We start from the raw sequence: 114216 nt of genomic DNA, 5'->3' as shown, positions 1-114216 counted from the left end.
GCGCGGACTGCGGCGAGGTAGTCGGCGACGATCGCACCCCGGTCGACCTCGCACAGCTGCAACAGCATCGCAGTGATCATGCCCGTGCGGTCGCGGCCGTGGGCGCAGTGGAAGAGGACCGCGCCGACTCCCGCCTCGGCGCCAGGGCCTGCTCCGGCGCTCGCCTCGGCGCTTGCCTCGGCGAGATCGCCGAACACCGCCGCCACGAGTTCGGGCCAGCGTTCGAGCACCTCGGAGTAGTAGCCGGGCGTGTCGAGCCGGGGCCATCTGGCCATGAACTCGGCGTCGGACTGGTCTTCGATCGGGCGGTGGTACCTCGTGAACGGTGCGTCGATCACCGCACCGACCTCGTCGTCGTTGCGGAGGTCGATGATGGTGCGCACGCCCTCGTCGTAGAGCTCGGCGCGCCCCGCCGCGTCGAGGCCGTCGAGCAGCGCCGAACGATAGATGCGCCCCCGACGGATCGTGCCGCGTGCACCGTCGAGTCCGCCGAGATCCCAGGTGTTCGGAAGCCCGGCCCAGCCCATACGACGCGTCATGGGCTCGACGCTACCGGACCCGATTCGCGCGCACGACCCGGCGCCGCCCCCGTCGGATCACCACTCCTGCGCCGCAGGTTCACCGGTCTGCGCGAAGGCGTGCCGCGCGAAGCGCGAGTGTCGCGAAGGGCGAACGCCGGGAGTACGAGTGTCGACCATTACGTCACTGATACGCGAGCGGTATCGCTTCACGACCCGCGATCGACTTCCCCGACCGCCAGGAGTACGAGTGTCGACCATTACGTCACTGATACGCGAGCGGTATCGCCTCGCGACCCGCGATCGATCTCGCCGACCGCCGATACCACCCGCATATCAGTGACGTAGTCGGCGCGACGGGGTCGCCCGCTCCACGGCCCGCCCGACGTACCGGGTCTCGGGCGGCCGTGCCGTCCGCCGGGAACCGTCCGTCGCTGCCTGAAGCGCTCCAAGCGCCCGCGCGATCGGGCGATCGGGCGCCCGCGCGATCAGGCGATCGGGGCAGTCGGAGCGCGTGTGCGGACGGCAGGACTCGGCGTCGCGGCCAGTCGACCGCGCCGACGATCCGCTCAGCGCAGCGCGCCCGCGCGGTACGCCGCCTCGGTGCGGGTCGCGGCGCCGAGCTTGCGCAGGATCGCCGAGACGTGCACCGAGGCCGTCTTACCGCTGATGAAGAGCCGCTCGCCGATCTGGCGATTGCTGAGCCCCTCGGCGATGAGGCCGAGCACCTGGCGTTCGCGCGCGGTGAGTTCGGCGGTCGCGGCGGCATCGGCGTCGGATGCCGCGGCGCCGGCGATGCCCGCCACGTCGCCGCCGACCGGGCGATGCGCCCCGTCGAGCGCGATCGCCGCGGACGCCGCGACGCGTTCGACCCGCTCGCGAACGGCGGTGACCCCGGCGGCCTCGGCGCGGTCGAGCGCGAGTTGCAGCGTCGCCTTCGCCGCCGAGCGGTCGGCCTCGGCGAGTTCGGCCTCGGCGAGTCGCAAGAGTGCGTAGGGGTGGAGGTACCCGGGGACGCCCCCGCGTTCGGTCGCGTCGACCGCTCGCCGCCAGGCGACCGCGTTGGTGCCCGGAACCTGGGCGCCCGCCCCCTCGGACGCCTCGGCGAGTTCGGCCCCGACCAGGGCGACCCAGATCTCGTGGTGCGGCCAGAACGACGCCGCGTCGAGCAGTCGGTGGATCTCGGCCACCGCCCCCTCCGCCTCGGCCGCGACACCCTCTGGCACCGCATGCGGGCGCGCGGCGATCGCGGCGACGATGCGAGCGGCGACCCAGAAGCCCGGGTGGGCGTAGCCGGCATGCAGCGGGTGCTCTTCATGGAGCATGCCGCGGATCTCGCCCCAGGCCCCCGCGAGATCGTCGTTCGCGAGTGCGACCTCGGCCGCCATCTGCCCGACCGCGAGGCGGGTCTGCATCTCGACCGCCTGGACGCCCGCCATCATCGGCCGGACCCGACGCAGCGCCTCGGCCGCGCCGGCAGGATCGCCGCGCCACAGCATCGACCAGATGCGGGCGCGCTGCAGGTAGACGGTGAACGGCACCGGCGGGTCGAGCGACAGCGCCCGCTCGATGATCTCGCCGCCGCGCTCCCATTCGCCGAGCGCGAAGAGCGGGTCGACCGCGTTCGAGGCGAGCAGCACGCCGCTGCTGCGCTCGACGCCCTGGGCGCGTGCCCTTCCGAGGCCGTCTTCGGCGAGACGCACCGCCTCGGTGTAGTCGCCGATGAGGTACGCGATGTCGGAGGAGTTGACCCAGTAACGCAGGAGTGCGGCCCCGTCGCCCTCAGCGAGCTCGCGGGCCTCGGCGAGCATCTCGAGCCCGCGCTCGACCTCGCCGCCCACAGCGTGGCTGACGGCCGCGATGTTCATCGAGATCGAGGCCGAGCGCGGCAGGTCGTATTCGAGCGCGACGGCGAGACCCTGCTCGGCCGTCTCGATCGCTTCGGCCATGCGCCCCTCGATCATGAGTCGGCCGGCGAGCGTCGCGAGCGACCCCGCCTTGATCTCGGGGTCGCCGTCGTCGCCGAGCACCTCGAGCCCCTCTTCGAGGAGCGGGATCGATCCGGGCTTGCCGATCGCCGCGAGGTAGAGCGCCTTGTCTCGGAGGAACCGCGGGTACTGCGGATCGTCGCGCGGGCATTCGGCGAGCGCGGCCTTCACGAGCGCGAGCCCGCGCTCGACCTCGCCCGCGTTGCGCAGGTGCGAGGCCGTGCGGCCCATGAGCTCGAGCTTGCCCATGCCGGCTGCGGTCTCGGGGTCGGGAACCACGTCCCACAGTTCGAGTGCGCGTTCGCCGAAATGGGCCGCGGTCGCGTAGGCGGCCGCGGCGCGGGCCTCGCGCATGGCCTGGAGTGTCGCCGGGAAGGCGCGGGTCGCGTTGTGCGCACCGAGCCAGTGGTACGAGATCTCGGCGGCGAGGCGGCGCGAGCCGGCCCCGGCGGCGGCCTCATAGGCCTCGGCATATCGGGCGTGGAACCGGGCGCGCTCGCCCGGCAGCAGATCGTCGAGGATCGCCTCGCGCACGAGCGCATGCCGGAAGGAGTAGTCGTCGCCGTCGATCGTGAGGACGCCGTAGTGCACGCACTGGCGTGCGGCCGCGTCGAGCTCGGCGTCGTCGCCCCGGTACACCTCGGAGAGCAGGCCGTGCGAGACCCGCACCCCGCCCGTCGAGATGAGGCGCAACAGTTCTTGCGCCGACTCGGGCAGCCGCTCGTAACGGGCGAGGAGCAGCTCGCGGAGGGTGTCGGGGACGAAGCCCTCGTCGCGGCAGCCGTCGATGCCGACGAGTTCTTCGACGAAGAAGGGGATTCCGTCGCTGCGCCGGAAGACCGTCTCGAGCACCCGGTCGTTCGGCGCCTCGTCGACGACGAGCGACTTCACGAGCCGCTTGACCTGCCCCTTCGAAAGCCGCCCGAGTTCGAGGCGCTCGACCCAGCGGTCGCGCTCGGCCTCGGAGAGGAACGCGCGGACGGGGTGGCCGCGGGTGACGTCTTCGGTGCGGTAGCTGAGCACGGTGAGCACTCGGCTCGAGCCGAGGGCGCGCAGCAGGAAGCGCAGCAATGCGAGACTCGCCGCGTCGATCCAGTGGAGGTCTTCGATCACGAACACGATCGGCCGCTCACGAGAGAAGGTCTCGAGGAGCACCGCGATGCCCTCGTGCAGCTGGCCCGCGGCGATGCCGGCCCCCGGCACCCCGACCTCGCCCGACTCCGCGGCGAGCTCGGGCAGCAGCGCGACGAGCGCCGCCCGCCCCGGCCCGACCGCCTCGAGCACGGGAGCCGCGCCGACGTCGGCGACGAGCGCCCGCAGCGCCGTCTTGACCGGTGCGTACGGCGCGGCCACGCTGCCGAGGTCGACGCACTGGCCCGCGAGCAGCCGCACGTCACTCGGCAGCCGCTGCTGGAACTCGCTGATGAGGCGGGTCTTGCCGATGCCGGCCTCGCCCCCGACGATCACCGTGAACGGCGCGCCGGCGCGCACCTCGTCGAGGCGCTCGTCGAGCCGCGAGAGGTCGGCGCCGCGGCCGATCATGGCCGCTGCAGACATGGTCACGATCTCATCGTGCCACGGGCCGCCGACATGCGTCTCGGGGCGCCGCGAGGCCGCCGTCGCCGCGGGAGCCACGGCGGGCGCCGCCGCCGTGGCGCTCACCGCAGGACGGGACGCAGGCCGCGGCGACCGAAGGAACGGTGGTGGGCGACCGGCTCGGCCTGGCCTGCCGGTTCGCTCACGGCCGCACGCTCCTCCGCTGCGCGGCGGTGCGCGATGCGCCGCTCGGCCTGCAGCAGGTTCGCCTCGTGGGTGTGTACGGCGAGCAGTTCTGCTGAGTACTGCATGATCATTCCTTCGGTCTTCGGTGCGATCTGACGTCTCGATGGTGCTCGCTAAGGCGCCCCGGGCCCATCGGACGATCGCCCTATTTCGTGCCCGGGGCACCTCAGAGGCGCGAGCGGTCGTGGCGCGCCCTCAACGCGCGGACCGACTCGGGCAGGGGCGCACCCGTCGGGGTCAGTTCGGAGGGCTGCGGTTCGCCCCACACGCGTTCGAGCGGCACGACGCCCGCCCACTGCGAGTGATCCTCGCCGTCGTCGGGCGATTCGGATGCCCCGTTCGCACGCGCCTTCATGACGACGTCGTCCAGGGCGAGCCGGAGCACCCGGGTCGCCGCGACCTCCTTGCGCCGCATCCCGCGCACCTCTGCGGAGCGCCCGGGCATGAGCCGTTCGGAGAGCGCGAGCAACGCGGCATCCGCCTCGTCGGAGCCGACCTCGTCGAGCACGCCGTACGCGACCGCGCTGCGGTAGTTCATCGAGCTGTCGAAGAGCGAGCGCGCGAAGACGAGTCCGTCGAGGGCGGTGACCGAGAAGGCGACGGTTGCCCGTTCGGCTGCGGCGCGGAGGGCGAAGCCGCCGCCCGTCGAACCGTGCACGTAGATCGCCTCGCCGATGCGGGCGTAGCCCATCGGCACGACGATCGGCAGGCCGTCGGCGACCGCGGCGAGATGGCCGACGAGTTCGGCGTCGAGCAGCTCGAAGAGGGCGTCGCGGTCGGTGGTCTGGCGTTCGGGCAGGCGGCGGATGCGTCGTGCCTGGCGGTCGGCGGACGTGTCGATCGTGGTCATGGCTCGAGTCTCGGACGTACACTGGCCACACCTGCAGTCCAGTTGCTGCGATTCCGACCAGTCCAGTGAGGAGCAGCCGTGGACGGTCCCCTGCTCGTGCTCGACCCTCGCGACGGCGCTCCCATCGGCGTCCGACTCGTCGACGGCGTCCGTCGGGGCATCCTCGGTGGGCTCCTCGCCCCCGGCGATCCCGTGCCCTCCACGCGGGCGCTCGCCGCCGAACTCGGCGTCTCGCGCAGTTCGGTCGTCGCCGCGTACGAGCAGCTCGCCGGCGAGGGCTACCTCGAACTGCGCCAGGGCGCGCCGACCCGGGTGGCCCGGCTCGTCGTCGAGCCCGAGGCATCCGCACCCTCGCTCTCGCCGTCGCCGTCGCCGGTCGCGGGGCCGAGCGACCGAACCGGGCCCGAGGCCCCCCGCGGCGACGAACCCCCACTCCTCCGCATCGACCTGCTGCCCGGCATCCCGTCGACCGCCCGCATCGACGAGCGCGCCTGGCGATCGGCCTGGCGGCGGGCCGCCGCCGCACCGATCCCCCGGTCGTCGCCGCCGCGGGCGGGCCTCGCCGGGCTGCGCGTCGAGATCGCCGACCACCTCAGGCAGGCCCGCGGGGTCGGCTGCACGAGCGACGACCTCGTCGTCACCGCGGGCACGAGCGACGCGTTGGGCCTCCTCGGCGCCGCGCTCCTCGAACTCGCGCGCGACGACGGCGGAGCGGGCGGCGCGCCCCCCGTCGTCGCCGTCGAGCACCCCGGCTACCCCTCGGCGCGACGCCTGCTCGAGCGGCGGGGGCTGGTGATCGCCCCACTCCCGGTCGACGCCGACGGCCTCGACCTCGACGCGCTGCGGCGGATGCCCCGCCCTCCGCAGGCCGTCATGGTCACCCCGAGCCACCAGTACCCGCTCGGCGGGCGGCTGCCCGTGGCATCCAGGCTCGAACTCATCGACTGGGCGCGGGCGACCGGGGCGCTCATCATCGAGGACGACTACGACAGCGAGTTCCGCCATCTCGGCGCGCCGCTGCCCGCCCTCGCCTCGCTCGACCGGCTCGGCGCCGCGGGCGGCCGCACGGGGCCCGGCACCGAGCGCAGCTCCGAGCGCACCGTGCTCGTCGGCAGCTTCTCGAAGGTGCTCACCCCGTGGCTGCGCCTCGGCTACCTCGTGCTGCCGGCCGACCCCGCGCTGCGCGCCGCGGTCCTCCGGATCCGAGCAGACGAGCCGTGCCCCGTCGCCGGTCCGGCCCAGGAGGCCATGCGGGTGTTCCTCGCCTCGGGAGCGCTGCGCCGTCACATCGCGGCCACCCGGCGTGACTACGCGCACCGTCGGCGCATGGTGCAGTCGGTGCTCGGCGAACTGCCCGGCGCACCGCTCAGCGGACTCGACGGCGGCCTGCACGCGGTCGTCGGACTGCACGACGCCGAGGCTTCCGCCGCGATCGTCGCCCGGCTCGCCGAAGAAGGCGTCGGCGTGGCGCCGCTCGCCGACTACTCGGCGGTGCCAGGCGAACGGCCGGGCGGGATCGTCTTCGGCTACGCCGGCGTCGGCGACGCCCTCCTGGGCGAAGGGCTCGCGCGCATCCGCGCGGCGCTCGTCGACACCCTCGCCCCCGGCAGGCGTGAGTGAGGCGGGCGCTTGCTGCGGATGAATCCGCGGGTGCATGATTGCGGTGAGACCGTCAACACCGGCAACGTCGTCAACCTCGACTGTGCGAAGACGGGCCGAGTTCGAGGCATCCGCTATGAACGAAATCGTCACCATCGCCCCGTGGAACCCGTGGCCGCTCGCGATTCCCGTCGTGATCGCGGGGGCGGGCGTCGTCGTGTCGAGCCTCGGAACACGACGGAGGTCGAAGCCCGTGCGCGAGCTCGGCTCGGGGATCTTCCTGATCGCCGTCATCGCCTTCGCCGCGATGTTCGGCGTCATGCCCGGATCGTGGGACCAGGGCGAGCGCCGGGAGACGCTCATCGCCGCCGGCTACGACTCGCCGACCTTCTCGGCCGAGCAGGTCGTCGGCCCGGGCGAACCCGCGGCGGTCGCGTTCCAGGCCGAGCGCGACGGCACCCGCGTGCGCGGGGTGCTCAGGCACCAGGGCGGCTCGGAGTGGGAGATCGCCGAGATCGTAGAGGACACCTGATCAGGACACCCGATCGGGACACCCGATCGGGTCGCCCCGGGCGGATCCCCTGTTTCTCAGGAGCTGCGGGCCCGGGCCAGGTGTTTCTCAGGACGTTCGGCGGCCGATTCGCCCCAATCGGCCAGTTTGCTCCTGAGAAACCACGGGGGGCTCCTGAGAAACCACGGGGGGCGTCGGGCGGGGGTGGGCCGTTCCCGAAATGCGGGCGAGCACGTAGCGTGGGGAGGGTGCTGACTCCACCTGTGCCGAAGAAGCGACCGATCGAACGCGTGCACCACGGCGACGTCGTCGTCGACGACTACGAGTGGCTGCGCGACAAGGACGACCCCGAGGTGCTCGCCCACCTCCACGAGGAGAACGCCTTCACCAAGGCGCGCACCGAGCACCTCGCCATCCTTCAGGAGCAGATCTTCGAGGAGATCAAGCACCGCACGAAGGAGACCGACCTCTCGGTGCCGGCTCGAGAGGGCGATTGGTGGTACTACAGCCGCACCGTCGAGGGGCAGCAGTACGCCATCCACTGCCGGGTGCCCGCGGCCGGCCCCGACGACTGGGAGCCGCCCGTCACCGACGACTCGGGCGCGCCGCTGCCCGGTGAGCAGATCCTCCTCGACGACAACGTCGAGGCCGAGGGGCACGAGTTCTACGCGCTCGGCAGCTTCGACCTCACGGCCGACGGCCGCGCGCTGCTCTACGCCGTCGACGTCGAGGGCGACGAGCGGTACACGATCAGGCTGCGATCGCTGGATGCCTCGGGGCGCGAGTTCTCCGACGTCATCGAGAACACCGCGGCGGGCGCCGTCTTCGACCCGAGCGGCCGCTACCTCTTCTACGCGACGGTCGACGAGGCCTGGCGCCCCGACACCATCTGGCGGCACGAGGTCGGCACCGAGGCATCCGCCGATGTGGCGATCTTCAGCGAGCCCGACGAGCGGTTCTGGCTCGGTGTGGGCCTCACCCGCAGCCGCAAGTACCTCGTCATCGAGGCCGGTTCGAACATCACGAGCGAGACCCGGCTGCTGGATGCCTCGGACCCGACGGGGACGTTCGCCGTCGTCTGGCCGCGGAAGGACGGCGTCGAGTACGACGTCGAGCACGTCGTCGCGGGAGGCAGGGATCGACTGCTCATCACGCACAACGACGGGGCGGTGAACTTCGAACTCGTCTCGGTCGCCGCCGACGACCCGCAGGGTCCGCGCCGCATGCTGCTGCCGCACAACCCAGAGGTGCGCATCGAGGGGGTCGACGGATTCCGTGACTTCGTGGCGCTCGAGTACCGCCGTGACGGGCTGCCGCGGGTCGCGATCGCGAAGGTGGCGACGTCGGTCGAGCGGGTTGAGGAGCGCCCGACGCAGGAGGACGCGTCTCGAAACCGCGAGACGGAGGTCGAGCGGGTTGAGGAGCGCCCGACGGAGGAGGACGCGTCTCGAAACCCGGAGCCCGACGACACCCTGCACGAGCTCGCCTTCGACGAGGAGCTGTTCTCGGTCGGCCTCGGCGGCAACCCCGACTGGGCGCAGCCCACCCTGCGCCTCGGCTACACGAGCTTCGTGACGCCCTCGACCGTGCTCGACCTCGTCGTCGCGACGGGCGAGCGCAAGCTGCGCAAGCGCCAGGCCGTGCTCGGCGACTACGACCCCGCCCGCTACGCGCAGCGCCGTGAGTGGGCGGTCGCCGACGACGGCACCCGCATTCCGATCTCACTGGTCTACCGGCACGACCTCGTGACCCTCGGCGAGCCGGCACCGACGCTGCTCTACGGCTACGGCGCCTACGAGTACTCGGTCGACCCGGGCTTCGCCATCCCCCGGCTGTCGCTGCTCGACCGCGGCATGGTGTTCGCCGTCGCGCACGTGCGCGGCGGCGGCGAGATGGGCCGGCTCTGGTACGAGCACGGCAAGAAGCTCGAGAAGCGCAACAGCTTCACCGACTTCGCCGCCGTCGCCCGCCACCTGATCGACGAGGAGATCACGGCGTCCGACCGGCTCGTCGCGCACGGCGGCAGCGCCGGCGGCCTCCTCGTCGGCGCGGTCGCGAACCTCGCGGCGAAGTACTTCTCGGGGTTCCTCGCCGACGTGCCGTTCGTCGACCCGCTGACCTCGATCCTCGACCCCTCGCTGCCGCTGACGGTCATCGAGTGGGACGAGTGGGGCAACCCGCTCGACGACGAGGAGGTGTACGCGTACATGAAGTCGTACTCGCCGCTCGAGAACGTGCACGACGGCGCCCACGGCGGCCGGCACTACCCCCCGATCCTCGCCGTCACCTCGCTCAACGACACGCGGGTGCTCTACGTCGAGCCGGCGAAATGGGTGGCCCGGCTGCGCGAGGTCGGCGCCGACCCGCTGCTGAAGATCGAGATGGCGGCCGGTCACGGCGGGGTGTCGGGGCGATACTCGGCCTGGCGCGAACGCGCCTTCATGTACGCCTGGCTCATCGACGCGGCGGGGGCGCACCCGAGCGGGGAGTGACCCCGTCGGCGGGTAGAGGAGCGCCCGACGGAGGAGGACGCGTCTCGAAACCCGGCCCATCTCCTCAGCGCGGCACGTCGTAGGTGATGTGCGTGACCAGCTCGGTCTGGAGCACGTCGATCGGGGTGAGCTCGAGGTCGAGGCCCTCGAACAGGCACTCGCCCGAGCCGAGCATGATCGGCGAGACGCTCACGATGATGCGGTCGATGAGCCCCGCGGCGAGGTACTGGCGCACCGTGCTCGCGCCGCCCGCGACCGAGATGCGGCCTGCTCCGCCGACGGCGGCGCGCGCCCGCGCGAGGGCGTCGTGGATGCCGGTGGTCACGAAGTGGAACGTCGTGCCGCCCTCCATCTCGACGGGTTCGCGGGGGTAGTGCGTGAGCACGAACACGGGGCCGTGGTAGGGCGGGTCTTGGCCCCACCAGCCCTTCCATTCGTCGTCGGGCCATTCGCCTCGGATCGGGCCGAACATGTTGCGCCCCATGATGTAGGCGCGCGGCGCGAGGATCTGCTCGACGATCGGCTGCGCCTCGTCGGGCTGCTCGAACATCCAGCGGTGCACCGCCTCGCCGCCCTCGCCGAGCGGGTCGTCGAGCGTCTGGTTCGGGCCCGCGACGAAGCCGTCGAGCGAGACCGAGAGATTGGCCGTCACGAGGCCGTCGTCGAACGTCATGCGCTGCACACTACGCTGCGGCACCGACGCCCGCCACGAAGCTTCGAGAGCCTCATGCGAGCGCATCGATTCCGCGCTGAGCGAGCAGCGTTCCGGATGTCGCAGGCCGCTGCAAGACTGGCGAAATGTCTCTTCTCACAGAACTGAGCGAGCACCTCCCAGGCCGGGCGCACGGTCCCGGCACCACCGAGTACGACGCGGGGCGCACCGTCTTCGCCGGCGTCGGCGAACCCGCGGCCGTCGTCCGGCCGCACACCGCCGACGAGGTCGCCGCCGCGGTCGCGCATGCCGCGGCCGACGGGCTCTCGATCGCCGTCCGCAGCGGCGGGCACGGCCAGCTCCCCGTCGACGACGGCCTCGTCATCGACCTGGCGGAGTTCGACACGATCGAGGTCGGCGACGACGGGCTCGCCACCCTCGGCCCCGCCGCGCACTGGGGCGACGTCGCGGCGGCGCTCGCGCCGCGCGGCCTCGGCATCAGCTCGGGCGACACCCGTCAGGTGGGCGTCGGCGGGCTCCTGCTCGGCGGCGGCATCGGCTGGCTCGTCCGCACCTACGGCCTCACGATCGACGCGCTCCGCGAGGTCGAGCTCGTCACCGCGGCGGGCGAGGTGCTCACCGTGAACTCCGAGTCGCACCCCGAGCTCTTCTGGGCGCTCCGCGGCGGCGGCGGCAACTTCGGCGTCGTCACCCGGTTCACCGTGCAGGCGAGCCCCGTCGACGGGCTCGTCGGGGGGTCGATCCACTTCGACCGCAGCGAGGTGCCGACCGTGCTGCGGTCGTGGCGCGAGGTGATGCGGGCCGGCGGCGACGAGTTCAACTCGACGATCATGCTCATGCCCCCGATGGGGCCCGAGATGCCCGGCGGCCTGCAGGCCGGCATCGCCCTCCGCGGCTCCGAGGGCGAACTGCACGAACTGCTCGCACCGCTGCTCGCGCTCCCCTCGGTCACGAAGGTCGACCTCGCGCCGATCGCCTACGGCGATCTGCTCGAAGACGCCCCGCCCGGCCGGCCGCCGTTCCAGTTCGTCGGCGGCAACGGCTTCGCGCCAGAGCTCACCGACGAACTGCTCGAGGCGGTTGCGGCCGCGTACGCCCGCGACGTACCGACGATGGCGCTGCTGCGGGCGCTCGGGGGTGCGTTCTCGAGGGTCGATGCCGATGCGACCGCGATCGCCCATCGCGGGGCCGAGGCACTCGTCGTCGTCAACGGCGTGCTGCCGGCCGACGCCGAGCCCGAGCTCGTCGCGGCCGTGAAGGCCGGCAGCGATGCGGCGCTCGCGTCCACGACCGGCTCGTACGGCGGTTTCGAGGCGAACCGCAGCGACGAGATCACGGCCTCGATGTACCCGCCGGCGACGCTCGAGCGGCTGCGGCGGGTGAAAGCCGAGGTCGATCCGGGCAACTCGTTCCGGCGCAACCACAACATCAGGCCGGCGTGAGACGACGGGGCTCGGCCCGCCCGCGGGCGGGCAGGCCCCAGCCTCAACCCAACGGCGGGTCCTCGTGCAGGTCGACATCGCCGTCGGTGAGCACCCAGCGGGTGAACCGCACGGCGAGGTCGGCTCGCATCGGCGCGCAGATCATGGGCCCGGCCTGCGCCGCTCCGCCGGTGAACGGGGCGACGCGCAGGGTGCGCCACCCGCTCGTCGCGGTTCGGGCGCGCAGGGTGATCGCGTCGCCGGCGACCCCGCCTCGGCTCGCACGGATGGTGACGACCTCGCCCACCCACTCGGGCACGGGCGCCATCGACCAGTCGCTGACGCCGTCGGTGACGACCGCCCCGAGGTGCAGCACCCCGTCGGAGACCTCGAGGCCTGCCTTCACCCACAGCTCGTCACCCGCGAACAGCAGGATGCCGGCCTGGTCGTAGAGACCGGTGAGCGCCGACGCGTCGAAGCTCACCTCGAACGCGCTCCCGGCCGGCCAGTCGGCGAGCAACCCGTGGCCGTCGTCGTGCACGAAGCCGTAGTGGGTGGTGCGCCAGTAGTCGCTGGCCTCGACGGCGGTGACGACGAGCGTGTCGCCGTCGACTCGGGTCGACGCGGGCTCCCTCGTCCATCGGCCGTCGTTCCACTCCATCGCGCGCGCAGACATGGGGATCACGTTAGCGCGGCCCCGCCGGCGAGCCCGGCCACCGCCACCGTGAGGAACACCCAGTCGTTCAGGATGTGCGCGCCGGCCGCGACCCACAGGTTCTTCGTGCGGATGAACGCGAGCGTGAAGGCGATGCGCGCCGAGCCGATGACGAGGAACGCCTGCGCGGCGTTCCAGTCGTAGGTCGGCAGGTGCGCCGCCCCGAACCACAGGGCAGAGGCGACCCATGCCAGCACCACCGCGGTCTTCCGCGAGAGGCCGCCCTTCGCGAAGAGCAGGTACAGCACCGCGAGGAACGGCAGCAGGGTGAACACCTCTTCGCCGACGAGCTGGATGCCGCTGCCCACGAACAGGGCGATGGTGTCGACTCCCCCGGCATCGCCTGCGGCGGCGATGGTCGTGTTGGGGCTCACCCGGAACAGCATCGACACGATCGCGCCGACCGTGACGGTGACGACGATGTTCAGCACGGCGAAGAACACCATCGCAAGCAGTTCGCGCCACCCCACCCGCCGGAACAAGGCCGTCCAGTGGCGTCCCGCGACGAGTGCGAGCACGGCGAGCGGGATCGCGACGAAGAGCGTGCGCGGCACGATCGCCACCACGTTGCCGGGCTGCGGAAAGAAGGTCAGCACGAGGAATCCCGCGATGCACGCCGCCCAGACCACGAGCCAGCGCCAGATCGTGAGCTCGATCGGCACCCCGTCGTAGAACGGGAAGTCGGCGCCGTCGCGCCGCTCGATCGCCGTCCCGAACCGGTCGCGGTCGGTGAGCGGGCGGATGCGCCGCCGTGCGCAGGACGTCTCGTTCGTCATTCGGCCCCTCGCAATGCCCCCAGGTCAGCCCACGAACCCCCGGAACGGGTCGTTCTCCTCCGCGCGCCGCTCGCGCTCGCGCTCAGCCGCACGCAGATCGTCGTCGAGGTCGAGCAGTAGCCCGGCCAACCTCGCCTCGCGCTCGGCCTCGTACTCCTCGTCGACCTCGATCTCGGGCCAGCCGCCGCCCCATTCGCGCGCGAGACGCGCATCGATCGCCCCGGCGACGTCGTCCCACGCCTCGGCGCGGGCCCGCTCGGCGAAGGCGGCGAGGTACTCGGAGTCGCCGCGCCTGGTCCAGAGTTCTTTCGCCACGGCGGCGTAGACCTGTTCGCGCCGACGGAGGTTCGCGGCATCCGCCCGTCGGTAATCGTGTTCGTTCGAGGCCCGGCCCTCGCGGCGCGCGGCGGCGGCGCGGTCTTCGGCGGTGCGTTCGGCGACCTCGTCGGCCTCCTGCACCAGCTCGTAGAGCACCTCGCGCGCCGCGGCCGCTGCGCGCTCGGCGTCGAAGGGCTCGTCGCCGCGCAGGGCGTGCATGACGAAGCGGTTGCGCAGAGCCATGCGGCCGGCGGACTCGGCGACGAGCAGGCCTTCGGCGAGCATCTCGTCGAAGGTCGGCGGGGTGACGTCGGGAAGGGCACTGCGGTCGAACGGCTTGAATCGCCGCTTCGCCCGCTTCTTGCCCCAGAACGGCATGGTTCCACCCCGTGAACGTCGATGTCCGACGCCGATCGGCGTCGGAGAACGAGCCTATCGCGGGTGGCCGACGCGGCGCCCGGCGAGCAGGGGTGGATGCCGCGGGGTGGATGCCGCGGCGCGGGTGTCACCGGTCGGGCGTAGCCTGCCCGGATGACGGCCATGGCGATCGACGGAGGGCGCGGCGGAGCGCACGGCGCGCGACGCTGCGGGCTCGTCGACGACGACGGCGGGGCGTGCCCGAATCCGGCGCAGCCTGCCGCACCGCTGCCGCTCTGCGCCGGGCACCTGCTCGTCGCCCATGACTGGGTCGAGCGCGAGGTGGGTGCGACCGACCTGCTGCCCGGCCCGTGCCCAGCCTGCGGTTCACGGGTGGGCGTGCGCTACCCGAGCGGCTGGATCTGCGCCGAGTGCGAGTGGCGCTACGGCGAACTGCCCGATCGCACGCTCGACGACGATCCCGTCGAGGTCGTCTACTACCTCCGCTCTCGCGACCGGGTGAAGATCGGCACCTCGGCGAATCCGCGGCGGCGGGTCGCGAGCCTGCCGCACGACGAGGTGCTCGCCTTCGAGCGGGGCGGCCGCCTGCTCGAGCGGGCCCGGCACGAGCAGTTCGCCGCGTTCCGCGGCGCAGGCACCGAGTGGTTCGAGGTGCACGAGGCGCTGCTCGAGCACATCGCTGGGCTCTCCGATGGGGTGGATGACCCGTGGTCGCAGTACGCCCGCTGGGTGAGCCGACGACTGGCGCGGCCGTCCCGCGACTGAACGGCGGTTCCTTCGTGTACGAACAGATAGCCCACGAGTCATAATGGAACCCCATGACCGAGCACAATGCATCCGCGGCAGTCGCGGGCCCCGAGGCATCCGCCCGGCCCGTCGACGACCCCGCCCCCGACCTGCTCGCCCTCGAGAACCAGGTCTGCTTCGCCCTGGCCGTCGCCGCACGAGGCGTGATCGGCGTCTACCGACCGATTCTCGAACCGCTCGGGCTCACCCACCCGCAGTACCTCGTCATGCTCGCGCTCTGGCAGCGCAGCCCGCGCACCGTGCGCGACCTCGGCGAGGCGCTCCAGCTCGAACCGGCGACGCTCTCTCCCCTCCTCAAGCGCCTCGAGGCGCAGGGGTACGTCACCCGCCACCGCAACCCGCGCGACGAGCGGACCCTCGACGTCGCGCTCACCGAGAGCGGGCGGGCGCTCCGCGAGCGAGCGCTGTCGATCCCGCCGCAGGTCGTCGACCGCCTCGGACTGAGCCTCGACGAACTCGGCGCCCTCCGCGACCGACTCACCGAGGTCATCGCCGCCGTGCAGCGCGGCGGCTGACCGCGCTACGCCTCGGGCGCCTCCTGCAGGGCCCGCACCTCGATGCGGCCGCCGAGCGCCGTCGCCGCCCGGGTGGCCCACGCCACCGCCGCCGGCTCGTCGGGCGCCTCGATCACCCAGAACCCCCCGACGTACGACGACGCTTCGACGAACGGCTCGTCGAGGACGCGCGGCGTGCCCGACGAGGCATCCACGGTCTTGGCGGTCGACGGCGGGGTGAGGCCGCCGGCGAAGACGAGGGCTCCCGCCTCTGCGAGGGCGGTGTTGAAGGCACCGACCGCCGCCATCACGGCTTCGAGTTCGGCGGGGTCGAACTCCTGCATCGACGCCATGGTCGGCTCGTCGGCGGAGTCGTGGGGCACGGTCAGGAAGTACTGGGTCATCGCTCGATCCTCTCGTCAGGGGCACCGATCGAAAGGTGCCCTCACCTGGACGTCGAACGACACTGGCCCGGATCGACAACAGCCGCAAGAGCGGTTCGCAGCCGGCGAACCCCGGTGGACTCGATTCGAAGCTGAATACGATGTCGGTGGGTGGAGAGAGCATAGATCTATGGCACAGACGTTCGACACGAGAGAGGCCGAGGCGAGCCGACTCGACCCGCTCGCCGAGATCGACCCTGCCGTGTCGGGCGCTTTCGACGGGCGCGATCCGCTCGACCTGCTCGACGCGTCCGACCTCGACGTCGCGCCGTTCGCCCTCGATGCCGGGTACGAGTTCGCCGGCATCGCCGCATCGGTCGATGCGTTCGCCGAGCTGTGCTCCGAGCTGGATGGCGCGGAGCAGGCCTGGTTCGCCGTGAATCGGGCCATGGCGGCCCAGCTCGACGCGACTCGGCGCGCGCTCGATCTCGCGGCCCGCAACCCCGCCGTGTACCTCCGGGCCGGTCAGCTCGGCGCACCCGACGCCGCCGAACTCGCGGTGCGTGCCGCAGCGACCGAACTCTCGATGCGGCTGCACGTCCCGGTCGGCACGATCCGAAACCGCGCGCACGAGGCCGCTGTGCTGCACGACCGCCTTCCAGAGGTGTGGGCGCGCTTCGCGGCCGGCGCCGCCTCGTACACCGACGCCCGGGTCGCCGTCGATGCCGCAGCCGGGTTCGCACCCGGCGACGCACGCCTGGCCGAACTCGACGAAGAACTCGCGGCGGTGATCGGCACCGTCACGACGACCAGGTTCCGGCAGCGGGCCCGCACCATGCTCGCCCGACTCGAACGCGACCGGCTCGAAGCCCGCCTCGCCCGTGCCTACGCGCAACGGCGTGTCGTCGTCGAGCACGTCGACGACGGCATGGCGTGGGTGAGTCTCTACACCTCGCAGCTCGAGGCGGCGAAGATCTCCGCGCGCCTCGACGCGACGGCCCGTCGTGATTCCGGCGCCCCCGGCGAGGTTCGCACCCTCGAGCAGCTCCGCGCCGACACCGCGACGGGCTGGCTCACCGGCGCGGGCACCCCGACCGGGGCGCGCACCGAGATCATCGTCACCGTGCCGCTCCTCACCCTCACCGGTACCGCCGGCCTCGGCGACGAGGTCGCGAAACTCGACGGTGTCGGTCCGATCGACGACACCACCGCACGGCAGTTGTTCGCCGACGCACCCTCGTTCCTCCGGCTCGCGATCGACCCGATCACCGCGGCGCCCCTCGCCCTCGATCGCACGAGATACCGGCCGACGAACGAGCAACGCCGTTGGCTCGCCCTCGTCCACGGCCGATGCACCAGGCCCGGCTGCAATCGACTCGCGGTCAGCGCCGACCTCGACCACCTCCACGACTGGCAGCACGGGGGTCTCTCGAACCCCGAGAACCTCTGCCCCGCCTGCCGGGGCGACCATCGCCTGAAACACAGCACCCGGTTCCGCCAGACCAAGAACGCCGACGACACCGTGACCTGGCACAGCCCCACCGGCCGCAGCTACACCGACCCGCCGCCCTTCTGAGCGCGGCGCCCTGCCCCTACCCTGCCCGACCGGCTCCGCCGCCTGCGGCGCCGCCTGCGTCACTCCCCGCGCGGCGGCTCGAATCCGGCGACCTCGCCGTCGGCGGTCGCGAACTTCGCGATGAGACTGGCGTCCTTTCCGCCGAGCCCCTCCTCGATGAGCCGCTCGAACTGCTCGAGCGCGATGCGCGATGCGCGCATCGGCAAACCTGCCGCCGCACCCGCCGCGAGCGCGAACGACAGGTCCTTCTCGGCGAGCACGGTCGTGAACGACGCGTCGAAGTTGCGATTCGCGGGGCTCGTCGCAACGACGCCCGGCGCGGGGTACCAGGTGCGCAGCGGCCACGACTCCCCCGATGAGACCGAGGCGACCTCGAAGAACCGCTTCGCGTCGAGCCCGAGCGTCGCGGCGAGCGCGGCCCCTTCGGCGACGCCGAGCAGCGAGACGAAGAGCATGAGGTTGTTCGCGAGCTTCGCGGCGATGCCGAGCGTCGGCCCGCCGAGGTCGAACACGTGGCCGGCCATGGGCTCGACGAACGCCCTCGCCCGGGTGACGTCGTCGGGGTCGCCGCCGAGCATGAAGGTCAACGTGCCCGCCTCGGCGCCGCCGATTCCGCCCGACACCGGCGAGTCGACGAAGCCGAAGCCTCGGCTCGCGGAGGTCTCGTGGCAGAACCCGGAGGTCTCGATGTCGACGGTCGAGGTATCGAGGAGCAGTGCGGTCGTGGGTGCGCTCGCCCAGATTCCGTCGTGGGCGCCGTAGACCTCGCGGACGTGCTCGTTGCGGGGCAGGCTCGTCATCACCGCGTCGGCTCCGTCGACCGCCTCCGCGATCGACGCGACCACCCTGATCCCCCGCTCGGCGGCGGCCGTACGGGCCGCAGGAACGGGGTCGACCCCCCGAACCGTGTGTCCGGCGGCGACGAGGTGCCCCGCCATCGGGCCGCCCATGTTGCCCAGTCCGATCCACGCGATGCTCGCCATCGTCGTCGCCTCCCGACCTCGTCGACGTGAAGTGCTCGCCATTCACGATACGCCGGGGTTGCGCGGGCCGACGCGGCGCGCCGTCGGGGCGGGCCGTCGCGGCACGCCGTCGTGGCGCGTCAGCGCGGCAGCAGCACGTCGCCCGGCACCTCGAGCCGGCGACGGCCGGCGGCGACCACCGTCGGCGGCAGGATTTCGGCGGCCACGAGCTCGGGCATTTCGAGGCCGGCCAGCCCCGCGACATCCGCCACCGGCACCTGGAAGGTGCGGAACGGGCCGAGCGGTGGCGCCTGGGCGCCGCCCGCCCGGGGCTCGCGCAGCTCGCTCGTGTCGACGAGCGGCGACTGGTCGAGCAGGAACGCGGTCGCGGCGAGCGCGCCGCCGGCGTTCCACGCGACGACCTTCCAGAACTGCAACGGCACCCGGATGCCTCGGTACCCGGGGTCGTCGTCGCCGAGCACGGGGGCGGTGAAGACACTCAGCCGCTGCGCCGTCGTCTCGGAATAGACGAGCACGTGGTCTTCGAGGCCGAGCCAGAGCTCCTTCGACTGGTTGAACCCGGCGGCCTGGGGCGCGGCGTTCGTGTAGTGGAACGTGTCGGCGTTCGCCCGCGCGGCGACGGCGGGCTCGCCCCAGACAGGATCGCGACGGCGCACGAGATGACCCCGGTCGAGGTCGTTCGCCGCGTAGACCGCGGGGCCGGCCTGCCAGTCGGCGGGCACCCGTTCGTCGAGCCGCCACTCGTCGCCGCCTCGGGCCAGATCGAGGAGCGCCGCCCCGTCGACGTTCACCCCGGTGACGCGGGCGAAGCGCCGCACCGGGTCGAGCACGAGCGAGAAGTGCACGTAGGCGAGGTCGACGCATTCGGATGTCTCGGGGCCGGGCCTCGGCCGCGGCATCGGTGCCGTCACTCCCAGGAACTGCGCGTCGAAACCCATGCGCCCAGCACACCACACACCGCCGACGCCGCGGGGGCCTGGGTTCGAGACCTCGCTTCGCTCCTCCGCAACCCGCCGAGCGGCAGAATGGCCGCATGGAACTGCTGCTGGCCGGGGTGCTCGGGCTCCTCGCCATCGCCGCCGCGACCGCGATCGGACCGAAGCTCGGCGTCGCGGCGCCGTTGCTGCTCGTCGTCGCGGGCCTCCTCGTGAGCCTGCTGCCCTCGGTGCCGCCGATCGAGATCGACCCCGAGTGGATCATCGCGGGAGTCCTCCCGCCGTTGCTGTACTCGGCGGCGGTGTCGATGCCGGCGATGGAGTTCCGCCGCGACTTCGGCGCGATCGGCGGCCTCTCGGTCGTGCTCGTCGTCGTCAGCTCGGTGCTGCTCGGGCTGCTGTTCACGTGGATCATCCCGGGCATCGACCTCGCGATCGGCATCGCCCTCGGAGCCATCGTGAGCCCGACCGATGCGGTCGCCACCTCCATCGTCAAACGCCTCGGCGTCTCGCCGCGCGTCGTCGCGATACTCGAGGGCGAGAGCCTGCTCAACGACGCGACGGCCCTGGTGCTCCTCCGTTCCGCGATCGCCGGAGCCGCGGCATCCGTCTCGATCTGGGGCGTTGCCGGGAACTTCGTCTACGCGGTCGCCGTGGCGACCGCCATCGGCGCGATCATCGGCTGGGTGAGCCTGCGAGTGCGCGCCCGCGTCTCGAACCCGACGGTGAACACGGTGATCTCGTTCACGATGCCGTTCCTCGCGTCCGTCCCCGCCGAGCTGCTCGGCGCCTCGGGGCTCGTCGCGGCGGTCGTCGCCGGTCTCATCACGGGGCGCGGGGCGGCGAAGTTCCTGAGCCCCCGGCATCGGCTCTCCGACGTGCAGAACTGGCGCACCGTCGAGCTCGTGCTCGAGGGCGCGGTGTTCCTGGTGATGGGGCTCGAGGTGACCGCCCTCGTCGAAGACGTCGAACGGGGGCACGCCGGAATCTGGAACGCGGTCGGCATCGCTGCGATTGCGCTGGTCGGGGTCACGCTGGTCCGCGCGGCGTACGTGGGCCCGCTGATCATGGGTCTCGGGCGGCGTGCCCGACGCGGTGCCCTGGTGAAGGAGCGGATTCAGTCGCTGCCCACCGACACGGCCGCGTTCGCGCTCCGCGCGGGCCGCGCACCCGATCAGGCCAGGTCGGCACGATTCCGCTCGATGCTCCGGCGCCGGGTCGCCGACATCGACTACTTCGTCGATGAATCTCTCGACTGGCGCGACGGCACCATCATCGTGTGGGCAGGCATGCGCGGCGTCGTGACGCTCGTCGCCGCGCAGACCCTGCCGGCCGACACCCCGAACCGTTCGCTGCTCGTCTTCATCGCCTTCGTCGTCGCGGTGGCCTCGCTGCTCGTGCAGGGCGGCACGCTGCCGTGGCTCGTGCGCCGGCTCGTCCCCGCCCGCGACCCCGGCGCGGGCGCCGCCGAGCGGCGGAAGCTCCGCGCACTGCTGCGCACGGCCGCGATGCGCGAGCTCGCCGAGTCGGGCGATGCGCAGTCGCGCATCATGGCCGAGCGCATGCGCGCGGCCTGGCAGGTCTCCAACGACGAGGGCGCCGGCGAGACGGATGCCGCTGACGAGGCCGAGGCCGAAGGCGCGGGCGGCGGCGGCGACCCGGCGAAGCGCTCCGGCCCCGAGGCATCCGCCCCCCGTGTCGACCCCGAGCAGGTGCGCCGCCTTCGACTGCGCATGATCGAGGCCGAGCGCGACGCCCTGCTCGACGCCCGCGACGAGGGCCGGTTCAGCGCCGCCGCGCTCAGCGCCGCCCTCGAAGACCTCGACGCCGAGCAGATCAGCATCGAGCTGAAGGGGCTCGACGGAGGCTGAGCGCCGAACCTTCGCCGGACGAACTCACACCCGACCCGCGTCATGATCCGCGCCCGCGCGCGTCTCTCAGGGAGGACCATCAGTTCTGCCGCGGAAGGGGAGGCGCCATGGCACACCACCTGGAGTTCGTGTACGGACCGCTCGGCGAGGAGACCCGCCTGGCCTGCGCCTGCCCCCGCGAGGGCAGCCATCCGCGGCCGAACTCTGCGAGCCGCGTCGCCGACGAGCTCGGCGCTGCGACCGTGGCGGCGGTGCCCGCACGACGGGGCGAGCCGTTGCGCCGGCGGCGTTCGGCACGGCATCGTGCGTGAGGGTCCGTCGGGGCGTTCCCGGTGCTCGCCGAGCGGACCGCGATCGACAGTCCGGATCTGAGAGGATCGAGTGGCGCGGGGGCGACCTCCGCCCTGCGCCGCAGAGGGGTTGTGCAGATGAACGACGTCCGACCAGGAAGCGTGCTTCCTGTTCCAGATCGCGCGTACCAGGGGCCGGTCGCGTACGACGCGAAGAAGCTCGATGAGAAGTTCCCGCCGATCGAGCCGGCGCGGCCGCCGGCCCAGGCGCCGAATGTGCTCGTGATCCTGCTCGACGATGTCGGCTTCGGGGCCTCCAGTGCCTTCGGCGGGCCGATCCACACGCCCACCGCCGAGCGCCTCGCCGGCGAGGGCCTCCGCTACTCGCGGTTCCACACCACTGCGCTCTGCTCGCCGACCCGCGCCGCCCTGCTCTCGGGGCGCAACCACCACGCCGTCGGCATGGGCCACATCACGGAGACCGCGACGCCGGCGCCGGGCTACCGCTCGACGCGACCGAACACCGCGGTGCCGCTGCCCGAGATCCTCCGCCAGAGCGGCTACAACACCGCGCAGTTCGGCAAGTGCCACGAGGTGCCGGTGTGGGAGTCGGGCCCGACCGGCCCGTTCGACCACTGGCCCGCCCAGAGCGGCTTCGAGCGCTTCTACGGCTTCATCGGCGGCGAGACGAACCAGTACACGCCCGCCCTCATCGACGGCCTCACGACCATCGAGCCGCCGACCGATCCCGACTACCACCTGATGCCCGACCTCGCCGACAAGGCGATCGACTACGTGCGCCAGCAGAAGAGCCTGACGCCCGACAAGCCGTTCTTCGTCTACTTCGCCCCGGGGGCGACCCACGCGCCGCACCACGTGCCGAAGGACTGGATCGCCAAGTACGAGGGCAAGTTCGACCTCGGCTGGGACGCGCAGCGCGAGCAGACCTTCGCCCGTCAGAAGGAGCTCGGCGTCATCGCCGCCGACTCCGAGCTGACCGCGCGCCCCGAGGGACTCCCCGCGTGGAGCGACGTGCCCGAAGAGCAGAAGCCCGTCCTCGCCCGCCAGATGGAGGTCTACGCAGCCTTCCTCGAGTACGCCGATCACCACACCGGTCGTGTCATCGACGCCCTCGAAGAGCTCGACATCCTCGAGGACACACTGATCTACTACATCATCGGCGACAACGGCGCCTCGGCCGAGGGCGGCATCAACGGCGCCTACATGCTGACCACCGCCTCGAACGGCGGCGGCCAGTTCGAGACCGTCGAGTTCTGGAAGGAGCACCTCGACGAGGTCGGCGGGCCGGAGGCGTACAACCACTACTCGGTCGCGTGGGCGCACGCGATGTGCACCCCGTACCAGTGGACCAAGCAGGTGGCCTCGCACTACGGCGGCACCCGCAACGGCACGATCGTGCACTGGCCGAGCCGCATCGCCGCGAAGGGCGAGGTGCGCGAGCAGTGGCACCACGTCATCGACCTCGCGCCGACCGTGCTCGACGTAGCCGGCCTCGCCGAGCCGCACACGGTGAACGGCGTCACGCAGGAGCCGATGCACGGCGTCTCGATGGCGTACAGCTTCGACGACGCCTCCGCCGACGAACGCCATACGACGCAGTACTTCGAACTCATGGGCAACCGCGGCATCTACCACCACGGCTGGACCGCGGTCACGAAGCACCGCACCCCGTGGGATGTCGTGTCGAAGGCCCCCGACTTCTCGCTCGACGTGTGGGAGCTCTACGACACGACGACCGACTGGACCCAGGCGAAGAACCTCGCCGCCGAGCAGCCCGAGAAGCTCGCCGAGTTGCAGCGGCTCTTCCTCATCGAGGCGGCGCGCCACAACGTGTTCCCGATGGATGACCGCGCCGCCGAGCGCATGAACCCCGCGATCGCCGGCCGGCCGACACTCGTCACCGGCGACCGCCTGCGGCTCTACCCCGGCATGGTGCGACTCGGCGAGAACGTTGCGATCAACGTGAAGAACCGCTCGTTCTCGGCGACCGCCGAGGTGGTCGTGCCCGACGACGGCTCGCTCGAGGGTGCGATCGTGGCCCAGGGCGGCCGCACCGGCGGCTGGTCGTTCTTCGCCGAAGACGGCAAGCTCGGCTTCCACTACAACTACTGCGGCCTTCAGCGCTCGACCACCCTGTCGGATGCCCCGATCGGCGCGGGCGAGCACCAGGTGCGGGTCGAGTTCGCGTACGACGGCGGCGGCATCGGCAAGGGCGGCGACGTGACGCTCTTCATCGACGGCGCGGCGGTCGGCACCGGACGCGTCGAGCACACGCACGCGCTCTACTTCTCGTTCGATGAGGGCATGGACGCCGGCTGCGACACGGGCATGCCGGCTTACGAGGGCTACAAGGTCTGGGGCGGCGCGTTCAGCGGCACCCTGAAGTGGGCCGAGGTCGCACTCGGCCTCGACGACCACAACCACCTCGTCGACCCCGATGAGCATCTACAGGCGGCGCTGCGCCACCAGTAGGCGGCATGACGGGCCTCGCGCGCTGTTCGATGAATTCCGGCAGCGCGTGGGGCCCGTTCCGTTCATCTCGTGTGCAGCGTCGCGAGGATGCCGGCGGCGACCTCGTCGCGCGAGCGCTCGGGCTCGAAGACGAGCCATTCGAGACCCGCGAGCAGCACCGCCCCGAAGACGCTCGACGCCATGATGCCCGCGCGTCCCTCCGGGACATCCGTCTCGTCGATCGCCGCCTCGAAGACGGCGAGCGCCTCGTGCCGCAGGGCGAACAGGGTCTCCTGCCAGGCCCGGTCGGTGCGGAAGATCTCGGAGGCCATGAGCTTCGCGAGCGCCGCGTTCGCCGCGATCCGGTCGAGCAGCTGCCACACGAGCGCCTCGATCGCAGGCCAGCCGCGCAGCTCGCCCTTGGCCGCACGGAGGGACTCGGCGAGCGCGCCGACCCCCTCCTGCAGCATGGCTTCGAACAGCTGGTCCTTCGAGCTGAAGTTGTAGTACAGGCTGCCCTTCGCGACCCCGGCGAGCTCGGCGACCTCGTCCATCGTGGTCCCGGTGATGCCCTTCGTCGCCGCCAGCTCGAGCGCGGCGTCGAGGATGGCGCGCTTGGTGGTGTTCGCGCGGGCCATGGTCGCTCCTCCGGTCAGATCGCGAGTTCGGGGTGCAGGCGGCTGACGCTCCACATCCGCTGCTTGCCGGCGCTCCACGCGCTGATCGCGAGCGAGCCCACGAGGATGCCGGCCATCACGAGCACCGAGAGCCACAGTCTAGAGTCCACGCCGCCGGTGATGAGCTCGCGCAGGCCGCTGACGACGTACGAGGCGGGCATGAACGGGTGCAGCACCTGGAAGAACCCCGGCGTCGTCTCGACGGGGTATGTGCCGCCCGAGGAGCTCAGCTGCAGCATGAGCAGCACGAGGCTCACGACGCGGCCGGCCGCCGTGCCGAGCACGATGATGAACATCTGCTGCAGGGCGAGGAACGCGAGGGTCACGAGGTAGATGAACGCGCTCGTCGCGAGCCAGTACTCGGGTTCGAGGCCGATGCCGTAGACGAGCACCAGCACCATGATCACGACCTGCCCGAGTCCGATCGCCATCGCCGGGAGGAACCCGGTCATCACGGCGCGGAGCCCGCTCGCGGAGGCGGCGAGCGCCCGGGTCGGCAGCGCGCGCAGGATGAGCCACATGATCAGGCCGCCCACGAAGGTCGCGAGCGCGATGAAGAACGGCGCGAACCCTTCGCCGAAGCTCGACGCGGCGTTCTGCGAGCTCTCGTCGAGCTGCACGGGCGCGGCGATCACGTCGGCCTTCGATTCGATGTCGGACTCGCTCATGACCGGTGCCGACGCGGCGCCCGCGCCGAGCTCGTCGGCGAGGGTGCGGCTGCCGTCGGCCAGCTTGCCGGCGCCCGCCGCGAGGGTCGTGCCGCCGTCGTCGAGCTTCGAGGCGCCGTCGGCGAGATCCCCGGCGCCGGCACGGAGCTGGGCTGCACCGTCGGCGACGGTGTGCGCGCCCGAGGCGGCGTCGCCCGACGTGGAGGCGAGGTTCGTCGCGCCCGTCGCGAGGGTCGTCGCGCCGGATGCCGCGTCGCCCGACTTCTGGGCGAGGGTCGCGGCGCCGCTCGCGAGCTCGTGCGCTCCGGATGCCGCGTCGCCCGACTTCTGGGCGAGCGCCGCCGTACCGTCGCGCAGCTGTGCCGCACCGTCGGCGAGCTCGGCGGCCTTCGGAGCCCCCGCGGTCAGCCCCGCCGCGAGTGCGTCGACCTTGCCGGCGAACGCCGTCGAGTTCGCGGCGTAGCCCTGCACCTGCGGCACCGCGGCCTGCGCCCCGGCATCGAGGGTCGCGGCGCCGTCGGCGGCCTGCTGGAGGGCATCGAGGTAGGCCGAGACGGGGACGTCGGGGTTCGCCTGGGCGGCGGCGAGCAGCTCGGCGATCGAGCCGCTGACATGGGCGCTGCCGCCGGCGAACTGCTCGGTCTGCGTGGCGATCTGCCCCGCACCGTCGGCGAGCTGGTGCGAGCCGGTCGCGAGCTGCCCGGCACCGTCGGCGGCCGCGCCGAGCTGCGTCGAGAGCGCGCCGGCCCCGTCGGCGACCTTGGTCGCACCGCTCGAGAGCCCGCCCGCTCCGGTGGCGAGTTGGTCGAGCCCGCCCGCGAGCGTCGAGGTGCCGCTCGAGAGCGTTCCGGCGCCGGTCGCGAGCTGGCCGAGGCCGCCGGCGAGGGTGCCCGCGCCGCTCGAGAGGCTGCCCGCACCCGCGGCGAGCTGGTCGAGTCCGTCGGCGAGGGTGCCCGAGCCGTCGGCCAGCCGGATCGCGCCCGCGTCGAGCGCGCCCGCCCCGCTCGAGAGGTCGCCGAGGCCGACGACGAGACGGCCGGCGCCCGCGTCGGCCGTCGCGAGTCCGTCGGCGAGCGTGTTCGCACCGTCGGCGGCCGCGCGGATGCCGTCGCTCGCGTCGCTGATGCCGACGAGCATCGTGTCGGCGGTCTGCCGGCTCACCTGCTCGGCGACGGTGTCGCGCAGCTGCACCATGGCCTGCTTGCCGAGGGTCGAGGCGAGGAAGCTGTTCGCGTCGTTGTACTCGACCTCGACGGTCGCGGGCGTCGGCTGGTCGCCGCCGACCGAGACGGCGTTCGCCGAGAAGTCGTCGGGAATCGTGACGGAGAAGTAGTAGTCGCCGTCCTGCACGCCGGTCGTGGCATCCGTCGCGTCGGTGAGCTGCCAGTCGAGATCGCCGCGGTCGGTGAGCTCGGTGACGAGGTCGTCGCCGGCGGTCAGCCGTTCGCCGTTCCGCGTGGCCCCCGCGTCCTCGTTCACGAGGGCGACGGGCAGGTTTTTCATCTCGTCGGTGGGGGCCCAGAACGCCCAGAGGTAGAGGGCGCCGTAGATGAGGGGGATGAACAGCAGCACGACGAGCGCGATCTTGGGCAGCACGCCCTTGCGGAAGCGGCGCAGCTCGGTGCCGGAGGAGAGGAAGGCGAACATCAGGCGTGCTCCAGGATGAGGTCGGTGAGGTCTGACGCGTCGTCGCGCGGTGCAGCGGATGCCTCGCCCGCCGTTGCGGCGAGGTCGACGACGTGCGGGGCGAGGCGGAGCTCGGCCCAGAGTTCGAGCTCTGGCGCCGCCGCCGAGGCGATGACGGCGGTGCCCGCGCGGGTGATCGCGTCGAGGCGCAGCCAGAGCGTGCGGCGCGCCTCGGGCGACTGCAGCTGCTCGATCTGGTCGAAGAAGAGCACGTCGGGCTCGCTCATCATCGCGAGCGCGATGCGGAGGAGCACGGTCTGCACCTCGTCGAGATCCCAGATGAGGGTGTCGACGGCGGGCAGTGGCACCTCGCCGAAGACCGGGGCGAGCACCCGGCGGAGCTCTGCCTCCTCGGTGCGCCGGATGAAGGCCCACCACGGCGAGAGCCAGGCGGCGCGCTCGCGGATCGCGGCGCCGACGGTGACCGACTCCTCGAGGGTGTCGATGCCCTGGAAGCCGGCGATGGCGGTGGCGCGCTGCACCGGTCGCGCCCGGCGGGGCAGGTCGTAGCCGAGAGTCTCGAGGTGGCCGCTCGACGGCTTCATGCGCGCGGCGAGCGTGAGCAGGAGGCTCGTGCGGCCGCTGCCGGCCGGGCCGGCGACGACGGTGAGGCCGGAGGCGGCGACGAGCGAGACGGGCCCGTAGACGGGGCCGCGCTTGGAGTGGAGGGCGAGTTCATGCGCCCGCACGATGATCGGCACGATGCATCCTTCGTTTGTACTGACTAGTCAGTCTAGAAGCACGCGGCCCGCAGTGCAAACAGCTCACCCGACCAAAGCTGCGCCGATCCTCCACGACGCGCATGATTATTGCGACCTGGCGAGCGGATCATTGGTATCATGCACAAGAACCCGATTCTCTGCCGAAAATTTGCGTTCTCGCGCGCCGGTGTTCACACTTGTGTCGCCACCACCTGACCCACCCGCCGGAGACTCCAGTGACCATCGACCACGACCGCAGCCCCGAGAACCCCGACCCGACCCGCATGCACGCCGTCACCGGCGAGACCGAGGCCATCGTCGACCTGGTGCTCGACTACTCGCGGCGGCGCCTGCTCTCGACCGACACCCCGCTCGACAAGCCCGAGACCGAGGCCGAGCTCACCCGCCTCGCCGGCCGCACCATCGACGAGCGCGGCATCGGTGCGACGCGGGCGCTCTCGATCTTCGAGCACGTGCTCGCGCCGGCGTGCATCACGATCGACCACCCGCAGTACCTGTCGTTCATCCCGGCCGCACCGACGAAGGCGGCGATGGCGTTCGACCTCGTGGTGTCGGCCTCGAGCCTCTACGGCGGCAGCTGGATGGAGGGCTCGGGCGCCGTGCACGCCGAGAACGAGGTGCTCACCTGGCTCGCGAACGAGTTCGGCCTGCCCGCGGGCGCCGGCGGCGTGTTCGTGCAGGGCGGCACCATCGGCAACCTCTCTGCGCTCGTCGCCGCGCGTGAAGCGGCGCGCGAGCGGCGCACCGCCGCGGGAGCACCCATGCCCGCCCGGTGGAAGCTCGTCTGCTCGACCGAGGCGCACTCCTCGAACACGTCCGCCGCGAAGGTGATGGACGTCGACGTCGTGCTCGTTCCGGCAGACGACGACGGGATGCTTCGGGGCGAGGCCGTGCGCGCAGCGCTCGAGGAGCACGGCGACGACGCCTTCGCCGTGATCGCGACCACCGGTTCGACGAACTTCGGCATCGTCGACGACGTCGCCTCCATCGCGGCGCTGAAGGACGAGTACGACTTCTGGCTGCACATCGACGGCGCCTACGGCCTGACCGGCATGCTCTCGCCCCTCGCCCGCGAACGCTACACGGGCGTCGAGCGCGCCGACTCGGTCATCGTCGACCCGCACAAGTGGCTCTTCGCCCCCTTCGACGCGTGCGCGCTCATCTACCGCGACCCCGAGATCGGGCGGCGCGCGCACACCCAGCACGCCGAGTACCTCGACACCCTCACCGGCAAGCCCGAGTGGAGCCCGTCGGACTACGCCGTGCAGCTCACCCGCCGCCCACGCGGTCTCCCGTTCTGGTTCTCCCTCGCGAGCTACGGCGCCGCCGCCTACCGCGCCGCCATCACGAACTCGCTCGAGCTCGCCCAGCGCATCGCCGACGAGATCCGCTCCCGCCCCGAGCTCCGTCTCGTGCGCGACCCGCAGCTCTCGATCGTCGTCTTCGAACGGGAGGGCTGGTCGATGGACGACTACGAGCGCTGGTCGTCGAAGCTGCTCGACGAGCAGCGCGCGTTCGTGACGCCGAGCTCCCACGCGGGCCGGCCCAACACCCGGTTCGCGATCGTGAACCCGATGACGACGTTCGATCAGCTGGTCGGCATCCTCGACACGATGCGCTGAGCAGCCGCCAGAATGGGCGGGTGAGCGAACACGTCTTCATCTCAGGGCCGGCATCGTGGAACCGCATCGTCGTGCTCGACCATCTGCCCGAGCCGGTGCCGCACATGCAGTTCGCCCTCGAAGAGTACGAGACCGTCGGCGCGACCTCGGCGGGCAAGGCCCTCGGCCTCGTCGGGCTCGGCCGGCAGGTGCGCCTGCACGCGCTCTTCGGCGCCGACGCCGACGGCGCGCGGGTGCAGCGCCTCCTCATGCAGGCGGGCGTCGCGCTCATCGCCGCCGACGGCGGCGTCACCGAACGCCACGTCAACCTCATGACGCGCGCAGGCGAGCGGGTCTCGCTGTTCCTCTCGACGCCCGTCGACCCCGGCGAGGGCCGCGACCCCGAGCTCGACGGCGAGCTGCGGCAGGCGATGGCGGATGCCTCGGCGCTGGTCCTCGACCTCTCGGAGCTCTCGCGCCGGCTGATCCCCGCGGCGAAGGCGAGCGGGCGACCCGTCTGGACCGACATCCACGACTACGACGGCGAGAGCGAGTTCCACCGTCCGTTCATCGAGGCGGCCGACGCGATCTTCATGAACGCCGACCGCATCGGCGACGACCCGCTGCCGTTCATGCGCTCGTGCATCGAGGGCGGCGCCTCGCTCGTGGTCTGCACGCTCGGCGCCCGGGGCGCCGTCGCCCTCGACGAGCGGATGATCCGCCACGACGTCGCGGCCGTGCCCACCACGGTACGCGACACGAACGGCGCGGGCGACGCGTTCATGGCGGGCGTGCTCGACGCGACCCTCGCCGGCGCCGAGCTCGACGAGGCGCTCGAAGCGGGCGCCAACCACGCGGCATCCGTGCTGGTCACCCGCCACCTGCACCCGAGCCTCGACGCCCTGCTGGGGGCGTGACCGGCGCGGGTCGAGGAGGAGCGAAGCGACGTCGCTCACCGCGGGTCGAGGAGGAGCGAAGCGACGTCTCGAAACCTACCCGACCGGCGCGATGTTCGCGTTGTCGCGGAACAGGTTGCCGGGGTCGACCTCGGCCTTGAGCGCCCGCAGCCGCGCGAGCGTCGCCGGCGGGTACGCCGCCGCGACGGCGTGCTCGCCCTGCATCGTCTCGAAGCTGACGTACGCACCGTCGGTGTGCGGGGCGATGAGCTCGTCCCACCGCTCGCTCGTGCGCATGTTCGCGGTGCCGAAGGCGACGACCGAGAACTCCGAGGAGCGGTGCGCGAACGCGGTCCCCTCGGCCGGCACGTCGTGCACCGCCCCGCCGACCGCGCGGAGCTGGAAGAAGTAGCTCGCCCCATCGTCGAGGAACCGGGCCGCATCGCGCGCGAACTCGGGCGTGACCGGGCCGATGAGCCCCGAACGCGAGGTCGGCTCGCCTTCGGCGCCGTGACTCTCGTCGCCCGCGTTCGCCAGGACGGCGTCGTAGGTGGAGAGGCGCACGTCCTGCCCGATGAGCGGCGCGGCGTCGGCGAGCGGTTGCAGACGTTCGAGCACGGTGTCGGGGTCGTCGGAGTCGATCATCGTCATGACGGTCGCGACGGGCGGCTGTCCGGGCCGCGACCCGCCCATCGTGAGGAAGCTCGTCACGTCGCGCGGCGACTCGACGACCCAACGGCCCCACGCCTCGAGGAACCCGGCACGGTCGCTCGCATCGAAGGCGAGCTGTGCGAAGCCGACGACGCCGACCTCGTCGACCTCGAACTCGAAGGCGGTGACGATACCGACGTTCGCACCTGCGCCGCGCACGGCCCAGAAGAGTTCGGGATGCTCCGCGGCGTCGGCCCGCACGACCCGACCGTCGGCGAGCACGAGTTCGGCGGCGCGCAGGTGGTCGATGGTGAGTCCGTGCTCGCGGGCGAGGTAGCCGATGCCGCCCGCCGTCGCGAGGCCGCCGACCCCGACGCCGCCGGAGTCGCCCGAGCTGAGCGCCCAGCCGTGCGGGGCGAGGAACGCCGCGACGTCCTTCCAGCGCGCGCCGGCCTCGATGCGCACGAGCCGGCTCGCCTCGTCGAGCACGGTCATGGCGCGCATCCTCGAGAGGTCGACGACGATGCCGCCGTCGTTCGTCGAGCGGCCGCTGATGCCGTGTCCGCCGCTGCGCACGCCGAACGGCACCTCGCGATGCCGCCCCGCGAAGCGCACGGCGTCGGCGACCTCGGCCGCGGTGGTCGGCTGCAGCACGAGTCCGGGCGCGCCGCCGCGGAGGTAGGTCGACTTCACCCGGGCGTAGCCGGCGTCGCCCGGCTCGATCGCCCGGGCCGCGAGCGAGGCGGGCAGCGCGTCGTAGTCGATGCCGTCGCGCCGCTTGGCCCGCACCGCGCTGCTGCGACTCGGCGCGTCTCCGACGAGCGGCGTCGTCGCCGAGGCATCCGATGACGTGCTTCGATCACGCGTGCCCAGTTCGCGGGCGACCGCCTCGCGGAGCCCGGGCACGACCTCGTCGGCGAAGTGCCGGATGGTGCCGGGGTCGTCGCTCGCGAGGATGAAGGTGCCGACGCCGTCGTCGACGACGTACGGGAGCAGTTGCTCGACCCACTGCTCGGCCGGCCCGTCGAGCATGCCGCCCCGTCCGCCCGCGGAGAGGCGCCCGCCGATGTTCAGCATCCTGCGGATCTCGCGCGGGTCGCGCCCGGCGGCGGTCGCCGCGTCGTCGATCGTCGTGTTGGCTCGGGCGAGGTCGCCGGGCTGGAGGTAGGCGAGCGAGGGCAGCCAGCCGTCGCCCTTGCGCCCGATGAGCCGGAGCATGCGCGGCTTCAGCGCGCCGATCCAGATCGGGATGTTGTGCGCGGGGGCCGGTCCCCGCTTGGCTCCGTCGATGCGGTAGTAGTCGCCGTCGAGTTCGAACCGGGCGCGCTCGCCCTGGTCCCACACGCCGCGGATGACGTCGATCGCCTCGGAGAGGGCGTCGACCGCCTGCCCGGGCGTGAGGCGCCGGCCGCCCATCGCCTCGATCGCGTCCCAGAAGCCACCGGCGCCGAGCGCGAGTTCGAAGCGCCCGTTCGAGAGGAGGTCGAGGCTCGCGGCTGAGCGGGCGAGCACTGCGGGCGGGCGCAGCGGCACGTTCGCGACGTTCGCCGCAAGTCGGATGCGTTCGGTGCGGGCCGCGACCCAGGTCAGGAGCGTCTGGGTGTCGTGGAAGCGCGGCTGGTACGGGTGGTCCTGGAAGGTCACGAGGTCGTAGCCGGCGGCCTCGCTGAGTTCGGCGAGGCGCACCGGCGCGTGCGGCGGGTCGTTCGTCGGGGTGATGAAGGTGCCGAACTCGAGATCATGGCCGTAGTGCATCGTGCGGGTCCCTTTCCACGTCTCCCCCAGCATGCTGCATGGATGCCACGAGCGCGCCTTTCAGGTAAGCTACTTACTTGTGGTAAGCAAATCCGAACGGTCGAACATTCCCTCGCCTGCGCCGGGTGACGACCTCGCCGCGCATCGCGCGCGGCTCGAGGGGCTCGGGCACATCGACGACGAGGCGTGCCGCCGATTCCAGACGACGATCGAGTTCGCTGGCCGCAAGTGGAACGGGGCGATCCTGCTCGCGGGCGTCCGCGGCGCCCGGCGGTTCTCCGAGTACCGGGCCACCGTGACGGGCATCTCCGACCGCCTGCTCGCGGCCAGGTTGCGCGAGCTCGAGGCCGAGGGCATGATCGAGCGGCACGTGAAGGCGACGACACCGGTGACGATCGCCTACACGCCGAGCGCGGCCGGGCTCCGGCTCATCGAGCTGCTGCAGCCGCTCGTCGAGTGGGGCCTCGAGAGCGACGAGGCCGGGAACGCAGCGGCCGGGCACTCGATCGAGCGCCCGGCCGGCTGAGAAACCGTACGACGGGGTTACTTGGTGCTGGTGGCCTCGGGCTCGACCTGCTCGGCCTGCTCGGCGGCGGGCTGCTCGGCGGCGGGCTGCTCGGCGGGCGCCTCATCGACCGGGGCGGCCTCCGACTCGACGAGCTCGTCGTCGAACGAGTCGTCCTCGTCGAACTCGGCCGGCGCCGCGGCATCCGCCTGCGATGCGCGACGCGCGATCGACCAGGCGACCGCCTGCGTCGCGGCGGCGATGACGATCGCGAGCGCGCCGACCGCGATCAGCAGGCCGCCGACGGTCGTGCCGGTCTGCGCGCCGAGGTAGGCCGCGTAGTCCTGCGACTGGGCCGTGTAGAGCTCGACCTGCGACGCGTTCGACGAGTTGAGCAGCCAGAGGCCGACGCCGAGCAGGGCGAGGGCGGCGACCCAGGTGCCGATGAGCGGCAGGTTGGGCAGGGCGCGGGTCGGGGTGTTCGAGGTCACAATGGTCCTTCGGTCGTGGTTGCGGCGCGGCTCGCCGCCCTGACGACCGTAGGCGAGAAAGGTATGCGTTCGCTATGCCTCTCCCGTGAACGGCGTCATAGTGCCTCGGCCCTCCGCGGGTGGGCGTAGCGTGAGAGACATCCGTAGAGAAGGGTGCGCGATGGATGCCGAGACCTCCGACCACCTGGTGATCGAGCCGAGCGTCCTGTACGTCGGCACGCCGGTCTACCTCGTCGTCACCGAGAACACCGACGGCACGGCGAACCTCGCGCCCGCCTCCTCGCACTGGGCGCTCGGGCGAATGCTCGTGCTCGGGCTCGAGGCCGACGGGCAGACGGCGGCCAACATCGCCGAACGGCCCCAGCTGACCGTGAACTTCCCGGCGGCGACGCATTGGCGACGCGTCGAGCGGCTCTCGGCGGTGACCGGACGCGACCCCGTGCCCGAGACGAAAGCCGGGCAGTACCGCTTCGAGCCGCGCAAATTCGAGCTCGCCGGGTTCACGACGGTCCCCTCGCAGTTGGTGTCGCCGCCGCGCGTGCGGGAGGCACCGCTGCAGTTCGAGGGCGAGGTGCTGCGCATGACCCCGGGCGTCGACCCCGGCTACTTCATGGTCGAGGTCGAGGTGGTGCGAGTGCACGCCCTGCCCGAACTCGTCGTGCCCGGCACGAACCACATCGACCCGCACGCCTGGCACCCGCTCATCTACAGCTTCCGCCATTTCTACGACCGCGGCGAGCACGTCGGCTGGACCCGCAAGTCGCCCATCGCGCCCGGCCCGCCCGACACGAACGAGCCGGTGCAGGATGCCGCGTCCCCGTCCCCGTCCCCGTCCCCGTCCCCGTCCCCGTCCCCGTCCCCGCTCGACGAGCTCGACCGGTGGGAGGGCTTCGGCGGCACCTGGGCCGTGCGTCAGCTCGACGCCGACGGGGTGATCGTGAGCCTCTGCCGCTGCGACGGCGGCGAAGAGGTCTCGCGCATCGTGTCGACCGAGCCCGCCTTTCTCGAGTGGGCGGCCCGGCAGGAGCTTCAGCCGTGAGCGCCGTGCTCTCGACGCCGTGGTCGGCCTCACTCGGACTCGCCACCCCCATCGTCAGCGCGCCGATGGGCGGGGTCGCGGGCGGTCGTTTCGCGAGCGCGGTGTCGCGGGCCGGGGCGCTCGGCATGATCGGCATGGGCAGCGCCGGCTCGGCGGCGAAGCTCGCGGCGCAGCTCGCCGAGTTCGAACGCGACCGCGCGAGGCACGGTCGCGTCGGCGAGCCGTGCGGCGTCGGACTCGTGCACTGGGGCATCGAACGCGATCCCGCGCTGCTCGACGTCGCGATCGGGGCTGGTCCCTCCCTCATCTCGGTGAGCTTCGCCGAACGCTTCGAATGGGTCGACCGCGTGCACGCGGCAGGTTCGCTCGCGGCGACCCAGGTCGCAACGGCTGCCGAAGCTCTCACCGCGGCTGACGCCGGGGTCGACGTCATCGTCGCCCGCGGATCCGACGGCGGCGGCCACGGCGACCCGCGCATCGGCACGCTCGCCCTCCTCGATGCGGTGCTCGACGTGATCGACGCCCGCGCCCCGGTGCTCGCGGCCGGCGGCATCGGCTCGGGACGCAGCCTCGCCGCCGTACTCGCGGCGGGCGCCGCCGGCGCGTGGATCGGGACCGCTCTCTCCGCCTCGACCGAGACGCTCACCCCGCCCGCCGCCATCGAGGTGCTGCTCGCCGCGACGGGCGACGACACCGTGACCACGTGCGCACTCGACGCCGCGCTCGGGCTCCCCTGGCCCGAGCGGTTCCCCGAACGCGTGATCCGCAACGACCTCGTCGACACGTGGCAGGGCCGCGTCGAGGAGCTGCGCACGGCGACGGCCGCGAGCGACGGCACCGATCTCGTCGCCCTGCGCGCCGCGATCTTTGCGGCGAACCGCGACGGCGACCACGCGCTCGTGCCGGTCGATGCCGGCCAGGGTGTGGGCCTCCTGCGCGAGTCGCGCCCGGTCGCCGAGGTGCTCGACGAGTTCACGCGGGCCGCCGCCGCGCTGCTCGGTCGCCCGCCCGGCGCGTAGATTCGGCGGGCGACCGGGATCCGCCCCCGCTCGGCTCGGGGTCGAGCGGCATGCCGATTCGGTTCCGCCCGCTGACCGCGGGCACCCACCTGCCAGGGCCTTCTCCCCCGCGCCACCAGTACCGAAGTACCGAAGTACCGAAGTACCGAAGTGCCGAGCCTGCAGGCAGAAGAGCTCTCCCCGATATCGTCACGATTCGGCGGGTGGGGGGGCGGGTCCGGCGAGTGACATCGAGCAGCGAGCGGCGAGCGGCGAGCGGCGAGCAGCGAGCGGCGAGCGGCGAGCGTCGAGCGGCGACCTCTCGGTCGGTCTCGACCGCTCAAATGGCGCGGTGGTCGACGAACGGCATCCGGGGCCCACGCCGCGGTCGGCCACGCACCCCGGCCGCGCCGAGCAGCCGCACCACCCGGTAGCGGTGCCCCGCCCACGGCTCGAGCGCCTCGAGCATCTCCTCGTCGCTCATGTCGTGCCCGGCGAGGGCATGGCCGACGTAGTTCGCGAGGTGGTAGTCGCCGACCGACACGGCGTCGGCATCGCCGAGGGCGCGCTGCGCGACCTCCGCAGCCGTCCACGGGCCGACGCCCTGCATCAGGGTGAGGCGCGCCGCGGCATCCGCCGGGCTCATGCCGACCGCCTCGTCGAGGCGGCGCGCGTGCCGTGCCGCGTTCTGCACCGTCGCCGCGCGCCGCGGGTCGACGCCCGCCTTGTGCCATTCCCAGCTCGGAATCGCCCGCCACACCTCGGCACTCGGCACGACGCGCATGGGCCGCGGCGTCGGCCCGGGGGCGGCCGCACCGAAGCGGGTGACGAGCCGGCGCCACGAATCGTGCGCTTGCAGGGTGATGACCTTCTGCTCGAGGATCGACGCGGCGAGGGCCTCGAACACCTGCGCCGTGCGCGGCACCCGCAACCCGGGATTGCGGCGATGGGCGTCGGCGAGCACGGGCAGGAGGGGCACGAACCCGCTCGGGTCGTCGCGCTCACCGAGCAGTTCGGGTGCCTGCTCGACCGCGGAGCCCGCCCCCGGCCCCCAGCCCTCGCACCGCAGCATCCCGTCCGGCGACTGCCGCAGTCGAATGGTCGCATCGCCCTCGGCGGTGCGCACCGCGCGCCATACCGCGCCCGCCTGGTCGAGCTGGAACGAGGGGTCGCCGATGCCCCGGCGCAGGCTTCCGAGGGTCTGTCTGAGATCGGTCGGATGCCGCGGCCGCCACTCGAGGGCATGGTCGGCGATCACCGCACCAGTGTGCCTCACCCGGCTGACAGCGACGGCGACAGCTGCCCGCGGCAGGCGGCGACGTGCGACGATGATCGCGTGCCCCACAGACTCGCCGATGCCGCCGACGTTCCCGCGATCGCCGCAACCCTCGCCCTCGCGTTCGCCGACGACCCCGTCTGGGGTCCTGTGCTCCGCCGCCCCGACGGTGACACGAGCCACCTCGAACCGTTCTGGCGCCGCTTCGTCGAGGGCGCGCTGCCGTACCGGACGGTGTGGGTCGTCGACGACGGTGACGCGGTCGCGGTGTGGCTTCCCTCGGGCGAGCCCGAGATGACCGAGCAGCAGTTCGCCGAGGTCGAGGCGGTCGTCGACGCCCGGCTCGACGCCGAACAGCGGCGGGCGTTCGACGGGCTCATGGAGGCGTTCGAGTCGAACCACCCTCACGGCGAACCGCACATGTACCTGAGCCTGCTCGCGTCGAACCCCGCGCGCCGCGGCGAGGGGCTCGGGCAGCGCCTGCTCGCCGAGAACCTGCGGGCCTTCGCCGCCGATGGCCTCCCCGCGTACCTCGAATCGACGAACCCCGAGAACGACCGCCGCTACGAGCGGGCCGGATTCCGCCGGGTCGGCGGCTTCACCTCACCGCTCGACGGCGCCCCGATCACCACGATGTGGCGGGCCCTCGACGCCTGATCGCGACCGACGTCAGACCTTCGACGGCTTCTTGGCGCCCGCCACGACGATGCGGCTCCGGAGCGCGAGGAAGAGCAGCACCATGCCCGCCGTCACGAGGATGTGCCCGAGGCCCGCGATGCCGGCGATGGCGGCCGTCGACTGCCCGCCGAGGACGGTGAGCGTGCCGTGCCAGACGAGCATCGCCGAGGTCAGCACGACACCCGCGTTGTAGACCCAGAAGAACCAGCCGAACAGCCGGCTCTGCGACAGCACGAACACCTTCTCGAGCACGAGCACGATGAGCAGCACGATGAAACCGAGCGTGAGCAGGTGGGTGTGGGCGAGCCCCAACTGCGTGAACTCACCCTCGGGGAACCCCTGAGACTTCGTGAGTTCGCGGTAATACAGCCCCGAGGCGGCCCCGACGACCATGTAGGCGAACGCGGCGTAGAACAGCTTGAGCATGACGATTCCTTCCGACCGTCCTCCCAGCATGTTGGGATGTCGCGTGCACCGCATCGATCGAACGATTGAGTCCGGTCACGTCGCCGTGAGGGTCGCGACCGTCAGGAGTTCTTCGCCTCGGCGGCCCCGTCGAGCGACGACTCCAGCCCGTCGAGCCGGTCGGCGATCGGCGAGATCGCCTCGACCCCGTCGCGCTCGGATGCGCGCGCGGCCGCACCGCCGGCGGCGGCCCCGCCGATGATCGAACCGAGGAGCTCGCGGAGGCCGACGCCCATGGTCGAGCTCAGCATCGCGTCGACCTCGGTGATGCCCGACACGGCGTTCTTCGCGAGCTGCGAAGCGCCGTCGGTCGACACGACGGTGAGCTGGTCGATGTTCGACATCGGAGCGGCGAGCTCGCGTGCGATGAGCGGCAGGGCGTCGATGACGCGCATCTGCAGCAGCGCCTCCGACTGCTGGGCGACGGCCTCGGCTGCGGCCTTCGTCGCGGCCGCATCGGCGGCGCCCTTCGCCTCGATCGCGTCGGCCTCGGCGAGACCCTCGACCCGCAGCGCTTCGGCGGCGGCCGTCCGCGCGATCCGGTCGGCGTCGGCGGCGATGCGTACGGCCTCGGCGGAGGCCTCGGCCTCGACCTTCACCTTGTACGCCTGCGCGTCGGCGACGGCCTTGACCTCGGAATCGAGCTCGGCGGCGCGCAGTGCGGCCTTCTTCTGCGCGGTGATCTCCTGCTGTGCGACGACCTCCTGCTGCGAGAGCGCCTCGGCGAGCGGGCGGGCAGCGGCGGCCTCGGCCATCGCCTTGTCGGTCTCGCGCTGGAGCGCGGCCTTGCGCTGGGCGAGCTCGGCCTCGCGCTCGGCGACGGTCTGCTCGGCTGAGATCACGGCCTCGCGGGCCTCGCGCTGCGCGACGGCCTCGGCGATCTCGGCCTGCTTGCGCACCTTCGCCTGCTCGGCGCGGCCGAGGTCGTCGATGTAGCCGTTGTTGTCTGAAATGCCCTTGATCTCGAACGAGTCGACGTCGAGACCCTGGCTGAGCAGCGATTCGCGGGCGACGCCGAGCACCGCGGCCGAGAGCTCGTCGCGGCGGTTGATGATCGTCAGCACGTCGGTCGCGCCGATCGAGGCGCGCAGCGAACCCGAGAGCACCTCCTGGGCGAAGATGTCGATGTTCTTGTCCTGACCGAGGAACCGCTGGGCGGCGGCGCGGATCGCGGAGGCGCTGTCGCCGACCTTCACGATCGCCACGGCGTCGACGTTCACGGTGATGCCGTTGTTGGTCTGCGCCTCTGCGCGGATCTCGATCGCCCGCGAGCGCAGCGAGATCTTGTGCGCCTTCTGGAAGAACGGCATGATCCACACGCCCTGGCCGTGCACGACGCGCTGGCCCGACTCCTCGGTGTCGACGCCGTCGACCATGCGACGGCGCGAGCGCTTGCCGGTGACGACGATCGCCTCGTCGGGCGAGACGTTGCGATACAGCACCTTCGCCCAGATCCACAGGATGACGGCGGCGATGACGACGAGGGCGATGATGCCGATGATCGGGGCAGCGGCGAAGAACTCGAGCACGGGGTTCCTTCGTTCGGGTGGTGGCGAGTAGGGCTCCGGTCAAGAATGTCTGTCCGCGCCCGGCTGCGCAATCCTCGTCGGGCGGCGTACCATCCGATTCATGGCCGATCGCTACGCAACCGTCGACGAGTACCTCGCGGCGCAGACGCCCGGCACCCGCGCGGAAGTCGAGGCGCTCCGCGCGCTCGTGCGCGACGCCGCTCCCGGATTGAACGAGATCGTCAAGTGGAACTCCCCCGACTACACCCTCGACGGCGTCGACCGGCTCACCATCAATGCCGCCGGGCACGGCCCCGTGCGACTGATCCTGCATTTCGGCACCGACCGCGCTGAAGACAAAGAGTCGGCACCGAGCTTCACCGGCGATCCCGACGGGCTGCTCACCTGGCACTCCGACATCAGAGCCAGCTTCGAGATGCCGCCGCCCGACGAGCTCGACGCGAAACGTGCGTCGATCGTCGAGGTCATCCGGGCCTGGCTCGCACACGACTGATCCACCCACCGATCGCCGCGGCGCATCCGAGAATGACGAAGGCCCCCGATGCTCGGGGGCCTTCGCCTGGTTGGTGCGCGAGGGGGGACTTGAACCCCCACACCCTTGCGAGTACTGGCACCTGAAGCCAGCGCGTCTGCCAATTCCGCCACTCGCGCACGTGTGGTCGCACCGAAGTGCGTCCAGCCACGAGAGCCTAACATCTCGCGGCCCGCAACTCCATTCGGCCCCGCACCCGCACCCGCACCCACCCGCACCCACCCCCACTCCCACTCCCACTCCCACTCCCACTCCCACTCCGGCTCCCGCGTGACCAGTCGTCAGCATCGCCCGACGACACTCCGCCGAACCACCGCCCCGACTCGGCGTGCCGCTCCGAGACGCTGACGACTCGTCACGCGCCCCTCTCGCGCCCGGGCAAGACGCTCCCGAACCCTTGGCATCCGCTCCGAGTCGCGCCTGCACCTCGCGCCCGCAGCCCGCCCGGGAATAGCATCGAGACCCGGGTACCGGCGCCCACGACCGATGCGACGAAAGGAGCGCCCACGTGACCCACTCCCCCGACGAGCCGACCGAGCGAGGCGATCGCGCAACCTCGCCCAGCGACATCCGCGGCTGGCTCTTCGATCTCGACGGCGTGCTCACCCCCACCGCCATCGTGCACATGCATGCGTGGGCGAGGCTCTTCACCCCCTACCTCGAGCTGCACGGCGCCGCCCCGTACACCGAGGCCGACTACTTCGCCCACATCGACGGCAAACCACGCTACGACGGGGTCCGCAGCCTGCTCGAGAGCCGCGGCATCCGCATCGCCGAAGGCGACGCGAGCGACGCGCCCGAGCTCGATACCGTGCACGGCCTCGGCAACCGCAAGAACGTCGCCTTCAACGAGACGCTCGCCGACGAGGGCGTCGTGCCGTACCCGGCGAGCGTCGCGTTCCTCGACGCGGTGCAGGCGGCCGGATGCCCCGTGGCCGTCGTCTCGAGCTCGAAGAACGCACCGGCCGTGCTCGCCGCGGCGGGCCTCGCCGATCGCTTCGAGGTCGTCGTCGACGGCGGCTACGCCGCGGCCGAGGGCCTGCCCGGTAAACCCGCACCCGACACCTATGAGCGGGCGGCCGAGCTGCTCGGCCTGCCGACCACCGTGTGCGCCGTCGTCGAAGACGCCGAATCGGGGGTGCAGGCCGGTGCGGCCGGCGACTTCGGCCTCGTCGTCGGCGTCGACCGCGGGGTCGGCCGGGGCGCCCTCGAGCGCCTCGGCGCCGACGTCGTGGTCGACGAGCTCGACGAGCTGCTCCCGGGTCTCGAGACGGTCGCTCCGCTCCCTCCCCAGCCAGTAGAAGGAGGCACCGCATGAGGTTCGCCGACGACGACCCGCTCAGCCGAAGCCGGTTCCCAGTCGACGAGTGGGCGCTCGTCGAGACCGAGTTCGGCGAGGCCGACATGGGCCGCACCGAGACGCTCTTCGGCGTCGGCAACGGCTACCTCGGGCTCCGCGGCAACGTCGAAGAGGGTCGCGACGGCCACATGCACGGCACCTTCGTGAACGGGTTCCACGAGACGTGGCCGATCCGTCACGCCGAGGAGGCGTTCGGTTTCGCCCGGGTCGGGCAGACGATCGTCAACGCGCCGGATGCCAAGATCATCCGCCTCTACGTCGATGACGAGCCGCTCGTGCTGACCGAGGCCGAGCTGCGTTCGTACGAGCGGCGGCTCGACTTCCGCCTGGGTGCGCTCAGCCGCTCGATCGAGTGGCGCACGCCCGCCGGCAAGCGCGTGCTCATCACGAGCCGCCGCATGACGAGCTTCACCGATCGGCACCTCGCGGTCATCGACTACGAGGTCGAGCTGCTCGACGCCGATGCGGCCGTCACGATCTCGAGCCAGATCCTCAACCGTCAGGACGGCCGCGACGAGTACCGCGGCGGCGTGCAGCAGGAGGCCCAGACCCCCGGTGCGTTCGATCCGCGCAAGGCCGAGCAGTTCATCGAGCGGGTGCTTCAGCCGCGCATGAAGCGGGCCGAGGGCGGCCGGTACGTGCTCGGCTACCAGTGCACCAACTCGGGGATGACCCTCGCGGTCGGCGCCGAGCACCAGATCACGACCGACAACCCGTTCACCGAGACCGGCACGATCGGCGACGACCTCGCGAAGCACGTGTACCGGGTGCAGGCCAAGCAGGGCATGCCGATCCGCATCACGAAGGCCGTGAGCTACCACACGGCCCGCAAGGTGCCGGCCCGCGAGCTGGTCGACCGCTGCGACCGCACCCTCGACCGTGCGGCCGAGCTCGGCACGGGCGAGCTGTTCGCCCAGCAGCGGGCCTGGCTCGACGACTACTGGGCGCGCTCCGACGTCGAGATCGCGGGCGAGCCGGTGCTGCAGCAGGCGACCAGGTGGAACCTCTTCCAACTCGCCCAGTCGACGGCGCGCACCGATGGCGGCGGGGTCGCGGCGAAGGGAGTGAGCGGTTCGGGCTACGGCGGCCACTACTTCTGGGACAGCGAGGTGTACGTCCTCCCGTTCCTCAGCTACACCGCCCCGATCGTCGCCCGCAACGTGCTGCGCTTCCGTCAGCGCATGCTCGACGCCGCGCGCACGCGAGCCCTCGAGCTGAACCAGCGCGGTGCGCTCTTCCCGTGGCGCACGATCAACGGGCAGGAGTCGAGCGCGTACTACGCGGCGGGTACGGCGCAGTACCACATCGACGCCGATGTCTCCTACGCCCTCTGCCAGTACGTGGCCGCCACCGGCGACGAGGAGTTCCTCGCGCTCGGCGCGATCGACATCCTGGTCGAGACGGCCCGCATGTGGGAGGACCTGGGCTTCTGGCGTTCGAACGCCGACGACATCTTCCACATCCACGGCGTCACCGGTCCCGACGAGTACACGACCGTCGTGAACGACAACCTGTACACGAACGTCATGGCCCGGGCGAACCTCGCCGCCGCGGCATCCGCGATCGACACGCTGCAGGTGAACGACGCCTCGGCGTACCACCAGCTCGTCGAGCGGCTCGGCGTGACGCCGGCCGAGGTCGCGAGTTGGCGGCGGGCCGCCGCGCACATGCATATCCCCTTCGACGAGCAGCTGGGCATCCACCCGCAAGACAGCGCCTTCCTCCAGAAGGAGCTGTGGGACCTCGAGAACACCCCGGACGACCGCCGGCCGCTGCTGCTGCACTACCACCCGCTCGTCATCTACCGGTTCCAGGTGCTGAAGCAGGCCGACGTCGTGCTCGCGCTGTACCTGCAGGGCGATCGCTTCTCCGCCGAGGCCAAGCGGGCGAACTTCGAGTACTACGACCCGCTGACGACGGGCGACTCGACGCTGTCGGCGGTGGTGCAGTCGATCATCGCGGCCGAGGTCGGGTATCACGAGCTCGCGATGCGGTACTTCCGTTCGGCCTTGTTCGTCGACCTCGCCGACCTGCATCACAACGCGGCCGACGGCGTGCACGTGGCATCCACCGGTGGCGTCTGGAGCGCGCTCGTCTCGGGCTTCGGCGGCTTCCGCGACCACGGCGGTCGGTTCACCTTCGATCCGCGCCTGCCCGACGGCTGGTCCCGCCTCACGTTCCGGCTGACGCTCCGGGGCACCCGGCTGCGCGTCGAGCTCGAACCCGCGGCGATCACCTTCACGGTCGAGCAGGGCACCCGGGCGACGGTCCGGGTGCGCGGCGCCGAGGTGACGGTCACGTCGGATGCCCCGGTGTCGGTGCCGCTCGACGGGCAGGGTCCGCGCAGGTACGGCTCGCCGACGATGCGGGATGTCACGGGCACGAGGCGAGCGGACGGTACCCTGCTGACGGCGTCCATCCCGACTCTGTCGCTCGACGCCGACGACATCGAAACGGTCATCCCGATCGACTGATCCGGGGTGTTGCCAGCCGCTCGCGCTAACATGACGCGAAGTCAGACACCGGAATCGGGAGACTTGTGGGCCTACTGGACAACTTCGAGAAAGGTCTCGAACGCGCCGTCAACGGCGCGTTCGCGAAGACTTTCCGCTCGGGGCTGCAGCCGGTCGAGATCACCTCGGCGCTGAAGCGAGAGATCGACACCAAGGCGGCCGTCGTGTCGCGCGACCGGGTGCTCGTGCCGAACAACTTCACCGTGCGCATGTCGCCGGCCGACCACGAGCACATGTCGTCGCTGGGGCCGACGCTCATCGACGAGCTCGTCGACCTCGTGCAGCGGCACGCGGCGAGCCAGCACTTCCAGTTCGCCGGCGGCATCACGATCGCGCTCCGCCCCGACGAGGGTCTCAGCGTCGGCCTGGTGCAGGTCGACTCGCAGAACGTGAAGGGCCAGGTCGCCTGGACCCCGGTGCTCGATGTCGACGGCAAGCGGTACCCGATCCTCAAGGGCCGCACGGTCATCGGTCGCGGCAGCGAAGCCGACGTCACCCTCGACGACTCCGGCGCTTCGCGCCGGCATGCCGAGGTCCAGTGGGACGGCTCCCGCGCGCGGGTGCGCGACCTCGGCTCGACGAACGGAACGCAGTTGAACGGGGCCCCAGTGAAGGAGTCGATCCTCGAGCCCGACTCGGTCATCACGATCGGTCGCTCGCGTATCGTGTTCCGGGTGCTCGCGCAGGCCGCGGGCGCCGCCGGCGAACCGCGACGCGCCGCACCGGCGACGCAGCGGCACGATATGGGCGGATTCTGGGGGGCGGGCGAATGAGCGAGCTGACCCTGGTCGTCCTGCAGCTGGGCTTCCTGATCCTGCTCTGGGTGTTCATCTTCGCGATCGTCTATGCGCTGCGCAGCGACCTGTTCGGCCAACGCGTGCGCAAGCTTCAGCCCGAGGCGGCGGGGGCTCCGGCCGCGGCGTCCTCCTTCCCGAGCTCGCCGGTCGCGGCCGCCGCACCCACCGCGCCGGTCTCGACGCCCGTCGCGCCCGCGGGTGCCGACGAGATCGCGTCGAGCAGCAACGCCTCGCGCCTGGTGATCACGAGCGGCGCCAAGTCAGGCGTCGAGTTCCCCCTCGGGCGGGACGAGATCACGATCGGCCGTTCGAGCGACTCCGCGATCATCATCCGCGACGACTACACCTCGACCCATCACGCCCGGCTCATGCTGTGGAACGACCGCTGGATGATCCAGGATCTCGATTCGACGAACGGCACCCTCCTCAACGGCTCCCGAGTGACCGTGCCCACCCCGATCCCGCTCGGAGCCACCGTGAAGGTCGGAGCGACGACGTTCGAGCTGCGGCGGTAGCCCATGCCGACGGTGAAAGCGAGCGCAGCGGTCTCGCATGTCGGGCGGGTCCGCTCGAACAACCAGGATTCCGGCTATGCCGGGCGCCGGTTGTTCCTCGTCGCCGACGGCATGGGAGGCCACGCCGGCGGTGACGTCGCGAGCGCGATCGCCACCCGTCGCATCGCCGACGCCGACGCCGACTACGACAGCGCCCCCGAGGCGGCCGCGGCGCTCGAGGGCGCCCTCATCGCCGCGAACCGGCAGCTCGCCGAGACCGTGTCCGAGCACTCCGAGCTGACCGGCATGGGCACCACGGTCAGCTCGATGCTGCACCTCGGAGACCGGGTCGTCATCTCGCACATCGGCGACTCGCGCATCTACCTGCTGCGTTCGGGTGAGCTCAGCCAGATCTCGACCGACCACACTTTCGTCCAGCGTCTCGTCGACGCCGGACGCATCACCGCCGAAGAGGCCATGGTGCATCCGCGCCGTTCGGTGCTCATGCGCGTGCTCGGCGACGTCGAGGCCTCTCCCGAGATCGACCAGATGGTGCTGGACACCCGCGACGGCGACCGGTGGATGCTGTGCTCCGACGGGCTCTCGGGTGTCGTCTCCTTCGACGAGATCCACGAGTTCATGTCGGCCGACGTCGGCGCGAAGCAGGTGGCCGATCGCCTCGTGAAGGCCTCGCTCGACGGCGGCGCCCCCGACAACGTCACCGTCGTGCTCGTCGACATCGGCGAGCCCGCCGCACCCGCGACGCCGCCCCTCATCGTCGGCTCGGCCGCCGCTCCGCTCGCCTTCGGCGCGGCCCTCGAACCGGTGCGGCCACGCGGCATCCGACTGACGCCGTTCAGACCGCACCCCGTTCAAGAAACGCACTTCGAGCCCGACTCGGCCGACTACTTCGACGAGATCATCGAGGAGGATGCACGTCGCCGACGGCGACGCCGCTGGGTGTGGGGCTTCTGGATCGTGCTGTTCATCGCGGCGATCGTCGCCGCGATCGTGCTCAGCTACCAGTGGACCCAGACCCGCTACTACGTGGGCGAGTCGAACGGCCGGGTCGCCATCTACCAGGGCATCCAGCAGAACCTCGGCCCGATCTCGCTGCACGAGCTGCACACCGAGACCGACATCGACGTGGCCGAGCTGCGCACCTACGACCAGCAGCGCGTCGAGCAGACGATCAGTGCGGGGTCGTTCACGGAGGCCTTCCAGATCGTGCAGCGCTTGGAGGAGTCCCTTGACTGACGAGTCCGCTCGCTCCCGGAGCGCGTCGAACGGCGCGGTGACCACCGCCGGCGACGGCGGCACCCCGGCGCGCCCGGCGACGCCGCCGAGCGGCATCCGGCGCATCCGGATGCCGCAGAAGCTCCGCAATCTCGAGTTCTGGCTGCTCATCGTCGCCTGCGTCATCAACGCCGCGGCGATCGTGCTCGTGCAGCTCGGTGCGCTCGGGCGCGTCGACACGCAGCTCGTGCTCCTCGGCGCGGGCCTCTCCGTCCTCGTGTTCGGCCTGCACATCTCGATGCGCTTCGTCGCACGCGACGCCGACCCGTTCCTGCTCCCGATCGCCACCGTGCTGAACGGTCTCGGCATCGCGATGATCTACCGCATCGACATCGCCGAGGGCGACGCCGGCTGGGACAGCGCGGCGGTGCGTCAGATCGCGTGGAGCGCGATCGCGATCATCTGCGCGATCGCGACGATCTTCGTCATCCGCAACCACCGGGTGCTCTTCCGCTACACCTACCTCGCGGGTCTCGTCGCGATCATCCTGCTCATCCTGCCGCTCGTCCCCGGCCTCGGGCAGTCGCGCGGCGGCGCCCAGGTCTGGATCGGCTTCGGCGACATCGCCACGTTCCAGCCCGGCGAGATCGCGAAGATCGCCCTCGCGGTCTTCTTCGCGGGGTACCTCGTGCGCAACCGCGACTCGCTGTCGATGGTGGGCAGGAAGTTCCTCGGCATGAGGTTCCCCCGCGGGCGCGACCTCGGCCCGCTGCTCATCGTGTGGGCGCTCTCGATGTCGGTCATCGTCTTCCAGCGCGACCTCGGCACCGCCCTGCTCTACTTCGGCCTGTTCCTCGTGATGCTCTACGTCGCGACGAGCCGGCTCTCGTGGGTCGTGCTCGGCCTCTCGCTGTTCCTCGCCGGCGCGATCATCGCGAGCCAGACGCTCGACTACGTCGGCAATCGCTTCGCGAACTGGCTCACCCCCTTCAGCGACGAACGGTTCAACGCCGACCCCGGCGGCAGCTATCAGCTCGTGCAGGGACTCTTCGGTCTCGCCAACGGCGGACTCATCGGCACCGGCTGGGGCCAGGGGCGACCCGACCTCACTCCGGTGCCGCAGAGCGACTACATCATCGCGTCGCTCGGCGAGGAGCTCGGGCTCGCCGGCATCTTCGCCATCCTCGCGCTCTACCTGCTGTTCGTGGCGCGCGGCTTCCGCATCGGCTTCGCCGGCCAGGACGACTTCGGCAAGCTGCTCGGCGTCGGCCTCGCCTTCGTGGTCGCGCTCCAGGTCTTCATCGTCGTCGGCGGGGTGACCCGGGTCATCCCGTTGACCGGCCTCACGACGCCGTTCCTCGCGGCGGGCGGCTCATCGCTCGTGGCGAACTGGATCATCGTCGCGCTGCTGCTGCGGCTCTCCGACACCGTCCGCAACCATCCGAGGCTGGTGATCGACGGATGAACCGCGAACTCAAGCGCGTCTCGATCGTCGCTCTCGTCATGTTCGTCACGCTCCTCGTTTCGTCGACCCTGATCCAGTTCGTGCAGGCCGACGCCCTCGCCGCCGACCCCCGCAACTCGCGCACGCTGTACGAGAGCTACTCGGTCGAGCGCGGGCCGATCCTCGTCGACGGCGACCCGATCGCCTACTCGACCGCGACCGACGACTTCTACCGCTTCCAGCGCACGTACGCGAACGGACCGCTCTACGCACCCATCACCGGCTACATCCCGGTCAACGGTGAGGCGACCGGCCTCGAGCGCTCGCTCAACGACTACCTGAGCGGCCAGTCGTCGAGCCAGTTCTTCGACCAGCTGAACCGCCTCATCTCAGGACAGGACCCGGTCGGGGCCTCGGTCGAGGTCGCGATCGACAAGGTCGCGCAGCAGGCCGCCTGGGACGCGCTCGGCGACTACACCGGCGCCGTCGTCGTCACCGAGCCCGAGACCGGCCGCATCCTCGCGATGGTCACGAAGCCGACCTTCGACCCGAACAGCATGACGGTGCACGACGGCGAGCAGGTGCAGGCCACGTACGAGGGGCTCCTCGCCGATCCCGGCGACCCGCTCTTCAACCGCGCGACGGGCGGCGACATGAACCCGCCCGGTTCGGTCTTCAAGCTCGTCGTCACGGCCGCGGCGCTCGAGTCGGGCCGGTACACCCCCGATTCGACGTTCCCGAACCCCGGTGAGTTCACCCTGCCCGGCTCGACCTCCGTCGTTCGCAACTCGGGCGGCGGCACCTGCGGCGGCGGTGCGACCGTGACGCTCGCCGACGCGCTCCGCCTCTCCTGCAACATCCCGTTCGCCGAACTCGGCATCGAGCTCGGCGACAACGCGATCCGCGATCAGGCCGAGAAGTTCGGCTTCGACCACGAGTTCCTGATCCCGACCGGAACGGAGCCGAGCACCTACCCTCAGGGCCTCGACGACGCCCAGACCGCGCTCTCGGCGTTCGGGCAGGGCTCGGTGCGGGCGACCCCCCTGCAGATGGCCCTGGTGTCGGCGGCGATCGCCAACGACGGCATCGTGATGAACCCGAATCTCGTCGATCAGATCACCGCTCCCGACTTCACCCCGCTGGAGGAGTTCGAGGCGAGCGAGTTCGGCCGCGCCATCAGCGAGTCGACGGCCGACACCATGGTGCAGATGATGGTCAACGGCGTCGAGAACGGGGCCGCGAGTAATGCAAGAATAGACGGCGTCAGCGTGGCCGGGAAGACCGGAACAGCGGAGAACGGCGAGGATGACCCGTACACCTTGTGGTTCACCGGGTTCGCCCCCGCCGACGACCCTCAGTATGCAATCACGGTGCTCGTGGAGGATGGCGGGGGACTTGGTCAGGAGGGGTACGGCAATCTCATAGCCGCACCCATCGCAAAGCAGGTACTAGAGGCGGTGCTGAACAAATGAGACCGAGCGCAGGGCTCACCTTCGGGGGGCGCTACGAGCTGCAATCCCGCATCGCGATCGGCGGGATGGGCGAGGTGTGGCAGGCCACCGACCTCGTCATCGGCCGTCAGGTCGCGATCAAGATCCTGAAGGACGAGTACCTCGGCGACCCGGGCTTCCTCGAGCGCTTCCGCGCCGAGGCCCGTCATGCCGCACTCGTCAACCACGAGGGCATCGCGAACGTCTTCGACTACGGCGAAGAAGAGGGCAGCGCCTATCTCGTCATGGAGCTCGTTCCGGGCGAGGCGCTCTCGACGATCCTCGAGCGCGAGCACGTGCTGTCGACCGACAAGGTCCTCGACATCGTCGCGCAGACCGCCGCGGCCCTGCAGGCGGCGCACGCGGCCGGTCTCGTGCACCGCGACATCAAGCCGGGCAACCTGCTGATCACGCCCGACGGGCGGGTGAAGATCACCGACTTCGGCATCGCTCGCATCGCCGACCAGGTGCCGCTGACCGCCACCGGTCAGGTAATGGGCACCGTTCAGTACCTCTCCCCCGAGCAGGCCTCGGGCCACCCGGCGTCGCCGACGACCGACATCTACTCGCTCGGCATCGTCGCCTACGAGGCCCTCGCCGGCCGCCGCCCCTTCACGGGCGAGTCGCAGGTCGCGATCGCCATGGCGCAGATCAACGAGACGCCGCCCGATCTGCCGGTCACGGTCTCCGAACCGGTGCGCAACCTCGTCTACTCGTGCATCGCGAAGAACCCGGCCGACCGGCCCCAGACGGCGGCGCACCTCGCCCGTGCGGCGACCGCGCTGCGCCGGGGCGACGTGCAGGCCGCGTCGGTCGCCGTGCCCGCGGTGCTCGGTGCGGCGGGTCTCACCGCCGCGACGATGCTCATGCCGCAGGCCGGAGCGACCGCCGCCACGACCATCCTCCCGACGGCCGACGGCGAAGAGGGCGGCGAAGAGGGCGAGCCCGAGAAGAAGAAGCGCAGCCCGTGGACATGGCCGCTGATCGTGCTCATCGCGCTGCTCGCGATCGTGCTCATCGGCACGATCATCGCGCTCGCGCTGAACTCCGGCGAGAAGGACCCGGTCAAGTCGTCGACCCCGTCGACGCCGCCGTCGACTCCGGCGCAGACCGCCACGACCCCTCCGCCGACGAGCGAGGCACCCACGACGGAGCAGATCAACCCCGACGACTTCATCGGTCTCTCGTCCTCTGACGCCAGCGCCAAGCTCGTCGAGCTCGGCATGGTCGCGAACGCGGTCGAGGGCAATGCGGCGACCGACCCGGATCAGGAGGGCATCGTCTACGCGGTCAACCCGACCGGACCGGTGCCGATCGGCAGCGAGGTCACGATCACGTACTACGGCGCTCCCGAGACGCCCGCCGCTCCGGGCTCTGCGCCGACCGTGACGCCGGCCGAGGTCGCGCCGGGTGCGTCGTTCGAGGTGAAGTGGCCGGCCGCCCAGTGCCCCGCCGGCCAGACGCTCTCGGGCTACCAGGTGAACGTCGACGGCCCCGCGTCCTCCGCTCCGCCGCTCGGCGCCGGTGCGACGAACGTCACGATCACGACGAACGCCGACGCCGCCCCCGGAGACACGATCACCGTGACCTACCAGTACTTCTGCGGTCAGCTGAACTCGCCGTCGTCGCCCGCCGCGACGGTGACGGTCATCGAGGGGCCCGCCACCGAGTGACGGCTCGGCGCTCGCTCCCTCGAGCCTGCGCCGTACCCGCTGCACCGAAGAAGATCGACCTCCGAACGAACGAAAGGATCCGCCCACCGTGAGCGATGAAGGACGCGTCCTCGCCGGCCGCTATCGCGTGGGCGCCCTCATCGGTCGCGGGGGCATGTCCGATGTGCACGTCGGCACCGACACACGGCTCGGCCGCCAGGTCGCGATCAAGCTCCTCAAGCCGCAGCTCGCCACCGATCCGGCGTTCCGCATGCGGTTCCGCCAGGAGGCGCAGTCGGCCGCGCGGATGGCGCACCCGACCATCGTCCGCGTCTTCGACGCGGGCGAGGAGACCGTGGTCGACACGGCGGGCCAGGAGGTGCAGCTGCCCTTCATCGTCATGGAGTTCGTCGAGGGACGCCTCCTCAAGGACATCATCCACGACGGTCCGCTCGAGCCGGCAGCGGCCGTGCGGGTCATCGACGGGGTGCTGACCGCGCTCGAGTACTCGCACCGCGCGGGGGTCGTGCACCGCGACATCAAGCCCGGCAACATCATGATCACCACCACCGGTCAGGTGAAGGTGATGGACTTCGGCATCGCACGCGCGGTCTCCGACTCGGCGACGACCGTGGCCCAGACAACCGCGATCCTCGGCACGGCCTCGTACTTCTCGCCCGAGCAGGCGAAGGGCGAGACCGTCGATGCCCGCACCGACCTCTACTCGACGGGCGTCGTGCTCTTCGAGATGCTCACCGGCCGCCCGCCCTTCCGCGGCGACACCCCGGTCGCCGTCGCCTACCAGCACGTCAGCGAACGACCGGTCAAACCGAGCATCATCAATCCGAAGGTGTCGCCGGCGCTCGATGCGGTCGTGCTGCACGCGCTCGCGAAGAACCGCGACCAGCGCTACCAGACGGCGGTGGAGTTCCGGGCCGACGTCGACACCGCGGCATCCGGCCGGGTGCCCGTGCATCGCGAACCCGACCAGGCGACGATGCTCTTCGGAGCCCCGACCGCGTCGCTTTCCAGCTCCGAGCTCGCGCTCCGCCAGCTCACCGAAGACGAGACGATGGCGCGCACCCAGCGCCGCCCGCCGGCGATCTGGATCTGGGCGGGCATCATCGCCGTGGTCGTGATCGTGATCGCGGTGATGTACTGGGCGTTCAATCTCCAGCCGAAGGACGACCTGCCGTCGAACGCCCGCGAGGTGCCGGTGCTCACCGGGATGACCTACGAGCAGGCCGTCGAGGAGCTGCAGTCCCTGGGTCTCCCGGCCACCCGGCTCGAGGAGACGAGTGAGACCGTGCCGGTCGACGAGGTGATCCGCAGCGACCCGGCCGCCGGCGACATCGTCGACGCCGGCCAGGCGATCACGGTGTACATCTCGACCGGCCGTGAGGCGGTGAAGGTGCCCGACACGGTGAACATGTCGCTCGCCGACGCGAAGAAGGCGCTCGAAGAGGCCGGGCTCGTCGCCGGCAAGGAGACGCGCCAGAACTCGCCGACGGTCGCCGCCGACGTGGTCATGAAGACGACACCCGCGGCGGGCGAGTCCGTCGAGCTCGGCTCGACGGTCGAATTCACCCTGTCGAACGGTCAGGTCACCCTGACGGATCTGCGCACGCAGTCGTTGCAGGCGGCGTCCGACTTCCTGACATCCGACGAGCTTCAGCTGAACCCCATTCCGAAGCCCGACCCGAGCTGCCCGAGTGCGCCCGGTTCACCCGTCACGAATCAGTCGCTCGCACCGGGACAGGTGCCCCAGCACTCCGATGTCGAACTGACCTACTGCGCGGGCTGAGCGCGACCGGTGGTCGAGGAGCGACGAAGGAGCGTCTCGACCACCGGCACCGACGCCGTCAGGCGTTCGCCCGCACGAGCGGGCTCAGGTGCTCGGCGCGCTCGCGCGCTTCGGGCAGCCCCGCGACGGCGAGCCAGTTGCCGAGCATCCGGTAGCCGCCCTCGGTGAGCACCGACTCGGGGTGGAACTGCACGCCGAAGATCGGCGCGGACTCGTGGCGCAGGCCCATGATCACGCCCCCGCTCGTGCGACTCGTCACGACGAGCGACGACGGCACCGTGGCATCCACCACCGCCAGCGAGTGGTATCTGGTCGCCGTGAACGGCTGGGGCACACCGTCGTAGAACGCGCTGCCGTCGTGTTCGATGCGCGAGGTCTTGCCGTGCATGAGTTCTTCGGCATTGGTGACGACCGCGCCGAACGCCTCGGCGATGGCCTGATGACCGAGGCAGACGCCGAGGATCGGCTGGCGGCTCGCGAGCGCGGCCTCGACGACGGGGATGGAGATGCCCGCGTCGGCGGGCTTGCCGGGGCCCGGTGAGATGAGCACGGCATCGTACTGCGCGATCCGCTCGGCGACCTCGTCGAGCGGGATGTCGTCGTTGCGCACGACCTCGGTCTCGGCGCCGAGTTCGCGCAGGTAGCCGTTGAGTGTGTAGACGAAGCTGTCGTAATTGTCGATGACGAGGATGCGGGTCATTCTTCCACCGTGACGTTGATCGGATTGAGCTGCGCGTCGACCCACGGGAACACCCAGGTGAAGAGCGCGAAGACGGCTGCTGCGACGAGCACGAGCAGCAGGATGATGCGGATCCACACCGGGCCGGGGAGGATGCGCCAGAGTGCGCCGTACATCTCAGTCGCCCCATTCTGCGACGACCGAGGCGATCTCGGCCGGCGGGTTCGCGGCCCCAGGCTGCCACGACTCGAGCACCCCGTACGCGATGATGCGCTCGTCGGTCGAGTAGAGCGGGTTGCAGCTCGTGAGCGTGATGATGCGGTCGGTCGGCTGGAGTTCGGGGTGGTGGGGAACCGGTGAGAGGACCCCGCTCGTCGCCGGGGTCACGTACTCGAAGTCGCGGAAGCGGTACGTGTACCAGCCGTCCTTCGTCTGGATGTAGATGGCGTCGCCGAGCTGGAGCTGCTCGATCTCGTGCATCCCGCCCCCGTAGGCGCTGCGATGCGCAGCGATCGCGAAGTTGCCGACCTCGCCGGGCATCTGGGTGCCTGGGTAATGGCCGACGCCGAGGTCGAAGCTGTTGAGCACGTCGAGGCCGTAGCCCTCGGCGATATTGCGCGCCGAGTCGTGCGTGCCCTCACTGTCGAAGCGCGGGACGTACATGACGGCGAAGGGCTCGGCATTCGCGTACCCGGTGGTGTCGACGACCGGCTCGCCGACGTCTTCGGGCGCGGGCGGCGGGGTGTCGCCGCGCGCCGCGCGATCCTGCTCGGCCCACTGATCGCTGAGCTCTGAAGCGGCCTGCGACTGCTGCCCGGCCATGATCGCGTCGTTCCACCACAACTGCCAGCCGAGGAACAGCAGGATCAGCACCCCCGCGGTCAGCAGCAGTTCGCCGAGGACGCCGACGACGCTCACTCGAGGCTTGGGGCGCGCTGTCGACCGCTCGGCGCGGCGTGCGCGCCGGCCGTCGGGCACCGACTCGGACATAGGGGCGATTCTATTCGTCCGAACGGACTTCTCGCTGTGAGTGCACGGCGGCCTCGGCTAGAATCACGGGCATGGCACGTACGAAATCATCGAAGCCGACGCGCGCTGAAGTCGCAGCGAGCGGCGAGGAGGCACCGAACCCGGTGTGGTTCAAGCCCGTCATGTTCGGCTTCATGCTGCTCGGACTCGCGTGGATCCTGGTGTTCTACATCAGTCAGGGCCGATTCCCGATCGCCGACCTCGGCTCGTGGAACATCCTGATCGGCTTCGGCATCGCCTTCGTCGGCTTCCTCATGACCACCCGCTGGCGCTGACGCCGGCTCTCGACACGCGAAAGGGCGGATGCTTCGGCATCCGCCCTTTTCGCATGGCAGTTCGAGTTTCCCACAGGCTTCTCCACAGTTCTCCACAGTTGTGCACAAGTGCAAATCCGCGTGATCACTGGGATCTCGGGAATGACACCGATGTAACTCTCAACAGCTGTGGAAAGGGGTGTGGATAAGTGGCGCCGGGGCCCGAGTGCCTCGGCGAACCGTCAGAAGACCGGGAAGAAGAAGTACCGCAGGCTGAGGACGAGGAGCACGGCGACCACGCCGACGAGGAGCCAGACCTGCAGCGCCTGCTGCGAGCGTTTGCGCGTCTCGACGAAGACGAGACCGACCAGAGCGCCCGTCACGAGTCCGCCGAGATGCGCCTGCCAGGCGACGTTGAAGCCCGGCACGAAGCCGATCACCAGGTTGATGCCGAGCAGCACGAACAACTGGGTGGTCTGTCCGCCGAGCCTGCGCTGGATCACGAGGAACGCGCCCATCAGACCGAAGATGGCACCCGACGCGCCGACCACGCCGACCCGGGGATCGGAGAGCCAGAGCACGCCGATCGAACCGCCGAGGCCCGAGATCAGATACAGGGCGAGGAACCGCCAGCGGCCCAGCAGGCCCTCCAACAACTGCCCGAAGATCCACAGCGTGTACATGTTGAGCAGCACGTGGAAGATGAGCCCGGTGGAGTGCACGAACACCGAGGTGATCATGCGCCATGGCTCGAGGTTGCCGGGGATCGAGTAGACGCCGGCATAGAGCAGGCGGTCGGTGATCGCGAGCCCGGGGATCAACTGCAGGACGAACACCGCGAGCGTGATGCCGATCAGGGAATACGTCACGACCGGCGCCCCGCGCCCCGCCGCCGAGCGCACGCGCGTGAGCACGGCGGGCTTGGTGCGGGGCGCGCTCGCTCGCTGCTCGCGCATGCACTCGGGGCAGACGACGCCGACGGCGGCCTGCGTCATGCACTCGGGGCAGATGGTGCGCCCGCAGCGCTGGCACAGCACGAAGCTCTGCCGATCGGGATGCCGATAGCAGAAGTCCGAGCGATCAGGCCCCGAGTCGTTCACCCGCGGGTCAGACCTGCTCGACGGTGATGCTCTCGATGACGATGTCCTCGAGCGGCTTGTCGCGACCGTCGGTCGCCACGGCGGCGAGCTTGTCGACGACCGCCTGGCTCGCGGCATCCGTCACCTTGCCGAAGATGGAGTGCTTGCCCTGCAACCACGTCGTGGGACCGACGGTGATGAAGAACTGCGAGCCGTTGGTGCCGCGACCCATCTGGATGCCGGCGTTGGCCATGGCGAGCACGTAGGGCTCGGTGAAGTCGAGCTCGGGGTTGATCTCGTCGTCGAACTGGTAGCCCGGGCCGCCGACGCCCTGGCCGAGCGGGTCGCCGCCCTGGATCATGAAGCCGGGGATGATGCGGTGGAAGATGACGCCGTCGTACAGCGGGTCGGTGGTCTTCTGGCCGGTGGCGGGGTGGGTCCACTCGATCTCGCCCGTGGCGAGGCCGACGAAGTTCTTGACCGTCTTCGGTGCGTGGTCGCCGTAGAGGTCGACCTTGATGGGGCCGTGGTTGGTGTTGAGCGTCGCGACTGCGGTGTGAATCGGCATCCTCATATTCTGTCATGCGCGGATTCGCGGGGCGGCATGCCGGAATGAGACTCTCACCTCGCTTCCAGCCCGTTCGGTGGCAAGATGGAGGAGTTCGCTGCACAACGATGGAGGTCGAGATGAGCCTGTCACGCAAGCGCCGGAAGGAACTCAAGCGGCTGCAGAGCAGCGCTGAGGACCTCTGGGGGGACCAGCAACACGTGCTCGAGCACGCGAATGCCGTGGCACGCGAGGCCAGCCGTCAGCTGGGTCACCTCACGCGAGAAGAGGTCGTGCCGCGAGTGCGCACGGGCTACGAGAGCTACGTGCGGCCGGGCGTCGAGCAGGCCGGGCGATTCGCGAAGGCGGCTGGTGACAACGTCGAGCGGGGTCTGGGCAACGCGCTCGGCTCGATCCTGTCGATTGGCGACATCGCCAACGACGCACGCGTGCGCCGCGCGGTCCAGCGCATCTCGCCGCGCGCAGTCGCCGTGGTCGAGAAGAAGAAGGGTCGCGGCGTCGGCACCTACCTCGCGATCGGTGCCGGCGTCATCGCCGTCGCCGGCGTCGCCTACGCGGTCTGGCAGACCTTCCGCGCCGACGACGAGCTGTGGGTCGCCGACGACGAGCCCGAAAGCACCTCGGCCGTCTGAACGACCGACTCCACGGAACGGCCCCGCACACTGCGGGGCCGTTCCGTTCTTCCGCCCCGAAATGCCGTCCCATCTCCGGGCGGACACTGATTTCTCACGAATCTGAAGAAATGCCTTGCGGTCGGTGTGAATCCCCCGCTAGTGTCAATGACTGGTGCGAAACGCGCCTGAGCCCAAGAGAGGAGTCGATCCCGATGATGAAGCACATCTTCACCCCAGCATTCACTGCTGGTCGCACGGCGATCCTCCTCGCCGCTCCGGCCTGCTAGTTCTCCGCCCCGGCGACGCGTCTTTCGTGCGCGAACGCCAACCGGCCCTCGTGGCATGAGCAGCGACTCTTCCGTGGCAGCCACCGTCGCCTGATCGACCAGGCGTATGGTCCACGGCCCGCTGCCGCGCACGGCCCGCGGCTCCGCCGCGCTCCCCGGATGCCGGCTCGCGATGATCGCAACCCCGCTCCGATTCTCATCACCTCAGACGACGCCCTCGGCCGCCCGGCCGACCGGCGCCCCGCACCGACCGGTGCACCCAACCACACTCAACGAAGGACACGACGTGAACACCAGTTCTCTCGCCCTCGGTCAGTCCACCACCGGACAGACCACCGCCATGCGTGCCCAGGCACGCCGACTCAACGAACGGATCGCCCTGCGCGCCGGCCTCGCGCTCATCGCGTGGAGCCGTCGACAGAGCGAACGCGTCTCGCACGAGGCCGTGATGCTGCGTCAGCAGAACACGGCGCTCGCGCACCGGGTCCGTGCCGGCGATCTCCAGCGGATCGCCCTCCTCGGCCCGAACCTCTGAGTCGTGATCGCATGAACGCCCTCACGACCAGCCCAGCACCGGACGGCGTCGCCGCCTTCGCGGCGGCGCCGTTCGCGCATCCTGCATGGCACTCGGCTTCGGCGCGGATGCTTCGGCCGACGGTCGCAGCACTCACGCGGGAGCCGGGCACCGTGCCGGGGCGCTCCGGCAGGCGGGTGGAGCGGCGAGTCACGCGCTCGGCGGCACTCCGTCGGCCGGCTCCGCCGCGTTCAGGCGCAGCGCGATGTCGAGCAGGCTCACGCGGTGCAGACCCGCGACCTCGCCGAGCGGTACCCAGCGCGCCTCATCGCTCGAACCGTCGACCTCGTTGCGCAGCTCTCCCCCGATGATGCTCGCACGGTAGATCACCCGCATCGCGTAGAGCGGGTCGGCACTCGTGCGGCGCTTCGCCGCCGGGATCACCATCGTGTCGATGCCGAGCAGGCGATCGACGGATGCCTCGTAGCCGGTCTCCTCCGCGATCTCACGCCGTGCCGCCCGAACCGGGTGCTCACTGCCCTCGATGCCGCCGCCGGGCAGTGTCCAGCCGGAGCGGCCGTGCTCGTTCCAGTGCGCGAGCAGGATGTGTTCATCACGGATGATCACGCCATACGCGGCGATGCGGATGTCCATCCCGTCACCCTACCCGCGCGGGCGGGGTGAGCGGGCCGGAGCGTCGAGTGCGGCTCAGCCCTCGCGCATCGAGTCGCGCTGCACGGCGTCGAACTGCGAGCCGCTGATCGTCGGGTCGCCGCCGAGCCCCTGAGCCTTCGCAACCTCGTCGTTGGGGTTGAACTGCGACACCTCGCCGCGATCGTCGACGTATTCGTGGTAGGTGCTGCGTCGGGCGTTCTCGCGCTCGGCGAAGCCGCCTCCGCGTGCGATGAGGTAGACGAGCAGTGTGAGGAACGGCACGAAGATGAGGAAGAGCAGCCAGATCGCCTTCGCCCAGCCCGCCAGCTTCGGATCGCGGAAGAGATCGGCGATGACCGAGAAGAGCGCCACGAGATAGGCGACGAAGACGAAAATGCCGAACAGGCCGCTGAAGACATCCCAGAAGCTCGTGTCGAATGCCATGGCCGTACTCCCTCGAGACGATTCCGCGGCAGGTCTGCCGGGTTGATCCCACAGTATCGGAATGTGGCGACGGGCCCGGCCGTATTCTGTGGAGCCTAGGAGATTCGAACTCCTGACATCCTGCTTGCAAAGCAGGCGCTCTACCAACTGAGCTAAGGCCCCGGGCGGATGCGAGGCATCCGATGTGTTGTGGAATTTTCAGAGTGGGGATACGAGGACTTGAACCTCGGACCTCTTCGTTATCAGCGAAGCGCTCTAACCGCCTGAGCTATATCCCCGAATTTCGGCCGAAGGACAGACTACCTGAGAGTTCAGGATTATCCGAATCGAACCGATTCCCGTCGGTCAGTTGTTCGTGAACCCGACCAGGATGCCGCCGGTGATCTTCACGCTGAGGTTGTAGAGCACCGCCACGATCGCGCCGAGCGCGGTCGTCACGACGAGATTGAGCAGCGCTGCGACGACCGCGAAGCCCATGACGTTGCCGAGCGACAGGATCGACGACAGATCGCCGCCGGTGCCGGCCACGTCCTTCACGAGCTCGTTGAGCTTCGCGAACACGTCGGTCGAGTTGAGCACCGTCCAGACGAGGAACGTCGCCACGATCGATACGACCGCGAGGCAGACGGCCACGAGGAACGACAGCTTCACCGCCGACCAGAAGTCGACGTAGACGAGCCGCAGGCGCACCTGCTTGGCCGGGGCACGCTTGCTCGACTTGCGGGCCAGCTTCTCGGCGACGCTACTCATTGACGGTTACTCCCTCTCCGGCGGGTTCGGCCGATTCGGACTCGGCGGCCTCCTCCACGAGATTCCGTTCGGAATTCTTCGCGATGGCGATGATTCGATCGTCCACCGCGAACTTCGCGAAGACGACGCCCATCGTATCCCTGCCCTTGGCAGGAACCTCGGCGACATCGGAGCGTACCACCTTGCCGCTGGCAAGAACCACCAGTACCTCGTCGTCGGTTCCGACGATGAGGGCGCCCGCGAGATCACCGCGATCCTCGTTGAGTTTCGCCACCTTGATGCCGAGGCCCCCGCGGTTCTGAAGGCGATACTGGTCGACCGCGGTGCGCTTCGCGTAGCCGCCCTCGGTGACGACGAACACGTACTGCGCACCGTCGACGTCGGCCGAATCATCCGGCGCATTCTCAGCGATCTCACCGGCCGCACCCGAACCCGGCACGACCGAAGCCTCGAGCAGTGCGTCGCCGTCGCGGAAACTCATGCCCTTCACACCCGAGGTGGAGCGGCCCATCGGGCGCAGCGCCTCATCGGTCGCCTCGAAGCGGAGCGACATGCCCTTCTTCGAGACGAGCAGGATCTCGTCGTGCTGGTCGACGAGCATCGCCGAGACGAGTTCGTCGCCCTCTCGGAGCTTGATCGCGATGACCCCGCGCGAGCGGTTCGTGTCGTACTCCTCGAGCGCGGTCTTCTTCACGAGACCGTCGTGCGTCGCGAGCACGAGGAACTTCGCCACCCCGTAGTCGCGGATGTCGAGGATCTCGGCGATCTCCTCGTCGGGCTGCATCTCGAGCAGATTCGCGACGTGCTGGCCCTTCGCATCGCGGCCGGCCTCCTGGATCTCGTACGCCTTCGCCCGGTAGACACGGCCCATGTTCGTGAAGAACAGCAGCCAGTGGTGCGTCGTGGTGACGAAGAAGTGCTCGACCACGTCGTCGGCGCGCAGCTGCGCGCCCTTCACACCCTTGCCGCCGCGGTGCTGCGAGCGGTAGTTGTCGCTGCGCGTGCGCTTCACGTAGCCGCCGCGAGTGACCGTGACGACCATCTCTTCTTCAGGGATGAGGTCTTCGACCGACATGTCGCCGTCGAAGCCGGGCATGATGTGCGTGCGCCGCTCGTCGCCGTACTTGTCGACGATCTCGGCGAGCTCATCCGAGACGATCGTGCGCTGGCGCTCGGGCCGGGCGAGGATGTCCTTGAAGTCGGTGATCTCGGCCTCGAGCGCCTCCGCCTCGTCCATGATCTTCTGACGCTCGAGCGCTGCCAGCCGGCGCAGCTGCATCCCGAGGATCGCATCGGACTGCAGATCGTCGATGTCGAGCAGGTCCTTCAGGCCCGCGCGCGCGTCGTCGACCGTCGCCGAGGCGCGGATGAGCGCGATGACCTCGTCGAGCGCGTCGAGCGCCTTGAGGTAGCCGCGCAGGATGTGCATGCGCGCCTCGGCCTCGCGCAGCAGGTACTGCGTGCGGCGCACGATGACGTCGATCTGGTGGTCGACCCAGTGCGCGATGAAGCCGTCGATCGAGAGCGTGCGGGGCACGCCGTCGACGATCGCGAGCATGTTCGCGCCGAAGTTCTCTTGAAGCTGCGTGTGCTTGTAGAGGTTGTTCAGCACGACCTTCGCGACCGCGTCGCGCTTCAGCACGATCACGAGGCGCTGGCCGGTGCGGCCCGAGGTCTCGTCGCGGATGTCGGCGATGCCGCCGATCTTGCCGTCCTTCACGAGGTCGGCGATCTTGATCGCGAGATTGTCGGGGTTCACCTGGTACGGCAGTTCGGTGACGACGAGGCAGGTGCGGCCCTGCAGTTCTTCGACGCTCACGACCGCGCGCATCGTGATCGAGCCGCGGCCCGTGCGGTATGCGTCGGTGATGCCCTTCACACCGAGGATCTGCGCCCCGGTCGGGAAGTCCGGCCCCTTGATGCGCTGCAGCAGCGCCTCCTGCAGCTCTTCGCGGGATGCCTCGGGGTGCTCGAGGTACCACTGGGCACCCGAGGCGACCTCGCGGAGGTTGTGCGGCGGGATGTTGGTCGCCATGCCGACCGCGATGCCGACCGAGCCGTTGACGAGGAGGTTCGGGAACCGGGCCGGCAGGATCGACGGCTCCTGCGTACGGCCGTCGTAGTTGTCCTGGAAGTCGACGGTCTCTTTGTCGATGTCGCGCACCATCTCGAGCGCGAGCGGAGCCATCTTGGTCTCGGTGTACCGGGGAGCGGCGGCGCCGTCGTTGCCGGGCGATCCGAAGTTGCCCTGGCCGAGCGCGAGCGGGTAGCGGAGGCTCCACGGCTGCACGAGGCGCACGAGCGCATCGTAGATCGCGGTGTCGCCGTGCGGGTGGAACTGGCCCATGACGTCGCCGACCACGCGCGCGCACTTCGAGAACGCCTTGTCGGGGCGGTAGCCGCCGTCGTACATGGCGTAGATGACGCGGCGGTGCACGGGCTTCAGACCGTCGCGCACCTCGGGCAGCGCGCGCCCGACGATGACGCTCATCGCGTAGTCGAGGTACGAGCGCTGCATCTCGAGCTGCAGGTCGACCTGGTCGATCCGGCCGTGGACGCCGGGGCCGCTCTCGTCGAGGCCGTCCGTGCCGTCGCCGCCGGGGTTGATCACATCAGATGTCAAGGAAACGCACGTCCTTCGCGTTCTTCTGGATGAAGTTGCGGCGGCTCTCGACGTCTTCGCCCATCAGGGTCGAGAAGATCTCGTCGGCGGCTGCCGCATCGTCCATGGTGACCTGCAGCAGCGTGCGGGTCTCGGGGTTCATCGTGGTCTCCCACAACTCCTGGTGGTTCATCTCACCGAGGCCCTTGTAGCGCTGCACGCCGTTGTCCTTCGGGATGCGCTTGCCGGCCGCGAGGCCGGCGGTGAGCAGCGCGTCGCGCTCCTTGTCGGAGTACACGTACTCGTGGTCGGCGTTCGTCCACTTCAGACGGTAGAGCGGCGGCTGCGCGAGGTACACGTAGCCCAGCTCGATGAGCGGACGCATGTAGCGGAACAGCAGCGTGAGCAGCAGCGTCGTGATGTGCTGGCCGTCGACGTCGGCGTCGGCCATGAGCACGATCTTGTGGTACCTGGCCTTCTCGGTGTTGAAGTCCTCGCCGATGCCGGCGCCGAACGCCGTGATCATCGCCTGCACCTCGGCATTGCCGAGTGCGCGGTCGAGACGTGCCTTCTCGACGTTCAAGATCTTTCCGCGCAGCGGCAGGATCGCCTGCGTCTCGGGGTTTCGGCCCTGCACGGCCGAACCCCCGGCCGAGTCGCCCTCGACGATGAAGATCTCGGAGAGCGACGGGTCCTTCGAGGAGCAGTCTTTCAGCTTGCCGGGCATGCCGCCCGACTCGAGCAGGCCCTTGCGACGGGTCGCTTCTCGCGCCTTGCGCGCGGCGATGCGGGCGGTCGCGGCCTGGATCGCCTTGCGGATGATCTCGCGGGCCTGGGTCGGGTTGCGCTCGAACCAGTCGCCGAGCTGGTCGGCCGTCACCTTCTGCACGAACGACTTCGCCTCGGTGTTGCCGAGCTTGGTCTTCGTCTGACCCTCGAACTGCGGCTCGCTGAGCTTCACCGAGATGACCGCGGTGAGCCCCTCGCGGACGTCGTCGCCCGAGAGGTTGTCGTCCTTCTCCTTCAGGATGCTCTTGTCGCGGGCGTACTTGTTGACGAGGGTCGTGAGCGCCGCACGGAAACCCTCTTCGTGCGTGCCGCCTTCGTGCGTGTTGATCGTGTTCGCGTACGTGTGCACCGATTCGGTGTACGCGGTCGTCCACTGCATCGCGACCTCGAGCGCGATCTTGCGCTCGGTGTCTTCAGTTTCGAACGAGATGATCTCGTCGTTCACGACCTCGGACTTCTTCGCGCGGTTGATGTACTCGACGTAGTCGACGAGGCCGCGCTCGTAGTGGAAGGTGTCGGTGCGCGGGCCCTCGAGCGGCGCGTCCGTCACGTTCTCGACGTCGGCCGGATCAGCCGGATCGCTCGCGTGGCGGAGATCGGTCAGCGTGATGCGGAGCCCCTTGTTGAGGAACGCCATCTGCTGCAGTCGCGCCCTGAGGGTCTCGTAGTCGTACTCGACCGTCTCGAAGATGTCGGGGCTCGCCCAGAACGTCGTCGTGGTGCCGGTCTGGTCGCTCGCCTCGTCTTTCGACAGCGGAGCGAGCGGCACGCCGATCTCGTACGCCTGGCGCCAGACATGGCCCTCGCGGCGCACCTCGACCTCGAAGCGCGACGACAGCGCGTTGACGACGGAGGCGCCGACGCCGTGCAGGCCGCCCGAGACCGCGTACCCGCCGCCGCCGAACTTGCCGCCGGCATGCAGCACGGTGTGCACGACCTCGACCGTCGAGCGGCCCTCGGTCTTGTGGATGCCGACCGGGATGCCACGCCCGTCGTCGACGACGAGCACACCGCCGTCGGCGAGGATCGTCACATCGATCGAGGTCGCGTAGCCCGCGAGCGCCTCGTCGACGGAGTTGTCGACGATCTCGTAGACGAGGTGGTGGAGTCCTCGTGGCCCGGTCGAGCCGATGTACATGCCGGGCCGCTTGCGTACCGCTTCGAGGCCCTCGAGAACCTGGATCGCGTCTGCACCGTATTCGGGCGCGCCCTGGGCCTTCGTCGGTTCCGCTGTCATGGGTGAATCGGGCTCCAAACCGTCGTTCTGGCGACTCTCGATCCTATCAAACGGGCGGCGTCACGGGGCCGTGAAAGGCCGCTCTCGCGCAATGAATCGGGTTCAGTGACCGTTTTGGCCTTCTCAGCCGTAGGTATCGCGTGGACCGCGCCCTGGAACCGATCTGGGACCCTTTTTCCAGGTGGGGGCGTCTGGCCCCTGGAAGCGGATGGTCTCGACCCCGGCCCCCGGGTACCTCGTGATGATCTCGGTGACGAGTCGGGTGCGCATCAGTCTGAGCTGGGTCGCCCAGGCCGTCGACTCGCAGCGCACCTGGAGCACGCCGCCCTCGATCGCGATGGCCTCGGAGTGCCGAGCCGTGTCGTCGCCGACGATCTCGGCCCACGAGGCGAGCACGTCGTGCTGCAACAGCGGACCGGTCCACCCGAGCTGCGCACTCAGTCCGTCGAGCGTGGCGCCGAGGGCCTTCGGGTCGCGACCCGGGGTGAACGGCTGGTTCTCGGAGTCGTCGCGCGTGCGTACCCTCGACGTTCGCCCGGCCCGGAGCCGCGGCTCGCCGCCGAAGATCTCACGGAAGTGCCGGTAGACCCGCGACGCCTCGGATGCCTCAGCCATCGGCTTGGCCGCTTTCTCGTTCGGATGTCTCGTCGTCGTCGCCGGATTCGACGTCGCGGTCGTTCGCCTGCGTCGCTTCGACGATGCGACCCGACTCGATGTGCACGATACGCGCGACGAGGGGCGCCGGCACGTCTTCGAGGACGGCCGCCGTCACGAGCACCTGCTCGAAACCGGCGATCGCGCCCGCGAGTCGCTCGCGGCGAAGCCGGTCGAGTTCGGCGAAGACGTCGTCGAGGACGAGCACGGGGTCGCCTGTGCTCGAGTCGCGGCGGAGGAGTTCGGCCGAGGCGAGCCGCAGGGCGAGGGCGAACGACCACGACTCGCCGTGGCTGGCGTACCCCTTCGCGGGGAGGCCGTTGAGCAGGAGCAGCACGTCGTCGCGGTGCGGACCCGCAAGGGTGACCCCCCGCTCGAGCTCCCTGCCGCGCAGCGCGCCGAGTGCGGCGGCGAAGCGTTCGGCCGTCGTGGCTGGTTGAAGAGGCGACGAAGGCGCCGTCTCGAATTCCGTGACGTCGCCGTCGGCATCACCGCCGTCGATCGAGAGCACAGCCCGGAGCTCGGGACGGTGATCGGCGTCGACGATCGAGCGGTAGGCCGCCGCCACGGGATCCCCGAGTTCGGCGATGAGCGCGAGTCGCTGGTCGATGAGCTCGGAGCCGAGCGCGATCAGCCGCTCGTCCCAGATGTCGAGCGTCGTGAGCTTCTCGGCCGCGAGCCCGCGAGCACGGGCGCTCTTCAGCAGGGTGTTCCGCTGCTTCAGCACCCGCTCGTAGTCGGCCATCACGCCGCCGAGGCGAGGGGCTCGCTGCACGAGCAGTTCGTCGAGCATGCGGCGGCGGACCCCGGGTTCGCCGCGGACGATCGCGAGATCTTCGGGGGCGAACAGCACACTGTGCGCGTAGCGCGGCAGCTCGCGGGTCTTCACCGGCGACCGGTTCAGCTGCGCCCGATTCGCGCCCTGACGGTTCAGCTGCAGCTCGACGAGCAGTTCGCGGTCGCCGTGCGCCAGGAGGGCCCTGACGATCGCCGCGTCGGCCCCTGCCCTGATCAGCGCCTGGTCGCCCGAGACCCGGTGCGAGCCGAGGGTGGCGAGGTAGCCGATCGACTCGACGAGGTTGGTTTTGCCCTGGCCGTTTCGGCCGACGAGCACCGTCGCACCGGGGCCGAGCTCGAGCTCGGCGCGCTCGTAGTTGCGGTAGTCGGTGAGCGAGAGTCGGGCGACGTGCACGGGCACCGCTCCTCTCGTTCGACCACGCCTACGCTACCGTCGCGCGCTGACACCGCCCGTGGCATCCCACCTGCTCGCCCCTCGCCGCGCGCCTGCCCACCGGGGTTTACAGGACAAATCGGGGTTTACAGGACAGCGCAGGGAGAAGTCGACCTGTAAATCGCCAAATGTCCTGTAAACCCAAGGGGCGCGCGGAGCCTCAGGGGCGGGGCCGCGGGCCGCGTCAGCGGAGCAGCAGATTGGGCTGCAACAGGTAGCGGTAGCTGTCGGCGCCGGCCTGCTCGCGCGAGGTCTGGCTCGTGATGAGCACGGGGCCGGGCTTGTTCGGGTTCTCGGTCTTCGTGAACGAGATGCGCACGAACTCCGAGTGCACGGCACCGAGCCCGTCGAGGAGGAACTGCGGCTTGAGCGACACGACCGTGTCGTCACCGGTCAGGATCGCGTCGATCGACTCGGATGCCTGGGCCTGCTCGGACCCGATCGCCTCGAGGGTCAGTCCGTCGGCCGTGAAGCTGTAGCGCAGCGCCGCCTCGCGCTCGAGGACGAGCGCGACACGACGCGTCGCCTCGATGAGGTCGGCGGTGTTCATGACCGCGTAGTTGTCGACCGTCTCGGGGAAGAGCCGGCGCACGGGCGGGAAGTTGCCCTTGATGAGCAGCGACGTGACGGTCTTCTTGTCGGCGCTGAAGGCGATGAGCTCGCGATCGTCGCGGCTCGTGATCGCGACCGAGATGTTGCCCGCGTTGCCGAGGGTCTTGCCGACCTCCTGCAGGGTTCGCGCCGGAACGAGCGCGGTGATCGCCTCGTCGCCGGCCGCGACATTTCCGCCGTCCCAGTCGATCTCGCGCACGGCGACCCGGTAGCGGTCGGTCGCGACGAGGCCGAGGCTGTTCTCGCGGACCTCGAGCTGCACGCCCGTGATGACCGGGGTGACGTCGTCGCGCGAGGCCGCCACGGCGACCTGCGCGACCGCGGCCGCGAACTCCTCCGCAGGCACGAGCCCTGACTGCTCGCCGATCTCGGGGATCGACGGGTACTCCTCGACCGGCATCGAGAGCAGCGTGAAGCTCGCGGAGCCGCAGCTCACCGAGATGCGGCTCTCTTCGGTCGCGATACGGACGGGCGCGTTCGGAAGCCGGCCCGCGATCTCGGCCAGGAGGCGACCCGAGACGAGCACGGTGCCGGGCTCCTCGACGTCGGCCTGGATCTCGGTCTGCGAGGAGACCTCGTAGTCGAAGGAGGACAGCACGAGTCCATCGGCGGTCGCCTTGATGAGGACGCCGGAGAGGATCGGCAGCGTCGTGCGCTGCGGAAGCAGCTTCACGGCGAAGGACACGGCCTCACTGAAGACGTCGCGGTTGACCTGGAACTTCACGGTTCTCCCGTCGTGGATGTCGCTTGGTGGCTCCCATGCTATCCGCACGACTGTTGACGGCGTCGGAGAATCCCCTGCGCGAACGATCGCTTCGGCTCGGATGGACCTCGCTCGACGCTCGCCGACGACGAGGTTGTGGGAATCACCCCTTAATCAACTCTCTCTTAACGGTGTTAACCGTTGTGGAAACTGTGGATGGTGTTCAGAGACCCGCGGAACGACGCCGATCGCGGGCTATCAGATCTGTGCACGGTGTGTGGATTCGAGCGGCGCCGCATCGGGGTCGGCTCGAATGCATCACACCGTTCTGCACAGGCAGGCGGTGCGTCTCAACAGTCATCAGGCGGTTGCTCGTTAACAATCCACAGGTTCTCCACAACTGTGGGAAGCGTGCTGAGATCGGTCTGCAGGGTCGCTGCAGAAGCCGTTCGGTGGGTTGAGGAGCGACGGAGGAGCGTCTCGAAACCCCAGGTAGCGGCGGGACGGGTTTCGAGACGGTCGCTGCGCTCCCTCCTCAACCCACGGACCCGACTCAGCGGTAGCGGGTCGTCTGCTTGATGCGAGCGGTGAGTTCGGTGACCTGGTTGTAGATCGATCGGCGCTCCTTCATGAGCTCCGAGATCTTCTTGTTCGCGTACATCACCGTCGTGTGGTCGCGGTTGCCGAACAGCTGCCCGATCTTCGGCAGCGACAGGTTCGTGAGCTCGCGACAGAGGTACATCGCGATCTGACGCGCCGTCGCCACGGCCTGCGAACGGCTCGAGCCGTAGAGGTCGTCGACGGTGAGCTTGAAGTAGTCGGCCGTCGCCGTGATGATGTCGACCGGCGCCACCACGTTGTCGGAGTCGTCGGTGATGAGGTCTTTCAGCACCGTCTGCACGAGCGGCATGTCGACGGGCGTGCGGTTGAGGCTCGCGAACGCGGTCACCCGGATGAGCGTGCCCTCGAGTTCGCGGATGTTCGACGACACCTTCGACGCCATGTATTCGAGGATGTCGTCGGGCACCTGGAGTCGCTCGGACTGCGCCTTCTTGCGGAGGATCGCGATGCGGGTCTCGAGGTCGGGGGCCTGGACGTCGGTGATGAGGCCCCACTCGAACCGGCTGCGCATGCGGTCCTCGAAGCCGGTGAGGTGCTTCGGCGGGACATCCGAGGTGATCACGACCTGTTTGTTGTGGTCGTGCAGCGTGTTGAAGGTGTGGAAGAACGCCTCCTGCGTCTCCGCTTTGCCCTGCAGGAACTGGATGTCGTCGATCAGCAGGATGTCGATGTTGCGATAGCGCTGCTGGAAGAGCGAGCCGCGGTTGTTCGCGATCGAGTTGATGAAGTCGTTCGTGAACTCCTCGGACGAGACGTACCGCACGCGGATACCGGGATACAGGCTCATCGCGTAGTGGCCGATGGCGTGGAGGAGGTGGGTCTTGCCGAGCCCCGAGTCGCCGTAGATGAAGAGCGGGTTGTAGGCCTTCGCCGGCGCCTCGGCCACGGCGACCGCGGCCGCATGGGCGAACCGGTTCGACTGCCCGATGACGAAACTCTCGAACGCGTACTTCGGGTTCAGCCGCGTGTCGCGCGAGGAGACCGGACTCGTGTTCTCGAAGACCGACTGCGGGGAGGCCGGCAGTTCGACGGGGTCGGGCTCGTTGCCGTATCCGGCCTGAACCTCGGCAGCACGCGCTGTCTCCTCGAGCTCGGGGTTCACCACGACGTAGAAGGAGGTGACGGGCGAAGGCGCCTCCACGGTGCTCATCGCGGAGAGGAGCGAGACTCGCATGCGCTGGTTCAGCATGCTGGCGGTGAAGTCGTTCGGCACCTCGAGGTAGAAGGTGCCTGCGGCGATGCCCTTCGGCTCGACCAGGTTCAGGAACCCTTGGAGCATCGGGGTGATCGCGTCGTCGTCTGACAGTCGATCGAGGATCGTCGCCCACGTGTCGGAAATGGGCTGTTCTGTCATCGTTCCCCGCAATCAGGTTCTGGTGGTCTCGTGTGCCGCTCATCGATCCCCCATCGACGAAAAGCAAGCGGCGCGAGGCGAGTGTTCACAGTGTTATCCACCCCCTGTGGGGAGATTCGGGGACTTGCCCGTGTTTCCGCGCACGAAGCTGGGGATAACTGGTGTCAAACGCTATCCGAGGAAGGGCCCGCCGACAAATGCCGATTCGAGGATTCGATCACCTCGGCGTGTCGTTCCACAGGTGATATCGAGGTTCACGGGATACTGTCGGGTTCGATCTGCATCCCGATCTCAACGTCTCGGTTTGACCGAACGCGAGCGAGGCCGTAGTTTTAATCAGTTGACCCAGCCCTTTCGGGCACCCAGTTTTCCCGCCGCCGAGCTGCACCACCTGTCGCAGCCACTTCCCGGCGAGGAGATTCGACCAGCCGGAGAAGAAGAATGAGCAAGCGTACGTTCCAGCCGAACAACCGTCGTCGTGCCAAGAAGCACGGCTTCCGCCTTCGCATGCGCACCCGCGCGGGCCGTGCCATCCTGTCGGCACGTCGCGCCAAGGGCCGCACCGAACTCTCCGCGTAACTTCTCGGTGCTCGCCAAAGCCAATCGCGTCACGAACGCCGACGACTACCGAGTCATCGTGCGCCGCGGTGCGAAGGTCGCCGGTGCCCACACCGTGAGCTATGTGCGCTCACGGGAGTCGGGCACCGACGCGCGCTTCGGCTTCATCGTCTCGAAGAAGGTCGGCGGGGCCGTTCGTCGCAATCTCGTCCGTCGCCGGCTCAAGGCCGCGTGCCACGAGGTGCTCGGCGACGGCTTCACCGGAGTCGACATCGTCGTGCGAGCATTGCCGTCTGCAGCGGCCGCCGACTGGACGGCACTCCGCTCCGACGTGATCGGCGCCGTCTCGGATCGCCGTGTCCAAGACCGGGTGAAGGGCGGATGACATGCGTGATGCCCTGCTCTTCGTCTCGCTCATTCCCCGGAACGCCGGGGTCCTGCTGATCCGCGGCTACCGCGCGTTGATCTCCCCCCTGTACGGCGACGTCTGTCGCTACTACCCCTCCTGCTCCGCCTACGGACTGGGCTCCGTGCAGCAGCGAGGCCTGCTCCTGGGCTCGGCCCTCACCGCATGGCGGATCCTCCGCTGCAATCCATGGTCGTCCGGCGGCATCGACGAGGTGCGCGTCGCCCGCCACGATCGCTACCGGGTGACCCCATTCGGCTGGGTTGTGCCGGCAGGTTCAGGTCACGCGGATGCCTCGGGGTCCGCGCCGCACGCGCACTCCCACGGTCACGTCCACCACGCGGCATCCGGTCTCGCCCCTGCTCAGTCTTCGACCCGCAACGATGCGGCGATCGTCACCGTCTCCCCCACCATGTCCCGGAAGGACTGACACCGCCAAATGGACATCATCAGCCTGATTCTCTGGCCCATCAAATGGGTCATCGAGCTGATCCTCGTCGCGTTCCACTCGCTGTGGACCTTCATCGGCATGGATCCCGACGGGGGTGTCACCTGGGTCCTCTCGATCGTCGGTCTGGTGATCGTCGTTCGTGCCGCGCTCATCCCGATCTTCGTCCGGCAGATCAAGAGCCAGCGCCGCATGCTCGAGGTGGCTCCGCAGCTCAAGAAGATCCAGGACAAGTACAAGGGCAAGAAGGATCAGTACTCGCGCGAGGCCATGTCGCGCGAGACGATGGAGCTCTACAAGAAGACTGGCACCAACCCGCTCTCCTCGTGCCTCCCCCTGCTGCTGCAGATGCCGATCTTCTTCGGACTCTTCTCCGTGCTCAACGACGCGCAGCACGACAAGGCCGGCGTGGGCGTGTTCACGCAGGAACTGGCGAATTCGTTCGCGAACGCCGAGTTCCTCGGTGCCCCGCTGAAGGCGACGTTCATCGGCGAGTGGAACCTCATGGTCGCCGGCGATGTCTTCAGCCTCAACGTCATGCTCATCGCGCTCACGATGATCGTCCTGATGACCGCCTCGCAGTTCATCACGCAGCTCCAGATCGTCTCCAAGAACATGTCGCCCGAAACCAAGGCGAGCCCCATGTTCCGTCAGCAGCGCATCCTGCTGTACCTGCTCCCCCTCGTCTTCGCGTTCTCGGGTGTCGCCTTCCCGCTCGGCGTCATGTTCTACTGGCTCGTCTCGAACTTCTGGACGATGGGCCAGCAGTTCGTGGTGATCCGCAACATGCCGACGCCCGGCAGCGATGCCGCGAAGGCCCGTGAGGCGCGCCTCGCGAAGAAGGGCAAGCTCGTCATCGAAGACAAGGCCGAGGGCACGACGATCGTCGTCGAAGAGACCAAGAAGACTCAGCGTCAGCAGCCCATGGGCAAGTCGCGCGCCAAGAAGCAGGGGAAATGACCATGACCGACGTGCAGCACGACGCAGCCGAGCGCTCGACCTCGCAGCTCGAAGAAGAGGGCGACATCGCCGCGGACTACATCGAGGAACTGCTCGACATCACCGATCTCGACGGCGACATCGACATCGATGCGCGCAACGGGCGGGCCTACATCTCGGTGAACGCCGGCGCCGGTGCGAACCTGAACCTCCTCTCGAAGCCCGACACCGTGAGCGCGCTCCAGGAACTCACCCGTCTTGCCGTGCAGACGAAGACCGGCGCGTTCTCCCGCTTGATCCTCGATATCGGCGGCTCGCGCGACGCACGTCGCGATGAGCTCGCATCCCTCGTGACCCGCGCGTCCGAGCGGATCGAGGCGGGCGCAGCCGAGGCTTCGCTGCCTCCGATGTCGTCGTACGAGCGCAAGCTCGTGCACGACCTCGTCGCTGAGCAGGGCCTCCACTCGGAATCGCGCGGCGAAGGCGCCGATCGGCACACCGTCATCACCCGCGGCGCCTGACGTCTCGCACGGAACGATGATCGACGGACTCGAAGCCGAACCCGCCGCGGCTGCGGAACTCTTCGGTGCGCATCTCGAGCAGGGACGCGCGTTCACCATGGCGCTCGCGCGTCACGGTGAGGAGCTCGGACTCATCGGTCCGCTCGAATTGCCGAGGCTGTGGACTCGGCATGTACTGAACAGTGCGCTCGTCGCCCCGCTCCTTCGTCCTGGACGAGTCGGCGACGTCGGCTCAGGCGCGGGGCTTCCGGGGCTGGTACTCGCGATCATGCGGCCCGATGTCGTATTCACGCTCATCGAGCCGATGGAACGCCGAGTCGCCTGGCTCGAGCGTCAGGCCGCGGAACTCGAGCTTGCGAATGTCAGCGTCGTTCGCGCTCGCGCCGAGGAGTCGAAGCTCGGCGACTCGCTCGACCAGGTGACCGCTCGGGCCGTGAGCGCGCTGCGCACGCTGATTCCGGTGACCGCTCCCCTGCTGCGCGCGGGTGGCGAACTCGTGCTCATGAAGGGCGCCGGCGTCGACGGCGAGGTCGGAGCGGCCGAGAAGGTCATCCGCAAGTACAAGCTGAGCGACGTCGAGGTCATCGTGCTCGGTGAGGGAATCGTTCCCGATTCCGAACTGACCCGGGTCTTCCGCGCGAAGGTCGATTGACCGGCGCCGTGCGGGGCTGACCGCCGCTGTGCCGAGGTCAGCATGCCGGCCGCGCCCAAGGTTTCACGTGAAACGGCCCTCTGCGCTCTGCCATGATCGGCGGCTGAACAACCACGCGGTCGGTGCGCCGTCCTCCGCGGCGCGATCGAGGGCGAAGACCGCCAGGGCACTGCTCCTCCCGCGAGGACGTTGCCCGGGACTCACGGCGACGCTCCGAATCGCGCGTGCTGACCGTTTGAGCTGAGCTCGTAGCCAGTGCTCCCGACAATCGCACCGTGCGTGTCGCGTTCGAGCCACAGCCGGATACCGGGTGCGTCCAGTCGGCTCAGCGCCGGGTCGACCGACCGGAGGAAGTCCGTCAGTACTTCGACATCCGACGCGCGCATTCCTGAATATCCCCGTGCCAAGTCAACCAGATTCACGGTCCGCGAATGGACGAGACGTGTGGCCGAAGCGGGTGCACTGGGCAGCGTCGTCGGGGCGTCGGGTCAGACGATGGTTGGTTCGCCGACCTCGACGTGGCCGACCTGGATGACGGTGCGACGGGCAAGCGACCGCCGGTTGGCCGACGAGCCGACCTTCAGCAGGATGTTTCACGTGAAGCGGCGCGAGCCCTGCCCGGACGGGCAGGGCTGGTTGCCTGCCGCGGCCCGTCGACCGCTCCCCCATCGATGTGGAATCTGTATCGAACAGACACGCACCCTCCCCGTGGAGAGTCCCCTGGTAAGTATGTTCCCGTCCCGTCCCGTCCCGTCGCGTTGCACCGTTCTCGTACGTCGGGGGCATGCGAGCGGGGTGCGTTTCACGTGAAACGCACTGCCGTGAGCGGCCGTCGCCGACAGTGCTGGTTGGCGCGCGCTCACCCGCTCTTCACCTCGTGCGGGCGGGCAGAGGCGCCATTCGGGATGTCCTCGCAATCGTCGGCCCAGTTCGCCCACTGCGTCACGATGTTTCACGTGAAACATCGCAACTCCACGCCGTCGTCGTGAGCGACTCCGTTCGGCATCCCCAGCGGCGGCCGAATTGGTGATTCGGATCGTCGTTTCGCGGGCCTTTCGACCCGCGTGAGTCGGTCGCGGCGGTTAGGCTTGTCTCTCGGGTCGACCCCGCGAACCGGGGCGACGACGCATCATCGGTTTGGAGCAGAGGGTATGACACCTGGCGGGGGACGTGGATGGTTTCATCGCAAACGCCCCCACCAGACCGTCGCCCCAGTCGAAGACGCGAACGGCATCGCGGGGCCGTCGGGCAACTCGCAGCCGACGGTGCAGCAGGGGTCTGTCGACGCCCGAGACCTGGTTCCGAGCGCAGCCGCCGCAGTCGACATGAACAGGGCGTCGATTCAGGAACCGATCGCTTCCGACGAGCTCGCTTCCGTAGAGCTGGGTTCCGCAGAGTTCGCGTCTGAGGTACGCGCCTCCGACGAGCTCGAACAGCCGGGCCGATCGCCCCAGGCATCTTCTTCGGGCATCGACTGGGATGCTGCGACGGCGGCGGCCCTGGCGGACGACCCGGTGGAGAGCGAGTCGACACCGCTCGCCGTCGAACACGCACTCGGGGCCGACCGGCTGCTCGAAGACCTCATCCGCGAGATCGTCGGCGACGCCGCAGTCGACACGGCCACGGCCCTGCAGACCGCGCCGGTTGCGGTGCACGCGCCTGTCGAGTCGCCTTCACCCACGGCTGAGGCTCACGGTGAAAGCACCCCCGTCATCACTGAGAACGACGGCCAGAGCGACGGCCACCGCGGGGGTCCGGTGGTAGGCGAAGTGCAGACCGAGGCCGCCCCGCACGCAGAAACTTCTCCGGCTTCGCCGGAACAGATCACCATGCAGCCGGCGGAAGCCGTTGTCGCCCCGCCGACCGCAACCCCCGATGTTTCACGTGAAACATCACTCGATCACGGAGGAACTCCCCTGGCTTACGAACTTGCCGACGAGACGCGTCGGCGCGTCGCACTCGAGGAATCAGTGCTGCCGCTGCCGCCGGCGACCCGGGTGCTGACCATCTCGAACCAGAAGGGCGGCGTCGGCAAGACGACCACCGCCGTGAATCTGGCGGCGGCTCTCGCGCGTTCCGGTGCGAAGGTCCTCGTGATCGACCTCGACCCGCAGGGCAACGCCTCGACGGCGCTCGGCGTCGACCACCGTTCCGAGCAGAAGAGCGTGTACGAGGTGCTCGTCGCCGATCTCCCGCTCACCGAAGTCATCCGGCCGTCGACCGAGCACGAACGGCTCGACTGTGTGCCGGCGACCATCCATCTGGCCGGCGCAGAGATCGAACTCGTCTCACTCGTGGCGCGCGAGCAGCGGCTACGGCGTGCTCTCGACCGGCATCTCGCCACGATGGACCGCGCCTACGACTACGTCTTCATCGATTGCCCGCCCTCGCTCGGCCTGCTGACGATCAACGCGTTCGTCGCGGCCCGTGAGGTGCTCATCCCGATCCAGTGCGAGTACTACGCGCTCGAAGGCCTCTCGCAGCTCCTCAGCAACATCGAGCTGATCGAGAAGCACCTCAACCCCGAGCTCCGTCTCTCCACGATCCTGCTGACGATGTACGACTCGCGTACCAACCTCGCACAGCAAGTGGCGCAAGAAGTGCGCGATCACTTCCCCATCCAGACGCTGCAGACGATCATTCCGCGATCGGTGCGCGTTTCCGAAGCGCCGAGCTACGGCCAGAGCGTGATCAGTTACGACTTCGCGTCGAGCGGATCGCTGTCATACCGAGAAGCCGCCGCCGAGATCGCCCGTCGTGGCGCGGCAACCCCTGAGGAGTCGAACTGATGGCAAGCAAGCGAACCGGACTCGGACGTGGCATCGGTGCACTGATTCCGAGTGGAGAGGACGCCACGAGGGCGAGTCGCCCGGTCGACGTCTTCTTCCCCGACTCGGACACCGCCGCCTCCCCCGTCGCGGTCGCGGTCGTCGAGCAGGCTGCCGAGACCGAAGGCCTCATCGCGGTGCCAGGTGCGCGTCTCGCGCGCCTCGACCCGAGCGACATCGTGCCGAATGCGATGCAGCCGCGAAGCGTGTTCGACCCCGAAGATCTCGCCGAGCTCGTCCACAGCGTCCGCGAGTTCGGGGTGCTTCAGCCGATCGTCGTTCGACCGCATCCCGATCAGGCGGGCAAGTACGAGCTCGTCATGGGCGAGCGGCGGCTCCGTGCGACGAAGGCCGCCGGCCTCGACACGATCCCGGCGGTGGTCAAGGACACTGCGAACGAGGACATGCTGCGCGATGCGCTCCTCGAGAATCTCCACCGTTCGCAGCTCAACCCGCTCGAAGAAGCCTCGGCCTACCAGCAGCTGCTCTCCGACTTCGGCATCACGCAGGAGGAGCTTGCGAACCGCATCGGTCGTTCTCGCCCGCAGATCTCGAACACGCTCCGGCTCCTGAGGCTGCCCGAACCCGTGCAGCTTCGCGTCGCCGCCGGGGTGCTGACTGCGGGTCACGCCCGGGCGATCCTCTCCGTCGGCGGTGACAGCGAAGAGATGCAGCGCTTCGCCGACAAGATCGTGAACGAAGAACTCTCGGTTCGCGCTGCCGAGTCGATCGCCACCAAGGAGCCGAAGCCGTCGCGCGTCAAGCCGTCGGCAGGCAGGCGTCAGGACTTTCTCGATGATCTGGCGACGCGGCTCGGTGACCGCCTCAATACCCGCGTCAAGATCGCGCTCGGCGCCAGAAAAGGCCAGATCAGCATCGATTTCGCTACCGTGCAGGACCTCCGTCGCATCCTCGGTGAACTCGGCGAGGAGCTCGACGGAGTCTGATCTGGATTCCGTCGCAGAATCGCTCCTGACGAACTGAAATCGTCGATTCGGGGCGCGCAGAAACGCGAGAACGGGGGTGGCCGCGGCCACCCCCGTTCTCGTCGGTCAGCTCACTCCTCGGATCACGCCGAGACTGAACGAGCGTGGGCCGCGCGGACGATCTCTCCGTAGATCGCGGCTGCGTCCGATCCGGAGGCCTCGATCGCGAGTGGAACGAGCGAGGTCTCGGTGAGGCCCGGCAGGACATTCGCCTCCAGGAACCACGGGGTGCCCGAGGCATCCACGATGAAATCGATACGCGACAGATCGCGAAGACCGAGGACGCGGTGCGCGACGATCGCTGCATCGGTGACGGCAGCGAGTTCGGCGTCGGCGAGACGTGACGGGGCGTAGAAGGTGGTCTCCCCCGCGTTGTAGCGGGCCTGGAATCCATAGATGCCGGTCGTCGGCTCGATCTCGACGGCGGGCAGCGTGGTCGGGCCGTCGCCGGTGTCGATCACCGTCACGGCGATCTCGGTGCCGACGACGCGTCGTTCGACGACGGCGACGTCGGCGTAGGTGAAGGCCTCGACCATCGCTCGGGGAAGCTCGTCGGTGGTCTCGACGATCGTGACCCCCTGCGCCGAACCGCCGGATGCCGGCTTCACGACGAGTTCGCCGTCGAGCTTCTCGCGCACGACGCGCAGCACGCTCGCGGCGCCGAGTTCGCGGAAGGCCTCGTGCGACAGGACGATGGACTCGGGGACCGCGACGCCGGCCTCGGCGAGGAGCGAGCTCGCGACAGGCTTCGACCAGGCGCGCCGCGCGGCCCGGCCTGAGGAGCCGACGGTCGCGACGCCGAGCGCGTCGAGCAGGTCGAGGAGCGAGCCGTCCTCGCCGCTCGAACCGTGCAGCGCCGGGAACACCACATCAGGTCGTTCGCTCGCGAGGAACGGCAGGAGCCCGGCATCGGGATCGCGCAGCGTCACTCGGTGGCCGGCCGCGGCCAGGGCGTCGGCGACGCGACGACCGGAGCGCAGCGAGACATCCCGCTCGTGGGAGATGCCGCCCGCGAGAACGACGACGTGCAATCCGTTGGATTCGCTCATGATCAGGGATTCTCCGCTCGGCGAGGTTGAATTGAGGTCGGGTTCGTGCGCTATTTCAGGTCGGAAGGCGGTGCGGACTCGAAGCCCGCGCTCGGAGGCAGTTGCAGCGTGCCCGTGCCGGCGAAGGTGTCGAGCAGGTCGAGCTCGCCGTTGACGACGGTCGCGAGGCGGCGGATGCCGAGCCGGATCGCCTCTGGCGTCGGATAGCAGAATGACAGCCGCATCGCGTGGCGCCCGCGGCCGTCTGCGAAGAAGGCGGTGCCCGGCGTGTAGGCGACGAGCTCCTTCACCGCTCGCGGGAGCATCTGCTTCGAGTCGAGCACATCGGGCATGGTGACCCAGACGTAGAAACCGCCGTTCGGGTTCGTCCACGTGAGCTGCGGCAGGTACTCCCCCAGCGCCTCGATCATCGCGTCCTTGCGTTCGCGGTAGACACCGCGGAAGGTGTCGATCTGGGCGCGCCAGTCGGCGGTCGCGAGGTACTCGGACACGACAAGCTGACTGAACGAGGACGGAGAGAGGATCGCCGACTCGGCGGCGAGGATGAGCTTCTCGCGGATCGCGTGCGGTGCGAGCGCCCAACCCACTCTGAAGCCGGGCGCGAGCGTCTTCGAGAAGGAGCCGAGATAGATGACACCCTCGGCGTCGAGGGAGCGGAGCGCGTTCGGGGCCGGCTCGTCGAAGTGCAGCAGGCCGTAGGGATTGTCTTCGAGGATCAGGATCTCGTTCGAGCGGCAGATCTCGAGGATCTCGGGCCGGCGCTCGGCCGAGAGCGTCACCCCGGCAGGATTGTGGAAGTTCGGGATCGTGTAGAGGAACTTGATCCGTCGACCTTGCCCGCGCAGGTGCGCAATGGTCTGGCGGAGGGCTTCGGGAATGAGGCCGTGCTCGTCCATCGCGACATGCACCACGTTCGCCTGGTACGAGCGGAACACGCCCATCGCGCCGACGTAGGAAGGAGCCTCGGCGAGCACCACGTCGCCGGGGTCGAGGAAGAGCTTGGCGACGAGGTCGAGTGCCTGCTGCGAGCCCGTCGTGGTCACGACGTCGTCGACCGCACCACGGATCCCCTCGATGGCCATGACCTCGAGAATGTGCTCGCGAAGCGCGGGAATTCCCTGACCAGAGCCGTATTGCAGTGCGACAGGACCCTGTTCGCGCATGACCCTGTCCATCGAGGAGACGATCAGGTCTTGCGGGAGGGCGGAGACGAACGGCATGCCGCCGGCGAGCGAGACGACCTCGGGGCGCGAGGCGACGGCGAACAGGGCTCGAACCTCGGAGGCGGCGAGACCGGCGGCGCGCTCGGCGTAGTTCGCGTACCAGGGGTCGAGATTGTTGCCGGTCCGCTGGGGGACGCCGTCAGAGGTCACTGCGAGTTCCGTTCTGCTCGGGATTTCCATGGTAGTTGCCGGTGCACCGGCAGAATGACGGATGCCACGTGGCATCCGTCGTGGGTATGCGAAAGACCCGCCCGGCTCTCACCGGACGGGTCTTCCTACGAATCGACCGCCGACTACGCGATGTAGGCGGCGAGGTCGGCTTCGAGGGCCGGCTTGGGCTTCGCGCCGACGAAGCTCTGCACGACTTCGCCGCCCTTGAACACCTTGAACGCGGGGATCGCGGTGATCTGGTACTTCATCGCGAGGTTGGGGTGCTCGTCGACGTTGAGCTTGACGATGTCGATCTTGTCGGCGTGCTCGGTCGCGATCTGGTCGAGGATCGGGCTGACCGCGCGGCACGGGCCGCACCATTCGGCCCAGAAGTCGACGATGACGGGCTTGTCGTTGTTGAGGACCTCCTGCTCGAAGGTGGCCTCGGTCACTGCACGTGCGGACATTTGCGTTCTCCTTAGTGGAAGCGTGGAAGCGTGGAAGCGTGAAGCTGGGTGGGATCCGGCGCGGCAGCCGACTGAGGGATGCCGCGTGCCGGGCGTCTATTCGGCGGCGACGCCGGCGAGCTCTGGGGCGGCCACTGGTGCAGCCTCCTCGTCGTCGCTCGCGTCGAGCGCGGCGAGGTAGTGCTCGGCGTCGAGGGCTGCGGCAGCACCCGTGCCGGCGGCGGTGATCGCCTGCCGGTAGTTGGGGTCGATCACGTCGCCCGCGGCGAACACTCCGGCGATGCTCGTGCGCGAGCTGCGCCCGTCGACCGCGATGGTGCCCTCGGCGGTCAGGTCGAGCTTGCCGTGCACGAGGTGGGTGCGGGGGTCGTTGCCGATCGCGACGAACAGCCCGTCGAGGTCGAGTCCGCGCTCCTCGCCGTTCACCGTGTCGCGCAGGGTGACGCCGGTGACGGCGTCGGTGCCGTGGATCGCCGCGATCTCGGCGTTCCAGATGAACTCGATCTTCTCGTTGTCGAATGCGCGCTGCTGCATGATCTTCGACGCCTTGAGGGTGTCTCGGCGGTGGATGACGTAGACCTTGTCGGCGAACCGGGTGAGGAAGGTCGCCTCCTCCATCGCCGAGTCGCCGCCGCCGACGACCGCGATCGTCTTCTGGCGGAAGAAGAATCCGTCGCAGGTGGCGCACCACGACAGGCCGTGGCCCGACAGCACCTCTTCTTCGGGCAGGCCGAGCTTGCGGTACGCCGAGCCCGTCGCGTAGACGACGGTGCGCGCCTCTTCGACGCCTCCGTTGCCGAGCTTCACGCGCTTGACCGGGCCGTCGAGCTCGAGCTCGACGACGTCGTCGTAGACGACCTCGGTGCCGAAGCGCTCGGCCTGCTGCTGGAAGTTCGTCATGAGGTCGGGGCCCATGATGCCCTCGGGGAAGCCGGGGTAGTTCTCGACCTCGGTGGTGTTCATGAGCTCACCGCCGATCTCGACCGAACTCGCGATGAGCAGGGGATTCAGCTGCGCGCGGGCGGCGTAGATCGCGGCGGTGAAGCCGGCCGGGCCCGAACCGATGATGATGATGTCGCGCAACGATGCTCCTCGATGTTCTCAGCGGTGCTGCAGTGGTGCGGCCTCCGGGGATTCCGGAGGTCACGCCATGGTCAACACAGTCTAGGCGGCCGGTATTCCTGCCGCCTCACGGGCGGTGGCGTGTGACGGATGCCTCGAGCCGGGCGGATTCCGAAGGGTCTCGCCCCGCGGCGACGGCGGCTCAGCGTCGGCGGAGGCGGGCGATGAGCGGCTCGGCGAAGCCGCGCAGTTCGGGCGAGCGCAGCAGCCACAGTCCGGCGAAATACAGCCCCGACATCACGACGCCGATGACGACCATCGACACGATGGCGCCCACGCGGCTCGAGACGGCGAATCCTCCCTCGCTCGTCCCGCCGAGGGCGACGAGCAGCACCAGGCCGACCAGCACGGGGGCGACGAGCGCGACGAGCGAACGGAGGAGCGCACGGCCGATACGGCGGCCGTCGAGGGTGCCGAGACGACGACGCAGCAGGAGCGTCGCGAGGGTGAACTGCGCCACCACGGCGAGGGTCGTCGCGAGGGCGACGCCGACGCCGATCCAGTCGACCGGAAGGAGGAGGCACGCGAACGCGGCGCCGGAGAAGACGATCACCTGGAACAGGGTGAAGAAGAACGGCGTGCGCGTGTCGTTCAGCGCGTAGAAGGTGCGCTGCACCACGAAGAGCAGGCTGAAGGCCACGAGCCCGAGCGCGAGCGCGATCAGGATGTTGCCGATGGCGGAGGCGGCGGCGAACCCGGACTGGAAGACCGCGCCGAACGGGTAGGCGACGACGATGAGGCCGGCGGCGGCGAGCGCGAGGATGACGAGCACTCCGCGCAACGCGCTCGAGAGGTCGTTGCGCACCTCGTCGAGGTTCTCGATGGCCGCGTGCTCGCTCATCCGCGTGAAGTACGCGGTGGCGATCGAGACGGTGATGACCGAGTGCGGCAGCATGAACACGAGCCATGCCGTGTCGAAGGCGGCGACCGAGGCGCCCTGGCCGGTCGCGACGAAGAGCACGCGGGTCTGCACGATCCCGGCGAGGGTCGTGAGCAGGAGCATCCCGAACGTCCACCCGGCGAGCTTGCCCGCGGTGCGCAGCCCGACGCCGCGCCAGGCGAAGTCTGGTCGGTAGCGGAGCCCGATGCGACGCCAGAACCAGAACAGCACGACCGCTTGGACGACGATGCCGAGAGTCGCCGACCCCGCGAGGAGGACGACCATGCCGCCGGTCCAGTCGCCGACGTCGCGGAGGCCGTCGGGGTCGAAGCCGAAGGCGAAGCCGAACGCGACGAGCCCGGCGATGGCGACGACGTTGTTCAGCACCGGAACCCAGGTGAACGGGCCGAAGCTGCGGCGTGCGTTGAGCACTTCGCCGAGCAGGGTGTAGAGGCCGTAGAAGAAGATCTGGGGCATGCACCACCAGGCGAACGCGATGGCGAGCGGCAGGATGTCGGCGTTCGAACCGGCGTAGAGCGAGGTGAGGAGTGGCGCGGCCGCGGTGGCGACCACGGTGGCGCCGAGCAGGATCACCATCGCCAGCGTGAGGAGCTTGTTGATGTAGGCGCCCCCGCCGTCCGCGTGCGTCGACGCGCGGACGATCTGCGGTACGAGCACCGCGCTGAGCACACCGCCCGCGACGATCACGTACACGGTGTTCGGCAGGCCGTTCGCGACCGCGAACGCGTCGGCGCTGACCGAGGGCACGACACCGATGGTGGCGGCCAGCACGATCGCCTTCACGAATCCGAGGATGCGGGAGACCAGCGTCCCCGAGGCGAGGAACAGGCTCGCGCGGCCGATCCGGTCGTCAGTCACTCTTCGGGTCCTCGGGATCGGTGTCGGGGTCGGCGGCGGTGTCGGCGATCTCGGAAGCCTCCGCCGCGCGCTGCTTGCGGCGGCGACGGATGTTGCGCCAGATGCCGAAGCTGAAGAAGAGCACCAGCGCGGTGGCGAGGATGCCGGCGCCGAGGCCTTCCCAGTCGGCCTGCACGTTGCCGCTGATGAAGACGGTGCGCCCGACCGGGACGCCGGTCGCCGACGACAGGGAGATCGCGATCGTCACCTCGCCGCGACCGACGCCGGCCGTGATCGGCACCTGCACGGTGCTCCGCGATTCGGCGGGGATCTTCGCGGTGACGCTCTCGTCGACGACGAGTCGCCCGTTCGACGGATCGGCCGAGACGATCACGGTCACCGGGTACGGGAGCGCATTCAGGACGGTCACCGGCAACGGCGTCTCGCGAGCGAAGATGTTGACACTCGAGGAGGGCACGACCGAGACGGCCTCGGTCGTCGCGCGGCGCGCGGCGAGCCACTCGGCGACCGCGGTCTCCCACGCCGCACGGTCGGAGAGCCAGGCGACGTCGAGCATCGCGAGGAGGTCGCGGCGAACCGGATCGGTCAGCAGCGTCGGATCGTCGAGCACGGTGGCGAACTCGGCGACGGAGCTCTCGGCGGCGAGCATCCGCTCCGCGGAGTCGACGCGGGATCCATCTTCGGCGAGGTCGACGAGCGCGCGCGACGTCGGAGGAGCGCCGATCGCCTCGGCCAGGCCGACCGTGCCGGCCGGCGACCGGGTCAACTCGTCGAGGGTCGCCGCGACACGAGTCGAATGCTCGCCGGCGTCGCGGTCGAACGTGGCGAGCAGCGCCGAGGACGATCCGCCCGTATCGAGCGCGAGCTCCGCGAGGAGGCGGCCGGTCGCCGAGCGCCACTCGGTGTCGGAGTCGGCGACGGATGCCTCGCGCAGCGGCTCGGTCAGCCGTGCATCGGCGACGACGGCGGTCGAGCCGTCGATCGACGCGGCCGCGCCGACGCGGTCGCCCGGCGCCGTCACGTTGCCGGACGACAGGATGGCCGTCGTGAGCCCGGCGGCATCGAGCGCCGCGAGGTCGCCCGCGGCCACCGTGTCATCGGCGGGCCAGGCGATGTCGGTGCGCGTGTACGGCCAGTCGAGCAGCATCTCGGTGCTCGGCACCTCTCCGGGGGTGGGCGGCGTCGGCTCGGGCTCGGCGGGAGCGGTCTCGCTCGGCCCGGGTGTCGCTGTGGCGTCGTCGCTCGGCGCCTCGCCCTCTTCGGGCTGGTCGCCGTCATCGTCGGGCGGGGCCTGGCCTGAGAAGTCGGAGGCATCGAGCGCGTCGTCGAACCCGGTCGGCTCGAGCAGTTGGGCGAGTCCGAGCTGCGCCTGCAACGCGACATCCGCATCTGCATACGCGAGAGGGAATATCTCGTTGCCGGCGTCGCCGAGGCGGCCGAGCCACTCGACGGCCGAGGCGGGTGCCGAACTGCCCAGCACGCGGATCGAGGCGATGATGCGCGGATCGACGCCGATCGTGACCGGGCGGCCCGCGACCGCGTCGAGCTGGCGATCGAGAAGCCCGAGCGGCGAAGTCCACTCCTCCAGCGTCTCGGCGTCGATCAGCCCGGTGGAACTCGCGGGCACCGTGAGCGGATAGACGAGTGCGACCGAGGTACCGCTCGTCGCCGGTGCCGACGAGGTGGCGAAGGCGTCGGTGCCCGAGGCGACGAGCACGTCGTCGACGACGAGCTCGGCGCCGAGGCCGAGCACCGGGTCGTCGCCGGCCACGGCGATCGCCGTCGCCGGGATGGTGAACGAGACGACGGTGTTCGACCCGGCGGCGACCGGCCGTGTCTCGGCCTCGCCGAGCGCCACCCCGTCGGGGGAGGTGACCCCATCGGTCGAACCTGCACTCGCCAGCCAGACATCGAGTTCGTCGGGATCGTCGATGGCGGCGGCGGCGCGGGTGAGGCGCAGCGTGCCCGCGGCGAGGGCCTCGGCGGTGGCGTTCTCGACCTCGACCTGAACGGTCAGCGGCTGCCCGGCGGTGACCGTCGTCGCATTCATGGGCGCGATGTGCAACGCCACACCCTCGGACTCCTCCGCGGAGGCCGGCACGGACGTCGGGGCCGAGCGACGCTCGGCGCCGGGCCCGCCGGCGACGGCCAGCGCTCCGAGCGGTGCGGCGACGACCGCGCACACCGCGGCCGCGGCGATGCCGAACGCGACGCCGCGGCGACGGCCCGTGCCGGCGGCCGCTCGGTTCGATGCACGCGGCGCGTCGACCGACGGCCGGCGTCGCCCCGAATCATCCGCAGCACCCAGCGGTGCCGTCGCCGTCGCCGGAAGCCGATCGCCGCGCGCGCGCGCAGGAGTCGAGTCGGCTGCCATGCAGGCGATTCTACGGTGAGCGAGCCGAGCATCCGGTCGATGCATCCACGGCGGCCGCCCGCTCGACGCGGCGCCGACCCGCCCGCTTAACATGGGAGGCATGCAGAGTGTCGCGGCAGCCCTCGACCGCCTGGCCGAGGCGGCGTCTTCGCCGACCGTCGCGAAGCTCGCCGAGGCGTTCGAGCGCGCGGGCCACGAACTGGCACTCGTCGGGGGGCCCGTCCGCGACGCGTTCCTCGGCCGTGCGGTGAACGACCTCGATTTCACGACGGATGCCACGCCCGACGAGATCCTCGCGATCGTGAAGCCGATCGCCGAGGCCCACTGGGACATCGGCCGTGCGTTCGGCACGATCGGCGCGAAGGTCGCCGGCGAGACCGCCGAGATCACCACCTACCGGGCCGACGCGTACGACGGCGACTCGCGCAAGCCCGAGGTCGTCTTCGGCGACTCGCTCGAGGCCGACCTGGTGCGGCGCGACTTCACCGTGAACGCACTCGCGCTGCGCCTGCCGAAGCTCGAACTCGTCGATCCGTCGGGCGGCGTCGAAGACCTCGTCGCGATGGTGCTGCGCACCCCGGCCTCGCCCGAGCAGTCCTTCGGCGACGACCCGCTGCGCATGCTCCGCGCTGCCCGTTTCGCCTCGCAGCTCGGCTTCGAGGTCGACGAGGGGGCGGTGCGGGCGATGCGCGACCTCGCACCCGAGATCGACCGCATCTCGGCCGAGCGGGTGCGCGACGAGCTCGTCAAGCTGCTGCTCACCGATGCGCCGCGACCCGGGCTGCGCCTCCTCGTCGACTCGGGCCTCGCCGCGCGCGTGCTGCCCGAGCTGCCCGCGCTCAGCCTCGAACGCGACGAGCACCACCGCCACAAGGACGTGTACGAGCACAGCCTGACCGTGCTCGACCAGGCGATCGACTACGAGAAGTCGCGCGGAGTGCTCGACTCCCCCGATCTCGTCGTTCGCCTCGCGGCGCTGCTGCACGACATCGGCAAGCCGGCCACCCGCCGCTACGAGCCGGGCGGCGCCGTCAGCTTCCACCACCACGACGTCGTCGGTGCGAAGCTGGCGCGCAAGCGTCTGCGCGCACTGCGCTTCGACAACGACACGGTCGCCGCGGTCTCGCGCCTCATCGAGCTGCACCTGCGCTTCTTCGGCTACACCGACGGCGCGTGGACGGACTCGGCCGTGCGCCGCTACGTGCGTGACGCGGGTGACGCCGAGCAGCTCGAACGGCTGCACATCATCGCGCGCGCCGACGTCACCACCCGAAACCGCCGAAAGGCCGACCAACTCGCGTTCGCCTACGACGACCTCGAGGAGCGCATCGCGGTGCTCGCCGAGGAGGAGGAGCTCGCCGCCGTGCGGCCCGAGCTCGACGGCCAGCAGATCATGCGCCTGCTCGGCATCGAGCCGGGCCCCGTGGTCGGTGAGGCCTACAAGTACCTGCTCGAGGTGCGGCTCGACGAGGGCCCCATCGGTGAGGATGCCGCGGCGGAGCGCCTGCGCGCCTGGTGGGCCGCGCGCGACTGAACCGCGGGCGGGCTGCCGCCCGTTTCGTTTCGGGGGTGCATTTCCGCAGGTTCGGCCCGGAATCTGCACCTCACCTTGCGGAAATGCACCCCCGAAACGGATGGAACCCGTCCGCGGCCTGTCCTCCACAGGGTGGGGCGGCGGCGAGGCCTTCACAGGGCGGCGCCGAGCCGCGCGAGCCGGCTTCGAACGATGGATGCTTCGGGGATGGACTCCTCCGACGGCGCCGTGTTCCCTCCCCTGCGGTTCAGCGGTGATCGGGCCTCACCCTCGGTTCCGGCTCGAACACTGCAATACCGCGCGACGACCGGGCGGCTCAGCAGGCTCCGAGCGGGCGTGTTCGTCGAGCCTGCGGAGTTCGCCGCCGCCGGTCGTCGCCGCCGGGAGCTCGCGCGGATCGCCGCAGTCGTCGCCACCCGTCGCGGGCGGGTCGTGCTCTCGCATGAGTCCGCGGCGGCGGTCTGGGGCATTCCACGCATCGGGCCCGCGCCCGAATCCGTCGAGCTCCTCGATGCCCGTGGGACCCGCCCACGCTCGATGAACGGTGTCGTCTGGCGGCGCACGCCGTTCGACCCCACCGAGATCGTCGAGGTCAACGGATTCCTTGTGACGGGGCTCCTGCAGACACTCGTCGATATCGCGTGCGATCGAAGGTTCGTGAACGCGGTCGTTGCCCTCGATGCCGCCACGGGCACGTTCCTCCGAGCGGACGGATTCGTCGTCGCCCGCGGTGTACCGCCATCCGAGGTCGAACGACGACTCGGTCGACTCGGCCGGCGCGGCGGCATTCGCGGCGCACGGACCGCACTCGAGTTCGCCGACGCCCGCGCGGAGTCGGTGGGTGAATCACTGAGTCGGGCGCAGATCCATCTGCTGGGCTTCCCCGCACCGGTGCTCCAGCACGAGTTCGACCGATCGGACGGCGGTGTCGACCGGGTCGACTTCGACTGGCCCGACCACGGGCTCTTCGGCGAGTTCGATGGCGACCTGAAGTACCTCGATCCACGGTATCGCGGCGGTCGAACCGCCGAGCAGGTCGTGCTCGACGAGAAGAAGCGCGACCAGCGCATCGCGCGTCGGCACCGCCGCCACGGCGTGCACTGGGACTGGCGCACCGCTACTCGCCCGCGCGAGTTGGCCGCGGCCCTCGAGGACGCCGGCCTCCCCCGCCGCGCACAGCGCCGCGGCACCTGAGCGCGTGCAGCTCGTCTTGGGGGTGCTTTCCCGCAACCTCAGAACGGAATCGCGGCGCCAGCTTGCGGATATGCACCCCCGAAACGGCGTGACGCCGCGGGGCCGCGGGGGCGCGGGGCCGCGGAGCGCGGGGCGCTGGCGCGCGGCGCGGCGCGGGTGCGAATGGCGCTGGCGCGAGGCATCCGCTACCATTGACAGGTTGCCCGTGCGCCTCGAATGTGAGGCCTCCTCGGTGCGACGTATGCACAACCCTCCTGTTGCAGAGATCCTGCAGCCGCTGAGTCCGAAGGAGGTGGGTTAGTCATGCACCAGTACGAGCTGATGGTCATCCTCGATCCCGAGATCGACGAGCGCACCGTTGCTCCCAGCCTTGACAAGTTCCTCAACGTCATCCGTAACGATGGCGGCACTGTCGACAAGGTCGACATCTGGGGACGTCGTCGCCTGGCCTACGAGATCAACAAGAAGAACGAGGGCATCTACGCCGTCGTCGACTTCACCGCCGAGTCCAAGACCACCGACGAGCTCGACCGCCAGCTGAACCTCAGCGAGGCCGTCATGCGCACGAAGGTGCTCCGCGCGGAAGAGGCGATCGCCCAGGTCGCCGCTCACGCGAAGGCCCAGGAGGCGAAGGCTGCCAAGAAGGCCGCCGCCGCCGCCAAGGCCCCCGCCAAGAAGGACGCCTAGTCCCCATGGCCGGCGAGACCATCATCACCGTGGTGGGCAACCTCACTGCAGATCCCGAGCTGCGTTACACGCAGAACGGTCTGGCGGTTGCCAACTTCACCATCGCCTCCACTCCCCGTACGTTCGACCGTCAGGCGAACGAGTGGAAGGACGGTGAAGCGCTGTTCCTGCGCGCGAGCTGCTGGCGTGAATTCGCCGAGCACGTCGCGGGTTCACTCACCAAGGGTTCCCGGGTCATCGCTTCCGGGCGTCTCAAGCAGCGTTCCTACGAGACGAAGGAAGGCGAGAAGCGCACCACCATGGAGCTCGAGATCGACGAGATCGGTCCCTCGCTCCGGTACGCCACCGCCACCGTCACTCGTGCGCAGTCGAACCGCGGTGCGGTCGGCGGCGGCTCCTTCGGGGGCGGCCAGTCCGACGACGCGTGGGCGCCCAGCGCTCCCGCGGCCCAGCAGCAGCAGGGCGGCGGGGATGTCTGGAACACCCCCGGCACCGGGTACGGCGACGAGACCCCCTTCTAATACTCACTGCGGGTTTCGAGACGCGACTCCATCGTTCCTCAACCCGCGAATCTCAAGACAGGAAGACCAATGGCTGGAAAGAGCAGCGGCGATCGCCGCAAGCCGAGCCGCGGGAAGGGCGCGAAGAACGCCGCCCCGGCGAAGTCGATCAAGGTCGGCATCATCGACTACAAGGACGTTGCGACCCTTCGCAAGTTCATCTCGGAGCGTGGAAAGATCCGCGCCCGTCGCATCACCGGTGTCTCCGTGCAGGAGCAGCGCCTCATCGCCCGCGCCGTGAAGAACGCGCGCGAGATGGCACTCCTGCCCTACTCGGGCTCCGGCCGCTAAGGAGCACGACAATGGCAAAGGTTATTCTCACGCACGAGGTCAGCGGCCTCGGCACGGCCGGCGACGTCGTCGAGGTCAAGAACGGCTATGCGCGCAACTACCTGGTTCCCCAGGGCTTCGCGACGCCGTGGACCCGCGGTGGCGAGAAGCAGGTCGAGCAGATCAAGGCCGCTCGCGCGGCTCGCGCCCTGCACTCGCTCGAAGACGCGCAGGCCCTCAAGGCCAAGCTCGAGTCGGGCAAGGTCAAGCTGGCCGTCAAGGCCGGTCTCGGCGGCCGCCTGTTCGGTTCGGTCAAGACGGCGGATGTCGCGGACGCAGTCGAGGCCGCAGGCCTCGGCTCGATCGACAAGCGCAAGATCCAGATCCCCACGCCGATCAAGTCGATCGGCGACCACGAGGCGACGGTTCGTCTGCACGACGAGCTGACCGCGACGATCATCCTCCAGGTGGTCGTGGCGAAGTAATCGCCCGAGATCGCGAGCGGCGGTCGGGAGCTTCGGCTCCCGACCGCCGCTTCGTCGTGTTCGAGGGGCGTCGGATGCCACGTGGCGGGTCTGTCGACGTCCCCCGGACGGGTGTCTCGCGTGCTCGAAAACCCGACGCGCGTCTACACCCGAGCGCGGTCTCCGCGCAAGTCCGCATCCGGGTTTCCTGTGACTGTTGTACACAGGTGGAGAACAGGGTGGGGAATGTCGTCGAAGAAGTTTTCCTCCACAGGTGTGCATAGTATTTATCCCTGATCAACTCTGAATTCAACCCATGTAATTCGAACCAATTCCACAGTTCTCCACAGGCGGAATGCACATGTTGAACGGCGTTTCGCCCAGATTCTCCCCAGAGTTATCCACAGGGCGGCTTGTGCTGTGGTCGAGCCGCTCATATCGTGAAGCAGCGTCCCACGAACAGTGGGTCTCCTCGCGTCGATGAGCCGGTGTCGGTGGCTCCGATGACACTGGAGTGCGGGCGCGGGTCGCTCGCCCGCACGAGCTCGAAATCGGAGGTCATTCAGTTGTCGATCGCGCACATCGGGCTCGCCGAACCGGCCGACGACGGCGAACCCCGACGGGGCGAACGCGTTCCTCCGCACGATCTCCTCGCCGAGCAGAGTGCACTCGGCGGCATGATGCTCTCGAAAGACGCCGTGGCCGATGTCATCGAGACCATTCGCGGCATCGACTTCTACGTACCCAAGCACGAGGTCGTCTTCAATGCGGTGCTCACGCTCTACTCGCACGGCGAGCCGACCGATGTCATCGCCGTCACCGACGAGCTGACGAAGACCGGCGACCTGCAGCGCGCCGGCGGCGTCGAGTACCTGCACACGCTCACGAGCCTCGTGCCGACCGCCGCGAATGCCGGTTTCTACGCCTCGATCGTCGCCGAGCGCGCCCTGCTCCGCCGGCTCGTCGAGGCCGGCACGCGCATCGTGCAGATGGGCTACGCCGGCGAGGGCGAGGTCGTCGACCTCGTGAACAACGCCCAGGCCGAGATCTACTCGGTCACCGGCTCGGTCGAGACCGAAGACTACGTGCCGCTCTCCGAAGCGGTCACGGTCGCGATCGACGAGATCGAGGCGGCCAAGCACACCGACGGCAAGTTCACGGGCGTGCCGACCGGCTTCGCCGACCTCGACGACCTGACGAACGGGTTCCACCCCGGGCAGATGATCATCGTCGCCGCCCGACCCGCGATGGGCAAGTCGACGCTCGCGCTCGACTTCGCGCGCGCGGCGTCGATCACGAACGGCCTGCCCTCGGTGTTCTTCTCGCTCGAGATGGGCAAGAGCGAGATCGCGATGCGCCTGCTCTCGGCAGAGTCGAACGTACCGCTGCAGAACATGCGCAAGGGCACGGTCGACTCCCGCGACTGGACGACGATCGCCTCGACCCGCGGTCGCATCAACGACTCGCCGCTCTACATCGACGACTCCCCCAACATGACCCTCGTCGAGATCCGCGCGAAGTGCCGCAGGCTCAAGCAGAAGGTCGGTCTGAAGATGGTCGTCATCGACTACCTCCAGCTCATGACAAGCGGCAAGCGCGTCGAAAGCCGCCAACAAGAGGTCTCGGAGTTCTCGCGTGCGCTGAAGCTGCTCGCGAAAGAGCTCCAGGTGCCGGTCATCGCTCTCTCGCAGCTGAACCGTGGCCCCGAGCAGCGCGCCGACAAGATGCCCGCGATCAGCGACCTCCGGGAGTCGGGCTCGATCGAGCAGGACGCCGACATGGTGATCCTGCTGCACCGAGAGGCCGCCTACGAGCGTGACAGTCCCCGCGCAGGCGAGGCCGACCTCATCGTCGCGAAGCACCGTAACGGCCCGACCCGCACCATCACGGTCGCGTTCCAGGGCCACTTCTCCAAGTTCGCCGACATGGCGCCGATGTAGGTCGCTCTTGACGAGTGACTGACTAGATTGTCTTGTAGGTTCCACGTGAAGATGGCGGATTCCACGGGCACATTACGGATATGTGGCGATTCCGCCACGTTTCGGCGACGCGCGAGATTCTTGGCACGGTGAGCCAAGAATCTCTGCCGGGCCTGAGTGGGGGATGCTACGAGGCCGAGCGCTCTTCGGTTGCGGCGCGCTCTTCCGCGTAGCGGCTGGCAGCTTCCCACACGTGATTGTCGACAACCCGATACAGAAGGGTGCGCTCTCCATGGACCTGCTCGACGAACTCGATGAAGTGAGCGCGTCGCAGCTTCTGGATCAGGGGGTGCACGATGCCGGGCGAGAGCTGAGTCGCGTCACTGATCTGCTTCGACGAGAAGGTGCGACCGCCTAGCGAAGCGATCTCGACCATGACGCCGAACATGTGACTGTTCCCGAAGACCAGGCGTGATACCTCGGGCGCGGCGGGGCCCGCGGGTGCCAAAGGTTCCACGATCGTCACTCCTTGAGTGTCGCACGCCACCACTTGCAGGGAACCGGTCGATGGCGCCGGATTCGGTAACCCTCGTGGCGAATGGCTCGGTGGGTCTGTTTTCTGCTCATACATCAGGATATAGTGAGAATCGTCAAATAGATTCGGTATTCGCGTATCAAGTTTCAGCCAATGAATCAATAGCGTTACCGTTACTCGTGATTGCCGGATCTATGTCGGGTCGGCACCTTTCATGTGCGCCTGAGCCGCCCGATCATTGCCCAATGCAGAGCAACTCGCGATGGAGCAGCGGTGAGGGTGGCAGCAGCCGAGAGGCGTCCGCATGTCTGCTGCGGCGTAGAGGTTCACTGCGATGAGCGGTCGGCCAGCGACGATTCAGATCCGCAAGTCTGCCGATCATGTCGAGTCTGTTCCGATCGCGGACGCTCGACTGCGCCTGTTCGAATCAGCGGTCCCATGGCGGGAGTTCCGGTGGTACAAGGGGCAGCGCCATTTCTCAGGCAGCTACTGGTCCGCCACGATGGACGCTCCAGTCGGCTACGAGTCGAGGCTGGAGTACGCCAACCTGCTCCTGCTCGACTTCGATCCGCGAGTGCGACGGCTGCTGTCGCAGCCCTTTCTGCTCGAAGGCGATGATCGCGGCACCACTCGCCGGCACATCCCTGACTTCCTGATTGCTCACGCCGACGACTCCGTCTGCGTGGCCGATGTGAAACCGGCGGAGAAGCTGTCGCTGCCGAAGGTGCGTGACTCGCTGGGGTGGTCGCGGCGGGTGATCGAGGCGCACGGCTGGGAGTACCGGGTGCTGTCCGAGCCTGATCCGACCCTGTTCACGAACGTTCAGTTCCTCGCCGGCTACCGGCGCGCGTTCCAGTTCGTCGACACAGAAGTCGCTGCGGCGATCGAAGCGCTACGAACACCGCAGACGTTCGGCGAGGCGGCCGCGTTCGTTCAGTCGATCGTCGGCGACCACCGGCGGGCCCTGGCGCTCGTTCTTCACCTCATTTGGACTCGGTTCCTCAGTACGGATCTCACCCTCCCACTGGGCCGAACGAGTGTGCTCAAGCCGGGATGAGCGAGCCCAGTATGACCACCCCATCAGGACGAACAGGGAGATTGAGATGAGCAATACGTGGATCCTGCAAGCAGGCGCCGATCTGGTCTACGACGGGGAGCCCGCCACAGTCACCGAGGTCGCCGACGGCGCGGTGATCATCCGCACCCGGGCAGGTCGATTTCGACGCCTCCGGCTCGTCGAGCTCCTGCGGCCTCGCGCTGAAGGAGGCCTCGCACACATCCCCGGCCGCACTCGAGACGAAGAAGAGGCTGTACCGCTCGGCGTGATCTGGTCCGACGCGACCAAAGCGGCCCAGGCGCGGGCGCAGGAGCGCGCGGATCACGTCCGCGAAGTCCTCACCGGGTACACAGCTGGGGACGCGGACGTCGCACGAGAGGGCGAGCCACGGGAGTTGTTCCAGCCGGGCAACAGTCTGGAGCAACGGATCGCTGCGAAGGCCGCGGAGCTGGGCAAGGGGCACCGCACGATCGAGCGATGGATCGCGAGATACCGAGAAGCCGGCGAAGCCGGGCTGGTGGACAATCGCAGCGCGCAGCCGGGCCAGGCGCTCAGGAACTTCGACGACCGATGGGTGGACGTCGCTCGCGAGGTCATCGATGAGCAAACTCCAGAGTCGAAGGTTGCGAAGACCGTAATCATCGCCCGTATCAATGCCCGCGTCGAGCGACTCTTTGGCGCCGACGTGGTCGCGTCGCCATCCCGCAGCGCGGCCTACAAGATCCTCGAGGAGCTGGCTCGTGGCCGAGCGACCTTCTCGGGCAGCACGAAGCGAAAGCGCTCAAACGCGAATCGGCCCACTGGCCCGTACGGGCGCCTGCATGCCACGAGACCAGGGCAGTACGTCTATATGGACACGACTCCGCTGAACGTCTTCGCCATCGCGCCCGTGACCGGGAAGTGGGTGTGCGCTGACCTCACCGTCGCGATGGACGTGTACTCCCGCTGCATCCTCGGCTTGCGACTCACGCCCGGGTCGACGAAGTCCATCGACGTCGCCGGGGTGCTGATGGAGGCATGCCAACCATTCGAAGCCCCGCCCGACTGGGACACACGCGCACGCTGGCCGTACCACGGCGTGCCAGACACGGTAGTGGCCGATCCCGCCCGGATCGGCATGTCCCGATTCACCCGAGCAGGCATCCTGCCGGAGACAATCGTCGTCGATCACGGTGCGCCGTACCTGTCGGAGCACGTCACCAGCGCATGTGCGCGAATCGGCATCTCGATCCAGCCCGCTCGTGTCTACCAGCCGACTGACAAGGGTCCGCAGGAGCGATTCTTCAGGACGCTCGACACTTTCCTGCAGGAGCTGCCCGGCTACAAGGGCGCCGACATCTCCGGACGTGGCGACGATCCCGAAGGCGACGCGGTGTACACGGTGAGCCAGCTCGAGCAGATCATCCGCGAATGGGTGGCGACCGTCTATCGCCGTGCCGTCCCGATGACCCGATCGCCGCCCTCGGAGTGCTGCTTCGGCGAGAGCCAGGCCGAGGCCGGAGCTCGCCCCGGTGATGATCCACGTCTTGTCGCCGGTGGTCGGCATGACCTCGACCGTTGACATTCGAGCGCGCTCGAAGGAAAGCCGCGGGCATCTTGCGGAGGATGCGCGGCTACGAGGCATGCTCCTCTTCGAGGAGCATGCCGACCGAGGTCGCGCACGCGTCCCCGCGCCACGCTTCGATGCCTTCGCGAACAGCGAAGCCGGCGATGACGAGGCCGGCGATCGCGTCGGCCCACCACCATCCGAACATGGTGTTCAGGACGAGGCCGACCAGCACGGCCGCGGAGAGGTAGGCGCAGATGAGGGTCTGTTTCGAGTCGGCGACGGCCGTCGCCGAACCGAGTTCGCGGCCGGTGCGGCGCTCCGCGAGTGACAGGAACGGCATCACGAGAACACTGAGCGCGGTGATGACGATGCCGAGGGTGCTGTGCTCGACCTCTGCGCGGAGCGTCAGTGCGAGTATCGACGTCGCGATCACGTAGGCGGCGAGGGCGAAGAAGGCGACGGCGATGACGCGCAGGGTGCCCTTCTCCCATCGCTCGGGGTCGCGCCGCGTGAACTGCCAGACGACGGCGGCCGCCGAGAGGACTTCGATCGTCGAGTCCAGCCCGAACGCGATCAGCGCCGTCGAGGACGCGATGCTGCCTGCGGTGATCGCCACGACGGCTTCGATCAGGTTGTACGCGATCGTGGCCGAGACGATCCACCGGACTCGACGTCGGAGCGTGCGCTTCCGATCGGCGGAAGGCGCGGAATCCGCGGAAGGCGCGGAAGGCGCGGAAGGCGCGGAAGGCTCGGAAGGTGACGAAGCCCCTGCCGTCGTCATGCGCAGCTGCAACTCTCTCCGGCGCAGCACTCCGGTTCGACGAAGAGGACGAGCTGCAGCAGCTCGGTGAGCGCCGGTGCGAGGTGGGGGTCGGCGAGGCGGTACCAGGTGCGCCGCCCGTCGGGCACCGTCTCGACGAGCCCGCATCCACGCAGGCAGGCCAGCTGGTTCGACATGACCTGTCGCGAGACCCCGAGCGCATCGGCCAGATCGGACGGGTACGCCGGCGCCTCGCGGAGCGCGAGCAGGACGCCCGCTCGGGTCGCGTCGGAGAGGGCGTAGCCGAGTCGGGCCAGGGCGGCGGTGTGCGTCACGGATGCGGTGGCGTTCGACATGGAAGTGAATGTACAGGAATCTCTGAATTAAGGAAACGCTGTATGGTTCCCGATCGCGGGAGCATTCGCAGCTCGAGACGCTTCGCGAAAGAATTTGCTATTCGGTGTTGCTAAGTACCGGTACTCAGTGTTACTGTCTAGTGGTAGTCAGCGACACTGATTACCAGCAACACTGAGTAGTGAAAGGAGCGTTCCATGGGCAAGCAGATGACCGAGATGCTCAAGGGCACGCTCGAGGGCATCGTCCTCGCGATCCTCGCCGAGCAGCCGGCCTACGGCTACGACATCACGGCGCGGCTGCGAGAGCGCGGTTTCAACGACATCGCCGAGGGCACGATCTACGCCCTCCTGGTTCGGGTCGAGCAGCGCGGTCTCGTCGACGTCGAGAAGGTGCCTTCCGAGAAGGGCCCGCCGCGCAAGGTCTTCACGCTCAACGAGCAGGGCCGAGGCGAACTCGCAGAGTTCTGGAGGACATGGAGCTTCCTCGCAGAACGTATCGAGCAGCTCCACCAGACCGACGAATTGGAGAACTGATCATGGCTGCAAAGTGGATCGAAGCACTGACCGGCTCGCTCGAGCAGAAGAAGCAGTACAAGCAGTACAAGGCCCGCATCGACGCCCTCCCCGAGCCGTACCGCGGCAGCGCCAAGGCGCTCGACCGCTACTTCATGTACGCCGGCGGCATCACCGACGGCGACACCATGGTGAAGATGCTCGAGGACTTCGCCGACCTGTGGGAGCGCGCGGCGATCGACGGCACGCCCGTCAGCGAGATCGTCGGCGACGACCCCGTCGCCTTCGCCGAGGAGTTCACGCAGGCGTACGGCGGCAAGCAGTGGATCGACAAGGAGCGCGCTCGCCTGAACTCGGCGATCGACGAGGCGAAGAAGGAGCAGTCATGACCACCGTCACCGAACCCGCCATCAGGGTCCAGGGCATCGAGAAGTCGTTCAAAGACCTCCAGGTGCTGAAGGGTGTCGACTTCGACGTCGCGCGGGGCAGCATCTTCGCCCTGCTCGGCTCGAACGGCGCCGGCAAGACCACGCTCGTGCGCATCCTGTCGACCCTGCTGAAGGCGGATGTCGGCACCGCGACGGTGCATGGATTCGACGTCAGCGGCAAGTCCGGCGACGTGCGCGAATCGATCAGCCTCACCGGCCAGTTCGCCGCGGTCGACGAGGTGCTCACCGGTCGCGAGAACCTCGTGCTGATCGCGAAGCTGCGGCACCAGAAGAACCCGGGCGCCATCGCCGACGAACTGCTCGCACGTTTCTCGCTCACCGAGGCGGGCGGCCGCAAGGCCGGCACCTACTCGGGCGGCATGCGACGCCGGCTCGACATCGCGATGAGCCTGATCGGCGACCCGCCGATCATCTTCCTCGACGAGCCGACGACCGGGCTCGACCCGCAGGCGCGCATCGAGGTGTGGCAGACCGTCAAGCAACTCGCCGAGCGCGGCAAGACGGTGCTGCTCACGACGCAATACCTCGATGAGGCCGAGCAGCTCGCCGACCGCATCGCGATCCTGCACGAGGGCACCATCATCCAGAACGGCACCCTCGCCGAACTCAAGCAGCTGCTGCCGGCCGCCAAGGTCGAGTACGTCGAGAAGCAGCCGACTCTCGAAGAGGTCTTCCTCACGCTGGTCGGCGCGAGCGCCGGCGCGCGCAGCGACGTGGCGGCTTCAGCCAACGACACCCGAAAGGATTCATGATGACCACCCACGTCCTGAGCGACACCCGGGTACTCACGGGCCGCTCGCTGACCCACATCCTCCGCAGCCCCGACACGATCATCACCACCGCAGTCACCCCGATCGCGCTGATGCTGCTGTTCACCTACGTGCTCGGGGGGGCGATCAACACGGGGTCCGACGAGTCGTACATCGACTACATGCTCCCCGGCATCCTGCTCATCACGATCGCGTCGGGCATCGCGTACACCGCGTACCGGCTGTTCCTCGACATGCAGGGGGGAATCTTCGAGCGCTTCCAGTCGATGCCGATCGCCAGGTCGAGCGTGCTGTGGGCGCACGTGCTCACGTCGCTCGTCTCGAACCTGATCTCGGTCGCGATCGTCATCGGCGTCGCCCTGCTCATGGGGTTCCGCACCGGGGCATCCGTGGCGGTCTGGCTGGCGGTCGCCGGCATCCTCGTGCTCTTCACCCTCGCCCTCACCTGGCTCGCGGTGATCGCCGGCCTCTCGGCGAAGACCGTCGACGGCGCGAGCGCGTTCAGCTACCCGCTGATCTTCCTGCCGTTCATCAGCTCGGCCTTCGTGCCGACCGACTCGATGCCCGGCCCGGTCGCCTGGTTCGCCGAGAACCAGCCGGTGACCTCGATCGTGAACAGCATCAGGGCCCTCTTCGCGGGTCAGCCGGTCGGCAGCGACATCTGGGTCGCGCTGGCCTGGCTCGTCGGCATCCTCGTCGTCGCCTACGTCTGGGCGATCGCGATCTACCGGCGAAAGTTGAGCTGAAGCCCCTCGAGCGCGACGCCTCGAACGCCGCCCGGCCCCTCACGGGGTGCGGGCGGCGTCGTCGTCTCACCGACGCATCAGGGTCGGTCGAGCTCGCGCAGCGGCGAGGTCCGCTCGCCCCCGGCGTCGCCGGTGTTGACGGTGCCGCGCCGCTCGATGAGCACGGCATGCACCTCGGCATCGGCCCGCGGGCAGTGCTCGACGCCCTTGGGCACCACGAACACATCGTCGGGGCCGAGCACCACGTCGCGATCGCGGAGCTGGATCGTGAGCTCGCCGCTCAGCACCAGGAACAGCTCGTCGGCGTCGGGATGCGTGTGCCAGACGAATTCGCCATGGAGCTTCACCACCTTCACGTCGGTGTCGTCGACGCTCACCAGCCGGTGCGGCTGCCACGGCTCGCCGATCGACGCGAGGGCGGTCTTGAGGTTGCGCACGTCTTCGCTCACGCGGTCGAGCCTACGCGGGCTGGCCGGATGCCGCGGGGGAATCCCTGCGGCAGGATGGGCTCATGGCAGAGCAGTTCACCGCGATCGTCGAGCCGCACGAGAAGATGCGCGGCCTCGAGGTGCCACCCTCCGTGGTCGAGGCGCTCGGTGGCGGCAGACGTCCGCGGGTCGTCGTCACGATCGCCGGCCACTCGTGGCGCACGCGCATCGCGATCATGCGGGGTCGCGACCTCATCGGCTTCAGCAACGCCAACCGCGCCGCCACCGGCGCGGAGGTCGGCGACGAAGTCGTGATCGACCTCCAGCTCGACCCCGAGCCGATCACCGTCGGCGAACCGTCCGAGCTCAGCGCGGCGCTCGACAACGACCCGGCCGCGCGCGCCGCGTTCGAAGCCCTGACCCTGAGCCGGCGACGGCAGCACGCCCGCGTGATCGCTCAGGCGAAGGGCGCCGACACCCGCCTGCGCCGCGTCGAGAAGCTGCTCGCCGAGCTGCGCGGCGCCTGAGCTCGCGATCCGCCCGGTGGTAGGAATGGCAGGGTGCCGATCCTCCCGAAAGAACGCGATCCACGGCTCATCACGATCCGTCGCGGCGGAACGCTGGCCGACGACGATCACCGACGGCTCGCCGAGTGGGCCATCGCCTGTTCCGACCATGTGCTGCACCTGTTCGAGGAGGCGGAGCCCGACGACCCGCGGCCGCGGGAGGCGCTCGAGGTCGCGCGGGGATGGGTGCGGGGCGAGGTGCGGATGCGCGAGGCGCACCGCGCCGCCTGGTTCGCCAACGCCGCGGCCCGGGGCAAGCCCGACCCGGTGAAGTACGCGGCGAGGTCGGTCGGCCAGGCCGTCGTGGTCGCCCATGTCGCCGAGCACGAATTGGGGGCCGCCGCGTACGCGATCAGGGCGGCGGCCGCCGCGGCGGCATTGCAGGGCGGCGCGGATGCCTCGGAGCGGGCCCGTCTCGCGGAGCGCGACTGGCAGCGCGCCCGGCTGCCGCCCGAGATCCGCGAGCTCGTGCTCGAGGATCAGGAGCGCCGGAGCCCGATCTGCTGGTACGTCTTCGATGACTGACCGGCTCGGCCGGGCGTACTTCGGCGTGCAGGCGCTCGCCGGCCTGGTCTGGTGGCTCGCGGTGTTCACGGTGCCGTTCGTGCGCGAGGCGACGCTCGGCGGGCTCGACGCGGTGGCCGTCGCCGTGCTCGACGTCCCGCTCTTCGTCGGCGCCTCGGCGGTCGCCGCACTCAGGGTTCGAGCGGCGGCGTTCGTCGCGACGGGGTGGACGCTCGTGGTCACCGGCGCCCTGGCGGTGGTCGCGACCGTGACCGGCGAGGCCGGGTGGGGCGTGCTGCTCATGGCGGCGGCGTCCGTGGCATCCGCGGTGGCGCTCAGCCTGATGGTGCTGGGGCGCGTGCCGACCGAGTGGATGCTCGTCGGCCCGTTCCGATTCCGCCGTGCGGACGCGACGGCGAAGCCCCGCGCGCACCTCGCGGCGACCGCCGCGCAGATCTTCGTCTTCTGGGGAGTCTTCCTCGGCGTGGTGCCGCTGGGGATCACCTGGCTCGAACAGCGCTGGCAGCTGACCGTGGTCGCGCCCGTCTGGCTCGCGCCGTCCGGCGCGGTGGTGTTCGTGCTCGCGAGCGCGCTCGGCATCTGGTCGGCGGTCGCGATGGCGACCCGCGGTGCCGGAACCCCGCTGCCCGCCGCGACCGCGAACCGGCTGGTGCTCGCCGGGCCGTACCGGTTCGTGCGCAACCCGATGGCGGTGGCGGGCATCGCGCAGGGCGTCGGGGTCGGGCTCATGCTCGGCTCGTGGCTGGTCGTCGTCTACGCGATCGCGGGCGGTCTGTTCTGGAACTTCGTCGTGCGCCCGCTCGAGGAGGCCGAGCTGGAGGCGCGATTCGGCGAGGAGTTCCGTCGGTACCGCGCGGCGGTGCGGTGCTGGGTGCCACGACGCACGGGCCCGACGATCGACGTGTCGCCCAGCTGACGTCATCGCGACCCGACGGCTCGTGCCCGGGCCTGTGCAGAACTCAGGATGGTCCGGGCGACGCGCCGCACGGACCGGGCGACCGTGCGGCGTGGCGGGCGCGGCGTCCTGAGTTCTGCACACGACGGTGCGGGAGTGCCGGGAGTGCCGGGAGTGGGGGCTGGGCGGCCCCGATCTTGCGTCACAGGCGGTCCGCGCCTACCATGTACACGCGCGATAAACGAATAGCACGTTCGATTATCGAACAGCACGAGGCATCCACCGCTCGAAATCACGGATGCCCCGACACGACGATGTGAGGAGCCCACCGTGCAGTTCCACCACCACGGCTACGTGTCCGGCGACCCGCGGGTGCAGCCCGCAGCAGGCGTCGGCGTCGACCGCCCCGCGGAGCTGCCCGACGAGATGGACGTGCTCATCGTCGGCTCGGGCCCCGCCGGAATGCTGCTCGCGGCGCAGCTCTCGCAGTACCCCGACGTCGTCACCCGCATCATCGAGCGCCGCGACGGCCGCCTGGTGCTGGGTCAGGCCGACGGTATCCAGCCGCGCAGCGTCGAGACGTTCCAGGCGTTCGGCTTCGCCGAGCGCATCATCGCCGAGGCCTACAACATCGGCTACATGAACTTCTGGGGCCCCGACCCCGCCGACCGGTCGCGCATCGTGCGGACCTCGCGCACCGAGGACTACGGCTACAAGATCAGCGAGTTCCCGCACCTCATCGTGAACCAGGCGCGCGTGCTCGACTACTTCGCCGAGGCGGCCGCCCACGGGCCCGGCCGCATCGCACCCGACTACGGCATCGAGTTCGTCGGACTCACCGTTCATGAGGCGGGCAGCGAAGGCGCGACATCGGGCTACCCCGTCGAGGTGCGCGTGCGGTACACGGCCGGCGAGCGCGCCGGCGAGGAGCGCACGGTGCGCGCCAAGTACGTCGCGGGCTGCGACGGCGCCCGCAGCGGCGTGCGCGACGCGATCGGCCGCAAGCACCTCGGCGGGTTCTCGGCGCACGCGTGGGGCGTGATGGACGTCGTCGTGAACACCGACTTCCCCGACTGGCGCACGAAGTGCGCGATCAACTCGGAGGCGGGCAACATCCTGCACATCCCGCGCGAGGGCGGCTACCTCTCCCGCATGTACATCGACCTGGGGGCCGTGGCCGAAGATGACGACCACGAGGTGCGCAAGACGCCGATCGAGGCGATCATCGCCAAGGCGAACGACATCCTGCACCCCTACACGCTCGACGTGCGCGACGTCGCCTGGTTCAGCGTCTACGAGGTCGGGCATCGGGTCACCGACCACTTCGACGACCGTTCGAGCGACGAGGCGGATGCCGCGCCGCGGGTGTTCCTCACCGGCGACGCCTGCCACACGCACAGCGCGAAGGCCGGTCAGGGCATGAACGTCTCGATGCAGGACGGCTTCAATCTCGGCTGGAAGCTCGGATCGGTGGTCTCGGGGCTCGCGCCCGAGTCGCTGCTGTCGACCTACTCGGCCGAACGGCAGCCCGTCGCGCAGCAGCTCATCGACTTCGACCGCGAGTGGTCGTCGCTCATGGCCCGCAAGCCCGAGGAGATCAGCGATCCGCAGGAGCTCGCGACCTTCTATCTCGGCACCGCCGAGTTCCCGTCGGGGTTCATGACGCAGTACGGCCCCTCGATGATCACGGGCGATGCCTCGCACCAGTCGCTCGCCACCGGTTTCCCGATCGGCAAGCGGTTCAAATCGTCGCAGGTGTCGTTCGTGTGCGACGGCAACGTCGTGCACCTCGGTCACCACGCCAAGGCCGACGGCCGCTGGCGCGTGTACGCGTTCGCCGATGCTCCCGCGGCGGGCGAGGCATCCGCCCTGACCGACTGGGCCGAATGGTTGTCGACGTCGCCCGACTCGCCGCTCGCGCGGTTCACGCCCGAGGGCGCCGACGCCGACGCGGTCTTCGATGTCAAGGCGATCTACCAGCAGCCCCACGACCAGCTCGACCTGACGCTCGCGCCCGAGGTGTTCCGCCCGAAGACCGGGCCGCTCGGCCTCACGGACTGGGAGAAGGTGTTCGCGGCCGGGCCGAGCTACTGGTGCCGCACCGACATCTTCGAGGAGCGCGGCATCTCGCGCGACGGCGCGGTCGTGGTCGTGCGCCCCGACGGGTACGTCGCGCACGTACTGCCGCTCACCGCGCCCGCCGAGCTCGCCGAGTTCTTCGCGGGGCAGATGCTCGCGCGCCGCTGACCTCGCGCGCCGCTGACCTCGCGCGCCGCCTCCTCCCGCGGCATCCTGCCGGCCTGAGGTGACTTCGGTGCCGGGAGGGCAGATCGAACCGTCCTCGAGGCGCTGAAGCCGACTCAGGCGTGAGCATTGCGGGCGGGCGGCGCCGGTACGCGGGTCAGGCGCCCGACGCCCGGCGCAGGTTCGTCGTCGCAACGAGCAGGCGCTCGGCGAGCTCGGCCTCGGGCCGCGGGAACGACACGTGGATCACCGCGATCGCGGCCGGCGGCTGACCGGGCAGCGTCAGCGGTACCGCGACCGAGCGCAGCGACGGCACGACCTCGTCGTGGCTCACGGTGTACCCGCGCGCCCGGCTCTCGGCGATCTCGACGCGCAGCGCCTCGGCCACGTCTCCGGGCCAGCGCGACTCGGGCAGCCCCATGAGGATGGCCTTGCCCGGCCCCCCGCGGGTGATCGGATGCCGATGCCCGGGCCGGTACGACACGGCGGCGGTGCGCCGGGGCGACGCGCTCACGAGCGTGACGGCCTCGTCGCCGTCGAGCAGCACGGCGAGCAGGCAGGTCATGCCGAGTTCTTCGGCCACCTCGGCGAGCTCGGGCAGCGCGAGCTGCTGCAGGTCGCGCTGCACGCCGGCGGCGAGGGCAGCAAGGCCGGCGCCGAGCCCGACGCGACCGGCGGCGTCGCGTGAGGCGAGGCCGTGATACTCGAGCGTTCGCAGCAGGCGGTACGCGACCGAGCGGTGCACACCGAGCTCGGCGGCGACCTCGTCGATCGAGAGGGCGCGATCGGCGTCGGCGAGGATCTCGAGAATGCGGATGCCCCGGCTCAGCGTCTGCGAGCCCCCCTGCGCCGTCGTGTCTGCCGCCATGCGTCCGATACTAGAACGCCCTGCTCGATCATCGGACGATGGCGGTGCAGCACCGTCGGTGCGAGACTGTCGCGATGACCGAGCGCGAGCCCTCAGCAGAGAACGGCGAGGGCGTGAACGACGACGAGGCGATCACCCGCGAGCTCATGAAGGAGCCCGGCCTCGCCGATGAACTGATCCGTCAGAACACCCTCAGCTACGGCGGCCTGATCGGGCTGGGTGCGATCCTCATCCAGCCGTACATCGGCGGCGACGACCCGCCCGTGCTGGGACTGGTGACCGTCATCTGCTTCGCCGTGGCGATCCCGCTGCTCGCGGGGCTCATGCTGCTCGGCAGCCAGGAGGCGTATCGGCACCGGGTGAGCCGCGCGCGCAGCGTCGGCGTCGCCCGGGGGGTCGCGATGGCTGCGGCCTGCGTCGGCACGGTGGCGGCGTTCTGGCAGATCAGCTGGATCGCCGGCGTCGTCATCCTCGCGAGCGGCGCCGTCGCCATCGGCGTGCAGAGCGCGGGCTACGTGAAGCTCGAGCCCGAGATGATGCGCAAGGCCGAGGACCTCTCGCTGGGGCGCATGGCCGCGCGTCGCGCGACGCGGCGCCGTCGCCGGTCCGACGCCGAGCGGTGACGCCGGGCGCTCGGAGCCTCGGAGGAGTCCCTCCGTTCGGGCGATGCTCCCCGCATCTGCACATCCGTGCGGGTGCACGGCGAGGCATCCGCCGGTACCATCGAGAGTGGTGCGCTGCGCATCGTCGCAGCGCGACGAAGGGGGAAGCATGTACTACAGCACCGGCAACTACGAGGCGTTCGCGCGTCCGCGCAAGCCGGAGGGGGTCGACGGCAAGTCGGCGTGGTTCGTCGGCGCGGGGCTCGCGTCGATGTCGTCCGCGCTCTTCATGATCCGCGACGGGCAGTTGCCGGGCGACCGCATCTCGATCGTCGAGCGGTTGCCGCTGCCGGGCGGTGCCCTCGACGGCATCAAGCGCCCCGAGAAGGGCTTCGTCATCCGCGGCGGCCGCGAGATGGAGGACCACATGGAGTGCCTGTGGGACGCCTTCCGCACCGTGCCCTCGCTCGAGATCGAGGGCGCGAGCGTGCTCGACGAGTTCTACTGGCTCAACAAGGACGACCCGAACTTCTCGCTCTGCCGCGTGACCGAAGCCCAGGGGCAGGACGCGCACACGAACAATCTCTTCGGCCTCGACGACGCCGCGCAGAAGGACATCGTGCGGGTGTTCCTCGCGACGCGCGAGGAGATGGAGGACAAGCGCATCGACGAGGTGTTCTCGAAGGACTTCCTGGGCAGCAACTTCTGGCTCTACTGGCGCACGATGTTCGCCTTCGAGGAGTGGCACTCGGCGCTCGAGATGAAGCTCTACATCCACCGCTTCGTGCACCACATCGGGGGCCTGCCCGACCTGTCGGCGCTCAAGTTCACGAAGTACAACCAGTACGAGTCGCTCGTGCTTCCGTTGTACCGGTGGCTGCTCGACCAGGGCGTGACCTTCCACTTCGACACGCAGGTCACCGACATCGACTTCGCGTTCGACGGCGACGGCGACGGTCAGGGCGCGGATGTCTCGAAGCGGGCCACGCGCATCCACTGGGTGCAGGACGGGGTCCGCGGCGGCGTCGATCTCGGGCCCGACGACCTCGTGCTCGCGACCATCGGCGGCCTCACCGAGAATTCCGACGAGGGCGACCAGCACACCCCGGCGAAGCTCGACGAGTCGCCCGCCGCGGGGTGGGCGCTCTGGCAGAACATCGCGGCGAAGCATCCCTCGTTCGGCCGGCCCGAGGTCTTCTGCGGCGACATCCAGAAGACCAAATGGGAGTCGGCCACGGTCACGACGCTCGACGCCCGCATTCCCGCCTACATCGAGAAGATCGCGCAGCGCGACCCGTTCAGCGGCAAGGTCGTCACGGGCGGCATCGTCACCGCGCGCGACTCGTCGTGGCTCATGAGCTGGACGGTCAACCGCCAGCCGCACTTCAAGATGCAACCCGCCGACCAGATCGTGGTGTGGGTCTACGGACTCTTCGTCGACGTGCCGGGCGACTACACGGGCAAGACCCTGCAGGAGTCGACGGGCGAGGAGATCACCCGCGAGTGGCTCTACCACCTCGGCGTGCCGGTCGACGAGATCGACGAGCTGGCGGCGAACGCCGCGACGGCGGTGCCGGTCATGATGCCGTACGTCACGAGCTTCTTCATGCCGCGCAAGGCCGGCGACCGTCCCGACGTGGTGCCCGCCGGTGCGCAGAACTTCGCGTTCATCGGGCAGTTCGCCGAGACGACCCGCGACTGCATCTTCACGACCGAGTACTCGGTGCGCACGGGCATGGAGGCGGCGTACCGGCTCCTCGGCATCGACCGCGGCGTGCCCGAGGTGTTCGGGTCGACGTACGACGTGCGGCACCTGCTGAAGGCGACGAGCCGACTTCGCGACGGCGAGGAGGTCGCGCTTCCCGGTCCGGCGTTCCTGCGCGAGCGGCTGTTCGCGCGGCTCGACGGCACGCAGGTGGGCGAGCTGCTGACCGACTTCAGGCTCATTCCCGAGCATGGCGGCACGGTGGTGCGCGAGCGGGCCGACGACGCGGTCGAGTGAGCCAGGGGGCATCCGGTCGTCAGCAGGCGATCGGATGCCCCGTCACGAACTCCGCCCGGTTCAGGCCGCTTCGGGCTCTGTCGGCGAGGCTCCTTCGGCGAGGCTCATTCGGCGAGGCTCCGCCGGGCCGCGGAATTCCGCCGCATGAAAGAATTACGGATTCTTCACGCCTTTCAGGTCGGAAAGACGGCTCGATTCGGCTCGGAGCGATCTACGCTGAGGCCAGCACCACCCGGTACCCAGCCCGACTCTTCCGCATAACGAAATGTAACTTTCACATTGAGGAAATAGCTCGGGCGGCCCTACAGTGGTGTCGACACGCAGCACCGTCGCCGCAAACCCGGACTCCCCCAAACGCGACGAGGGTCGCTGCGTCGAGGCCGCCGCGACCGCGCGGTCGCCTCCACGAACGCACACGCAGAGGAGCACCGCATGACGCGCATCGGGGTCGTCACCGAGCAACCGCCCGAGACCAGGGTCGCCGCAACGCCGGCGACCGTGAAGCAGCTGATCTCCCTCGGCTACGAGGTCGCCGTCGAGGCGGGGGCCGGTGCCGCCTCCGCGTTCCCCGACGAGGCGTACCGCGATGCGGGCGCGGCGATCGTCGGCACGGCCGCCGAGGCGCTCGCCTCGAACCTCGTGCTGAAGGTCAACGCCCCGACCGACGCCGAGATCGCGGAGCTCGCCCCGGGCACGACGATCGTGGGCCTGCTCGCCCCCGCCTTCAACCCCGAACTGCTCGAGCGGCTCGCCGAGCGCGGCGTCACGGCGCTCGCCATGGACGCCGTGCCGCGCATCTCGCGCGCGCAGTCGATGGACGTGCTGAGCTCGATGGCGAACATCGCGGGCTACCGCGCCGTGGTCGAGGCCGCGCACGAGTTCGGCCGCTTCTTCACGGGCCAGGTGACCGCGGCCGGCAAGGTGCCGCCCGCGAAGGTGCTCGTCGCGGGCGCCGGCGTCGCCGGGCTCGCCGCGATCGGCGCGGCCTCGAGCCTCGGCGCGATCGTGCGGGCGACCGACCCCCGGCCCGAGGTCGCCGACCAGGTGCGCTCGATCGGCGGCGAGTACCTGAAGGTCGAGGTCGAGGTCGAGCAGTCGACCGACGGCTACGCGAAGGCCACGAGCGAGGCGTACGACCGTCGCGCGGCCGAGATCTACTCGGAGCAGGCGGCCGACGTCGACCTGATCATCACGACCGCGCTCATCCCGGGGCGCCCGGCGCCGAAGCTCATCACCGCGGCCGACGTCGCGAGCATGAAGTCGGGCAGCGTCATCGTCGACATGGCCGCCGGCATGGGCGGCAACGTCGACGGCTCGGTCGCGGGCGAGAAGATCGTCACCCCGAACGGCGTGACCATCCTCGGCTACACCGACCTCGCATCGCGCCTGCCCACCCAGGCCTCGCAGCTCTACGGCACGAACGTCGTCAACCTCGTCAAGCTGCTCACGCCCGGCAAGGACGGCGAGCTCGAGCTCGACTTCGACGACATCGTGCAGCGCTCGGTCACCGTCGCTCGCGACGGCGCGGTCACCTGGCCGCCGCCGCCGGTCCAGGTCTCCGCCGCGCCCGCCGCCGCGGCATCCGGCCGATCGAGCGCGACGGATGCTGCGACCGCACCTGAACCGAAGAAGCCGATGTCGCCCGTGAAGAAGGTGGTGCTCGTCGCCGTCGGAATCGCCGCGCTCTTCGCCGTCAATGCGATCGCGCCACCACCCCTGCCGCAGCACTTCACGGTGCTCGTGCTCTCGGTGGTCGTCGGCTTCTACGTCATCGGCAAGGTGGCGCACGCGCTGCACACGCCGCTCATGAGTGTGACCAACGCGATCTCGGGCATCATCGTGGTCGGCGCGATGGTGCAGATCACGAGCGACGTGCTCGTCGTGCAGATCCTCGCCGGCATCGCCGTGCTGCTCGCCAGCATCAACATCTTCGGCGGCTTCGCCGTGACCCGACGCATGCTCGCGATGTTCGCCGCGGGCAGGACTGGAGCCGACCGTGGCTGAGACGACCTCCCTGCTGACCCCGGCCTCGGTCGCCGGAGCCGCGTACATCGTCGCGGCACTGCTGTTCATCATGAGCCTCGCGGGGCTCAGCAAGCACGAAACCGCCAAGGCGGGTGTCAGCTACGGCATCGCCGGCATGACGATCGCCCTCGTCGCCACCGTGTACGCGACCTTCGCGGACGCCTGGGGAACACCGACCGTGACGACCGGGCTCACCCTGCTGGTCATCGCCGTCATCGTCGGCGCAGCGATCGGTCTCTGGCGGGCGCGCGTCGTCGCCATGACCGGCATGCCCGAGCTGATCGCCCTGCTGCACAGCTTCGTCGGCCTCGCCGCGGTGCTCGTCGGCTGGAACGGCGCCCTCGAGGAGACCGGCATGAGCGGTGCCCTCCTCGACATCCACCACGCCGAGGTCTTCATCGGCGTCTTCATCGGCGCGGTCACGTTCACCGGCTCGATCGTCGCGTTCCTCAAGCTCTCGGCGCGCATGAAGTCGGCACCGCTGATGCTGCCGGGAAAGAACGTGCTCAACCTCGGCGCGCTCATCGCCTTCGTCGTGCTCACGGTCTGGTACGTGATCACGCCCGAACTGTGGCTCCTCGTCGTCGTGACGGCGCTCGCCCTCGCGCTCGGCTGGCACCTCGTGGCATCCATCGGCGGCGGCGACATGCCGGTCGTCATCTCGATGCTGAACAGCTACTCGGGCTGGGCGGCGGCCGCGGCCGGCTTCCTGCTGAACAACGACCTGCTCATTGTCACCGGTGCGCTCGTCGGCTCGTCGGGTGCGTACCTCTCGTACATCATGTGCAAGGCGATGAACCGCTCGTTCATCTCGGTGATCGCGGGCGGCTTCGGCATCGCCGCGCCGACCTCGTCGGGCGAGGCCGAGGGCGAAGCCCGAGAGATCAACATCGAGGATGCCGCGGAGCTGCTGCGCGACGCCTCGTCGGTGATCATCACCCCCGGCTACGGCATGGCGGTGGCGCAGGCGCAGTATCCGGTCGCCGAGCTCACGAGCCGGCTGCGCGAGCGAGGGGTGCGGGTGCGATTCGGCATCCACCCCGTCGCCGGGCGCCTGCCTGGGCACATGAACGTGCTGCTCGCCGAGGCGAAGGTGCCGTACGACATCGTCGAGGAGATGGACGAGATCAACGACGACTTCCCCGAGACGACGGTCGTGCTCGTGATCGGCGCGAACGACACCGTGAACCCGGCCGCAGCCGAAGACCCGGGCAGCCCCATCGCCGGCATGCCGGTGCTGAAGGTGTGGGAGGCGAAGAACGTCGTCGTCTTCAAGCGCTCGATGGCCTCGGGGTACGCCGGCGTCGCGAACCCGCTGTTCACCCGCGACAACGCGCAGATGCTCTTCGGCGACGCGAAGCAGCGCGTGGAGGACCTGCTCCGGGTGCTGTAGCCCCCGCTGGTCGAGTAGCGAGCGAAGAAGGAGCACGAGTATCGAGACCCTCGCAACCGGTCTCGATACGCTCCTTCGCCGCTACTCGACCACCAGGTTCGGCGCGGGAACGTAGGATGGATCGGTAACCCCCTCCGATGTGAAAGAGGTCGCCGTGGCCACCGCCCGCGATGCATCCCCGGAGCGCCCGCAGTACTGGGTCGTCCCGGTCGTCCGCGGACTCCTCGCGGTCGTCCCCGCCGTGGTCATCACCTTCTCGCCGAACCACGCGCCCGAGCTCGGGCTGCTCGTGTTCGGCATCTGGGCGGTCGTCTCGGGCCTCGTCGTCGGGGCGCTGTCGTTGCGGTTGCTGGTCGGCCGGGGCATCCGCTCGCTCGTCGCGATCAATGCGGTCGTCACCGTCGTCGCCGGTCTGCTCGCCCTCTCCGTGCCGGGCGGGCTGCCGTTCATGCTCTACCTCGTGAGCGTCTGGGCGGCCGTCACGGGCTTCGTCGAGCTCTACGCGGGCCTTCGCTCGCGCGGCCGCACCGCCGCGGCCCGCGATTGGACCGCCGTCGGCGCCTTCACCGCGATTCTCGCGATCGTGTTCCTCCTCCTCCCGCCCGACGCCGTCACCGCGGTCGGCCTGCTCGGCGGCTATCTCGTGATCCTCGGGGTGTTCCTCGTGATCGGCGGCCTCTCGCTGAAGTGGGCCGCGAACCAGACCGCCGACGGCCCCGCCGCGGCAGGAGCGGAGCAGCAGTCGTGACCCAGTCCCCCGGTGAGTACCGGCCGAGCCGGCAAGACAGGCTCCGCCCGGCCGAGTACCTCGGCGGCGCCGCGATCGCCGCGATCTTCGTCGGCGTGATCTGCCTCGTCGCCACCCGCGACTGGACGATCACCCTCATCGGCACCGGTGGCGTCTTCATCGTCGTGCTCGTCGTGCTCGCGCTGCTGCAGATGGCGATCAAGCCGAACGCCGACGAGCGGGCCGAACTCGGCGAGGGCGAGGCAGGGCCCGACGAGCCGGCCGCACCGCAGGGCCCGACCCGGCACTGAGCCCCGCCTCACCGACTCGCGGCCGGGGTGACTCGCGACCCGCGCGACCCGCGCGAGTCGCACGACGATTCTCGTGACACGCGGACGGCCGACGGCGTGTCGTGCCGATGGCACTGCGACTCGGCACGAGCTGGGTCGACCCGCTGACCTACAGCCGGTCGACGAGCTCGTCGGCGATGCCGACGTACGAGGCCGGGGTGAGGGCGAGGAGGCGGGCCTTCGCCTCGTCGCCGATCTCGAGCCCCTCGACGAATGCGGCGAGGTCGGCGGCGCCGACGCGCTTGCCGCGCGTCAACTCCTTGAGCAGCGCGTACGGGTCGCTGATCGTCGAGCGGCCCGCGACGACCTCGGCCCGGATCACCGTTTGGATCGCCTCGCCGAGCACCTCCCAGTTGTGGTCGAGGTCGCTGAGCAGCAGCGCCCGGTCGAGGTCGATCTCGCCGAGCCCGCGCTGGATGTTGTCGAGCGCGAGCATCGAGTGACCGAAGCCGACGCCGATGTTGCGCTGCGCCGACGAGTCGGTGAGGTCGCGCTGGAGGCGGCTGGTCACCAGCGTCGCGGAGAGCGAGTCGAGCAGTGCGCTCGAGAGCTCGAGGTTCGCCTCGGCGTTCTCGAAGCGGATCGGGTTGACCTTGTGCGGCATCGTCGACGAGCCGGTCGCGCCGGCGGCGGGGATCTGCCGGAAGTAGCCGAGCGAGATGTAGGTCCAGATGTCGGTCGCGAGGTTGTGCAGCACCCGGTTCGCGTGCGAGATCTTGCCGTAGAGCTCGGCCTGCCAGTCGTGCGACTCGATCTGGGTGGTGAGCGGGTTCCAGGTGAGACCGAGCGACTCGACGAACTCCTGAGAAACCTCCGGCCACGTGACATCCGGGGCGGCGACGACGTGCGCCGAGAAGGTGCCGGTCGCACCCGAGAACTTGCCGAGGTACTCGGTGGCCTCGATCTGCGAAGCGATGCGCGAGAGGCGGTAGACGAAGACCGCGAGCTCCTTGCCCATGGTCGACGGCGTCGCGGGCTGGCCGTGCGTGCGGCTGAGCATCGAGGCATCCCGGTGCTCGATCGCCAGCGCCCGAAGCGTGTCGATCACCGCGCGGTACTTCGGAAGCCAGACCTGCTGCACGGCGTCGCGCACGGTGATGGCGTACGAGAGGTTGTTGATGTCTTCACTCGTGCAGGCGAAGTGCGTCAGCTCTGAGATCGCGTCGAGTCCGAGGTCGGTGAGGCGGCGGCGCACGTAGTACTCGACGGCCTTGACGTCGTGCCGGGTCGTCGCCTCGAGGGCCGCGAGCTCGTCGATGTCGGCCTGGCCGAAGTCGGTGACGACCGAACGCAGGCGCAGCTGCTGCTGCTCGGTCAGCGGCGACGAGCCGAAGAAGCCGCGGTCGGTCTGGGCGATGAGCCACTCGACCTCGACGTGCACGCGCGCCCGATTCAGGCCCGCCTCTGAGAGGTGCTCGCCGAGCTCGCCGACCGCCGAACGGTACCGGCCGTCGAGGGGGCTGAGCGGCTGGGGAGGCAGCGAAGTCATCGGATTCCTTGTCTGAGAGCGGGTGCGAGTTGGCGGAAGAGCGCCTGGGTCGACCGTTCAATCATCTCAAGGACTCGATCGAACATTCCCGCATCGGAGTAATAGGGGTCGGGCACGTCCTGCAGACTCGCGAGCTCGGGCTCGAATTCGAGGAGCAGGCGCACCTTGTGCTGCTCCTCCACGCCGGTCGCCCAATTGCGGAGGATCCGTGCCTGACCGCGGTCGAACGCGACCACGAGGTCCAAGTCGGGGAAGTCGCCCGCGTCGAACTGCCGGGCGCGATGATGCGTGCCGTCGTAGCCGGCCCGCGCGAGCGCCTCCACGGTGCGCTGGTCGGCGGGTTCGCCGACGTGCCAGTCGCCGGTCGCGGCCGACTCGATCGCGAGCGCGCCGCCGAGCCCCGCCCGTTCGGCGAGGGAGCGCAGCACCACCTCGGCCATCGGAGACCGGCAGATGTTGCCGGTGCACACGAAGGCGACCCGGAAGGGCTGCGCGGCGTCCCCAGCGGGTTCCGCTCGCGTCATGGGTTCCATTGTGGAGGAGATGGCGGATTTGCACAGCAGGGAACTGGGCGGCATCCACTGACGCACCGGATGTCTCGCGCGAATGCGGGCGCCAAACGTCCTGAAAACGAAAAACTGATTCCGCACAACAGAAAATCCTTGACGACGGTCGGCGGTCGTCCTACGCTGATCGCCACGTGGATCCCGTCGACCCGCGTCCCTGGAGCAGCTGCCAGGGCATCAACGAGCGATCAACGCTCGACGACGCCCGGGAGGCCCCATGACGCTCGCACGACCATTCGACGACGGTCCGCTCTGGATAGCGAATCCGCTCGGAATCACGACCGGCACCGAGGCGAGCGGAGAGCCGGCGGCCGACGCCCGCGGCGGCATCGTCGTCGACGGCGGCCGCATCGTCGAACTCGTCGCCCACGGGGCGACCCCGGTGACACCGGGCGCCGCCGCCCGCCGCTTCGACGCGAGCCGTCACGTCGTCACGCCCGGCTTCGTCAACACCCACCACCACTTCTCCCAGACCCTCACCCGAGCCTGGGGGCCGGTCGCGAACGCCCCGCTGTTCCCCTGGTTGCAGCGGCTCTACCCGGTGTGGGCGCGTCTGGACGAGCGGTCGCTGCGGCTCGCGGTCGACGTCGCGCTCGCCGAACTGCTGCTCTCGGGGTGCACGACGGCGGCCGACCACCACTACGTCTTCCCCGACGGCCTCGAGCACGGCATCGACATCGAGGTGGAGGCGGTGCGGGCGATGGGCATGCGTGCCACCCTCACGCGCGGCTCCATGACGCTCGGCGAGAAGGACGGCGGGCTGCCGCCGCAGTCGACCGTGCAGGACCACGAGGTGATCCTCGAAGACAGCCGCCGCGTGATCGAGGCGTACCACGAGCGCGGTGACGGCGCGCAGATCCAGATCGCGCTCGCCCCCTGCTCACCGTTCTCGGTGACCCGCGAGCTCATGTCGGACACCGCCGAGCTCGCGCGCGAACAGGACGTCCGCCTGCACACCCACCTCGGCGAGACGATCGACGAGGAGCGGTTCTGCCTCGAGATGTTCGGGCAGCGCCCGGTCGACTACCTCGAGAGCGTCGGCTGGCTCAGCGACCGGAGCTGGCTCGGTCACGGAATCCACTTCAGCGACGACGAGATCGCCCGGCTCGGCGCCGCTGGCACGGGGGTCGCGCACTGCCCGAGCTCGAACATGCGGCTCGCCTCGGGCAGCGCTCGCGTGCTCGAGCTCGAGGCGGCCGGGTCGCCGGTCGGCATCGGCGTCGAC

Annotated in this window: 107 protein-coding genes and 3 tRNA genes (2 of these 110 running past the window's edge); 61 read left to right on the top strand and 49 right to left on the bottom strand. The window is 69.7% G+C overall.

The window, feature by feature from the left end; all coding sequences use genetic code 11:
* The 4 genes from H516_RS0107855 to H516_RS0107840 all read right to left on the bottom strand — a co-directional run.
* Positions 1 to 539: the 5' portion of a tyrosine-protein phosphatase gene (locus H516_RS0107855; protein WP_084620453.1), read on the bottom strand. The gene continues 187 nt to the left of window position 1, outside the view; only the first 539 of its 726 coding nucleotides appear in the window; the start codon lies at positions 537 to 539; its stop codon lies beyond the left edge, outside the window.
* Between the two features lie 548 nt (positions 540 to 1087).
* Positions 1088 to 4168: a helix-turn-helix transcriptional regulator gene (locus tag H516_RS0107850; RefSeq protein WP_022889175.1), complete on the bottom strand. Its 3081-nt coding sequence runs from the start codon at positions 4166 to 4168 to the stop codon at positions 1088 to 1090.
* Positions 4165 to 4353: a hypothetical protein gene (locus H516_RS0107845; protein WP_157432181.1), complete on the bottom strand. Its 189-nt coding sequence runs from the start codon at positions 4351 to 4353 to the stop codon at positions 4165 to 4167. The genes H516_RS0107850 and H516_RS0107845 overlap by 4 nt, the downstream gene beginning before the upstream one ends.
* 101 nt (positions 4354 to 4454) lie before the next feature.
* On the bottom strand, positions 4455 to 5138 hold the full coding sequence (locus H516_RS0107840) for a pyridoxamine 5'-phosphate oxidase family protein (protein ID WP_022889173.1): 684 nt from the start codon (positions 5136 to 5138) through the stop codon (positions 4455 to 4457).
* A gap of 78 nt (positions 5139 to 5216) precedes the next feature.
* Here H516_RS0107840 and pdxR point away from each other — a divergent pair, with 78 nt between their 5' ends.
* The 3 genes from pdxR (at position 5217) to H516_RS0107825 (ending at position 9740) form a co-directional block, all read left to right on the top strand.
* Positions 5217 to 6758, top strand: coding sequence for a MocR-like pyridoxine biosynthesis transcription factor PdxR (gene pdxR / locus H516_RS0107835; protein WP_022889172.1), 1542 nt, complete (start codon positions 5217 to 5219; stop codon positions 6756 to 6758).
* Between the two features lie 115 nt (positions 6759 to 6873).
* Positions 6874 to 7269, top strand: coding sequence for a hypothetical protein (locus tag H516_RS22695; RefSeq protein ID WP_022889171.1), 396 nt, complete (start codon positions 6874 to 6876; stop codon positions 7267 to 7269).
* A 227-nt stretch (positions 7270 to 7496) separates the two neighbouring features.
* A complete protein-coding gene (locus H516_RS0107825) occupies positions 7497 to 9740 on the top strand; it encodes a S9 family peptidase (protein WP_022889170.1) in 2244 nt (747 codons plus the stop codon).
* 64 nt (positions 9741 to 9804) lie between these two features.
* Here H516_RS0107825 and H516_RS0107820 read toward each other — a convergent pair whose 3' ends face one another.
* Positions 9805 to 10413, bottom strand: coding sequence for a dihydrofolate reductase family protein (locus tag H516_RS0107820; RefSeq protein WP_026378558.1), 609 nt, complete (start codon positions 10411 to 10413; stop codon positions 9805 to 9807).
* A gap of 125 nt (positions 10414 to 10538) precedes the next feature.
* On the opposite strand from H516_RS0107820, the gene H516_RS0107815 reads away from it, so the two are divergent.
* Entirely contained in the window at positions 10539 to 11855 is a 1317-nt protein-coding gene (locus H516_RS0107815) for an FAD-binding oxidoreductase (RefSeq protein ID WP_022889168.1), read from the top strand.
* 43 nt (positions 11856 to 11898) lie between these two features.
* Here the strand turns inward: H516_RS0107815 and H516_RS0107810 are convergent, their stop codons facing one another.
* From H516_RS0107810 to H516_RS19060, 3 genes are read right to left on the bottom strand one after another with little or no spacing between them, the layout of a single operon-like run.
* The gene (locus tag H516_RS0107810) at positions 11899 to 12510 is read right to left on the bottom strand and encodes a DUF1349 domain-containing protein (RefSeq protein ID WP_026378556.1); all 612 of its coding nucleotides are present in this window, start codon (positions 12508 to 12510) and stop codon (positions 11899 to 11901) included.
* 5 nt (positions 12511 to 12515) lie between these two features.
* A complete protein-coding gene (locus H516_RS0107805; protein ID WP_022889166.1) occupies positions 12516 to 13325 on the bottom strand; it encodes a CPBP family intramembrane glutamic endopeptidase in 810 nt (269 codons plus the stop codon).
* 24 nt (positions 13326 to 13349) lie between these two features.
* Complete coding sequence (locus H516_RS19060) at positions 13350 to 14021, bottom strand: hypothetical protein (RefSeq protein ID WP_022889165.1); 672 nt, start codon at positions 14019 to 14021, stop codon at positions 13350 to 13352.
* 153 nt (positions 14022 to 14174) lie between these two features.
* Between H516_RS19060 and H516_RS19055 the strand changes: the two genes are divergently transcribed.
* Together H516_RS19055 and H516_RS0107790 are read left to right on the top strand one after the other, a co-directional pair.
* The gene (locus H516_RS19055) at positions 14175 to 14786 is read left to right on the top strand and encodes a GIY-YIG nuclease family protein (RefSeq protein ID WP_245561750.1); all 612 of its coding nucleotides are present in this window, start codon (positions 14175 to 14177) and stop codon (positions 14784 to 14786) included.
* A 53-nt stretch (positions 14787 to 14839) separates the two neighbouring features.
* A complete protein-coding gene (locus H516_RS0107790; RefSeq protein WP_022889163.1) occupies positions 14840 to 15343 on the top strand; it encodes a MarR family winged helix-turn-helix transcriptional regulator in 504 nt (167 codons plus the stop codon).
* A gap of 5 nt (positions 15344 to 15348) precedes the next feature.
* Here the strand turns inward: H516_RS0107790 and H516_RS22035 are convergent, their stop codons facing one another.
* Positions 15349 to 15726 carry a YciI family protein gene (locus H516_RS22035; protein WP_022889162.1) on the bottom strand — a complete coding sequence of 126 codons (378 nt, stop codon included), beginning with the start codon at positions 15724 to 15726 and terminating at the stop codon, positions 15349 to 15351.
* 169 nt (positions 15727 to 15895) lie between these two features.
* Between H516_RS22035 and H516_RS21270 the strand changes: the two genes are divergently transcribed.
* Entirely contained in the window at positions 15896 to 17281 is a 1386-nt protein-coding gene (locus H516_RS21270; protein ID WP_022889161.1) for an HNH endonuclease signature motif containing protein, read from the top strand.
* A 59-nt stretch (positions 17282 to 17340) separates the two neighbouring features.
* Here the strand turns inward: H516_RS21270 and H516_RS0107775 are convergent, their stop codons facing one another.
* Positions 17341 to 18264 (bottom strand): NAD(P)-dependent oxidoreductase, encoded by a 924-nt coding sequence (locus tag H516_RS0107775; protein WP_022889160.1) that lies wholly within the window; start codon positions 18262 to 18264, stop codon positions 17341 to 17343.
* Positions 18265 to 18383: 119 nt separating this feature from the next.
* Entirely contained in the window at positions 18384 to 19202 is an 819-nt protein-coding gene (locus tag H516_RS19045) for a DNA/RNA non-specific endonuclease (RefSeq protein ID WP_022889159.1), read from the bottom strand.
* Between the two features lie 95 nt (positions 19203 to 19297).
* Between H516_RS19045 and H516_RS0107765 the strand changes: the two genes are divergently transcribed.
* From H516_RS0107765 to H516_RS0107760, 3 genes are all read left to right on the top strand, one after another.
* A complete protein-coding gene (locus tag H516_RS0107765; protein ID WP_022889158.1) occupies positions 19298 to 21070 on the top strand; it encodes a cation:proton antiporter in 1773 nt (590 codons plus the stop codon).
* Between the two features lie 107 nt (positions 21071 to 21177).
* The gene (locus H516_RS19040; protein ID WP_033196837.1) at positions 21178 to 21381 is read left to right on the top strand and encodes a hypothetical protein; all 204 of its coding nucleotides are present in this window, start codon (positions 21178 to 21180) and stop codon (positions 21379 to 21381) included.
* A gap of 117 nt (positions 21382 to 21498) precedes the next feature.
* On the top strand, positions 21499 to 23853 hold the full coding sequence (locus H516_RS0107760) for an arylsulfatase (protein WP_022889157.1): 2355 nt from the start codon (positions 21499 to 21501) through the stop codon (positions 23851 to 23853).
* A gap of 62 nt (positions 23854 to 23915) precedes the next feature.
* On the opposite strand, the gene H516_RS0107755 is transcribed toward H516_RS0107760, so the two are convergent.
* The 3 genes from H516_RS0107755 to H516_RS19035 are packed head-to-tail and all read right to left on the bottom strand — an operon-like array spanning position 23916 to position 27564.
* On the bottom strand, positions 23916 to 24470 hold the full coding sequence (locus H516_RS0107755; protein ID WP_022889156.1) for a TetR/AcrR family transcriptional regulator: 555 nt from the start codon (positions 24468 to 24470) through the stop codon (positions 23916 to 23918).
* 14 nt (positions 24471 to 24484) lie between these two features.
* Positions 24485 to 26824 (bottom strand): YhgE/Pip domain-containing protein, encoded by a 2340-nt coding sequence (locus tag H516_RS0107750; RefSeq protein ID WP_022889155.1) that lies wholly within the window; start codon positions 26822 to 26824, stop codon positions 24485 to 24487.
* Positions 26824 to 27564, bottom strand: coding sequence for an ATP-binding cassette domain-containing protein (locus tag H516_RS19035; protein ID WP_022889154.1), 741 nt, complete (start codon positions 27562 to 27564; stop codon positions 26824 to 26826). Before H516_RS19035 ends, H516_RS0107750 begins: the two co-directional genes overlap by 1 nt.
* Positions 27565 to 27848: 284 nt before the next feature.
* On the opposite strand from H516_RS19035, the gene H516_RS0107740 reads away from it, so the two are divergent.
* The gene (locus tag H516_RS0107740) at positions 27849 to 29207 is read left to right on the top strand and encodes a pyridoxal phosphate-dependent decarboxylase family protein (protein ID WP_026378552.1); all 1359 of its coding nucleotides are present in this window, start codon (positions 27849 to 27851) and stop codon (positions 29205 to 29207) included.
* A 20-nt stretch (positions 29208 to 29227) separates the two neighbouring features.
* Positions 29228 to 30103: a carbohydrate kinase family protein gene (locus H516_RS0107735; protein WP_022889152.1), complete on the top strand. Its 876-nt coding sequence runs from the start codon at positions 29228 to 29230 to the stop codon at positions 30101 to 30103.
* Between the two features lie 75 nt (positions 30104 to 30178).
* Here H516_RS0107735 and H516_RS0107730 read toward each other — a convergent pair whose 3' ends face one another.
* Positions 30179 to 32488 carry an LLM class flavin-dependent oxidoreductase gene (locus tag H516_RS0107730; RefSeq protein ID WP_022889151.1) on the bottom strand — a complete coding sequence of 770 codons (2310 nt, stop codon included), beginning with the start codon at positions 32486 to 32488 and terminating at the stop codon, positions 30179 to 30181.
* 79 nt (positions 32489 to 32567) lie between these two features.
* Between H516_RS0107730 and H516_RS19030 the strand changes: the two genes are divergently transcribed.
* Positions 32568 to 33014, top strand: a complete 447-nt coding sequence (locus H516_RS19030) for a winged helix-turn-helix transcriptional regulator (RefSeq protein ID WP_022889150.1) — start codon at positions 32568 to 32570, stop codon at positions 33012 to 33014.
* Between the two features lie 17 nt (positions 33015 to 33031).
* Here the strand turns inward: H516_RS19030 and H516_RS0107720 are convergent, their stop codons facing one another.
* Positions 33032 to 33484: a hypothetical protein gene (locus tag H516_RS0107720; RefSeq protein ID WP_022889149.1), complete on the bottom strand. Its 453-nt coding sequence runs from the start codon at positions 33482 to 33484 to the stop codon at positions 33032 to 33034.
* Between the two features lie 160 nt (positions 33485 to 33644).
* Between H516_RS0107720 and H516_RS19025 the strand changes: the two genes are divergently transcribed.
* Together H516_RS19025 and H516_RS0107710 are read left to right on the top strand one after the other, a co-directional pair.
* Complete coding sequence (locus H516_RS19025) at positions 33645 to 34523, top strand: flavin reductase family protein (RefSeq protein ID WP_022889148.1); 879 nt, start codon at positions 33645 to 33647, stop codon at positions 34521 to 34523.
* Positions 34520 to 35542 (top strand): NAD(P)H-dependent flavin oxidoreductase, encoded by a 1023-nt coding sequence (locus H516_RS0107710; protein ID WP_022889147.1) that lies wholly within the window; start codon positions 34520 to 34522, stop codon positions 35540 to 35542. The genes H516_RS19025 and H516_RS0107710 overlap by 4 nt, the downstream gene beginning before the upstream one ends.
* A gap of 319 nt (positions 35543 to 35861) precedes the next feature.
* Here H516_RS0107710 and H516_RS0107705 read toward each other — a convergent pair whose 3' ends face one another.
* Complete coding sequence (locus tag H516_RS0107705; RefSeq protein WP_022889146.1) at positions 35862 to 36779, bottom strand: DNA-3-methyladenine glycosylase family protein; 918 nt, start codon at positions 36777 to 36779, stop codon at positions 35862 to 35864.
* 78 nt (positions 36780 to 36857) lie between these two features.
* Between H516_RS0107705 and H516_RS0107700 the strand changes: the two genes are divergently transcribed.
* Positions 36858 to 37454: a GNAT family N-acetyltransferase gene (locus tag H516_RS0107700; RefSeq protein WP_026378550.1), complete on the top strand. Its 597-nt coding sequence runs from the start codon at positions 36858 to 36860 to the stop codon at positions 37452 to 37454.
* 12 nt (positions 37455 to 37466) lie between these two features.
* Here H516_RS0107700 and H516_RS0107695 read toward each other — a convergent pair whose 3' ends face one another.
* Together H516_RS0107695 and H516_RS19020 are read right to left on the bottom strand one after the other, a co-directional pair.
* Entirely contained in the window at positions 37467 to 37901 is a 435-nt protein-coding gene (locus H516_RS0107695) for a DUF2871 domain-containing protein (RefSeq protein ID WP_026378549.1), read from the bottom strand.
* A 101-nt stretch (positions 37902 to 38002) separates the two neighbouring features.
* Positions 38003 to 39469: an SPFH domain-containing protein gene (locus H516_RS19020; RefSeq protein ID WP_022889143.1), complete on the bottom strand. Its 1467-nt coding sequence runs from the start codon at positions 39467 to 39469 to the stop codon at positions 38003 to 38005.
* A gap of 100 nt (positions 39470 to 39569) precedes the next feature.
* Between H516_RS19020 and H516_RS19015 the strand changes: the two genes are divergently transcribed.
* Positions 39570 to 39962: a DUF1801 domain-containing protein gene (locus H516_RS19015; protein ID WP_022889142.1), complete on the top strand. Its 393-nt coding sequence runs from the start codon at positions 39570 to 39572 to the stop codon at positions 39960 to 39962.
* A 71-nt stretch (positions 39963 to 40033) separates the two neighbouring features.
* Here the strand turns inward: H516_RS19015 and H516_RS0107680 are convergent.
* A tRNA-Leu gene (locus tag H516_RS0107680) sits at positions 40034 to 40120 on the bottom strand.
* Positions 40121 to 40509: 389 nt separating this feature from the next.
* On the opposite strand from H516_RS0107680, the gene H516_RS19010 reads away from it, so the two are divergent.
* The 9 genes from H516_RS19010 to pknB all read left to right on the top strand — a co-directional run bounded on the left by H516_RS19010 (position 40510) and on the right by pknB (position 52791).
* A complete protein-coding gene (locus tag H516_RS19010) occupies positions 40510 to 41319 on the top strand; it encodes an HAD family hydrolase (protein WP_022889141.1) in 810 nt (269 codons plus the stop codon).
* Positions 41316 to 43835: a glycoside hydrolase family 65 protein gene (locus H516_RS0107670; protein ID WP_022889140.1), complete on the top strand. Its 2520-nt coding sequence runs from the start codon at positions 41316 to 41318 to the stop codon at positions 43833 to 43835. The genes H516_RS19010 and H516_RS0107670 overlap by 4 nt, the downstream gene beginning before the upstream one ends.
* A gap of 65 nt (positions 43836 to 43900) precedes the next feature.
* On the top strand, positions 43901 to 44647 hold the full coding sequence (locus H516_RS0107665) for an FHA domain-containing protein (RefSeq protein ID WP_022889139.1): 747 nt from the start codon (positions 43901 to 43903) through the stop codon (positions 44645 to 44647).
* Complete coding sequence (locus H516_RS0107660) at positions 44644 to 45186, top strand: FHA domain-containing protein FhaB/FipA (RefSeq protein WP_022889138.1); 543 nt, start codon at positions 44644 to 44646, stop codon at positions 45184 to 45186. The genes H516_RS0107665 and H516_RS0107660 overlap by 4 nt, the downstream gene beginning before the upstream one ends.
* 3 nt (positions 45187 to 45189) lie before the next feature.
* The gene (locus H516_RS0107655; RefSeq protein WP_022889137.1) at positions 45190 to 46422 is read left to right on the top strand and encodes a PP2C family protein-serine/threonine phosphatase; all 1233 of its coding nucleotides are present in this window, start codon (positions 45190 to 45192) and stop codon (positions 46420 to 46422) included.
* Positions 46423 to 46531: 109 nt separating this feature from the next.
* Positions 46532 to 47866 carry an FtsW/RodA/SpoVE family cell cycle protein gene (locus H516_RS0107650; RefSeq protein ID WP_084620533.1) on the top strand — a complete coding sequence of 445 codons (1335 nt, stop codon included), beginning with the start codon at positions 46532 to 46534 and terminating at the stop codon, positions 47864 to 47866.
* Positions 47863 to 49317, top strand: a complete 1455-nt coding sequence (locus H516_RS0107645; protein WP_022889135.1) for a peptidoglycan D,D-transpeptidase FtsI family protein — start codon at positions 47863 to 47865, stop codon at positions 49315 to 49317. Before H516_RS0107650 ends, H516_RS0107645 begins: the two co-directional genes overlap by 4 nt.
* The gene (locus tag H516_RS0107640; RefSeq protein ID WP_022889134.1) at positions 49314 to 51008 is read left to right on the top strand and encodes a protein kinase domain-containing protein; all 1695 of its coding nucleotides are present in this window, start codon (positions 49314 to 49316) and stop codon (positions 51006 to 51008) included. The genes H516_RS0107645 and H516_RS0107640 overlap by 4 nt, the downstream gene beginning before the upstream one ends.
* 88 nt (positions 51009 to 51096) lie before the next feature.
* Positions 51097 to 52791: a Stk1 family PASTA domain-containing Ser/Thr kinase gene (gene pknB / locus H516_RS0107635; protein ID WP_022889133.1), complete on the top strand. Its 1695-nt coding sequence runs from the start codon at positions 51097 to 51099 to the stop codon at positions 52789 to 52791.
* A gap of 58 nt (positions 52792 to 52849) precedes the next feature.
* Here pknB and H516_RS0107630 read toward each other — a convergent pair whose 3' ends face one another.
* The 3 genes from H516_RS0107630 to H516_RS0107620 are packed head-to-tail and all read right to left on the bottom strand — an operon-like array spanning position 52850 to position 54460.
* Entirely contained in the window at positions 52850 to 53491 is a 642-nt protein-coding gene (locus H516_RS0107630) for an anthranilate synthase component II (RefSeq protein ID WP_022889132.1), read from the bottom strand.
* Positions 53488 to 53646, bottom strand: coding sequence for a hypothetical protein (locus H516_RS22365; protein WP_022889131.1), 159 nt, complete (start codon positions 53644 to 53646; stop codon positions 53488 to 53490). Before H516_RS22365 ends, H516_RS0107630 begins: the two co-directional genes overlap by 4 nt.
* Before the next feature lies 1 nt (position 53647).
* A complete protein-coding gene (locus tag H516_RS0107620) occupies positions 53648 to 54460 on the bottom strand; it encodes a class E sortase (protein ID WP_022889130.1) in 813 nt (270 codons plus the stop codon).
* A 71-nt stretch (positions 54461 to 54531) separates the two neighbouring features.
* Here H516_RS0107620 and H516_RS0107615 point away from each other — a divergent pair, with 71 nt between their 5' ends.
* Positions 54532 to 54774 carry a cell division protein CrgA gene (locus H516_RS0107615; protein WP_022889129.1) on the top strand — a complete coding sequence of 81 codons (243 nt, stop codon included), beginning with the start codon at positions 54532 to 54534 and terminating at the stop codon, positions 54772 to 54774.
* Positions 54775 to 54995: 221 nt separating this feature from the next.
* Here H516_RS0107615 and H516_RS0107610 read toward each other — a convergent pair whose 3' ends face one another.
* The gene (locus tag H516_RS0107610; RefSeq protein ID WP_245561749.1) at positions 54996 to 55748 is read right to left on the bottom strand and encodes a rhomboid family intramembrane serine protease; all 753 of its coding nucleotides are present in this window, start codon (positions 55746 to 55748) and stop codon (positions 54996 to 54998) included.
* A gap of 112 nt (positions 55749 to 55860) precedes the next feature.
* The gene (locus H516_RS0107605; protein WP_022889127.1) at positions 55861 to 56400 is read right to left on the bottom strand and encodes a peptidylprolyl isomerase; all 540 of its coding nucleotides are present in this window, start codon (positions 56398 to 56400) and stop codon (positions 55861 to 55863) included.
* 119 nt (positions 56401 to 56519) lie between these two features.
* On the opposite strand from H516_RS0107605, the gene H516_RS0107600 reads away from it, so the two are divergent.
* Together H516_RS0107600 and H516_RS22030 are read left to right on the top strand one after the other, a co-directional pair.
* Positions 56520 to 57032, top strand: coding sequence for a hypothetical protein (locus tag H516_RS0107600; RefSeq protein ID WP_026378547.1), 513 nt, complete (start codon positions 56520 to 56522; stop codon positions 57030 to 57032).
* A gap of 555 nt (positions 57033 to 57587) precedes the next feature.
* On the top strand, positions 57588 to 57836 hold the full coding sequence (locus H516_RS22030; protein ID WP_157432179.1) for a hypothetical protein: 249 nt from the start codon (positions 57588 to 57590) through the stop codon (positions 57834 to 57836).
* A gap of 189 nt (positions 57837 to 58025) precedes the next feature.
* Here the strand turns inward: H516_RS22030 and H516_RS0107590 are convergent, their stop codons facing one another.
* The 11 genes from H516_RS0107590 to dnaA all read right to left on the bottom strand — a co-directional run bounded on the left by H516_RS0107590 (position 58026) and on the right by dnaA (position 69466).
* Entirely contained in the window at positions 58026 to 58469 is a 444-nt protein-coding gene (locus tag H516_RS0107590) for an NUDIX hydrolase (RefSeq protein WP_022889124.1), read from the bottom strand.
* Between the two features lie 54 nt (positions 58470 to 58523).
* Positions 58524 to 58913 (bottom strand): PLD nuclease N-terminal domain-containing protein, encoded by a 390-nt coding sequence (locus H516_RS0107585; protein ID WP_022889123.1) that lies wholly within the window; start codon positions 58911 to 58913, stop codon positions 58524 to 58526.
* Between the two features lie 89 nt (positions 58914 to 59002).
* Positions 59003 to 59075, bottom strand: a tRNA-Ala gene (locus tag H516_RS0107580).
* A gap of 42 nt (positions 59076 to 59117) precedes the next feature.
* Positions 59118 to 59191, bottom strand: a tRNA-Ile gene (locus H516_RS0107575).
* 67 nt (positions 59192 to 59258) lie between these two features.
* Positions 59259 to 59663, bottom strand: coding sequence for a DUF3566 domain-containing protein (locus H516_RS0107570; RefSeq protein ID WP_022889122.1), 405 nt, complete (start codon positions 59661 to 59663; stop codon positions 59259 to 59261).
* Entirely contained in the window at positions 59656 to 62274 is a 2619-nt protein-coding gene (gene gyrA, locus H516_RS19000; RefSeq protein WP_022889121.1) for a DNA gyrase subunit A, read from the bottom strand. The genes H516_RS0107570 and gyrA overlap by 8 nt, the downstream gene beginning before the upstream one ends.
* Position 62275: 1 nt before the next feature.
* Positions 62276 to 64291: a DNA topoisomerase (ATP-hydrolyzing) subunit B gene (gyrB, locus tag H516_RS0107560; protein ID WP_022889120.1), complete on the bottom strand. Its 2016-nt coding sequence runs from the start codon at positions 64289 to 64291 to the stop codon at positions 62276 to 62278.
* A gap of 123 nt (positions 64292 to 64414) precedes the next feature.
* Positions 64415 to 64906, bottom strand: coding sequence for a DciA family protein (locus H516_RS0107555; RefSeq protein ID WP_022889119.1), 492 nt, complete (start codon positions 64904 to 64906; stop codon positions 64415 to 64417).
* Complete coding sequence (gene recF / locus H516_RS18995) at positions 64899 to 66137, bottom strand: DNA replication/repair protein RecF (protein WP_051138744.1); 1239 nt, start codon at positions 66135 to 66137, stop codon at positions 64899 to 64901. The genes H516_RS0107555 and recF overlap by 8 nt, the downstream gene beginning before the upstream one ends.
* Before the next feature lie 223 nt (positions 66138 to 66360).
* Entirely contained in the window at positions 66361 to 67512 is a 1152-nt protein-coding gene (gene dnaN / locus H516_RS0107545; RefSeq protein WP_022889117.1) for a DNA polymerase III subunit beta, read from the bottom strand.
* A gap of 532 nt (positions 67513 to 68044) precedes the next feature.
* Positions 68045 to 69466 (bottom strand): chromosomal replication initiator protein DnaA, encoded by a 1422-nt coding sequence (gene dnaA, locus H516_RS0107540; RefSeq protein WP_022889116.1) that lies wholly within the window; start codon positions 69464 to 69466, stop codon positions 68045 to 68047.
* A 441-nt stretch (positions 69467 to 69907) separates the two neighbouring features.
* Here dnaA and rpmH point away from each other — a divergent pair, with 441 nt between their 5' ends.
* The 8 genes from rpmH to H516_RS0107500 all read left to right on the top strand — a co-directional run bounded on the left by rpmH (position 69908) and on the right by H516_RS0107500 (position 76765).
* A complete protein-coding gene (gene rpmH / locus H516_RS0107535) occupies positions 69908 to 70045 on the top strand; it encodes a 50S ribosomal protein L34 (protein WP_022889115.1) in 138 nt (45 codons plus the stop codon).
* A gap of 7 nt (positions 70046 to 70052) precedes the next feature.
* Positions 70053 to 70409: a ribonuclease P protein component gene (gene rnpA / locus H516_RS0107530; protein ID WP_022889114.1), complete on the top strand. Its 357-nt coding sequence runs from the start codon at positions 70053 to 70055 to the stop codon at positions 70407 to 70409.
* Position 70410: 1 nt separating this feature from the next.
* Complete coding sequence (gene yidD / locus H516_RS22875) at positions 70411 to 70860, top strand: membrane protein insertion efficiency factor YidD (RefSeq protein WP_022889113.1); 450 nt, start codon at positions 70411 to 70413, stop codon at positions 70858 to 70860.
* A gap of 9 nt (positions 70861 to 70869) precedes the next feature.
* Positions 70870 to 71838, top strand: a complete 969-nt coding sequence (gene yidC / locus H516_RS0107520) for a membrane protein insertase YidC (protein ID WP_022889112.1) — start codon at positions 70870 to 70872, stop codon at positions 71836 to 71838.
* Between the two features lie 2 nt (positions 71839 to 71840).
* On the top strand, positions 71841 to 72338 hold the full coding sequence (locus H516_RS0107515; protein ID WP_425393476.1) for a Jag family protein: 498 nt from the start codon (positions 71841 to 71843) through the stop codon (positions 72336 to 72338).
* Positions 72339 to 72354: 16 nt separating this feature from the next.
* On the top strand, positions 72355 to 72990 hold the full coding sequence (gene rsmG, locus H516_RS0107510) for a 16S rRNA (guanine(527)-N(7))-methyltransferase RsmG (protein ID WP_022889110.1): 636 nt from the start codon (positions 72355 to 72357) through the stop codon (positions 72988 to 72990).
* 1829 nt (positions 72991 to 74819) lie between these two features.
* A complete protein-coding gene (locus H516_RS0107505; protein WP_084620531.1) occupies positions 74820 to 75779 on the top strand; it encodes a ParA family protein in 960 nt (319 codons plus the stop codon).
* A complete protein-coding gene (locus H516_RS0107500; protein ID WP_022889108.1) occupies positions 75779 to 76765 on the top strand; it encodes a ParB/RepB/Spo0J family partition protein in 987 nt (328 codons plus the stop codon). The genes H516_RS0107505 and H516_RS0107500 overlap by 1 nt, the downstream gene beginning before the upstream one ends.
* Positions 76766 to 76887: 122 nt before the next feature.
* Here the strand turns inward: H516_RS0107500 and H516_RS0107495 are convergent, their stop codons facing one another.
* The 6 genes from H516_RS0107495 to H516_RS18985 all read right to left on the bottom strand — a co-directional run bounded on the left by H516_RS0107495 (position 76888) and on the right by H516_RS18985 (position 84948).
* On the bottom strand, positions 76888 to 77853 hold the full coding sequence (locus H516_RS0107495; protein WP_022889107.1) for a D-alanine--D-alanine ligase family protein: 966 nt from the start codon (positions 77851 to 77853) through the stop codon (positions 76888 to 76890).
* A 50-nt stretch (positions 77854 to 77903) separates the two neighbouring features.
* Positions 77904 to 79226, bottom strand: a complete 1323-nt coding sequence (locus H516_RS0107490) for an aminotransferase-like domain-containing protein (RefSeq protein ID WP_022889106.1) — start codon at positions 79224 to 79226, stop codon at positions 77904 to 77906.
* A gap of 143 nt (positions 79227 to 79369) precedes the next feature.
* On the bottom strand, positions 79370 to 79693 hold the full coding sequence (trxA, locus tag H516_RS0107485; protein WP_022889105.1) for a thioredoxin: 324 nt from the start codon (positions 79691 to 79693) through the stop codon (positions 79370 to 79372).
* A 96-nt stretch (positions 79694 to 79789) separates the two neighbouring features.
* Entirely contained in the window at positions 79790 to 80776 is a 987-nt protein-coding gene (gene trxB, locus H516_RS0107480; protein WP_022889104.1) for a thioredoxin-disulfide reductase, read from the bottom strand.
* A 181-nt stretch (positions 80777 to 80957) separates the two neighbouring features.
* Positions 80958 to 82574, bottom strand: coding sequence for a murein biosynthesis integral membrane protein MurJ (gene murJ / locus H516_RS0107475; protein ID WP_022889103.1), 1617 nt, complete (start codon positions 82572 to 82574; stop codon positions 80958 to 80960).
* Positions 82567 to 84948, bottom strand: a complete 2382-nt coding sequence (locus H516_RS18985) for a DUF6049 family protein (RefSeq protein WP_022889102.1) — start codon at positions 84946 to 84948, stop codon at positions 82567 to 82569. The genes murJ and H516_RS18985 overlap by 8 nt, the downstream gene beginning before the upstream one ends.
* A 100-nt stretch (positions 84949 to 85048) precedes the next feature.
* Here H516_RS18985 and H516_RS0107465 point away from each other — a divergent pair, with 100 nt between their 5' ends.
* The 7 genes from H516_RS0107465 (at position 85049) to dnaB (ending at position 91597) form a co-directional block, all read left to right on the top strand.
* Positions 85049 to 86482, top strand: a complete 1434-nt coding sequence (locus tag H516_RS0107465) for a CCA tRNA nucleotidyltransferase (protein WP_026378544.1) — start codon at positions 85049 to 85051, stop codon at positions 86480 to 86482.
* A 207-nt stretch (positions 86483 to 86689) separates the two neighbouring features.
* The gene (locus tag H516_RS18980; protein ID WP_022889100.1) at positions 86690 to 87676 is read left to right on the top strand and encodes a hypothetical protein; all 987 of its coding nucleotides are present in this window, start codon (positions 86690 to 86692) and stop codon (positions 87674 to 87676) included.
* A gap of 303 nt (positions 87677 to 87979) precedes the next feature.
* Positions 87980 to 88363 carry a 30S ribosomal protein S6 gene (gene rpsF / locus H516_RS0107455; protein WP_022889099.1) on the top strand — a complete coding sequence of 128 codons (384 nt, stop codon included), beginning with the start codon at positions 87980 to 87982 and terminating at the stop codon, positions 88361 to 88363.
* A gap of 5 nt (positions 88364 to 88368) precedes the next feature.
* Positions 88369 to 88884, top strand: a complete 516-nt coding sequence (locus tag H516_RS0107450; RefSeq protein WP_022889098.1) for a single-stranded DNA-binding protein — start codon at positions 88369 to 88371, stop codon at positions 88882 to 88884.
* 69 nt (positions 88885 to 88953) lie between these two features.
* Positions 88954 to 89214, top strand: coding sequence for a 30S ribosomal protein S18 (gene rpsR / locus H516_RS0107445; RefSeq protein ID WP_022889097.1), 261 nt, complete (start codon positions 88954 to 88956; stop codon positions 89212 to 89214).
* Between the two features lie 11 nt (positions 89215 to 89225).
* Entirely contained in the window at positions 89226 to 89678 is a 453-nt protein-coding gene (rplI, locus tag H516_RS0107440) for a 50S ribosomal protein L9 (RefSeq protein ID WP_022889096.1), read from the top strand.
* Between the two features lie 545 nt (positions 89679 to 90223).
* Positions 90224 to 91597, top strand: coding sequence for a replicative DNA helicase (gene dnaB / locus H516_RS0107435; RefSeq protein ID WP_026378543.1), 1374 nt, complete (start codon positions 90224 to 90226; stop codon positions 91595 to 91597).
* Between the two features lie 166 nt (positions 91598 to 91763).
* On the opposite strand, the gene H516_RS0107430 is transcribed toward dnaB, so the two are convergent.
* Positions 91764 to 92102 (bottom strand): Rrf2 family transcriptional regulator, encoded by a 339-nt coding sequence (locus H516_RS0107430; RefSeq protein WP_157432177.1) that lies wholly within the window; start codon positions 92100 to 92102, stop codon positions 91764 to 91766.
* Positions 92103 to 92445: 343 nt separating this feature from the next.
* On the opposite strand from H516_RS0107430, the gene H516_RS0107425 reads away from it, so the two are divergent.
* Entirely contained in the window at positions 92446 to 93168 is a 723-nt protein-coding gene (locus H516_RS0107425) for a TnsA-like heteromeric transposase endonuclease subunit (RefSeq protein WP_022889093.1), read from the top strand.
* A gap of 46 nt (positions 93169 to 93214) precedes the next feature.
* Positions 93215 to 94729 (top strand): DDE-type integrase/transposase/recombinase, encoded by a 1515-nt coding sequence (locus H516_RS18975; protein ID WP_022889092.1) that lies wholly within the window; start codon positions 93215 to 93217, stop codon positions 94727 to 94729.
* Positions 94730 to 94781: 52 nt separating this feature from the next.
* Here H516_RS18975 and H516_RS18970 read toward each other — a convergent pair whose 3' ends face one another.
* Both H516_RS18970 and H516_RS0107410 read right to left on the bottom strand, forming a co-directional pair.
* On the bottom strand, positions 94782 to 95498 hold the full coding sequence (locus H516_RS18970; protein WP_084620435.1) for a cation diffusion facilitator family transporter: 717 nt from the start codon (positions 95496 to 95498) through the stop codon (positions 94782 to 94784).
* Positions 95495 to 95833 (bottom strand): ArsR/SmtB family transcription factor, encoded by a 339-nt coding sequence (locus tag H516_RS0107410; protein WP_022889090.1) that lies wholly within the window; start codon positions 95831 to 95833, stop codon positions 95495 to 95497. Before H516_RS0107410 ends, H516_RS18970 begins: the two co-directional genes overlap by 4 nt.
* A 195-nt stretch (positions 95834 to 96028) precedes the next feature.
* Between H516_RS0107410 and H516_RS0107405 the strand changes: the two genes are divergently transcribed.
* The 4 genes from H516_RS0107405 to H516_RS0107390 are packed head-to-tail and all read left to right on the top strand — an operon-like array spanning position 96029 to position 98311.
* Positions 96029 to 96367, top strand: a complete 339-nt coding sequence (locus H516_RS0107405) for a PadR family transcriptional regulator (RefSeq protein ID WP_022889089.1) — start codon at positions 96029 to 96031, stop codon at positions 96365 to 96367.
* Between the two features lie 2 nt (positions 96368 to 96369).
* A complete protein-coding gene (locus H516_RS0107400; protein ID WP_022889088.1) occupies positions 96370 to 96735 on the top strand; it encodes a DUF1048 domain-containing protein in 366 nt (121 codons plus the stop codon).
* Positions 96732 to 97547, top strand: coding sequence for an ABC transporter ATP-binding protein (locus H516_RS0107395; protein ID WP_022889087.1), 816 nt, complete (start codon positions 96732 to 96734; stop codon positions 97545 to 97547). The genes H516_RS0107400 and H516_RS0107395 overlap by 4 nt, the downstream gene beginning before the upstream one ends.
* Positions 97547 to 98311 (top strand): ABC transporter permease, encoded by a 765-nt coding sequence (locus H516_RS0107390; RefSeq protein ID WP_022889086.1) that lies wholly within the window; start codon positions 97547 to 97549, stop codon positions 98309 to 98311. Before H516_RS0107395 ends, H516_RS0107390 begins: the two co-directional genes overlap by 1 nt.
* A 77-nt stretch (positions 98312 to 98388) precedes the next feature.
* Here the strand turns inward: H516_RS0107390 and H516_RS0107385 are convergent, their stop codons facing one another.
* Positions 98389 to 98760 (bottom strand): cupin domain-containing protein, encoded by a 372-nt coding sequence (locus H516_RS0107385; protein ID WP_022889085.1) that lies wholly within the window; start codon positions 98758 to 98760, stop codon positions 98389 to 98391.
* A gap of 62 nt (positions 98761 to 98822) precedes the next feature.
* Between H516_RS0107385 and H516_RS0107380 the strand changes: the two genes are divergently transcribed.
* From H516_RS0107380 to H516_RS0107365, 4 genes are all read left to right on the top strand, one after another.
* Positions 98823 to 99266 (top strand): YdeI/OmpD-associated family protein, encoded by a 444-nt coding sequence (locus H516_RS0107380; protein WP_022889084.1) that lies wholly within the window; start codon positions 98823 to 98825, stop codon positions 99264 to 99266.
* A 33-nt stretch (positions 99267 to 99299) separates the two neighbouring features.
* Positions 99300 to 99830, top strand: a complete 531-nt coding sequence (locus H516_RS0107375; protein ID WP_022889083.1) for a putative immunity protein — start codon at positions 99300 to 99302, stop codon at positions 99828 to 99830.
* Positions 99823 to 100746 (top strand): methyltransferase family protein, encoded by a 924-nt coding sequence (locus H516_RS0107370; RefSeq protein WP_022889082.1) that lies wholly within the window; start codon positions 99823 to 99825, stop codon positions 100744 to 100746. Before H516_RS0107375 ends, H516_RS0107370 begins: the two co-directional genes overlap by 8 nt.
* A 309-nt stretch (positions 100747 to 101055) precedes the next feature.
* Complete coding sequence (locus H516_RS0107365) at positions 101056 to 102972, top strand: FAD-binding monooxygenase (RefSeq protein ID WP_022889081.1); 1917 nt, start codon at positions 101056 to 101058, stop codon at positions 102970 to 102972.
* A gap of 154 nt (positions 102973 to 103126) precedes the next feature.
* Here the strand turns inward: H516_RS0107365 and H516_RS0107360 are convergent, their stop codons facing one another.
* Positions 103127 to 103837: an IclR family transcriptional regulator gene (locus H516_RS0107360; RefSeq protein WP_022889080.1), complete on the bottom strand. Its 711-nt coding sequence runs from the start codon at positions 103835 to 103837 to the stop codon at positions 103127 to 103129.
* A 74-nt stretch (positions 103838 to 103911) separates the two neighbouring features.
* Between H516_RS0107360 and H516_RS0107355 the strand changes: the two genes are divergently transcribed.
* The 6 genes from H516_RS0107355 to H516_RS18960 all read left to right on the top strand — a co-directional run bounded on the left by H516_RS0107355 (position 103912) and on the right by H516_RS18960 (position 110897).
* Positions 103912 to 104460 (top strand): hypothetical protein, encoded by a 549-nt coding sequence (locus H516_RS0107355; RefSeq protein ID WP_157432176.1) that lies wholly within the window; start codon positions 103912 to 103914, stop codon positions 104458 to 104460.
* Between the two features lie 148 nt (positions 104461 to 104608).
* Complete coding sequence (locus tag H516_RS0107350; protein ID WP_022889078.1) at positions 104609 to 106441, top strand: oleate hydratase; 1833 nt, start codon at positions 104609 to 104611, stop codon at positions 106439 to 106441.
* A gap of 432 nt (positions 106442 to 106873) precedes the next feature.
* Positions 106874 to 108445: a Re/Si-specific NAD(P)(+) transhydrogenase subunit alpha gene (locus H516_RS0107345; protein ID WP_022889077.1), complete on the top strand. Its 1572-nt coding sequence runs from the start codon at positions 106874 to 106876 to the stop codon at positions 108443 to 108445.
* Between the two features lie 70 nt (positions 108446 to 108515).
* Positions 108516 to 109859, top strand: a complete 1344-nt coding sequence (gene pntB / locus H516_RS0107340; RefSeq protein WP_245561761.1) for a Re/Si-specific NAD(P)(+) transhydrogenase subunit beta — start codon at positions 108516 to 108518, stop codon at positions 109857 to 109859.
* A 154-nt stretch (positions 109860 to 110013) separates the two neighbouring features.
* On the top strand, positions 110014 to 110607 hold the full coding sequence (locus H516_RS18965) for an HdeD family acid-resistance protein (RefSeq protein ID WP_051138742.1): 594 nt from the start codon (positions 110014 to 110016) through the stop codon (positions 110605 to 110607).
* Positions 110604 to 110897: a hypothetical protein gene (locus H516_RS18960; RefSeq protein WP_022889074.1), complete on the top strand. Its 294-nt coding sequence runs from the start codon at positions 110604 to 110606 to the stop codon at positions 110895 to 110897. The genes H516_RS18965 and H516_RS18960 overlap by 4 nt, the downstream gene beginning before the upstream one ends.
* Before the next feature lie 148 nt (positions 110898 to 111045).
* Here the strand turns inward: H516_RS18960 and purB are convergent, their stop codons facing one another.
* Together purB and H516_RS0107320 are read right to left on the bottom strand one after the other, a co-directional pair.
* Positions 111046 to 112425, bottom strand: coding sequence for an adenylosuccinate lyase (gene purB, locus H516_RS0107325; protein ID WP_022889073.1), 1380 nt, complete (start codon positions 112423 to 112425; stop codon positions 111046 to 111048).
* Entirely contained in the window at positions 112422 to 112949 is a 528-nt protein-coding gene (locus tag H516_RS0107320; RefSeq protein WP_022889072.1) for a low molecular weight protein-tyrosine-phosphatase, read from the bottom strand. The genes purB and H516_RS0107320 overlap by 4 nt, the downstream gene beginning before the upstream one ends.
* Before the next feature lie 259 nt (positions 112950 to 113208).
* Here H516_RS0107320 and H516_RS0107315 point away from each other — a divergent pair, with 259 nt between their 5' ends.
* A protein-coding gene (locus H516_RS0107315) for an 8-oxoguanine deaminase (protein ID WP_022889071.1) crosses the window boundary here: on the top strand, positions 113209 to 114216 show its 5' portion. Its footprint extends 387 nt past the window's final position; only the first 1008 of its 1395 coding nucleotides appear in the window; it begins with the start codon at positions 113209 to 113211; the stop codon falls past the right edge of the window.

The sequence above is a fragment of the Agromyces italicus DSM 16388 genome, assembly GCF_000421545.1.
GTDB lineage: Bacteria > Actinomycetota > Actinomycetes > Actinomycetales > Microbacteriaceae > Agromyces > Agromyces italicus.
This window is presented reverse-complemented; position numbering and strand designations above follow the sequence as displayed.

Coding starts and splice junctions, on each gene's coding strand:
- H516_RS0107845 (WP_157432181.1), bottom strand. CDS start 4,353: ATGCAGTACTCAGCAGAACTGCTCGCCGTACACACCCACGAGGCGAAC.
- H516_RS0107840 (WP_022889173.1), bottom strand. CDS start 5,138: ATGACCACGATCGACACGTCCGCCGACCGCCAGGCACGACGCATCCGC.
- H516_RS22695 (WP_022889171.1), top strand. CDS start 6,874: ATGAACGAAATCGTCACCATCGCCCCGTGGAACCCGTGGCCGCTCGCG.
- H516_RS0107820 (WP_026378558.1), bottom strand. CDS start 10,413: ATGACGTTCGACGACGGCCTCGTGACGGCCAATCTCTCGGTCTCGCTC.
- H516_RS0107815 (WP_022889168.1), top strand. CDS start 10,539: ATGTCTCTTCTCACAGAACTGAGCGAGCACCTCCCAGGCCGGGCGCAC.
- H516_RS0107810 (WP_026378556.1), bottom strand. CDS start 12,510: ATGTCTGCGCGCGCGATGGAGTGGAACGACGGCCGATGGACGAGGGAG.
- H516_RS0107805 (WP_022889166.1), bottom strand. CDS start 13,325: ATGACGAACGAGACGTCCTGCGCACGGCGGCGCATCCGCCCGCTCACC.
- H516_RS19060 (WP_022889165.1), bottom strand. CDS start 14,021: ATGCCGTTCTGGGGCAAGAAGCGGGCGAAGCGGCGATTCAAGCCGTTC.
- H516_RS19055 (WP_245561750.1), top strand. CDS start 14,175: ATGACGGCCATGGCGATCGACGGAGGGCGCGGCGGAGCGCACGGCGCG.
- H516_RS0107790 (WP_022889163.1), top strand. CDS start 14,840: ATGACCGAGCACAATGCATCCGCGGCAGTCGCGGGCCCCGAGGCATCC.
- H516_RS22035 (WP_022889162.1), bottom strand. CDS start 15,726: ATGACCCAGTACTTCCTGACCGTGCCCCACGACTCCGCCGACGAGCCG.
- H516_RS21270 (WP_022889161.1), top strand. CDS start 15,896: ATGGCACAGACGTTCGACACGAGAGAGGCCGAGGCGAGCCGACTCGAC.
- H516_RS0107775 (WP_022889160.1), bottom strand. CDS start 18,264: ATGGCGAGCATCGCGTGGATCGGACTGGGCAACATGGGCGGCCCGATG.
- H516_RS19045 (WP_022889159.1), bottom strand. CDS start 19,202: ATGGGTTTCGACGCGCAGTTCCTGGGAGTGACGGCACCGATGCCGCGG.
- H516_RS0107765 (WP_022889158.1), top strand. CDS start 19,298: ATGGAACTGCTGCTGGCCGGGGTGCTCGGGCTCCTCGCCATCGCCGCC.
- H516_RS19040 (WP_033196837.1), top strand. CDS start 21,178: ATGGCACACCACCTGGAGTTCGTGTACGGACCGCTCGGCGAGGAGACC.
- H516_RS0107760 (WP_022889157.1), top strand. CDS start 21,499: ATGAACGACGTCCGACCAGGAAGCGTGCTTCCTGTTCCAGATCGCGCG.
- H516_RS0107755 (WP_022889156.1), bottom strand. CDS start 24,470: ATGGCCCGCGCGAACACCACCAAGCGCGCCATCCTCGACGCCGCGCTC.
- H516_RS0107750 (WP_022889155.1), bottom strand. CDS start 26,824: ATGTTCGCCTTCCTCTCCTCCGGCACCGAGCTGCGCCGCTTCCGCAAG.
- H516_RS0107740 (WP_026378552.1), top strand. CDS start 27,849: ATGCACGCCGTCACCGGCGAGACCGAGGCCATCGTCGACCTGGTGCTC.
- H516_RS0107730 (WP_022889151.1), bottom strand. CDS start 32,488: ATGCACTACGGCCATGATCTCGAGTTCGGCACCTTCATCACCCCGACG.
- H516_RS19025 (WP_022889148.1), top strand. CDS start 33,645: ATGGATGCCGAGACCTCCGACCACCTGGTGATCGAGCCGAGCGTCCTG.
- H516_RS0107695 (WP_026378549.1), bottom strand. CDS start 37,901: ATGCTCAAGCTGTTCTACGCCGCGTTCGCCTACATGGTCGTCGGGGCC.
- H516_RS19015 (WP_022889142.1), top strand. CDS start 39,570: ATGGCCGATCGCTACGCAACCGTCGACGAGTACCTCGCGGCGCAGACG.
- H516_RS0107670 (WP_022889140.1), top strand. CDS start 41,316: ATGAGGTTCGCCGACGACGACCCGCTCAGCCGAAGCCGGTTCCCAGTC.
- H516_RS0107660 (WP_022889138.1), top strand. CDS start 44,644: ATGAGCGAGCTGACCCTGGTCGTCCTGCAGCTGGGCTTCCTGATCCTG.
- H516_RS0107655 (WP_022889137.1), top strand. CDS start 45,190: ATGCCGACGGTGAAAGCGAGCGCAGCGGTCTCGCATGTCGGGCGGGTC.
- H516_RS0107650 (WP_084620533.1), top strand. CDS start 46,532: ATGCCGCAGAAGCTCCGCAATCTCGAGTTCTGGCTGCTCATCGTCGCC.
- H516_RS0107645 (WP_022889135.1), top strand. CDS start 47,863: ATGAACCGCGAACTCAAGCGCGTCTCGATCGTCGCTCTCGTCATGTTC.
- H516_RS0107640 (WP_022889134.1), top strand. CDS start 49,314: ATGAGACCGAGCGCAGGGCTCACCTTCGGGGGGCGCTACGAGCTGCAA.
- H516_RS0107630 (WP_022889132.1), bottom strand. CDS start 53,491: ATGACCCGCATCCTCGTCATCGACAATTACGACAGCTTCGTCTACACA.
- H516_RS22365 (WP_022889131.1), bottom strand. CDS start 53,646: ATGTACGGCGCACTCTGGCGCATCCTCCCCGGCCCGGTGTGGATCCGC.
- H516_RS0107620 (WP_022889130.1), bottom strand. CDS start 54,460: ATGTCCGAGTCGGTGCCCGACGGCCGGCGCGCACGCCGCGCCGAGCGG.
- H516_RS0107615 (WP_022889129.1), top strand. CDS start 54,532: ATGGCACGTACGAAATCATCGAAGCCGACGCGCGCTGAAGTCGCAGCG.
- H516_RS0107610 (WP_245561749.1), bottom strand. CDS start 55,748: ATGACGCAGGCCGCCGTCGGCGTCGTCTGCCCCGAGTGCATGCGCGAG.
- H516_RS0107605 (WP_022889127.1), bottom strand. CDS start 56,400: ATGCCGATTCACACCGCAGTCGCGACGCTCAACACCAACCACGGCCCC.
- H516_RS0107600 (WP_026378547.1), top strand. CDS start 56,520: ATGAGCCTGTCACGCAAGCGCCGGAAGGAACTCAAGCGGCTGCAGAGC.
- H516_RS0107590 (WP_022889124.1), bottom strand. CDS start 58,469: ATGGACATCCGCATCGCCGCGTATGGCGTGATCATCCGTGATGAACAC.
- H516_RS0107585 (WP_022889123.1), bottom strand. CDS start 58,913: ATGGCATTCGACACGAGCTTCTGGGATGTCTTCAGCGGCCTGTTCGGC.
- H516_RS0107570 (WP_022889122.1), bottom strand. CDS start 59,663: ATGAGTAGCGTCGCCGAGAAGCTGGCCCGCAAGTCGAGCAAGCGTGCC.
- gyrB (WP_022889120.1), bottom strand. CDS start 64,291: ATGACAGCGGAACCGACGAAGGCCCAGGGCGCGCCCGAATACGGTGCA.
- H516_RS0107555 (WP_022889119.1), bottom strand. CDS start 64,906: ATGGCTGAGGCATCCGAGGCGTCGCGGGTCTACCGGCACTTCCGTGAG.
- dnaA (WP_022889116.1), bottom strand. CDS start 69,466: ATGACAGAACAGCCCATTTCCGACACGTGGGCGACGATCCTCGATCGA.
- rpmH (WP_022889115.1), top strand. CDS start 69,908: ATGAGCAAGCGTACGTTCCAGCCGAACAACCGTCGTCGTGCCAAGAAG.
- yidD (WP_022889113.1), top strand. CDS start 70,411: ATGCGTGATGCCCTGCTCTTCGTCTCGCTCATTCCCCGGAACGCCGGG.
- yidC (WP_022889112.1), top strand. CDS start 70,870: ATGGACATCATCAGCCTGATTCTCTGGCCCATCAAATGGGTCATCGAG.
- H516_RS0107515 (WP_425393476.1), top strand. CDS start 71,841: ATGACCGACGTGCAGCACGACGCAGCCGAGCGCTCGACCTCGCAGCTC.
- rsmG (WP_022889110.1), top strand. CDS start 72,355: ATGATCGACGGACTCGAAGCCGAACCCGCCGCGGCTGCGGAACTCTTC.
- H516_RS0107505 (WP_084620531.1), top strand. CDS start 74,820: ATGCAGCCGGCGGAAGCCGTTGTCGCCCCGCCGACCGCAACCCCCGAT.
- H516_RS0107500 (WP_022889108.1), top strand. CDS start 75,779: ATGGCAAGCAAGCGAACCGGACTCGGACGTGGCATCGGTGCACTGATT.
- H516_RS0107495 (WP_022889107.1), bottom strand. CDS start 77,853: ATGAGCGAATCCAACGGATTGCACGTCGTCGTTCTCGCGGGCGGCATC.
- trxA (WP_022889105.1), bottom strand. CDS start 79,693: ATGTCCGCACGTGCAGTGACCGAGGCCACCTTCGAGCAGGAGGTCCTC.
- H516_RS18985 (WP_022889102.1), bottom strand. CDS start 84,948: ATGGCAGCCGACTCGACTCCTGCGCGCGCGCGCGGCGATCGGCTTCCG.
- H516_RS0107465 (WP_026378544.1), top strand. CDS start 85,049: ATGCAGAGTGTCGCGGCAGCCCTCGACCGCCTGGCCGAGGCGGCGTCT.
- H516_RS18980 (WP_022889100.1), top strand. CDS start 86,690: ATGGACTCCTCCGACGGCGCCGTGTTCCCTCCCCTGCGGTTCAGCGGT.
- rpsF (WP_022889099.1), top strand. CDS start 87,980: ATGCACCAGTACGAGCTGATGGTCATCCTCGATCCCGAGATCGACGAG.
- H516_RS0107450 (WP_022889098.1), top strand. CDS start 88,369: ATGGCCGGCGAGACCATCATCACCGTGGTGGGCAACCTCACTGCAGAT.
- rpsR (WP_022889097.1), top strand. CDS start 88,954: ATGGCTGGAAAGAGCAGCGGCGATCGCCGCAAGCCGAGCCGCGGGAAG.
- rplI (WP_022889096.1), top strand. CDS start 89,226: ATGGCAAAGGTTATTCTCACGCACGAGGTCAGCGGCCTCGGCACGGCC.
- H516_RS0107425 (WP_022889093.1), top strand. CDS start 92,446: ATGAGCGGTCGGCCAGCGACGATTCAGATCCGCAAGTCTGCCGATCAT.
- H516_RS18975 (WP_022889092.1), top strand. CDS start 93,215: ATGAGCAATACGTGGATCCTGCAAGCAGGCGCCGATCTGGTCTACGAC.
- H516_RS18970 (WP_084620435.1), bottom strand. CDS start 95,498: ATGACGACGGCAGGGGCTTCGTCACCTTCCGAGCCTTCCGCGCCTTCC.
- H516_RS0107410 (WP_022889090.1), bottom strand. CDS start 95,833: ATGTCGAACGCCACCGCATCCGTGACGCACACCGCCGCCCTGGCCCGA.
- H516_RS0107405 (WP_022889089.1), top strand. CDS start 96,029: ATGGGCAAGCAGATGACCGAGATGCTCAAGGGCACGCTCGAGGGCATC.
- H516_RS0107400 (WP_022889088.1), top strand. CDS start 96,370: ATGGCTGCAAAGTGGATCGAAGCACTGACCGGCTCGCTCGAGCAGAAG.
- H516_RS0107395 (WP_022889087.1), top strand. CDS start 96,732: ATGACCACCGTCACCGAACCCGCCATCAGGGTCCAGGGCATCGAGAAG.
- H516_RS0107390 (WP_022889086.1), top strand. CDS start 97,547: ATGACCACCCACGTCCTGAGCGACACCCGGGTACTCACGGGCCGCTCG.
- H516_RS0107380 (WP_022889084.1), top strand. CDS start 98,823: ATGGCAGAGCAGTTCACCGCGATCGTCGAGCCGCACGAGAAGATGCGC.
- H516_RS0107370 (WP_022889082.1), top strand. CDS start 99,823: ATGACTGACCGGCTCGGCCGGGCGTACTTCGGCGTGCAGGCGCTCGCC.
- H516_RS0107360 (WP_022889080.1), bottom strand. CDS start 103,837: ATGGCGGCAGACACGACGGCGCAGGGGGGCTCGCAGACGCTGAGCCGG.
- H516_RS0107355 (WP_157432176.1), top strand. CDS start 103,912: ATGACCGAGCGCGAGCCCTCAGCAGAGAACGGCGAGGGCGTGAACGAC.
- H516_RS0107350 (WP_022889078.1), top strand. CDS start 104,609: ATGTACTACAGCACCGGCAACTACGAGGCGTTCGCGCGTCCGCGCAAG.
- H516_RS0107345 (WP_022889077.1), top strand. CDS start 106,874: ATGACGCGCATCGGGGTCGTCACCGAGCAACCGCCCGAGACCAGGGTC.
- pntB (WP_245561761.1), top strand. CDS start 108,516: ATGAGCCTCGCGGGGCTCAGCAAGCACGAAACCGCCAAGGCGGGTGTC.
- purB (WP_022889073.1), bottom strand. CDS start 112,425: ATGACTTCGCTGCCTCCCCAGCCGCTCAGCCCCCTCGACGGCCGGTAC.
- H516_RS0107320 (WP_022889072.1), bottom strand. CDS start 112,949: ATGACGCGAGCGGAACCCGCTGGGGACGCCGCGCAGCCCTTCCGGGTC.